109 protein-coding genes, 1 tRNA gene, 1 pseudogene and 1 riboswitch (1 of these 112 only partly in view) are annotated in these 110,892 nt (G+C 64.3%); of the genes and pseudogenes, 54 read left to right on the top strand and 57 right to left on the bottom strand.

What is annotated here, in order from left to right:
* Window positions 1-6, top strand: the 3' portion of a protein-coding gene (gene purT, locus EAH75_RS18535; protein WP_140654534.1) for a formate-dependent phosphoribosylglycinamide formyltransferase. It extends 1,176 nt beyond the left edge of the window; the window shows 6 of its 1,182 coding nt (coding positions 1,177-1,182); its start codon lies beyond the left edge, outside the window; it ends in the stop codon at window positions 4-6.
* Window positions 7-63: 57 nt separating this feature from the next.
* Window positions 64-1,584 carry an FMN-binding glutamate synthase family protein gene (locus tag EAH75_RS18530; protein WP_140806474.1) on the top strand — a complete coding sequence of 507 codons (1,521 nt, stop codon included), beginning with the start codon at window positions 64-66 and terminating at the stop codon, window positions 1,582-1,584.
* Window positions 1,585-1,587: 3 nt separating this feature from the next.
* Here the strand turns inward: EAH75_RS18530 and EAH75_RS18525 are convergent, their stop codons facing one another.
* From EAH75_RS18525 to EAH75_RS18510, 4 genes are read right to left on the bottom strand one after another with little or no spacing between them, the layout of a single operon-like run.
* Window positions 1,588-2,310: an arginyltransferase gene (locus tag EAH75_RS18525; RefSeq protein WP_140654528.1), complete on the bottom strand. Its 723-nt coding sequence runs from the start codon at window positions 2,308-2,310 to the stop codon at window positions 1,588-1,590.
* A gap of 42 nt (window positions 2,311-2,352) precedes the next feature.
* A complete protein-coding gene (locus tag EAH75_RS18520; RefSeq protein ID WP_140654525.1) occupies window positions 2,353-2,745 on the bottom strand; it encodes a hypothetical protein in 393 nt (130 codons plus the stop codon).
* 17 nt (window positions 2,746-2,762) lie between these two features.
* Window positions 2,763-3,629 carry an acyl-CoA thioesterase gene (locus tag EAH75_RS18515; RefSeq protein WP_140654523.1) on the bottom strand — a complete coding sequence of 289 codons (867 nt, stop codon included), beginning with the start codon at window positions 3,627-3,629 and terminating at the stop codon, window positions 2,763-2,765.
* A gap of 55 nt (window positions 3,630-3,684) precedes the next feature.
* Window positions 3,685-4,245: an N-acetylmuramoyl-L-alanine amidase gene (locus tag EAH75_RS18510; protein ID WP_140654521.1), complete on the bottom strand. Its 561-nt coding sequence runs from the start codon at window positions 4,243-4,245 to the stop codon at window positions 3,685-3,687.
* 90 nt (window positions 4,246-4,335) lie between these two features.
* On the opposite strand from EAH75_RS18510, the gene EAH75_RS18505 reads away from it, so the two are divergent.
* The 3 genes from EAH75_RS18505 to EAH75_RS18495 all read left to right on the top strand — a co-directional run bounded on the left by EAH75_RS18505 (window position 4,336) and on the right by EAH75_RS18495 (window position 7,566).
* The gene (locus EAH75_RS18505) at window positions 4,336-4,863 is read left to right on the top strand and encodes an alpha/beta hydrolase (RefSeq protein ID WP_140654519.1); all 528 of its coding nucleotides are present in this window, start codon (window positions 4,336-4,338) and stop codon (window positions 4,861-4,863) included.
* Complete coding sequence (gene rlmKL / locus EAH75_RS18500; protein ID WP_140654517.1) at window positions 4,860-7,046, top strand: bifunctional 23S rRNA (guanine(2069)-N(7))-methyltransferase RlmK/23S rRNA (guanine(2445)-N(2))-methyltransferase RlmL; 2,187 nt, start codon at window positions 4,860-4,862, stop codon at window positions 7,044-7,046. The genes EAH75_RS18505 and rlmKL overlap by 4 nt, the downstream gene beginning before the upstream one ends.
* 61 nt (window positions 7,047-7,107) lie before the next feature.
* Complete coding sequence (locus tag EAH75_RS18495; protein ID WP_140654502.1) at window positions 7,108-7,566, top strand: hypothetical protein; 459 nt, start codon at window positions 7,108-7,110, stop codon at window positions 7,564-7,566.
* An 80-nt stretch (window positions 7,567-7,646) separates the two neighbouring features.
* On the opposite strand, the gene EAH75_RS18490 is transcribed toward EAH75_RS18495, so the two are convergent.
* The gene (locus tag EAH75_RS18490; protein ID WP_140654499.1) at window positions 7,647-8,099 is read right to left on the bottom strand and encodes a DUF6491 family protein; all 453 of its coding nucleotides are present in this window, start codon (window positions 8,097-8,099) and stop codon (window positions 7,647-7,649) included.
* Between the two features lie 267 nt (window positions 8,100-8,366).
* Between EAH75_RS18490 and egtB the strand changes: the two genes are divergently transcribed.
* Window positions 8,367-9,584, top strand: coding sequence for an ergothioneine biosynthesis protein EgtB (gene egtB, locus EAH75_RS18485; RefSeq protein WP_140654497.1), 1,218 nt, complete (start codon window positions 8,367-8,369; stop codon window positions 9,582-9,584).
* Window positions 9,581-10,570 (top strand): L-histidine N(alpha)-methyltransferase, encoded by a 990-nt coding sequence (egtD, locus tag EAH75_RS18480; RefSeq protein WP_140654495.1) that lies wholly within the window; start codon window positions 9,581-9,583, stop codon window positions 10,568-10,570. Before egtB ends, egtD begins: the two co-directional genes overlap by 4 nt.
* Before the next feature lie 66 nt (window positions 10,571-10,636).
* Here the strand turns inward: egtD and EAH75_RS18475 are convergent, their stop codons facing one another.
* From EAH75_RS18475 to EAH75_RS18465, 3 genes are all read right to left on the bottom strand, one after another.
* On the bottom strand, window positions 10,637-12,148 hold the full coding sequence (locus EAH75_RS18475) for a S10 family peptidase (protein ID WP_140806473.1): 1,512 nt from the start codon (window positions 12,146-12,148) through the stop codon (window positions 10,637-10,639).
* Window positions 12,149-12,264: 116 nt separating this feature from the next.
* Window positions 12,265-12,891, bottom strand: a complete 627-nt coding sequence (locus tag EAH75_RS18470; RefSeq protein WP_140654490.1) for an NADPH-dependent FMN reductase — start codon at window positions 12,889-12,891, stop codon at window positions 12,265-12,267.
* Between the two features lie 37 nt (window positions 12,892-12,928).
* On the bottom strand, window positions 12,929-13,531 hold the full coding sequence (locus EAH75_RS18465; RefSeq protein WP_140654488.1) for a LysE family translocator: 603 nt from the start codon (window positions 13,529-13,531) through the stop codon (window positions 12,929-12,931).
* A gap of 92 nt (window positions 13,532-13,623) precedes the next feature.
* Between EAH75_RS18465 and EAH75_RS18460 the strand changes: the two genes are divergently transcribed.
* Window positions 13,624-14,544 carry a LysR substrate-binding domain-containing protein gene (locus tag EAH75_RS18460; RefSeq protein ID WP_140654486.1) on the top strand — a complete coding sequence of 307 codons (921 nt, stop codon included), beginning with the start codon at window positions 13,624-13,626 and terminating at the stop codon, window positions 14,542-14,544.
* A 9-nt stretch (window positions 14,545-14,553) separates the two neighbouring features.
* Here the strand turns inward: EAH75_RS18460 and trxC are convergent, their stop codons facing one another.
* On the bottom strand, window positions 14,554-14,997 hold the full coding sequence (gene trxC / locus EAH75_RS18455) for a thioredoxin TrxC (protein WP_140654484.1): 444 nt from the start codon (window positions 14,995-14,997) through the stop codon (window positions 14,554-14,556).
* A 98-nt stretch (window positions 14,998-15,095) separates the two neighbouring features.
* Here trxC and EAH75_RS18450 point away from each other — a divergent pair, with 98 nt between their 5' ends.
* A complete protein-coding gene (locus tag EAH75_RS18450; RefSeq protein ID WP_140654482.1) occupies window positions 15,096-15,563 on the top strand; it encodes a hypothetical protein in 468 nt (155 codons plus the stop codon).
* Between the two features lie 6 nt (window positions 15,564-15,569).
* Here EAH75_RS18450 and EAH75_RS18445 read toward each other — a convergent pair whose 3' ends face one another.
* From EAH75_RS18445 to EAH75_RS18430, 5 genes are all read right to left on the bottom strand, one after another.
* The gene (locus EAH75_RS18445; protein WP_140654480.1) at window positions 15,570-16,487 is read right to left on the bottom strand and encodes a hypothetical protein; all 918 of its coding nucleotides are present in this window, start codon (window positions 16,485-16,487) and stop codon (window positions 15,570-15,572) included.
* Between the two features lie 64 nt (window positions 16,488-16,551).
* On the bottom strand, window positions 16,552-16,692 hold the full coding sequence (locus EAH75_RS19750; RefSeq protein WP_170212249.1) for a hypothetical protein: 141 nt from the start codon (window positions 16,690-16,692) through the stop codon (window positions 16,552-16,554).
* Window positions 16,693-16,946: 254 nt separating this feature from the next.
* The gene (locus EAH75_RS18440) at window positions 16,947-17,774 is read right to left on the bottom strand and encodes an SH3 domain-containing protein (RefSeq protein ID WP_140654478.1); all 828 of its coding nucleotides are present in this window, start codon (window positions 17,772-17,774) and stop codon (window positions 16,947-16,949) included.
* Between the two features lie 105 nt (window positions 17,775-17,879).
* Complete coding sequence (gene msrB, locus EAH75_RS18435) at window positions 17,880-18,482, bottom strand: peptide-methionine (R)-S-oxide reductase MsrB (RefSeq protein WP_140654476.1); 603 nt, start codon at window positions 18,480-18,482, stop codon at window positions 17,880-17,882.
* A gap of 107 nt (window positions 18,483-18,589) precedes the next feature.
* Window positions 18,590-20,311 (bottom strand): cytochrome c biogenesis protein DipZ, encoded by a 1,722-nt coding sequence (locus tag EAH75_RS18430; RefSeq protein WP_140654474.1) that lies wholly within the window; start codon window positions 20,309-20,311, stop codon window positions 18,590-18,592.
* Window positions 20,312-20,501: 190 nt separating this feature from the next.
* Between EAH75_RS18430 and EAH75_RS18425 the strand changes: the two genes are divergently transcribed.
* Both EAH75_RS18425 and EAH75_RS18420 read left to right on the top strand, forming a co-directional pair.
* Window positions 20,502-21,107, top strand: coding sequence for an RNA polymerase sigma factor (locus EAH75_RS18425; protein WP_170212248.1), 606 nt, complete (start codon window positions 20,502-20,504; stop codon window positions 21,105-21,107).
* A gap of 4 nt (window positions 21,108-21,111) precedes the next feature.
* Window positions 21,112-21,765, top strand: a complete 654-nt coding sequence (locus tag EAH75_RS18420; protein WP_140654469.1) for an NrsF family protein — start codon at window positions 21,112-21,114, stop codon at window positions 21,763-21,765.
* Between the two features lie 14 nt (window positions 21,766-21,779).
* On the opposite strand, the gene EAH75_RS18415 is transcribed toward EAH75_RS18420, so the two are convergent.
* Window positions 21,780-22,262 (bottom strand): YajQ family cyclic di-GMP-binding protein, encoded by a 483-nt coding sequence (locus EAH75_RS18415; RefSeq protein ID WP_140654467.1) that lies wholly within the window; start codon window positions 22,260-22,262, stop codon window positions 21,780-21,782.
* 104 nt (window positions 22,263-22,366) lie between these two features.
* On the opposite strand from EAH75_RS18415, the gene EAH75_RS18410 reads away from it, so the two are divergent.
* Both EAH75_RS18410 and EAH75_RS18405 read left to right on the top strand, forming a co-directional pair.
* Window positions 22,367-23,590: an NAD(P)/FAD-dependent oxidoreductase gene (locus tag EAH75_RS18410; protein ID WP_140654464.1), complete on the top strand. Its 1,224-nt coding sequence runs from the start codon at window positions 22,367-22,369 to the stop codon at window positions 23,588-23,590.
* Window positions 23,591-23,811: 221 nt separating this feature from the next.
* Entirely contained in the window at window positions 23,812-24,696 is an 885-nt protein-coding gene (locus tag EAH75_RS18405; RefSeq protein ID WP_140654462.1) for an NAD(P)-dependent oxidoreductase, read from the top strand.
* A 32-nt stretch (window positions 24,697-24,728) separates the two neighbouring features.
* Here EAH75_RS18405 and EAH75_RS18400 read toward each other — a convergent pair whose 3' ends face one another.
* Entirely contained in the window at window positions 24,729-25,607 is an 879-nt protein-coding gene (locus EAH75_RS18400; protein WP_140654459.1) for a PhzF family phenazine biosynthesis protein, read from the bottom strand.
* A 206-nt stretch (window positions 25,608-25,813) separates the two neighbouring features.
* Between EAH75_RS18400 and EAH75_RS18395 the strand changes: the two genes are divergently transcribed.
* The 4 genes from EAH75_RS18395 (at window position 25,814) to EAH75_RS18380 (ending at window position 29,049) form a co-directional block, all read left to right on the top strand.
* A complete protein-coding gene (locus EAH75_RS18395; RefSeq protein WP_140654457.1) occupies window positions 25,814-26,422 on the top strand; it encodes a rhomboid family intramembrane serine protease in 609 nt (202 codons plus the stop codon).
* A 66-nt stretch (window positions 26,423-26,488) separates the two neighbouring features.
* On the top strand, window positions 26,489-27,328 hold the full coding sequence (locus EAH75_RS18390; RefSeq protein ID WP_241668992.1) for a histone H1-like repetitive region-containing protein: 840 nt from the start codon (window positions 26,489-26,491) through the stop codon (window positions 27,326-27,328).
* A gap of 136 nt (window positions 27,329-27,464) precedes the next feature.
* Window positions 27,465-27,947, top strand: a complete 483-nt coding sequence (locus EAH75_RS18385) for a hypothetical protein (protein WP_140654455.1) — start codon at window positions 27,465-27,467, stop codon at window positions 27,945-27,947.
* 85 nt (window positions 27,948-28,032) lie between these two features.
* The gene (locus tag EAH75_RS18380; RefSeq protein WP_140806513.1) at window positions 28,033-29,049 is read left to right on the top strand and encodes an aminopeptidase; all 1,017 of its coding nucleotides are present in this window, start codon (window positions 28,033-28,035) and stop codon (window positions 29,047-29,049) included.
* Between the two features lie 36 nt (window positions 29,050-29,085).
* On the opposite strand, the gene EAH75_RS18375 is transcribed toward EAH75_RS18380, so the two are convergent.
* Entirely contained in the window at window positions 29,086-29,898 is an 813-nt protein-coding gene (locus tag EAH75_RS18375) for a cytochrome c (RefSeq protein ID WP_140654452.1), read from the bottom strand.
* Between the two features lie 509 nt (window positions 29,899-30,407).
* On the opposite strand from EAH75_RS18375, the gene pncB reads away from it, so the two are divergent.
* Window positions 30,408-31,595 (top strand): nicotinate phosphoribosyltransferase, encoded by a 1,188-nt coding sequence (gene pncB, locus EAH75_RS18370; RefSeq protein WP_140654450.1) that lies wholly within the window; start codon window positions 30,408-30,410, stop codon window positions 31,593-31,595.
* Window positions 31,596-31,625: 30 nt separating this feature from the next.
* Here the strand turns inward: pncB and EAH75_RS18365 are convergent, their stop codons facing one another.
* From EAH75_RS18365 to EAH75_RS18355, 3 genes are all read right to left on the bottom strand, one after another.
* Window positions 31,626-32,423, bottom strand: coding sequence for a MetQ/NlpA family ABC transporter substrate-binding protein (locus tag EAH75_RS18365; protein WP_140806471.1), 798 nt, complete (start codon window positions 32,421-32,423; stop codon window positions 31,626-31,628).
* Between the two features lie 227 nt (window positions 32,424-32,650).
* On the bottom strand, window positions 32,651-33,328 hold the full coding sequence (locus EAH75_RS18360) for a methionine ABC transporter permease (protein WP_140654446.1): 678 nt from the start codon (window positions 33,326-33,328) through the stop codon (window positions 32,651-32,653).
* Window positions 33,325-34,335, bottom strand: a complete 1,011-nt coding sequence (locus EAH75_RS18355; RefSeq protein WP_140806512.1) for a methionine ABC transporter ATP-binding protein — start codon at window positions 34,333-34,335, stop codon at window positions 33,325-33,327. Before EAH75_RS18355 ends, EAH75_RS18360 begins: the two co-directional genes overlap by 4 nt.
* 100 nt (window positions 34,336-34,435) lie before the next feature.
* Here EAH75_RS18355 and EAH75_RS18350 point away from each other — a divergent pair, with 100 nt between their 5' ends.
* A complete protein-coding gene (locus tag EAH75_RS18350; RefSeq protein ID WP_140654444.1) occupies window positions 34,436-34,921 on the top strand; it encodes a glutathione peroxidase in 486 nt (161 codons plus the stop codon).
* A 19-nt stretch (window positions 34,922-34,940) separates the two neighbouring features.
* Here the strand turns inward: EAH75_RS18350 and dacB are convergent, their stop codons facing one another.
* Window positions 34,941-36,482, bottom strand: a complete 1,542-nt coding sequence (gene dacB / locus EAH75_RS18345; protein ID WP_140806470.1) for a D-alanyl-D-alanine carboxypeptidase/D-alanyl-D-alanine endopeptidase — start codon at window positions 36,480-36,482, stop codon at window positions 34,941-34,943.
* 116 nt (window positions 36,483-36,598) lie between these two features.
* Between dacB and EAH75_RS18340 the strand changes: the two genes are divergently transcribed.
* Window positions 36,599-37,081: an FKBP-type peptidyl-prolyl cis-trans isomerase gene (locus tag EAH75_RS18340; protein WP_140806469.1), complete on the top strand. Its 483-nt coding sequence runs from the start codon at window positions 36,599-36,601 to the stop codon at window positions 37,079-37,081.
* Between the two features lie 81 nt (window positions 37,082-37,162).
* Here the strand turns inward: EAH75_RS18340 and EAH75_RS18335 are convergent, their stop codons facing one another.
* Together EAH75_RS18335 and EAH75_RS18330 are read right to left on the bottom strand one after the other, a co-directional pair.
* A complete protein-coding gene (locus EAH75_RS18335; RefSeq protein ID WP_140806468.1) occupies window positions 37,163-38,254 on the bottom strand; it encodes a phospholipase A in 1,092 nt (363 codons plus the stop codon).
* 139 nt (window positions 38,255-38,393) lie between these two features.
* Window positions 38,394-38,864, bottom strand: a complete 471-nt coding sequence (locus tag EAH75_RS18330) for a hypothetical protein (RefSeq protein WP_140806467.1) — start codon at window positions 38,862-38,864, stop codon at window positions 38,394-38,396.
* A 177-nt stretch (window positions 38,865-39,041) separates the two neighbouring features.
* Between EAH75_RS18330 and EAH75_RS18325 the strand changes: the two genes are divergently transcribed.
* Window positions 39,042-40,280, top strand: a complete 1,239-nt coding sequence (locus EAH75_RS18325; protein ID WP_140806466.1) for a winged helix-turn-helix domain-containing protein — start codon at window positions 39,042-39,044, stop codon at window positions 40,278-40,280.
* Between the two features lie 60 nt (window positions 40,281-40,340).
* Here the strand turns inward: EAH75_RS18325 and EAH75_RS18320 are convergent, their stop codons facing one another.
* Window positions 40,341-40,799 carry a hypothetical protein gene (locus tag EAH75_RS18320; RefSeq protein WP_140806464.1) on the bottom strand — a complete coding sequence of 153 codons (459 nt, stop codon included), beginning with the start codon at window positions 40,797-40,799 and terminating at the stop codon, window positions 40,341-40,343.
* Between the two features lie 338 nt (window positions 40,800-41,137).
* Here EAH75_RS18320 and EAH75_RS18315 point away from each other — a divergent pair, with 338 nt between their 5' ends.
* The 6 genes from EAH75_RS18315 to EAH75_RS18290 all read left to right on the top strand — a co-directional run bounded on the left by EAH75_RS18315 (window position 41,138) and on the right by EAH75_RS18290 (window position 45,235).
* Window positions 41,138-41,347 (top strand): cold-shock protein, encoded by a 210-nt coding sequence (locus tag EAH75_RS18315; protein ID WP_140654429.1) that lies wholly within the window; start codon window positions 41,138-41,140, stop codon window positions 41,345-41,347.
* A 254-nt stretch (window positions 41,348-41,601) separates the two neighbouring features.
* Window positions 41,602-41,811 (top strand): cold-shock protein, encoded by a 210-nt coding sequence (locus EAH75_RS18310; RefSeq protein WP_007507924.1) that lies wholly within the window; start codon window positions 41,602-41,604, stop codon window positions 41,809-41,811.
* Between the two features lie 113 nt (window positions 41,812-41,924).
* Window positions 41,925-42,830 carry an alpha/beta hydrolase family protein gene (locus EAH75_RS18305; protein WP_140806463.1) on the top strand — a complete coding sequence of 302 codons (906 nt, stop codon included), beginning with the start codon at window positions 41,925-41,927 and terminating at the stop codon, window positions 42,828-42,830.
* Window positions 42,831-42,887: 57 nt separating this feature from the next.
* A complete protein-coding gene (locus tag EAH75_RS18300; protein ID WP_140806462.1) occupies window positions 42,888-43,958 on the top strand; it encodes an NADH:flavin oxidoreductase/NADH oxidase in 1,071 nt (356 codons plus the stop codon).
* A gap of 16 nt (window positions 43,959-43,974) precedes the next feature.
* Window positions 43,975-44,850 (top strand): pirin family protein, encoded by an 876-nt coding sequence (locus EAH75_RS18295; RefSeq protein WP_140806461.1) that lies wholly within the window; start codon window positions 43,975-43,977, stop codon window positions 44,848-44,850.
* A gap of 82 nt (window positions 44,851-44,932) precedes the next feature.
* A complete protein-coding gene (locus EAH75_RS18290) occupies window positions 44,933-45,235 on the top strand; it encodes an Mpo1-like protein (RefSeq protein WP_140654671.1) in 303 nt (100 codons plus the stop codon).
* A gap of 25 nt (window positions 45,236-45,260) precedes the next feature.
* Here the strand turns inward: EAH75_RS18290 and EAH75_RS18285 are convergent, their stop codons facing one another.
* Entirely contained in the window at window positions 45,261-45,650 is a 390-nt protein-coding gene (locus EAH75_RS18285) for a cytochrome c (RefSeq protein WP_140806460.1), read from the bottom strand.
* 156 nt (window positions 45,651-45,806) lie between these two features.
* Here EAH75_RS18285 and EAH75_RS18280 point away from each other — a divergent pair, with 156 nt between their 5' ends.
* Window positions 45,807-46,592, top strand: coding sequence for a tRNA threonylcarbamoyladenosine dehydratase (locus EAH75_RS18280; RefSeq protein WP_140806459.1), 786 nt, complete (start codon window positions 45,807-45,809; stop codon window positions 46,590-46,592).
* A gap of 31 nt (window positions 46,593-46,623) precedes the next feature.
* Here the strand turns inward: EAH75_RS18280 and phbB are convergent, their stop codons facing one another.
* A complete protein-coding gene (gene phbB, locus EAH75_RS18275) occupies window positions 46,624-47,364 on the bottom strand; it encodes an acetoacetyl-CoA reductase (protein WP_140654415.1) in 741 nt (246 codons plus the stop codon).
* A 112-nt stretch (window positions 47,365-47,476) separates the two neighbouring features.
* The gene (gene gluQRS, locus EAH75_RS18270; RefSeq protein ID WP_140806457.1) at window positions 47,477-48,343 is read right to left on the bottom strand and encodes a tRNA glutamyl-Q(34) synthetase GluQRS; all 867 of its coding nucleotides are present in this window, start codon (window positions 48,341-48,343) and stop codon (window positions 47,477-47,479) included.
* A gap of 135 nt (window positions 48,344-48,478) precedes the next feature.
* On the opposite strand from gluQRS, the gene htpX reads away from it, so the two are divergent.
* Together htpX and htpG are read left to right on the top strand one after the other, a co-directional pair.
* Entirely contained in the window at window positions 48,479-49,372 is an 894-nt protein-coding gene (gene htpX, locus EAH75_RS18265; protein WP_140654411.1) for a protease HtpX, read from the top strand.
* Window positions 49,373-49,470: 98 nt separating this feature from the next.
* Window positions 49,471-51,339 (top strand): molecular chaperone HtpG, encoded by a 1,869-nt coding sequence (gene htpG, locus EAH75_RS18260; RefSeq protein WP_140806456.1) that lies wholly within the window; start codon window positions 49,471-49,473, stop codon window positions 51,337-51,339.
* 540 nt (window positions 51,340-51,879) lie between these two features.
* Here the strand turns inward: htpG and EAH75_RS18255 are convergent.
* From EAH75_RS18255 to EAH75_RS19675, 4 genes are all read right to left on the bottom strand, one after another.
* Window positions 51,880-52,770, bottom strand: coding sequence for a DUF2971 domain-containing protein (locus tag EAH75_RS18255; protein WP_140806455.1), 891 nt, complete (start codon window positions 52,768-52,770; stop codon window positions 51,880-51,882).
* 244 nt (window positions 52,771-53,014) lie between these two features.
* Window positions 53,015-53,899, bottom strand: a complete 885-nt coding sequence (locus EAH75_RS18250) for an HNH endonuclease (protein ID WP_140806454.1) — start codon at window positions 53,897-53,899, stop codon at window positions 53,015-53,017.
* Window positions 53,900-53,993: 94 nt separating this feature from the next.
* On the bottom strand, window positions 53,994-54,965 hold the full coding sequence (locus tag EAH75_RS18245) for a restriction endonuclease (RefSeq protein WP_140806453.1): 972 nt from the start codon (window positions 54,963-54,965) through the stop codon (window positions 53,994-53,996).
* A 573-nt stretch (window positions 54,966-55,538) separates the two neighbouring features.
* Window positions 55,539-56,129: a TetR/AcrR family transcriptional regulator gene (locus EAH75_RS19675; RefSeq protein WP_161596319.1), complete on the bottom strand. Its 591-nt coding sequence runs from the start codon at window positions 56,127-56,129 to the stop codon at window positions 55,539-55,541.
* Between EAH75_RS19675 and EAH75_RS18235 the strand changes: the two genes are divergently transcribed.
* The 3 genes from EAH75_RS18235 to EAH75_RS18225 all read left to right on the top strand — a co-directional run bounded on the left by EAH75_RS18235 (window position 56,128) and on the right by EAH75_RS18225 (window position 58,715).
* On the top strand, window positions 56,128-56,928 hold the full coding sequence (locus tag EAH75_RS18235) for a peroxiredoxin-like family protein (protein WP_206666221.1): 801 nt from the start codon (window positions 56,128-56,130) through the stop codon (window positions 56,926-56,928). The genes EAH75_RS19675 and EAH75_RS18235 overlap by 2 nt on opposite strands.
* Complete coding sequence (locus tag EAH75_RS18230) at window positions 56,915-57,436, top strand: hypothetical protein (protein WP_140654398.1); 522 nt, start codon at window positions 56,915-56,917, stop codon at window positions 57,434-57,436. The genes EAH75_RS18235 and EAH75_RS18230 overlap by 14 nt, the downstream gene beginning before the upstream one ends.
* 133 nt (window positions 57,437-57,569) lie before the next feature.
* Window positions 57,570-58,715, top strand: a complete 1,146-nt coding sequence (locus EAH75_RS18225; protein WP_140654396.1) for a M23 family metallopeptidase — start codon at window positions 57,570-57,572, stop codon at window positions 58,713-58,715.
* Between the two features lie 8 nt (window positions 58,716-58,723).
* On the opposite strand, the gene EAH75_RS18220 is transcribed toward EAH75_RS18225, so the two are convergent.
* Window positions 58,724-59,593, bottom strand: a complete 870-nt coding sequence (locus EAH75_RS18220) for an alpha/beta hydrolase (RefSeq protein ID WP_161596227.1) — start codon at window positions 59,591-59,593, stop codon at window positions 58,724-58,726.
* 216 nt (window positions 59,594-59,809) lie between these two features.
* Between EAH75_RS18220 and EAH75_RS18215 the strand changes: the two genes are divergently transcribed.
* The 3 genes from EAH75_RS18215 (at window position 59,810) to EAH75_RS18205 (ending at window position 63,055) form a co-directional block, all read left to right on the top strand.
* Window positions 59,810-61,216 (top strand): ATP-binding protein, encoded by a 1,407-nt coding sequence (locus EAH75_RS18215; RefSeq protein ID WP_140654392.1) that lies wholly within the window; start codon window positions 59,810-59,812, stop codon window positions 61,214-61,216.
* On the top strand, window positions 61,213-61,878 hold the full coding sequence (locus tag EAH75_RS18210; RefSeq protein ID WP_140654390.1) for a response regulator: 666 nt from the start codon (window positions 61,213-61,215) through the stop codon (window positions 61,876-61,878). The genes EAH75_RS18215 and EAH75_RS18210 overlap by 4 nt, the downstream gene beginning before the upstream one ends.
* A 79-nt stretch (window positions 61,879-61,957) precedes the next feature.
* On the top strand, window positions 61,958-63,055 hold the full coding sequence (locus tag EAH75_RS18205) for a S41 family peptidase (protein WP_161596226.1): 1,098 nt from the start codon (window positions 61,958-61,960) through the stop codon (window positions 63,053-63,055).
* A gap of 125 nt (window positions 63,056-63,180) precedes the next feature.
* On the opposite strand, the gene EAH75_RS18200 is transcribed toward EAH75_RS18205, so the two are convergent.
* The 11 genes from EAH75_RS18200 to EAH75_RS18150 all read right to left on the bottom strand — a co-directional run bounded on the left by EAH75_RS18200 (window position 63,181) and on the right by EAH75_RS18150 (window position 76,916).
* A complete protein-coding gene (locus EAH75_RS18200) occupies window positions 63,181-63,732 on the bottom strand; it encodes a hypothetical protein (protein WP_140654386.1) in 552 nt (183 codons plus the stop codon).
* Window positions 63,733-63,885: 153 nt separating this feature from the next.
* Complete coding sequence (locus EAH75_RS18195) at window positions 63,886-64,806, bottom strand: alpha/beta hydrolase family protein (RefSeq protein WP_140806452.1); 921 nt, start codon at window positions 64,804-64,806, stop codon at window positions 63,886-63,888.
* Window positions 64,807-65,070: 264 nt separating this feature from the next.
* Window positions 65,071-68,064: a TonB-dependent receptor gene (locus tag EAH75_RS18190; protein WP_140806451.1), complete on the bottom strand. Its 2,994-nt coding sequence runs from the start codon at window positions 68,062-68,064 to the stop codon at window positions 65,071-65,073.
* A 383-nt stretch (window positions 68,065-68,447) separates the two neighbouring features.
* Entirely contained in the window at window positions 68,448-69,341 is an 894-nt protein-coding gene (locus EAH75_RS18185) for an NAD(P)-binding domain-containing protein (RefSeq protein WP_161596318.1), read from the bottom strand.
* The gene (locus EAH75_RS20080) at window positions 69,262-69,573 is read right to left on the bottom strand and encodes an NAD(P)-binding domain-containing protein (protein ID WP_140806448.1); all 312 of its coding nucleotides are present in this window, start codon (window positions 69,571-69,573) and stop codon (window positions 69,262-69,264) included. The genes EAH75_RS18185 and EAH75_RS20080 overlap by 80 nt, the downstream gene beginning before the upstream one ends.
* A gap of 297 nt (window positions 69,574-69,870) precedes the next feature.
* On the bottom strand, window positions 69,871-70,371 hold the full coding sequence (locus tag EAH75_RS18175) for a cupin domain-containing protein (protein ID WP_140806447.1): 501 nt from the start codon (window positions 70,369-70,371) through the stop codon (window positions 69,871-69,873).
* Between the two features lie 183 nt (window positions 70,372-70,554).
* Window positions 70,555-71,208, bottom strand: a complete 654-nt coding sequence (locus tag EAH75_RS18170) for a hydrolase (RefSeq protein WP_140806446.1) — start codon at window positions 71,206-71,208, stop codon at window positions 70,555-70,557.
* 56 nt (window positions 71,209-71,264) lie between these two features.
* Window positions 71,265-72,269: an alpha/beta fold hydrolase gene (locus EAH75_RS18165; protein ID WP_205043271.1), complete on the bottom strand. Its 1,005-nt coding sequence runs from the start codon at window positions 72,267-72,269 to the stop codon at window positions 71,265-71,267.
* A 343-nt stretch (window positions 72,270-72,612) separates the two neighbouring features.
* Window positions 72,613-73,272, bottom strand: coding sequence for a response regulator (locus tag EAH75_RS18160; protein ID WP_206666220.1), 660 nt, complete (start codon window positions 73,270-73,272; stop codon window positions 72,613-72,615).
* Window positions 73,269-75,467, bottom strand: coding sequence for a sensor histidine kinase (locus EAH75_RS18155; protein ID WP_140806445.1), 2,199 nt, complete (start codon window positions 75,465-75,467; stop codon window positions 73,269-73,271). The genes EAH75_RS18160 and EAH75_RS18155 overlap by 4 nt, the downstream gene beginning before the upstream one ends.
* Before the next feature lie 177 nt (window positions 75,468-75,644).
* Window positions 75,645-76,916, bottom strand: a complete 1,272-nt coding sequence (locus EAH75_RS18150; protein ID WP_140806444.1) for a bifunctional alpha/beta hydrolase/OsmC family protein — start codon at window positions 76,914-76,916, stop codon at window positions 75,645-75,647.
* 564 nt (window positions 76,917-77,480) lie between these two features.
* Here EAH75_RS18150 and EAH75_RS18140 point away from each other — a divergent pair.
* The 6 genes from EAH75_RS18140 to EAH75_RS18115 all read left to right on the top strand — a co-directional run bounded on the left by EAH75_RS18140 (window position 77,481) and on the right by EAH75_RS18115 (window position 86,879).
* A complete protein-coding gene (locus EAH75_RS18140) occupies window positions 77,481-79,805 on the top strand; it encodes a TonB-dependent receptor (protein WP_140806443.1) in 2,325 nt (774 codons plus the stop codon).
* 37 nt (window positions 79,806-79,842) lie between these two features.
* Window positions 79,843-81,867, top strand: a complete 2,025-nt coding sequence (locus EAH75_RS18135) for a serine hydrolase domain-containing protein (protein WP_140806441.1) — start codon at window positions 79,843-79,845, stop codon at window positions 81,865-81,867.
* A 47-nt stretch (window positions 81,868-81,914) separates the two neighbouring features.
* The gene (locus tag EAH75_RS18130; RefSeq protein ID WP_140806440.1) at window positions 81,915-82,937 is read left to right on the top strand and encodes a dipeptide epimerase; all 1,023 of its coding nucleotides are present in this window, start codon (window positions 81,915-81,917) and stop codon (window positions 82,935-82,937) included.
* Window positions 82,938-82,974: 37 nt separating this feature from the next.
* Entirely contained in the window at window positions 82,975-84,297 is a 1,323-nt protein-coding gene (locus EAH75_RS18125) for a peptide MFS transporter (RefSeq protein WP_241668991.1), read from the top strand.
* Window positions 84,298-84,307: 10 nt separating this feature from the next.
* Window positions 84,308-85,231 carry a MurR/RpiR family transcriptional regulator gene (locus EAH75_RS18120; RefSeq protein ID WP_140806439.1) on the top strand — a complete coding sequence of 308 codons (924 nt, stop codon included), beginning with the start codon at window positions 84,308-84,310 and terminating at the stop codon, window positions 85,229-85,231.
* 67 nt (window positions 85,232-85,298) lie between these two features.
* Window positions 85,299-86,879 (top strand): serine hydrolase, encoded by a 1,581-nt coding sequence (locus tag EAH75_RS18115; RefSeq protein ID WP_140806438.1) that lies wholly within the window; start codon window positions 85,299-85,301, stop codon window positions 86,877-86,879.
* Window positions 86,880-86,961: 82 nt separating this feature from the next.
* Here the strand turns inward: EAH75_RS18115 and EAH75_RS18110 are convergent, their stop codons facing one another.
* The 4 genes from EAH75_RS18110 to EAH75_RS18095 all read right to left on the bottom strand — a co-directional run bounded on the left by EAH75_RS18110 (window position 86,962) and on the right by EAH75_RS18095 (window position 91,945).
* Entirely contained in the window at window positions 86,962-87,567 is a 606-nt protein-coding gene (locus tag EAH75_RS18110; protein ID WP_241668990.1) for a DUF4124 domain-containing protein, read from the bottom strand.
* Window positions 87,568-87,732: 165 nt separating this feature from the next.
* Window positions 87,733-88,314 carry a nicotinamide riboside transporter PnuC gene (gene pnuC, locus EAH75_RS18105; protein WP_140806437.1) on the bottom strand — a complete coding sequence of 194 codons (582 nt, stop codon included), beginning with the start codon at window positions 88,312-88,314 and terminating at the stop codon, window positions 87,733-87,735.
* A 1-nt stretch (window position 88,315) separates the two neighbouring features.
* Complete coding sequence (locus EAH75_RS18100; protein ID WP_170212708.1) at window positions 88,316-90,496, bottom strand: TonB-dependent siderophore receptor; 2,181 nt, start codon at window positions 90,494-90,496, stop codon at window positions 88,316-88,318.
* 60 nt (window positions 90,497-90,556) lie between these two features.
* Window positions 90,557-90,653, bottom strand: a riboswitch (TPP riboswitch).
* Between the two features lie 155 nt (window positions 90,654-90,808).
* Complete coding sequence (locus EAH75_RS18095; RefSeq protein WP_140806434.1) at window positions 90,809-91,945, bottom strand: phosphotransferase enzyme family protein; 1,137 nt, start codon at window positions 91,943-91,945, stop codon at window positions 90,809-90,811.
* 134 nt (window positions 91,946-92,079) lie between these two features.
* On the opposite strand from EAH75_RS18095, the gene EAH75_RS18090 reads away from it, so the two are divergent.
* The 4 genes from EAH75_RS18090 to EAH75_RS18075 all read left to right on the top strand — a co-directional run bounded on the left by EAH75_RS18090 (window position 92,080) and on the right by EAH75_RS18075 (window position 94,840).
* Window positions 92,080-92,973: an AEC family transporter gene (locus EAH75_RS18090; protein WP_140806507.1), complete on the top strand. Its 894-nt coding sequence runs from the start codon at window positions 92,080-92,082 to the stop codon at window positions 92,971-92,973.
* Between the two features lie 76 nt (window positions 92,974-93,049).
* A complete protein-coding gene (locus EAH75_RS18085; protein ID WP_140654354.1) occupies window positions 93,050-93,643 on the top strand; it encodes a response regulator in 594 nt (197 codons plus the stop codon).
* Between the two features lie 64 nt (window positions 93,644-93,707).
* Window positions 93,708-94,106 (top strand): RNA-binding S4 domain-containing protein, encoded by a 399-nt coding sequence (locus EAH75_RS18080; protein ID WP_140654352.1) that lies wholly within the window; start codon window positions 93,708-93,710, stop codon window positions 94,104-94,106.
* A 92-nt stretch (window positions 94,107-94,198) separates the two neighbouring features.
* Complete coding sequence (locus tag EAH75_RS18075) at window positions 94,199-94,840, top strand: response regulator (protein WP_140806433.1); 642 nt, start codon at window positions 94,199-94,201, stop codon at window positions 94,838-94,840.
* 50 nt (window positions 94,841-94,890) lie between these two features.
* Here EAH75_RS18075 and EAH75_RS18070 read toward each other — a convergent pair.
* Together EAH75_RS18070 and mutS are read right to left on the bottom strand one after the other, a co-directional pair.
* Window positions 94,891-95,391, bottom strand: a pseudogene (locus tag EAH75_RS18070) (catalase); the annotation flags it as partial.
* A gap of 70 nt (window positions 95,392-95,461) precedes the next feature.
* Window positions 95,462-98,038, bottom strand: a complete 2,577-nt coding sequence (mutS, locus tag EAH75_RS18065) for a DNA mismatch repair protein MutS (RefSeq protein WP_140806432.1) — start codon at window positions 98,036-98,038, stop codon at window positions 95,462-95,464.
* Between the two features lie 89 nt (window positions 98,039-98,127).
* Here mutS and EAH75_RS18060 point away from each other — a divergent pair, with 89 nt between their 5' ends.
* The 8 genes from EAH75_RS18060 (at window position 98,128) to EAH75_RS18025 (ending at window position 105,826) form a co-directional block, all read left to right on the top strand.
* Complete coding sequence (locus EAH75_RS18060; RefSeq protein ID WP_140654346.1) at window positions 98,128-98,637, top strand: CinA family protein; 510 nt, start codon at window positions 98,128-98,130, stop codon at window positions 98,635-98,637.
* Between the two features lie 137 nt (window positions 98,638-98,774).
* Window positions 98,775-99,812: a recombinase RecA gene (gene recA / locus EAH75_RS18055; RefSeq protein WP_140654344.1), complete on the top strand. Its 1,038-nt coding sequence runs from the start codon at window positions 98,775-98,777 to the stop codon at window positions 99,810-99,812.
* A 65-nt stretch (window positions 99,813-99,877) separates the two neighbouring features.
* A complete protein-coding gene (locus EAH75_RS18050) occupies window positions 99,878-100,384 on the top strand; it encodes a regulatory protein RecX (RefSeq protein WP_428993524.1) in 507 nt (168 codons plus the stop codon).
* 83 nt (window positions 100,385-100,467) lie between these two features.
* Entirely contained in the window at window positions 100,468-103,095 is a 2,628-nt protein-coding gene (alaS, locus tag EAH75_RS18045) for an alanine--tRNA ligase (RefSeq protein ID WP_140806430.1), read from the top strand.
* Window positions 103,096-103,366: 271 nt separating this feature from the next.
* A complete protein-coding gene (gene csrA / locus EAH75_RS18040) occupies window positions 103,367-103,573 on the top strand; it encodes a carbon storage regulator CsrA (protein ID WP_140806428.1) in 207 nt (68 codons plus the stop codon).
* 74 nt (window positions 103,574-103,647) lie between these two features.
* Window positions 103,648-103,740, top strand: a tRNA-Ser gene (locus EAH75_RS18035).
* A gap of 449 nt (window positions 103,741-104,189) precedes the next feature.
* On the top strand, window positions 104,190-105,053 hold the full coding sequence (locus tag EAH75_RS18030; RefSeq protein ID WP_140806427.1) for a nucleotidyltransferase domain-containing protein: 864 nt from the start codon (window positions 104,190-104,192) through the stop codon (window positions 105,051-105,053).
* Window positions 105,054-105,058: 5 nt separating this feature from the next.
* Window positions 105,059-105,826, top strand: a complete 768-nt coding sequence (locus EAH75_RS18025; RefSeq protein ID WP_140806426.1) for a DUF4149 domain-containing protein — start codon at window positions 105,059-105,061, stop codon at window positions 105,824-105,826.
* Window positions 105,827-105,850: 24 nt separating this feature from the next.
* Here EAH75_RS18025 and EAH75_RS18020 read toward each other — a convergent pair whose 3' ends face one another.
* The 8 genes from EAH75_RS18020 to EAH75_RS17985 all read right to left on the bottom strand — a co-directional run.
* Window positions 105,851-106,330 carry a hypothetical protein gene (locus EAH75_RS18020; protein WP_140806425.1) on the bottom strand — a complete coding sequence of 160 codons (480 nt, stop codon included), beginning with the start codon at window positions 106,328-106,330 and terminating at the stop codon, window positions 105,851-105,853.
* A gap of 5 nt (window positions 106,331-106,335) precedes the next feature.
* Complete coding sequence (locus tag EAH75_RS18015) at window positions 106,336-106,698, bottom strand: hypothetical protein (protein ID WP_140806424.1); 363 nt, start codon at window positions 106,696-106,698, stop codon at window positions 106,336-106,338.
* A 106-nt stretch (window positions 106,699-106,804) separates the two neighbouring features.
* On the bottom strand, window positions 106,805-107,056 hold the full coding sequence (locus tag EAH75_RS18010) for a hypothetical protein (protein WP_140806422.1): 252 nt from the start codon (window positions 107,054-107,056) through the stop codon (window positions 106,805-106,807).
* The gene (locus EAH75_RS18005; RefSeq protein ID WP_140806421.1) at window positions 107,053-107,370 is read right to left on the bottom strand and encodes a hypothetical protein; all 318 of its coding nucleotides are present in this window, start codon (window positions 107,368-107,370) and stop codon (window positions 107,053-107,055) included. Before EAH75_RS18005 ends, EAH75_RS18010 begins: the two co-directional genes overlap by 4 nt.
* Window positions 107,370-108,374: a phage major capsid protein gene (locus EAH75_RS18000; protein WP_140806420.1), complete on the bottom strand. Its 1,005-nt coding sequence runs from the start codon at window positions 108,372-108,374 to the stop codon at window positions 107,370-107,372. Before EAH75_RS18000 ends, EAH75_RS18005 begins: the two co-directional genes overlap by 1 nt.
* Window positions 108,375-108,458: 84 nt before the next feature.
* On the bottom strand, window positions 108,459-108,779 hold the full coding sequence (locus tag EAH75_RS17995; RefSeq protein ID WP_140806419.1) for a hypothetical protein: 321 nt from the start codon (window positions 108,777-108,779) through the stop codon (window positions 108,459-108,461).
* A gap of 505 nt (window positions 108,780-109,284) precedes the next feature.
* On the bottom strand, window positions 109,285-110,391 hold the full coding sequence (locus EAH75_RS17990) for a DNA primase family protein (RefSeq protein ID WP_140806418.1): 1,107 nt from the start codon (window positions 110,389-110,391) through the stop codon (window positions 109,285-109,287).
* Window positions 110,392-110,624: 233 nt separating this feature from the next.
* A partial coding sequence (locus tag EAH75_RS17985) for an integrase core domain-containing protein (protein ID WP_140806416.1) occupies window positions 110,625-110,892 on the bottom strand: 268 nt, incomplete at its 5' end.

Here is a 110,892-nt window from a genome sequence, read left to right as displayed (position 1 = left end):
TTGTGAGCGTGGGCGATGCGATAGGCTTGCTGGACGTGGCAGCTGATTGAGAGGAGAGCAAGCATGGAATCGACCGGATTTGCACACTGGCTGGTGATGGTGGTGGAGCTCAGTGTGGCGTTCGTCCTGCTGTTGCTGGCATTGGCGGTCGTGGTGCTGATGGCGACTTGGGTGGTCGATCGCAACCAGACCGGCAACGCGGTGCTGCGCAACTTCCCGGTGATCGGCCACTTCCGCTACTGGTTCCTGCATCTGGGTGAGTTCTTTCGCCAGTACCTGTACTCCAGCGACCGCGAGGAGATGCCGTTCAATCGCGTGCAGCGCACCTGGGTGTACCGCGCCGCCAAGGACGTCGACAACACCAACGCATTCGGTTCCAGCCGCGACCTGCGTGCCGAGGGCGTGCCGTTCTTCGTCAACGCGCCGTTCCCTGATCTTGGCGTGGATCATGTCGAGCCGGTGCCGGTGACGATCGGCCCGCATGCTCGTGAACCGTACAGCCACGCCGCGTTCTTCAATATTTCGGCGATGAGTTTCGGTGCATTGTCGGCGCCGGCGGTGCGCGCGTTGTCGCGCGGTGCGGCGAAGGCGGGCATCTGGATGGACACCGGCGAGGGTGGACTGGCGCCGTATCACCTCGAAGGCGGTTGCGACATCATCTTCGAGATCGGCACCGCCAAGTACGGCGTGCGCACGCCCGAGGGCAAGCTGGACGACGGCAAGCTGCTGGCGATCTGCGCGCACAAGCAGGTGAAGATGGTCAGCATCAAGCTGGGTCAGGGTGCAAAACCCGGCATGGGCGGCCTGCTGCCAGGTGCCAAGGTCACTGCGGAGATCGCGGCGATCCGCGGCATCCCGGTCGGCGAGGATTCGCAGAGCCCGAACCGTCATCTGGACATCGGCAACGTGTCGCAGCTGATGGACAGCATCGGCCACATCCGCGAACTCACCGGCAAGCCGGTGGGCTTCAAGGCGGTGCTCGGCGGGGTGGAGTGGATTGGCGAGCTGTGCGATGAAGTGCACCGGCGCGGCATCGAAAGCGCACCGGACTTCATCATCGTCGACGGCTCCGAAGGCGGCACCGGCGCGGCGCCGCAAACGCTGATGGAAGGTGTCGGCCTGCCGCTGCACGAGGCGTTGCCGGCGCTGCTCGACATGCTGATCGTCAAGGGCCTGCGCGAACGCATCAAGGTGGTCTGCTCGGGCAAGTGCATCACCGCCTACGACGTGGCGTGGGCGCTGTCGATCGGCGCGGATTTCGTCAACTCGGCACGCGGCTTCATGTTGGCCCTTGGCTGCATCCAGTCACTGCAGTGCAATCGCAATACGTGCCCCACCGGCATCACCACGCAGAACCCGAAATTGCAGCGTGGCCTGGTCGTCACGGACAAGAGCGAGCGCGTCTATCACTACGCGAAGAACGTGATGAAGGAAGTCGGCATCATCGCGCACAGCTGCGGCGTCAGCGAACCGCGCCAGCTCAACCGCGGGCATTGCCGCGTGGTGGGTGATGACGGCTTGTCGATTCCGCTGGTGAAACTGTTTCCGTATCCGCAGAACGAGTCGCCCGCGCAAGCGGGATGAGCGCTAGCGGCCGGATTCGGGCGCCATCGGCTGCCAGCCTTCGGCAGTGCGGATCTGCAGCGGCCTGAAGCGCCGCTTGTAATCCATCTTCGGATGGCCGTCGATCCAGAAGCCCAGATACAGCCACGGCATGCCCCGACGGCGGGCCAGCTCCACTTGCTGAAGGATGGCGCAGGTGCCCAGGCTGCGCGCGTTTTCGTCGGGGTCGTAGAACGTATAGACGGCCGAAATCCCGTTGAGGCAGACATCGGTCACCGCCACCGCAAGCAAGCGTTCGCCCAGTCGCAGTTCCAGGAACAGGGTGGGACTCCACGGCGCGGTGAGGAAGCGGCGGAAGTCGCTGGCCTCGGCATCGTCCATGCCACCGCCGGCATGGCGGCTCTGCAGGTAGCGTTCGTACAGCGCGTGGCGCTCGCGGTTGTAGCCGGGGATCGATTCGCGCACGGTGATGTCGGCGTTGCGTTTCAGGCAGCGGCGCTGGGCGCGGTCGGGCATGAAGTTGGCCACGTCGATGCGGCATGGCGTGCAGGCGTGACATTGCGGGCAGTGCGGAAAATACAGGTGGCCACCGGCGCGACGAAAGCCACGTTCCAGCGCGGGGCCATACAGCTGGTCAAGCTGGGGCGCCGCCGGGTCCAGCACCAGGTTCTGCGCGGTGCGATCGGCGTAATAGCCGCACGCATGGGGCAGGGTCTGGAACAGTCGGATTGGGTCGGAGCGGCGCATGCGCCGATTCTATGCCTGCGCGGCGCCCGCGCAACATCGGGGTCAAACCACGTGCAGGTAGCGCAGCATCACCACGGCGAACGCCGCAAGCACGAGCAGCAGCACGATGCGCCGCACGCGCGCCACCGTGTATTGCCGCCGCGTGGCTGGCGTGGGGTTGCGCGCAGCGGCCAGTTCCTCGCCGTGACGGATCACCGGCTCAATGCCGATGTCCCGCAACAGCGACCGCGCCCTGGTGTAATCGTCGGCGTGGGTGATCCATACCTGGGCCCAGCTGTCGCGGTTGTCATGCCGCTGCGTGTAGCTGAAACGCTGCCAGGTCGGGCGATTGTAGTTGGAGCGATTGGCCACGCTGGCCTCGATGCCGTGTTCGGCCATCAAGGCGATCACGCGGTCGACGTTTTCCTGGCGGGGTGAGGTGTAGATCTGGCGCATGCGTGGAGTTTACGCGATCAGTCGCCGCGCACGCGGATCAGGCCTTCCTGCGCGGTGGAGGCAACCAGCCTGCCGTCGCGACTGAAGATCTGACCGCGTGCCAGCCCGCGGCCGCCTTGTGCCGTCGGACTGTCGAACGAATACAGCAGCCATTCGTCGACGCGGAACGCCCGGTGGAACCACAGCGCGTGGTCGAGGCTGGCCATCTGCACGTTGTGGGTGAGGTAGGAAATGCCGTGCGGCAGGGTGGCTGTGCCGATCAGATGAAAGTCCGAGGCATACGCCAGCAGGGCGCGATGCAGGATCGCCGAGTCGCTGATCGGCGAGGTCAGCTTGAACCAGATGTGCTGGATCGGCGGGCGCTTGGCCGGGTGGCGCTCATCGCGCGGCCACACCTGGCGAAACTCGAACGGGCCGTCGATGCCCATCCAGCGCTGCAGTTTCACCGGCAACCGGGCCAGTTCGTCCGGCGGCAGCGGGTGCAGCGGCTCCACATCTTCCGGCGCGGGTACTTCGGGCATCGAGGTCTGGTGTTCCACACCTTGCTCGGGCACCTGGAACGACACCGAGCCGTTGAGGATCGGCTGGCCATGCTGGATCGCCACCACCCTGCGCGACGAGAACGTGCCGCCATCGCGGGTGCGTTCCACGTTGTAGACGATCGGCGCCTCGATGTCGCCCGCGCGCAGGAAATAGGCGTGCAGCGAATGCGCCTCGCGCAGCGGGTCCACGGTTTCCTGTGCTGCTGCCAGGGCCTGCCCCAGCACCTGGCCGCCGAAGACGAAACGGGTGCCGATGTCGCGGCTCTGGCCGCGGAACAGGTTGTCCTCCAGCCGTTCGAGTTGCAGCAACTCGACCAGTTCGGCGACGTGGTTTGGCGGCATGGGGAAAGCTCGTTGCGGCGATGGAGGCGCGATTATAGTGGCCTGCGCCGGGAATCTAGCGCGCCACGATCCGCGTCAGGCCACTGCCGTCAAGTACTTCGGCCCATGGAAACTTCGGGCCGGGATCGAGTTTGCGGCTGACCTGCAGCATGGGATCGTCGCTGGCCGGCATCAGCGCCGTGTCCAGTTCTTCGTGGCCGGCAATCTGTCGAAGATTGGGGAATTCGCCGCGCAACCGGACCAGCAGTTCCCGCAATGCGCCGATCTGCGCCGCGGCGTAGGGCTCGGTCATCGGCTGGTGGCGCGAGTCCCACCAATGCGGGTAACGGCCGAGGTTGACCAGTTCGATGCCGATCGAGTTCGGGTTGTGGCCGCGCACGTGGTTTGCCACCCGCGTGCCAGGAACGTAGCGGTAAACCGTGCCATCGCGGTCGATGTAGTAGTGCCCGCTGTTGCCGGTGCCGCTGGGGTGCAGCACCTTTTCGCCGTATTCGCGGGCGGTGGCCAGGTCCGGCAGCTCGGTGCAGTGGATCACCACCAGCTCGACAGCGTCGACGGAGCGCTCGGGCAAGGTTTCGACGTAGGGCAACGGCTGGTCGCGGATGCTCAGGCTCATGCGCCGCAGTTTCGCATGAGGCAAGGCCGTCCGGAAACGTCGCCTGTTACCATGAACGCCTTGCATTCTGCAGTTTTCATGGAGACCGCCATGCGCGGCCAGATCATTCTTTCGCACGGCTCGGACTCCGGTCCGGACGCCACCAAGGTGAGCGCGTTGGCTGTGCTGGCCGAATCGCTGGGCTGGCGCACGCAGCGGCCGGACTACGTCGCCGACGACGCGCGCGGCCATGCCGGCTCGGTGGCGCCGCGGATCGCCCGCCTGCGCGCCACCATCGAGGCGCTGGATACGCCGCCGCTGCTGGTCGGTTCCAGCATGGGCGCGTTCGTGTCCGGGCTGGTTTCGCTGGATGTGCCCGTGGCCGGTTTGCTGTTGCTGGCCACGCCGAGCGAGATCCCGGGTTATGCGCGCAAGTTCGACCTGCGGAGCAACGTGCCGGCATTGCTGATCCACGGCTGGCGCGACGAAGTCTGTCCGCTGGCAGGCGTGCAGGCGTTCGCCGCCCAGCGCCGGCTACCGCTGCTGGTGCTGGACGACGACCACCGGCTGAGCGGAAGCATGGACACGATCACCGCGCAGTTCCGACTGCTGCTGGACCAGCTGGCGACCACCGCATGAGCCACTATTTCGCGACCTGCCCCAAGGGCCTGGAATATCTCCTGCGCGATGAGCTGATCGCGATCGGTGCCAGCGACGTGCGCGAGGCGCTGGCTGGCGCGCATTTTTCCGGCACGCTGGAAACGGCGTATCGCGCCTGCCTGTGGTCGCGCCTGGCCAGCCGCATCCTGCTGCCGCTGGCCGAGTTCGATGCGGCCGACGACGACGCGCTGTATCGCGGCGTGCAGGAGATCGACTGGAGCCAGCATCTGGCCGCGCATGCCACCTTCGCGGTGGATGCCGGTACCGCGATGAGCAAACTCACCCACAGCCAGTTCATCGGCCTGCGCACCAAGGACGCGATAGTCGACCAGTTCCGTCAGCGCGACGGCAACCGGCCCGGCATCGATACCGACGAACCCGACATTCGCATCAACGTGCGTGTGCGCCGCGATCGCGCCACGCTGTCGCTGGATCTGGCCGGCTCGCCGCTGCACCGCCGCGGCTGGCGCGAAGTGCAGGGCGAGGCGCCGCTGAAGGAAAACCTCGCCGCCGCGATGCTGCAGCGCGCGCGCTGGCCCGAGGTGTACGCCGCCGGCGGCGCACTGCTCGATCCGATGTGCGGCTCCGGTACGCTGCTGATCGAGGGAGCATTGATGGCGGCCGATGTGGCGCCAGGTCTGCGCCGCGAGTATTTCGGCTTTCTCGGCTGGCAGCAGCACGACATTGCGCTGTGGCGCGGCTTGCTGGATGAAGCGAAGCAGCGCGCCGAAACCGGTCTGCGCGGATTGCGCAGTGTGTTCTTCGGCAGCGACGCCGACCCGCGGATGGTGCAGACGGCCAAACGCAATGCGCAGGAAGCCGGTGTGGCCGGCTTCTTCACACTGGACAAGCAGGACGTGACGCATGCCGCGCCACCGCCGGGTATCGAGTACGGATTGGTGATCACCAACCCGCCGTATGGCGAACGGTTGGGCGAACGCGCAGAGATGCCGAAGCTGTACCGCGCGGTGGGCGATACCTTGCGCGCGCGCTTCACCGGTTGGCGCGCCGCCGTGCTGGCCGGTGATGTGGAATTGGGCCGTGCGATGCAGCTGCACGCGGACAAGCGCTATGCGTTGTACAACGGTGCGCTGGAAACCGTGCTGCTGACCTTCGATCTCAGCAAGCGCGATGAGGTGCCGCGCGAGCCCAAGCCGCTGTCGGCCGGCGCGCAGATGCTGAAGAACCGGTTGGAGAAGAACGTCAAGCATCTGCGCAAGCGACTTGCCCGTGAAGGAGTCCACTGCTGGCGCGCTTACGATCAGGACCTGCCCGAGTACGCCGCCGCGATCGACGTCTACGGCGACACCAGCGGCGACGATCACCTGCACATCCAGGAATATCGCGCACCGGCCGACGTGCCGCCGGACATCGCTCGCCTGCGCCTGCGCGAGATCGCCCGTGTCGCCGGCGAGGTACTGGGCGTGCCGCGCGAGCGCATCGCGATCAAGACGCGCGAACGCGGCAAGGGTGGTTCGAAATACGGCCAGCTCGACCAGCGCAACGAGTTCATCGAGGTGGAGGAGGATGGCCTGAAATTTCTGGTCAACCTCACCGACTATCTCGACACCGGCCTGTTCCTCGATCACCGGCTGGTGCGCGCCAAGGTGCGTGAACTGGCGGATGGAAAATGTTTTCTCAACCTGTTTGCCTACACGGCCACCGCCAGCGTGCACGCTGCGGCCGGCGGCGCGCTGGAAACCACCAGCGTGGATCTGTCCGCCACGTATCTGGAATGGGCCTCGCGCAATCTCGCGCTGAACGGTTTCAGCGGCGCGAGTCACCGACTCATGCAGTTCGACGCCCTGGAATTCCTGCAGCGCGACCGCGGCCATTACGGCTTGATCTTTGTCGACCCGCCCACTTTTTCCAATTCCAAACGTGCCGAAGATTTCGATGTGCAGCGCGATCACGTCAAGCTGCTCGATGCCTGCAACGAGCGGCTGACCCGCGATGGCGTGATCGTGTTCTCCAACAATTTCCGCCGCTTCAAGCTCGACCGGGCGGAGCTGGAACAGCGCTTCGAGATCGAGGACTGGACCGCCCCCAGCATCCCGTTCGACTTCGCTCGCCGCGCCGACATCCATGGTTGCTGGCTGCTGCGGCGGCGCAAGGCCGATCCCGGGATAAATCCCTGGGATACGGCGCGCATCAAAAAGTGAACCCTTCAGTCCACATTAAGCGTGATCAGTCGAGCATCCGTCCGTACAACGGAGAAAGCTCATGACCCGACGTTTCAATAGTGCAGGTTTCAGTGGCGCAGGCAAGCTGGCAGTACTCAGTCTCGCGATGGTGGCCGCGCTGGCTATGCCGCTCGGCGCATCGGCGCGCGGCTGGGGTGGTGGGCATGGCGGCCACGGTGGTTATCACGGTGGCAACTACGGCGGTCATGGCGGCTATTACGGCGGTCACGGCGGCGGGCACTGGAGTGGCGGCCGCTGGATTGCCGGGGCCATCGTCACCGGTGCGGTGCTTGGCCTGGTAGCTGATTCCATGCGCCCTGCACCGGTGTATTACGGTGCGCCGGTCTATAGCCAGCCGCGCACGGTAATTTACGAAGATGGCCCGCCGATCGTGCAGCGTCGCGTGGTCGAAACCCGCACGGTGGTCTATGACGACCAGCAGACGCGGTACATTCGTGACGATGGCTACGATCGTGACGATGGCTACGACGACAATTGAGGCCCGCGGCGAACCCGATGAAAACAGAAGAGCCCGGACATGCCGGGCTCTTCTGTTTTCAGCAGCTGGCACAGGCGAGGCTAGTGGGCGGGCATGGCCGTCGGCTGGTCCGCACCGCTTCCATGGTGTTTGGCCCGCGCGCTCATTTCATCAAAACGGGCCTTGTCGATCTTGCTGACCGACTCGACCGCACATGGCGGCTGGTTGTGCGAGCGCACGGTCTCGCCGGTCTCGCCACAAATGCGGCCCTGATTGACGGCGGCGTTTGACGGATTGGGCCGGAAGATCAGGCCGGCTGGCGCCATGCCCAGCCGCGGACACGCGCTCTGCAAAGTCACCAGATAACGTTTCGGGCCGGTACGCACGATGGCGGTGCGCGCATCCACGATGTGCCACTCGTTGATCTGGGTGGTGTCGATGCAATCGGCTGCCGGCAGCGGCGATCGTGCTGCCGCGGTTTCGGACGCCTGCACGGTGCCGGCACTGGCGCCCATGGCGAGGACGAGCAGCAGGGTGGTGGCGATGATTTTCATGGGCGTTACCTCGGTCTGGTCGGGCTGAACGCGTACCGTGACTGATCACGGGGGAGTGCATGCCGACCGGTACCGGCGCAGGCATGGGGCAGGGCGATGCAAAGTATCTGCCATCTTCTTATCACAAGAAGTGAACGGTTGGCACGGCATGCTGATGGACATGCTTTTGAACGATAGACACCCCACGACGCTCCGGCCCGCAGCCGTGCCGCTGGCCCTGCCGGAGCACCGGCGATGACGGCCGCCCGGCAGTCGTCAACAGCGGCCATGACGACGACACGATTCCGACATGTGCGGCAACGCACGCTGGAGCTGTGCGCCGGCCTGAGCGCCGAGGATATGCTGCTGCAATCGATGCCCGACGCCAGCCCCGCCAAGTGGCACCTGGCGCACACCAGCTGGTTCTTCGAGCAGTTCGTGCTGGGCCGTGATCCAGCCTTTCGGCCACGCGATCCGGCCTGGAACTACCTGTTCAACTCCTACTACCAGTCGGTCGGGCCGATGCATGCGCGTCCGCAACGTGGTCTGCTGTCGCGACCTTCATTGGATGAAGTGCGCGACTATCGGCACTACATCGACGACGCGGTGAGCAACCTGCTGAGCCGCCATGATGACCCGGAGCTGGCAGCCCTGGTCGAGCTGGGCTTGCAGCACGAGCAACAGCACCAGGAACTGCTGTTGACCGACATCAAGCACGCGTTCTGGTCCAACCCGCTGCAGCCGGCGTATCGCACGCCCATCGCACCGACGGTCGCGAACACGGTGCCGCTGCGCTTCGTCGATGGCAACGAGGGCATTGTCGAGGTCGGTCATCGTGGCGAGGGCTTCGCGTTCGACAACGAAACCCCACGCCACCGCAGCCTGCTGCACCCGCATGCACTGGCCAACCGGCTGGTGACCAATGCCGAGTACCGGGCGTTCGTGCGCGAAGGTGGCTACCGCGAGCCGGGTCTGTGGCTGTCCGACGGCTGGGCCACCGTGCAACGCGAAGGCTGGCAGCACCCGCTTTACTGGCAGGACGACCTGGCCAGCGAGTTCACCCTCGCCGGCGTGCGCGCGCTCGATCCGCACGAACCGGCCTGTCATCTGAGCTACTACGAGGCCGAGGCTTTTGCCCGCTGGGCCGGCGCACGGCTGCCCACCGAGGCGGAATGGGAATCGGCGGCACAGGGCGTCGCCATCGACGGCAACCTGCAGGATGAGCAACGCTTCCAGCCGCGCGCGGCAAGCGCTGGCGAAGGCCTGCTGCAGCTCTATGGCGATGTATGGGAATGGACGGCCTCGCCGTACGTCAGCTATCCGGGCTTCCGCCCGCTGCCCGGTTCGCTGGGCGAATACAATGGCAAATTCATGTGCGGTCAGTGGGTATTGCGCGGCGGTTCCTGTGTCACTCCTCGGGAACATCTGCGCGCCAGTTACCGCAATTTCTTTCCACCCCATGCCCGCTGGCAGTTTGCCGGGCTGCGACTGGGACAGGACCGATGAGCAGTGTGCAACCCTGTGGCGTCAGCGACGACGACCGTCGCCCGCCGGTGAACGATTTGCTGGAGGTTGCCCAGCGCGGCCTCGGCGCGAAACCCAAACGGCTGCCGTCGTGGCTGTTTTACGACGAGCGCGGCTCCGCGCTGTTCGACGAGATCTGCGAGCAGCCGGAGTACTACCTTACGCGTTGCGAAATCGCGTTGATGACCGAGCACGCGCAGGACATCGCCGACACCCTCGGCAGCGAAGTGCGGCTGGTCGAGTACGGCAGCGGCAATGCACGCAAGACCCGCATGCTGCTGCAGCACCTGCATGCGCCGGTTGCCTACGTGCCGGTGGAAATCTCGCCCGAGCCGCTGCGGCAGAGTGTCGAACGTCTGGCCACCGAGTTTCCACAGCTGCCGCTGCAGCCGTTGTGTGCGGATTTCAGCAAGCCGCTGCGGCTGCCGATTCCACCGCGTGCACCGCGTCGCACGGTGGTGTATTTCCCCGGCTCCACCATCGGCAATTTCGAGAGCCGTGAGGCAGCCGTGCTGCTGCGCAAGATGCGCAACGAAATGGGTGACGCCGGCGGTATCCTGATCGGGGTGGATCTGAAGAAAGATTCCGCGGTGATCGAGGCGGCCTACAACGATCGCGCCGGCGTCACTGCCAGGTTCACACTCAACATGCTGACCCGGTTGAATCGCGAGATCGGCAGCAATTTCGAGCTGTCGGCGTTCGCGCATCGGGCGCACTACAACCCGATGGCCGGGCGCATCGAGACGCACATCGTCAGCCGCCGCGAGCAACAGGTCAAAGTGGGCCGCGTGAGCGTGCCGTTCCGTGCGGACGAGGCGATCCAGGTTGAATACAGTTGCAAGTATTCGCTGGAGGATTTCGCTGCACTGGCGGCCCGTGCCGGGCTGGCAGTGCTGCGTGTGTGGACCGACCCGGAGCAGATGTTCAGCGTGCAATATCTGGTGCGCGCCAGCACGGTGGCGCGCTGAGTCGTTTCGTACGCCGGCTCGGATTGCCGGTCGGCGCGCATGGCATGCGCGCCCGACTGACATCGATCACTTCGTGCCGTACAGCGCCTTGACGTCGCTGGTCAAAGCGGACTGGCTGCCCGCTCGCGCATAGAACATGTGACCGCCGGGATAGCTCTTCACCTGCACGCGGGCCGGGTCGCCCATCGCCGGCATCTGGTCGACGATCAGCACCGAGGCCATGAACGGGCAGGACAGGTCGTCCCACCCATGCGCGATCAGCACGCGCAGACCCGGGTCGTTCGCCACCGCTTCGCGCAACTGCGCCACCGAGCCCTTGTTCGCGTCGTCGTCCTCATGCCACAGCTTGTTCACCTCGTAGCTCAGTGCGTTGTAACGGCCCTCGAATTTCCAGCCCACGGTCCGGGTGACGAAGTTGACCATTGCGCTGGTGGTCGGCGCGATGATGCCGTTGAGGATTGGATCGCCAGTTTGCTGATGCGGTGCATACGGGAACGGATCCCATGCGGTGACGTTGGAGTCGTAGCGGCTGCCAAGCCGACCTTCGGCGCGATACACCTCGCGCAGATAGGCCTGGGTTTCCAGCCTGCCGCCGGAGCGTTTCACGAACAGTGGATCGAGCCCGGTCAGTTCGGTTACTTTCCTGACCACGCGATCGGTGGCCTGCGGATCGGAGCGGCCGCGCATCAGGTCGCTGGCATATTCGCCGCGGGTGTACTCGACGACCCCGGCCATCGCCTCGGGCGTCAGCTTGTGCTCGCGCTCCAGGTGTGCGGCGGCAATCGAGGGCAGGGTGAGCATCCACGGCAGCGGCGACACGTTCTCGTCATCGGATGCCGCCGGGTCGAGATAGGGCGACAACAACACCACGCCGTTCATCGCCACGCCGAGCTGGGTCTGCAGGTAGTCGGTGATGCGCGGGCCGCGGAAACCGCCGTAGCTTTCGCCGACCAGATATTTGCGCGAAGTCATGCGGCCATTTTTGACCAGCCAGTCGTAGACGATGCGCGAGAGATACTTGATGTCGGTATCGGTGCTGTAGAACTGCTTGGTGGCTTCCTTGTCTTCCACCAGCGCGCGGCTGTAGCCGGTGCCCACCGGATCGATGAACACCAGGTCGGTGAAGCCCAGCCAGGTGCCGGGATTGTCGTGCAGCATCGCCGGATCGGAGGGGTTGTCGCCCTCGACGCCGAAGTTCACCTTCTTCGGGCCGATCGCACCGAAGTTCAGATACACCGACGACGCGCCCGGCCCGCCATTGAGTGCGAACGTCACCGGCCGGTCCTTGCCGGCCATGGTGTAGGCGGTGAAGACCACCTCGCCGGTGATGACGCCCTTCGCGTCGCGCACCGGCAGCGAACCGACGGTAACGGTGTACTTGAGTGTCTTGCCGTTCGCCGTGGTGGATTGCGTGACGTGCGCATCCGCCGGAAACGGCGGCAGGTGGAACCCGTTGCTGCCAGCATCGTCTGCCGCTGCCGCTGCCGGCTTGTGGGCGTCGGCGGCGAGCGTCGGCGCCGGGTTGAATCCGGTCAGCACGAATGCTGCCAGCAGGGCAGATTGCAGGGACTTGCGCACGGGCCGTTTCCTCGCGACGAAAGCGCCAAGCCTACCTGTCTGCACGGCGGCGGGAGTGTGCGTAAAGGCATGGGTGGCGGGCATCCGTACCCGCCATCCGGATGCGCCGCCTGCAATCAGCGCGCGATCGTCAACCCGGCTTGCGGCCGGGCGAGCGCCGGCGCGACACGCGCCATCCACTGTTCGAAGGCCAGCACGAAACGCTGTAGCGATAGCCCGGTGGCCTGGTCGACCAGCGCGGCATTTTCGTCGAAGCGGCCGGCGGCGTTGGCGATGAACAGGGTCGGCGTCGGCATCACCAGTGCGCCGCAGGTGTGCAGCACCTGCCGCAGCGATGCCTGCGCCAGGCGCGTGCCCCACGGACCTGCGCTGGCACCGAGCACAGCCACCGGCTTTTCCAGCAGCACCTCGCCCTCGGGAGATTCGCGCGAAAGCCAGTCCAGCGCATTCTTCAGCACGCCCGGCATGGCGTGGTTGTACTCAGGTGTGGCGATGATCAGGCCATCGGCGGCGGCGATCGCGGCGCGCAATGAGCGCACGCCGGCGGGGCCATCGGGTTCGCGTAGTTCCAGATCCTCGTCGAACATCGGCACGGCATCCAGCCCGTCCCATACGTCCAGACGCAGCGTTGCGGGAGCATGTGCCGCGGCCATGCGCAGCAGCCGCCGGTTCCACGAGTCGCGGCGCAGGCTGCCGGCCAGGCACACCACATGGCGGACGGGAGGTATGTTGTGAATGATCATGTTTGTCTCCGGGGTGTCTAGATCGAGGGCAGGGCAATCAGGGTTCAATCAGCAGCAGGCCCGCACAGACGACCAGCAGGACGCCCATCACGATGTCGACGCCGCGGCGAACCACAGGTCGGACCAGCCAGCGTGCGAGCCATGCACCCAGCGAGGCCCACAGCAACAGGCACAGGGTTGGAATCAGCACGAACAATCCGGCCAGCGGCAGGTAGTCACGCAGGGTCGTTGCGGGCAGCGTCGCCAGCACGGTCAGTACCATCACCCAGCTTTTCGGGTTGAGGAACTGGAAGCCGATCAGGCCCAGCGTGCCAGCAGGCAAAGCCAGTTCCGTCGCGGCAGCGCCGGAGTATCGTGGCGCCAGGCCGCCAGCGCACAGCGACACGCCAAGCCAGGCCAGATATAGCGAACCGATGACCCCGATCCACAGTTTCAGTGATGGATGTGCCGCGAATGCCGCGCCCGCACCGAGCGCCGTCAGCGCGAGCAACAGCAGGCCGCCGAGCACGATGCCGGTGATGGCCGGCACCGCGGCGCGAATGCCCGCATGCCCCGCGGCACGCAGCACCACCAGGTTGTTCGGGCCGGGCGTGATCGCGGCAGCGCAGAGCAGGCCAGCCAGGGCGGTCAGGCGATCCATCGTGGTGTCTCCTTCGGCAATGGTCGAATGATGAGCATGATCCGACGGCCGGCTGGTCGATGTTGCGGTTTTTATGGTCTAGAATTCCGACCATGAACGAGCTGCCTTTGAATGCACTGCGCGCCTTTGCCATGGTTTATGCCCACGGCGGCGTCCGTGCTGCCGCGCGTGAGCTGGGCATGGCGCACTCCTCGGTGAGCCGGCATCTGGGCGAGCTGGATCGCTGGCTCGGCGTGCCGCTGCTGCGTACTTCGGCCGGGCGAGGGGCGCTTGTCTTCACGCCGCAGGGTGATGCGCTGGGCCCCGCCACGCTGGCCGGCTTGCGCACGATCGAACAGGCGGTGGCGGCGTTGCGCGAGACCCGCCCTGCACACGCGGTGACCTTGTCGACCTCGCCATCGTTTGCGATCCGCTGGCTGTTGTCGCGGCTGCCGGCGCTGGAAAAGGCACACCCGAAGATCGAGCTGTCGGTGCAGGTGGAGCAGCGGCTGGATGCGCTGGACGATGGCCGCATCGATCTGGCCATCCGCATGGGCGAGGGGCCCTGGCCGCAACTGCATGCCGAGCCGCTGATGGACGACGCGCTGTATCCGGTGATGAGCCCGGCCTTGTGGCAGGCGTCCGGACGTCCATCGAAGCCGGAGCAGCTGGCGGGCCTGCGCCTGCTGCACGACCGCGACCCGCAGGCGTCGTGGGAGTTGTGGCGGCAGGCGCATGGACCGGCGAAGCTGGCGCTGCAGGGTGGCGCGCGCTACACCTCGTCCGATCTGGTGCTGCGTGCGGCGATGCAGGGGCAGGGCGTGGCGCTGGCACGCCATCGGCTGGCGGCGGACGACGTGGCAAATGGCAGCCTGCTGCGCCCGTTTGGCGAACTCAGCGTGCCATTGGGGCCGTCCTACTGGGTCGTGCGGCCATCGACGAAGCCGCGCCCGGCGGTAGCCGCCGTGATCGACTGGCTGCGCTGGCAGGCGGCGGGTAGCGGCGCCGCCGGCAACGTGGTGCGCAAAGGCTGAGCCCGTGGATCAGCCGCGCGCCAGCGCGCCTTCGACGAACTGCTGCAATTGCGCCGCGTTGAGTGCGCCGGATTGTCGGGCAATCTCGCGCCCCTGCTTCAGCATGATCAGCGTGGGAATGCTGCGGATGTTGAAACGCTGGGCCAGTTGCGGCTGCGCTTCGGTGTCGAGCTTGGCCAGCCGCACGCGTGGTTCGAACTTGCCGGCAGCCTGCACGAACACCGGCGCGAAGCCGACGCACGGCCCGCACCATGGCGCCCAGAAGTCCACCAGTACCGGCAGGTCGCCGCGACCGGCGATCGCGTCGAAATTCGCGGTGGTCAGATCCACCGGATGGCCAGTGAACAACGCCTGCTTGCAGCGACCGCAGTTGGGTTGCTCGCCGGCACGTTCTGCCGGCACGCGGTTGAGTGCACCGCAGTGCGGGCAGGGGATGGCCAATGGGGTATTCATGGCAGACTCCGACAAGGGATGCGCGCACGGCGCCATGGCCGACAAGATGGCGACGGCGGCGCACAAACCCAAGTGAACACAGGTATCCGCCAGTGAGCATGCAGAGTCGTTCAGCCGGATTCCGCTCGCGCAAGCTGTCGCGCGGCCTGCTGGCGCTGGGCATGCTATGGACGTTGCCGAGCAGCGTGCCCGGCGTGCTGGCGGGATTGCTGGGTCTCGCATTCGGCGCGCGCATGCGCTGGCAGGCGGCCGAGCTGGCGCTGGTGGTACGGCGCTGGCCGTGGGGTAGTGGCGGCGCGTTGACCCTGGGCAACGTGATCCTGCACACCGGCGAACGGCTGGACACGCCGTGCCTTACCTACGCACATCGCGCTGGGCGCTGCATCGAGCCGACTGTATCGCTGGCCGATCACGAACGCGCCCATGTGTACCAGTACATGCTGCTGGGTCCGCTGTTCCTTCCGCTGTATCTGCTTTGCGGCGGGATCAGCGTGCGCAATCGGTTCGAGCGTGCGGCAGACCGTTATGCACTCCATGGCTACGGCTGGTGGCCATGGAGTGCATGAGCTGGCTCAGCGCAGCGGTGCGCTGCGCGCATACCGGCGCAAGTGATAGACCCGATGCACATGCGCGGCGCCGATCCATCCACCGAGCGCTGCGGCGAGCAGCGACAGCAGCAAGCTGACAAACAGCACCCACATCGCCATGGCGCTGTAGCGGGCTGCGCTATCGGCAGCGGTCTTGAGGTTTGCCCTGGCCTGGTTTGCCTGTGCGGAGAGGCTTTGCACGGTGCTATCGATGTCGGCTTGTGACATGCCGGTGTTGGCGCCAAGCAGGGCCTTGGCGTTGTCGGGATGATCTGCCAGCAGGGCCGCCGTGACCGCGTCCGCCGTGCGTGGATCAAGCCGTGGGGGCGCGGCGTGCATCTCCACGCTGCTGCTTGGCGCGGTGATGTCCGCCGGTGCTGCGCTGGTGCGGCCGGTCTGCCTGACCTGTTGCATCAGCTGCGCCTGCAACAACGTACCGGCGTCGTCACCCATGCCGCCGTCGCCGGGGTGTGCCATGACGCGGCCGTGCATGCCACCGGCCGCACCGGTGACCAGGTTGGCACCGCTGCCGATCGCGCCACCGATGCCTAGCGCCAGCAGCAGGCCGGATGCGGCGATCGAAAGCCCCCATACGGTGACGCCGTGCATCGCGCCGATGGTCTGATCGTCCCTGCCATCGAACCAGCTGGCAAACATGCCGCCGATCAACAACGAAACCACCCAGGTCAGCACAAGCCATGCGCATGTGCCCATGCCGATGCTCTTGGCGGTGGCCTCGGCGTGGTGCGGGTCGAACGCGGAAAACCCCATCGCCAGGCCGGCGACGTACATCATGAAAGCGATGCCCACGGCAACCAGCCAGCCGGCAATGATCGCGCCCCAATGCATGGTCGGATGCACCACATCCACGATCGCGCTGCTTTCGATGTCTACCTGCGCCATGTCTTTCTCCGTCTGTACGTAATCGTCTCGACAACGGTCGATGAAGAGTCGCTACGCATGCTTATCAGGTGCAGCCGCGCAACAGGAACAGCACGATCAGCACGGGGATCGGTACGCCGAGCAACCACAAGAAGATCCAGCCGATGCCACCCTTCTGCTTTTGCCGGTCCAGTTGCCGGCGGTAGGCTTCCATCACGGTTTTCATGTCAACTCCCGTCTTTGATAGGGGACCGGATGCCGTGGGCAGAGGGCCTCGGCAAGCGGACGCATGAGAGGCTGCTATGCCACGCGTGGATGAGGTGTGACGCGCGCGTTGCAGGCTCTACACATAGCCGCGCCAGCGCTCATCGACGATCCACCGGTCGCTCGCGCGCTCGCGGCAGCGGCGTTTGTGCCACTGCCGGTTGGCTGTCCCTATCTGTTGCGCGGTACGTACGGCAGCGCGACCTGGCTGTGCGATCAATGACCGTGCTGATTGTCCTTCGGGTCACGCGCTTTCGTCTTGCCCTTGTCCGGTTTGCCCGATGGAGCGTGGCCGGTGGCCGGTTCAGGACGATGGGCCGATGGCCGGCTGCCGGCCGGCGGCGCGGCAACGTTCCGCGTGGGCCGGGATGGGCTGGGTACCGCGTGTCCGGCGGGTGGCGATACCCGTTGATGACGGGATTCGTCGGCTCGACCCGGCTGGGCAGCTGCTGGCCTGGGCCGATTGACCGGCGTCGGGCGAAGACCGGGCGCTGGCGTGATCGGCCCCGGCATCGGCCGATGCGATATTGGCGGATGCGGCTGGTTGACCGGTGGCCGGCCAGGACCGGACGAACCACGTGATGGCGGCCGGTACGGATGGCGCGGCGGCGGTGGCGGCGGCCGGCGCACGACGGAGCGCTGGTACCAGCGGGTACGCTCGCGATAGAACGGCCGGCTGCGATAGTAGTTGTCCCAGTAAGTGCCGATCACGAACGTGACGATCGGAATGCCGATCTGCGCGCCGTAGGCGGGCAGCAGCACCGGCCGATCCTGGTACTCGTATTCGACGTAGTTGCCGGCGACCCAGCCGCGGTTGCCGTAGACGATCACGTCGCACCATTCCCAGCCGTCGGTGCAGCCTTGCACGCTCACCTCGGTGCCGGCCGGAATCAGCGCGATCAGTGGGTAGTCCGGCGCCGGCCCGGCGCGCAGGTTGACGTTGCCGGTGACGTAGCCGTCGGCGGCATATGCCAGCGCAGGGATGGCCAGCGATAGTGAGGCCAGTGACAGCGAGGCGAGTGCGGACCGGATCAGACGTTTCATGCGGGCGATCTCCAGCGGGCGATTCGGAACGACGATGACCGTCTGGTTATGCGCGCGCGAACGTGATGATGCCGTTGTGGCGGCACGCTGTCCGCGCGTAACGCTTCAGCCGGTGTGGCGCGGCACAAACCGCAGCGCCACCGAATTCATGCAGTAGCGCAACCCGGTCGGTGCCGGCCCGTCGTTGAAGACGTGGCCGAGATGGCTGTCGCAGCCGGCGCAGCTGATCGCGATGCGCTCCATGCCGAACATGTGGTCCCGGTGTTCGATCACGTTGCGCTTGGCGATCGGCTGCCAGAAGCTGGGCCAGCCGGTGCCGGAATCGAACTCGGTGGCTGCGTCGTAGAGCGCGGTGGCGCAGGCCATGCAGCGGAACAGGCCGGCGATGGCGGGTTTCTCGTGGTCGCCGCTGAATGCTCGCTCGGTGCCGTCGCGGCGCATGATCTCGTACGACGCCGGCGACAGCCGTTGCCGCCATTGCGCCTCGGTCAGCACCAGTTTCGGCACCTGACGTGTGCCGAGATCGCGGCCATCGTCGCCGAAGATCTGCAGCAACACGTTGCCGGGCTTGCCGACCGGCGTGTTTTCGGCAGCGAACAGCCGTGGAATAACCAGCCCAGCACCGGCGACGAGCATGGCCCCGCCAGCGAGGCTCGCGCGCAGGAAGCGGCGGCGATCCATCGCGAGGGTTTCATCAAGACGTGACATGGGAGCCTCCGTGGTTACGTTTCTGTGGGAGCGACTTCAGTCGCGATCGCTTTTCGAATCGCGCAGGAGCATCGCGACTGAAGTCGCTCCCACGAGAGCAAGAGCGGTCAGCCGAACGTGAACGCGTAGGCCTGCACGCCCGGATCGAGGAAAGTGATCTGGAACAGCCGCTCGCCACTGCCGTTGGCCTGGCGCACCAGCTGGTACAGGCGCTGCGCCGTGATCGTGCCGTTGCCGTCGACATCGGTATCCATGCCGTGATCGGCACCGGGCGGCTTGCCATCGATGGTCACGCGGAAGCGGATCGGCTTGCCGTTGCTGGCGGGGCCAAGCACCAGGTGCAGGTCACGGCCACGGAAGCGGTAAACGATGCTGCCGCCGGCCTGCGCCAGTTGCGCGTTCTCGGCGTGCACGCTCCAGCGGCCATCGAGCGACCACTGATCGGCGCCGAGCGCATTCGGCGCGTGGTAATCCCATGCGTCGTCATGTGCCACCTTGCCGCCGAGGAAATTCTGCGCGCGGGCATAGCCGACGTAGGTTTCGGGCGAGCGGGTGGGATCGTTCGACGCGGCGGCTTCGACGCCATGATGGTTGTCGCTGACGTAGCCGCCCGGCAGGTTCTTCTGGCCCGCCGCGGTCAGCAGCTGGCGGATCACGTCTTCGCTTTCCTGATAGTCGCCTTCGCCGAAGTGGTGATTGCGAATCCGGCCCTGCGCGTCGATGAAGTAGTGCGCCGGCCAGTATTGGTTGTTGAAGCCTTTCCAGATCGCGTAGTCGTTGTCCAGCGCCACCGGATAATTCACGCCCAGGTCCCTGACCGCCTTGGCGACGTTGGCCGGGTCCTTCTCGAACGCGAACTCCGGCGCGTGCACGCCGATCACCACCAGGCCATGATCCCTGTACTTGTCGGCCCAGCCGCGCACATACGGTAGCGAGCGGATGCAGTTGATGCAGGAGTACGTCCAGAAATCGACCAGCACCACCTTGCCGCGCAGCGATTCGCTGGTCAGCGGCGGGCTGTTGAGCCATTGCGTGGCGCCGGCCAGCGATGGCATCACGCCTTCCATCGGTAGCGGCGCACCGGCCTTCAGCACCGGTTGCGGCGCCGGTGGCGGGCGCACTGCGTTGATCAAACGCTGCTCGATCCCGCCGGTACTGGCCAGCGAGACGCGGGTGAGCAGGCCGGTATCCAGCCCCAGCGCGATTGCCGCCACGCCGCACAGCACCAGCACGCCGAGCGCACGGCGCACCCATTCCCCGGCACCGAGCGAGCGCTTCATCAGTGCAAACACCTTGCCGCCGATCAGCAGCGCTAGCCCCAGCGAGGTGGCGGCGCCGCCAGCGTAGGTGAGCAGCAGCAGGGTCGTCTGCACGCTGGCACCGTTCAGGGCCGCGCCGGTCAGCAGCAGGCCCAGGATCGGCCCGGCGCACGGCGCCCACAACAAACCGGTGGCCACGCCCAGCCCGGCCGCGGACCAGATGGAGTCGCCATCGCCGGCCGAACGCTGCGACAGCCGGTTGCCCAGCGCCACGAACGGGCGGGTGATCCACTCGGCCAGATGGGTCGACAGCAGGGTCAGCCCGAGGAAGGCCAGCACCACCAGCGCCACGATGCGTCCGTACTGGTTGGCATGCACCGCCCAGCCGCCTCCCAGCGCAGCCAGCGTGGCCACCCCGGCAAACGTGATGGCCATGCCCAGCAGCATCGGCAGGCCGTTGCGCATGAACGGCTTGTCCGAGCGGGCAAACACGAACGGCAGCACCGGCAGGATGCAGGGACTGAGGATGGTCAGTACACCGCCGAGGTAGGCGAGGATCAACACGAGCATGGGAGCGGCATCCGTGGGAGGTTGTCTGTCTATTCGCCGTCACGCGGATGACGGTTACCTGCGTTGTACGAAGTAACGTTGGCGTGGGATGCAGCGAAAGACCTGACAGATGCCCCGTTGTGGATCGCGCATGTTGCAAACCTTGACCGCCACAGGCTTCATGGGTCTAGATAGTGGACTTTCCCGTGGGATGAGTCGCGTCCGGACCGTGCCAGTCGAACCCGCCGCCGCCAGCATCAGCGAAACGCCCGACCAGCGTCGGGCGGCGTGGATGGCTGCCGCGCAGGCGGGCGACCGGCGCGCCTACGAGAAGCTGCTGGCCGACTCGGTGGCGCTGATCCGTGCGGCGGCGCGGCGGCAGGGTGTGGCGCAGGATCACATCGACGACGTGGTGCAGGAAACCCTGATCACCGTGCATCGCGTGCGGCACACCTACGATCCGACCCGTTCGTACGATGCGTGGCTCACCGCGATCGCCAACCGCCGTGCGATCGACGCGCTGCGCAGCCGCGGTCGTCGCGACAGTCGCGAGCTGCACGATGATTTTGCAGTGGACAGTCACCCCGACCAGCACGATGCCAGCGCCGCCACCGAAAGCGGGCAACGGGCGCAACGGCTGCGCGAGGCGATCGCCGAATTGCCACCGGGTCAGCGCGAGGCGGTGGAACAACTGGGCCTCAAGGAGCATTCGCTGAGCGAGGCGGCCGAGCTCACCGGACGCAACGCCGGCGCACTGAAAGTGAACCTGCACCGCGCGCTGAAGGCGCTACGTGAACGTTTCCATGGAGAACCCTGAGATCATGTCCGACCCGCGACTCCATGAGGCATTGATCGACCGCCTTGGCACCGAACTGGTGCCGGTGCGGCGTCTGCTGCCGCCATGGCTGCGCACCGCTGGTTGGATGCTGGTGGTGGCGGTCATCGCCGCCGTGCTGCTGATGCATTACGGCGCGGATCCGATGCTGCGGCGTTGGGCCGGTACGCCGGATCTCGGCTGGGCGGGCATGGGTGCGGTGATCACCGCGGTCACCGCGGCGTGGGCCGCGTTTGCCTTGGGCGTGCCGGGACGGCGCCCAGCTTGGGCATGGCTGCCGTTGCCGGGTGCCTTGCTGTGGATCGGTGCCAGCGGTCTCGGCTGCCTGCGCGAATGGGTCGCGCCGGGCACCCAGGTCGCCAGCATGCATCAGTCAGCCGATTGCCTGGTCTTCATCATCAGCTTCTCGATCCCGCTGTCCGCACTGCTGATCGTGCTGCTGCGTCGCGCTTGCCCATTGCGGCCGGTGCTTACCGCGGTGTTGATCGGCCTGGCCAGCGCGGCGGCCTCGGCCAGCCTGCTGGAAATTTGCCACTCGTTCGATTCCGCCGCGACCGATCTGCTGACGCACGCGCTGGCGGTGGCCGCGGTGGTGGCGGTCAACGCGGCGATGGGCGGCCGGCTGCTTTCGAAAGCCTGACCGCGGAGGCTCCCTCAGTCGCGGAAATTGTCGAACTGCAGCGGCAGCTCGACCTCCGATTTGCGCAGCACGGCCATCGCGTCCTGCAGATCGTCGCGCTTCTTGCCGGAGACGCGCAGCTTGTCGCCGTTGATCTGCGCCTCGACCTTGAGCTTGGCAGCCTTCAGTTCGGCCACCAGTTTCTTGGCGATCGGTTGCTCGATGCCCTGCTTGACGGTGATCTTCTGCCGCGAGCCGCCCAGGTTGGTTTCCGGATCGCCGACGTCCAGCGCGCGGATGTCGATCTTCCGCGCCACCAGCCGGCCGCGCAGGATGTCCAGCATCTGCTGCAGCTGGAACTCGCTGGGTGCGCTCTGGGTGATCACGAACTCGTCCAGCGCGTACGACGCGTCCTGGCCCTTGAAGTCGAAGCGGGTCGACAGCTCGCGGTTGGCCTGGTCGACCGCATTGGTCAGCTCGTGCTTGTCGACTTCGGAGATCACGTCAAAGGAAGGCATGGCGGCAACTCGTGGAGAACGGTGAGCCAGTGTAAGCGATGCCGCGCCGCGCGGCTGGTGGATAATGCGCCGCTGCAATGCAAACCGGTGAAGGCGATGGCGGAATGAAACTGGATGTGCTGATCATCGGCGCCGGCGCCGCCGGGCTGATGTGCGCGATCGCCGCCGGCCAGCGCGGCCGCAGCGTGCTGGTGGTCGATCACGCCAACAAGGTCGGCAAGAAAATCCTGATGTCCGGCGGTGGTCGCTGCAATTTCACCAATACCGGCGCGACACCCGCCAATTACCTTTCGGCGAATCCGCATTTCGCCAAGTCTGCACTGGCACGCTACACGCCGTGGGATTTCATCGCGCTGGTGGAGAAGCACCGCATCGCGTATCACGAGAAGGAGCTCGGTCAGCTGTTCTGCGACGATTCCTCCAAGCAGATCGTGCGCATGCTGCTGGACGAGTGCGCCGCGGCCGGCGTCACGGTGGAGGCGAGCTGTGGCGTGCAGAGGGTGCGCAAGACGCCGGAAGGCTTCAGCGTGACCACCACGCGCGGCGAGGTGCATGCACAATCGCTGGTGATCGCCAGCGGCGGCCTGTCGATTCCCAGCATGGGCGCCAGCGGCTTCGGTTATGAACTGGCGCGTCAGTTCGGCCATGCCGTGCTGCCCACACGAGCCGGTCTGGTGCCGCTGACCCTGAGCGGCAAGCATCAGGAGCATTACCAGGATCTGGCCGGCGTGGCCTTGCCGGCCGTGGAAACGCGCGTCGGCAAGCAGTCGTTTCGCGCCGGCTTGCTGTTCACCCATCGCGGCCTCAGCGGCCCGGCGATCCTGCAGATTTCATCGTATTGGCAGCCGGGAGACGACCTGCGCATCGACCTGCTGCCTGATCAGGACGCTGGAGCCTGGCTGGTCGAACAGCGCGCGGCACGACCGGCGGCGGAGCTGAAGACCGTGCTCGGCGATGCGCTGCCGAAGCGGCTGGCACAGCGCCTGTGCGAGCAATGGTTCCTCGCTCCTCAAGACAGCGGCCATCCCTGGCCGCTCCCCGCGTACGAGAGCTGGCCGATGCGCCAGTATCGCGACGCCGAGCTGGTGCAGGTCGGCGGTCAGCTCAACGCCTGGCCGATCACCGCCAGTGGCACCGAAGGTTACCGCACCGCCGAGGTCACCCTTGGCGGCGTCGATACCGACGGCCTTTCCTCCAGCACCCTGCAGTCGAAGCTGGTGCCCGGGCTGTACTTCATCGGCGAAGTGGTCGACGTCACTGGCTGGCTCGGCGGCTACAACTTCCAGTGGGCGTGGGCGTCGGGGCAGGCGGCTGGTGCGGTGGTGTGAGGGTGCCCTTCGAGTGTGCCGCTGCGCGGCTACGCTCAGGGCGACCGGCGTATTGGAACCGTTCGTGTCCGGATCAGGTCAGGGGCGGGTTCCGAGCGCAGCCTGCGCTCTTTGCGGGCGAAGTCGAAGGCCACCACTTATGTTCGACGCACAGAAGATTTCGCGCGGATTGAATACCCCGCGTGCTTCACTATGTGCCGGATCAACATGAGGAAATCTGCATGAAAGTCGGATTCATCGGTCTCGGCGCGATGGGCAGCGCGATGGCCAGCAACCTGCTGGCAGCAGGTCATGCGCTCACGGTGTGGAATCGTACCGAGGCGGCTGCCGAACCGTTGGCGTCGCTGGGTGCCAAGGTAGCGCGCACCGCCGATCGCGCGGCGCAGGGCGAGGTGCTGTGCAGCATGCTGGCGAACGACCAGGCGGTGCGCGAGGTGTTTCTCGACGGCGGCCTGCTCGATGCGATGGATCGCGGCACCGTGCACGTGAATCACTCCACCATCTCGGTGGCGCTGGCGCAGCAGCTGGCCGAGGAACACGAGAAACGCGGGCTGGAGTACATTGCGGCGCCGGTGTTTGGCCGTCCGGACATGGCTGCTGCGGCGAAGTTGAATATCCTCGTGGCCGGCAAACCCTCCGCGATCGAACGCGTGCAGCCACTGCTGGAAGCGATGGGTAGCAGATTGTGGCCGCTGGGCGAGGCACCCGAACGCGCGAACGTGGCGAAGATCGCGGGCAACTTCATGCTGGCAGCGGCCATCGAGAGCATGGCCGAAGCCACCGCGCTGACCCGCGCGCACGGCGTCAGTGCAGCGGATTTTCTCGAGGTGATGACCAGCACCCTGTTTGCTGCGCCGGCCTACCAGGGCTACGGCAAGCTGATTGCCGAACAGCGCTTCAAGCCGGCCGGGTTTGCGCTGCCACTGGGATTGAAGGATGTCGAGCTGGCCTTGACCGCCGGCTCGGCGGCGCGCGTGCCGCTGCCGTTTGCAGGCGTGCTGCGCGACAGCCTGCTGGAAGCGCTGGCCGCCGGCGATGCCGAGATGGACTGGTCGGCGCTGGCGCTGGTCGCAGCGCGTCGCGCGCACCTGGACGAACGCGGGTAATCACGTCGCGAAGCTGGCATCCGCGGCGAGTGCTATGGCTTCCAGTCCAGCGTGCCGTCGACCACGGTGTGGCTGCGCCCGCCGACCCAGATCACCTTGCCGTCGATGTGCACGACCAGCCGTGCGTCGTGGCCGATCTCGCGCCCCTGGCTGACCTGATAGCCGCGGACCAGTGCGCCGCGCGGTTCGGCATGAGCGATATACGCGGCAATCAGCCCGTTGGCGGCACCGGAGGCGGGATCCTCGACAATGCCCACGCCGGCCGGGAACGCACGCACGACGAGTTGATAGTCGGGATGACTGCTGCGCGCGAACACGCACAGCCCCATGCTGTCGCTGGCCTGCGCGAGTGCGCCGATCGCCGCGTGGTCGGGTTGCCACCTGCGCAAGTTCGCCTCATCCGCCACTTCGGCCAGCCACCAGCGCCGCCCGCCATCGATCAGCGCCGGCGGCAGCGAGCCCGATTCGATGCCGGTCAGCGTCGCGGCCAGCAGCGGATGCGCGTCATCGCCGGTGGCCACTATGCGTTCGCCGGGTGACTGCAGCAACAATTCGCGGGTGACGCCGCTGCCTTCCACGCGAATCGGCAGTACGCCGGCGCCACACTCCTGCCATAGCAGGCCATCGTGCGGTTCGGCCAGGCCACATTCCAGTACCGCGTGCGCGCTGCCGATGCTGGGGTGGCCGGCGAACGGGATCTCCTTGTGCGGGGTGAAGATGCGCACGCGATAGCTGGCCTTCGGATCGGTCGGCGGCAGCAGGAAGGTGGTCTCCACCAGCGCGGTCCAGCGCGCGAAGCGCTGCATCGCGGCGGTGCTCCAGCCATCAGCGCCGATCACCACGCCAAGATGATTGCCACCGCCAAGCGTGGCGGCAAAGACGTCCAAGTGCAGGTAACGGAGCAAAGCCATGGATATGTCCATCAGGCGGAAAACGGCCGGATAAAGCGGCGAATCATAGCCGTGCAGCGGTGTTCTGGGCAGTGATCTTCCGGAATATCGGCGCAGGGGCGAGGCATAAGCGATTGCCAGGCGGTTTGCAGTACGCGCGCGAAGTCGACAAGCACGAGCCGGCGCGCCAAGATGCCAAGCTTTGTGCACCTGCCACGGAACCGTTCATGCCGATCACCCTCATCATCATCGCCATCACCTGCATCGTCTCGTTCATGGCATTCAAGAACAGCCGATTGATGAACGACCTGATCCTGTGGCCGCCAGCGATCGCCCGGCAGCGCGAATACCACCGGCTGGTGACCTATGGTTTGGTACACGCGGATTTCAGCCACCTGCTGTTCAACATGTTCACGCTGTATTTCTTCGGCCGGGCGATGGAGCCGTTCTTCAGCAATTCGCTGGGCACGTTCGGCTTCGCCTTGTTCTATATCGGCGGTCTGGTGATCTCGATCCTGCCGACTTACCTGAAGAATCGCGCCAACCCGAACTACCGCAGCCTTGGCGCCTCGGGCGCGGTATCGGCGGTGCTGTTTGCTTTCATTCTGCTGGCGCCATGGCAGCAGATCGTCGTGCTGGTGATACCGATGCCGGCGATCGTCTATGCGTTGCTGTACACCGGCTACTCGATCTACATGGATCGGCGCGGGCAGGGCAACGTCAACCACAGCGCGCACCTGTGGGGTGCCGCGTACGGCGTGATCTTCACCTTGCTGGTAAACCATCGGGTGCTTCCACATTTTCTCGATGCGCTGATGCATCCCAGCTTTCGCTGAGTTGCCGTTCGGTAACCGGCACCGTCGTCTCGGCGCGTCGAGGATGAATGCTTGCTGCAGTGTCTGATGCCCGCGACGCCGCAGGCGTGCATACTGGCCCTGTCCCATCGACCACCGCAGGAGAACGAACGCATGGCTATGACCCGCAAGTCGGCTGCGAAGAAGTCCGCGGCAAAGAAAGCACCCGTCAGGAAAGCGCCTGCGAAAAAAGCAGCAGCGCGTGGCGCAACCAAGGCGGCACCCCGCAAGGCGGCAGTGAAGAAGGTCGCCGTCCGCAAGTCGTCGGCCAGTAAACCGGCGGCGCGCAAACCGGCGCTGAAGCGGCCAGCGGCGAAAAAGGTTGCTGCGAAGAAGAAAGTGACAGCAAAGAAAGCCACCACCAGAAAGCCGGCGACGAAGAAAGCTGTCGCCAAGAAAGTTGTCACCAGAAAGATCGTTGCAAGGAAAGTCGTTGCGAAGAAAGCCGTCGCGAAGAAAGTTGCCACAAAGGAAGTTGTCGCGAAGAAGGCTGCGCCACGAAAGCCCGCAGCCATCCGCAAGGTCGCCAGCAAGCCCGCTGCACCCGTGGCGCCGAAGAAGCCATTGCCGACATCTGCCGCCAACGGCAAGGCGGCGTCAAAGGCGGTTTCCGGCGCGAACAAACCCGCCGTACGCAAGCGTGCCCCCCTGGAAGCACCGATCCACCACATCAGTCAGGAAGATGCGGTGGCGAAGATTCAGGCGTTGCTTGAAGCCAAGCAGGAGCGCGTACGGCAGGGGCCGAGCTGGCCTGACGCCAATCCGCCCCATCCGAGCTCGAATGGCGCCGAGATGCACTCGACGATGTCGGCCGAAGGGGCTGGCGAGGGTGGCGATGGCCGTGTGCTGGCGCCCCAGCGCGGCGAACAGGCCAAGCGCAAGGACTGAGGTGCTTCCGCCGCGGTGCCTTGCAGCACCCCGCACATGGCTGGCAGGTAAACGCCAGCCAGCCATGCGCTGGAAACTCATGACGCGTTCAAGCATCGAGTCCTAGCGTGGCGCCGTCACCCTGTGGAGACGGATCATGAAACGCCTGTTGGCCAGTCTTGCCCTGATCGCTGCTGCTTCAGCACTTTCGGGTTGTTATTACGATCCGGGCTATAGCTATGTGCGTGGCTCCGGCTACAGCGGTGATGCCTATTATGGCCAGGGTGGCAATGCCTACTATGCGGCGCCGAACTACTACGATGGTTATTACGGCAGCGGCTATTACGGCAGCGGTTACTACGGCTACTCACCGGGCGTGAGTGTGGGCATCAGCAGTGGCTGGTACGGCGGCTCGCGTTATCACCATGACGACTATCGCGGGCACCGCGATTACCGCAGCCATGCCGGCCAGTGGCAGGGGCACGGCGATGGTGATGGCCGAAGCCATGGCGGCAACGGCTCTCAAGGCCATTCGAGTCACGGACAGGGGCAGCAATCCGGTGACCATGGACGTGGCGGCAACAACAGTTCTCGCGGTGGTGGTCGCGGTCGAGGCGGCGACAGGGATCACCGTGATTGACGCTTGAGGCACAATCGGCTGCATGTCCCGGCTCCGGTTCGTGTCATCACGCATCTGCATTCCCAGGCTCATCGTCATCGCGGCGGTGGGCCTTTTGCTGTGCGCCTGCAGCAGCCTGCGCTATTACGCGCAAGCTGCGCACGGGCAGGGCAAGCTGATCGCCCACCGACGCGCGGTGAGCGAGCTGCTGCGCGACCCGGCGACCGATCCGGCGCTCGCCGCGCGCCTGCGGCAAGCGCAGCAGGCGCGTCGGTTCGCCTCGCAACGGCTGGGGTTGCCGGACAATCGCAGTTACACCGGTTACGTCGACCTGCATCGGTCGTACGTGGTGTGGAACGTGTTTGCCACGCCGCGCTACTCGGTGAACGCGGTGCCACAATGTTTTCCGGTGACCGGCTGCGTCGCCTATCGCGGCTGGTTCAGCGAGGCTGAGGCGAGGGCCGATGCGGCGCGGATGCAGGCGCGCGGCGACGATGTGTGGATCGGTGGCGTGCCGGCATATTCCACCCTCGGCTGGTTTGCCGATCCGATCCTCTCAAGCATGCTGCGCTGGGACAACGACGAGCTGGATAGCACGATCTTCCACGAGCTGGCGCATCAACTGATTTACGTGAAGGGCGATACGGCGTTCAACGAATCCTTCGCCACCTTCGTGCAGAACGAGGGCCTGCGCGAGTGGCGTCGGTCGCGCGGGTTGCCGCCGCAGGACGGCCGTAGACAGGCGATGGATGACGGCTTCACCCGGCTGGTGCTGGATTTGCGCGCACGCCTGCGGACCCTGTACGCCAGCGGCGTGGATGAGGCCGCGATGGAAGCTGGCAAGCAGCAAGAGATCGCGGCGTTCCGCCTCCGCTACGCGCAGTGGCGCGCACGTGACTGGCCTGGCGACCACCGTTACGACGCATGGGTGGCGACGCCGATCAACAACGCACGATTGTTGCCGTTCGGCCTGTACGACCAGTGGGTGCCGGCCTTCGCCATGCTGTTCGAGCGCGCCGGGCGCGACTGGCCGGCATTTCATGCACGTGTGCGTGAACTGGCGCGCGAGCCGAAGCAGCAGCGCGAACGATCGCTGCAGGCTTGGTTGAAGAATCACCCCTGACAGGGTGCAGCGCCGGTCCGGAAACCATGCCTGCCGTCAATGCCCGGTTTTGCGCTCCGCCATGTGGCGCAGATAGGCCAGCACCGCGTCCAGATCGGCATCTGAAAGCGCCTGCGCGTCGAACCCCTGCATCTTCGCCTGCGGCCAGCGACGCAGCGATTGCGGGTCGCGGATGAACGCGCGCAGCAAGTCGGCGCGCAGGTATTCGGTGGGGTTATGCGGGAGATTGAGATCCGGCCCGAGTTTCGCATCGCCTTCGCCGTTGAGTGTGTGGCAGGCGAAACAGGTGCGCTGGAATACCACGAAGCCGCGTTGCACCAGGCTGTCGGCCGCCAGCGCGCGATCGGGAACGATCGCCGGGAACCGTTCGGCAACATCACTCAGCCGATGGATTGCCGCCAGCTGATACGGCCATTGTTCCGGGTTCACCTGGGCGGCCTGCGGCTGCGTCCACACGATATAGAACGGTCCGGCGCTGTCGCGGTGCTTGCTCAGGGCAGGCCATGGCTTGGCGGGATCCTCGATGGCCAGCCACGCTTCGCTGCCGTGACGGTTCAGGATGAGTGCGGCGGGGATCTCGGCGGCAAAACCGTCACCGGCGACGAACTGCAGATGATCGCTGGCGTCGAGGCCCTTGAGCAACGCGGCCAGCGGTACGGCGCGGTATTGCATGGTGCGATGGAAGGCCACATCGTCCGCCACGCTGATCGTGCGCACGTCACGCCGTTGCAGCAGCATCTCGGTGCGATACGTGATGACGCCGTGGCCCAGGTCGACCGTGAGTTCGGCGGCGTGCGCGAAGATGGGCAAGCCAAGCAGCGACAGACAGCAGCGCAACAGCAGTTTCATGATGAATTCCGCAAAGGTGGCGGGCGGCATTTCGGTCTGTGCCGATCACGTTGGGGGGTGAGCTGCATCAGGCCCGGAAATCGAGATCGGGCGGATCGATGGTGGCACCGAAGCGCGCGATCACCAAGCGCCAGGAAGGCACGGCGACGATGCACTGGCCTTGATTTCCGAGCTGATGAACATCGGTCCGATGTCGCCGCGTACCGCCTGGCGTGCGACGGCTCATCCTGTCGGCGAGCTGAACACATGCCGGCATGCACATTGAACTCACAAGGTACCGGCCACACTAAGCCTACGCATCGCCGTGATGGCGACAAGAAGTGGCACAGATCATCGTGTCACTGAGGGGCTGGTCTTTCCTCCCCTGGAGGCCGCCTGACAAACCTCATCTGTCCTCCCCTGGCTGATGAGGTTTTTTTTTGCGCGCAGCAGGTGCAGTGGTTCGCGCAGGATGCGCCAGGCCATGGATAATGGCTGGCGCGCATTTTCCCATTCCGCTTGAGCAACTGATGATCATCGACTCGCTGCTCGATACCGACCTGTACAAGTTCTCGATGATGCAGGTGGTGCTGCACCAGTATCCGGCCGCGCATGTCGAGTACCGTTTCAAGTGCCGCAATCCGGGCATCGACCTGGTGCCGTACATCGGCGAGATTCGTGCCGAGCTGGCTGCGCTGTGTCAGTTGCGCTTCACGCCGGACGAACTGGACTACCTGCGCACCTGGCGCTTCATCAAGAGCGACTTCGTCGATTTTCTGGGCCTGTTCCAGCTCAACGAGAAGTATGTGGAAATCGCGCCGGCGGTGGCGGGCAATGGCGAGATCGATATCCACATCCGCGGGCCGTGGTTGCACACGATCCTGTTCGAGGTGCCGCTGCTGGCGATCATCAACGAGGTGTATTTTCGCAACACCAGTGGCGGCCTCGACCTGACCGAGGGGCGCCAGCGACTGCGCAAGAAGATCGCATTGCTGCGCGATACCCCGGGCTACGCCGGTTGCAGGATCGCCGACTACGGCACGCGGCGGCGCTATTCACGCGCATGGCACGAGGAAGTGGTGACCACGCTGCGCAATGAGCTGGGCATGCAGCTGGCCGGCACCAGCAATGTGTGGCTGGCACGCAAGCTCAACCTGACCCCGCTGGGCACGTTGGCGCACGAATACCTGCAGGCACACCAGGCGCTGGGTCCGCGTCTGCGCGATTCGCAGGTGGCGGCGCTGGAGGCGTGGGCGAAGGAATACCGCGGCGATCTCGGTATTGCGTTGTCGGATGTGTACGGACTCAGCGCGTTCCTGCGTGATTTCGACATGTACTTCTGCAAGCTGTTCGACGGCACCCGGCATGACTCCGGCGATCCGTTCGAATGGGGCGAGAAGGTGCTGGCGCACTACGGCGCCAACCGGGTCGATCCGCGCAGCAAGGTGCTGGTATTCAGCGATGGCCTCGACATTCCCAAGGTGATGCAGTTGTACGCGCACTTCCGCGAGCGCTGTCTGCTCGCGTTCGGCGTCGGCACCAACCTCACCAATGACGTGGGACCGGTGCCGCTCAACATCGTGATCAAGATGATCCGCTGCAACGGGCAGCCGGTGGCCAAGCTCAGCGACTCGCCGGGCAAGAACATGTGCGAGGACCCGGCGTATGTGGCCTATCTGCGCCAGGTGTTCGAGATACCCGCCACGCAGGGGCTTTGATACTCGCCTGCAGGCCATGCGGGCAGCGCGTCAGAACACCGGCAGCACGGCGCCGTGATACTTCTGTTCGATGAATGCCCTGATCTCCGGACCGTTGAGTACCTTGGCCAGTTTCTGCACGCGCGGGTCGTTCTGGTTGTCGGGGCGGCCGACCAGATAGTTCACGTACGGCGAATTCCTGTCCTCGATAAGCAGCGCGTCTTTCGTTGGATTCAGGCCGGCAGCCAGCGCGTAGTTGGTGTTGATCAGGGCCAGGTCCACCTCGTCCAGCGTGCGCGGCAGCATTGCCGCTTCCAGCTCGCGAAACTTCAGGTGCTTTGGATTCGCAGTGATGTCCTTCAGCGTGGACAGTTCATTGTTCGGGTCCTTCAACGTGATCAGGCCATGCTTCGCCAGCAGCAGCAACGCGCGGCTGTTGTTGCTGGGATCGTTCGGCAGGGTCACGCTGGCACCATCGGGCAGTTGGTCGATGTTCTTGAGCTTGTGCGAATACGCGCCGAACGGTTCGATGTGCACGCCGGTAATGATGACGAGATGGGTACCGCGTTCGCGGTTGAACGCGTCCAGGTAGGGCTTGGTCTGGAAGTAGTTCAGGTCGATGTTCTTTTCCGCCAACTGCGTGTTCGGCTGCACGTAGTCGGCGAACACCTTGATCTGCAGATCCACGCCTTCCTTCGCCAGCGGCGGCTTGGCCTGCTTGAGGATTTCCGCGTGCGGGATCGCGGTGGCAGCCACGCGGAGCGTCTGGCTGTCCTCTTGCGGCGCAGAACAGCCCGTCAGCAAGAGCAGGGTCAGCGTAGTGGCAAGGGTGGCTAGCAGCAGTCTCATGGCGGATTCACTTGTGCGGCGCACAATAATAAGACGTCTATACTGCCAAACACAAACAGGGGGTCGGCACTGCCTGTAATCCGTCAGGCCTTTGGCGCGGCATAGCCGGCCAGCAGGAGCAGGGCCAAGATGGCGGCGATGGCAGCTAGCAGCAATCTCATGGCGGTGATTCTCATGGGCGGCCAATCAAAGTAGGCCGCCTATACCGCCAAACGCAAATAACCAAATCAGTGCCGCTTATAACGCGTCACGATACGGTCGCCGAGCATCTGCAACAGCTGTACCAGCACGATCAGCAGCACCACGGTGACCAGCATGTAGTCGGACTTGTAACTGAGGTAGCCGTAGCGATAGGCCAGGTCGCCAAGGCCGCCGGAGCCGATCGCACCACCCATCGCGGTGTAACCGACCAGTGCGATCGCGGTAACCGTGATGCCGGCGAACAGGCCGCCGCGCGCTTCCGGCAGCAGCACGTGGCGCACGATCTGCCACAGGCTGGCGCCCATCGCCTGGCTAGCCTCGATCACGCCTTGCTGCACTTCGCGCAATGCGGTTTCCACCAGCCGCGCAAAGAACGGCGCGGCGCCGATCACCAGCGGCGGGATCGCGCCGCGGATGCCTAGCTTGGTGCCGACCAGAAAATACGTCACCGGCATCAGCACGATCATCAGGATGATGAACGGCACGGAGCGCAGGATATTCACCAGCAGCGAAGTCACCGCATAGAGCTTGGGCATCGGCCGGAGCTGGCCCTTGCCGGTGAGGTAAAGCAGCACGCCCAGCGGCAGGCCGATCAGCACGGTGAGCAGCAGCGAGCCACCCAGCATCAGCAAGGTGTCGATGCAGGCGCGTCCGATCTCGCCCCAGTCGTCGATGTTGGGGAGCAGTTTCTGCAGCGGGTTCATCGGGGCAACTCCTCGATCTCGATGCCCGCTTCGCGCAATGCGGCCATGGCGACATCCACGCGCTCGCCCTGGACCGCCAGCGTGAGCTGGCCGTATGGCAGGTTCTTGATGCGGTCGATGCGCCCGGCGAGGATGTTGAAGTCGATGCCGGTGTCGCGCGCCACACGGCCCAGTGCCGGGGTCAGCGTGGTATCGCCGCGGAAACTCAGTCGCAGGATGCGGCCGGGCACTTGCGCGAACGGCGCCAGTTCACTCGCCGCCTCTTCCGGCAGCGCCTCGTTGACGAAGCGTCGCGTGGTGTCGTGCTGTGGGTGCAGGAACACGTCGGCCACCGCGCCGCGCTCCACGATGACGCCGGCATCGAGCACTGCCACGCGGTCGCAGACGCGGCGCACCACGTCCATCTCGTGGGTGATCAGCACGATGGTGAGTTCAAGCTCGCGGTTGATCTCGGCCAGCAGTTCCAGCACCGAAGCAGTGGTCTGCGGATCGAGCGCGCTGGTGGCCTCGTCGCACAGCAGGATCGATGGCCGGTTGGCCAGCGCGCGGGCAATGCCGACACGCTGCTTCTGGCCCCCGGAAAGCTGCGAGGGGTACTTGTCGGCGTGCGTACTCAGGCCGACACGCGCCAGCAGTTCATCGACGCGGGCGCGCAGGACAGACGCGCTGTGTTCACCGGCCAGCCGCATCGGAAACGCGACGTTGTCCGCCACGGTCTGCGAGGCGAGCAGGTTGAAGTGCTGGAAGATCATGCCGATGCGCCGGCGCTGTGCGCGCAATGCGGGTTCGGCCAGCGCCGTCATTTCGGTATCGCCGACGAAGATGGTGCCGCCGCTGGGCCGTTCGAGCAGGTTGACCAGCCGTATAAGCGTCGACTTGCCGGCACCTGACAAGCCGATGATGCCGAATACCTCGCCATCGGCGATGTCGAGGCTGAAGGGCTGCAGCGCGGGGATGTCCCTGCCGTCGACACGGTAGGACTTGTGGACATCGACGAAGCGGATCACGGCGGAGATATGGCCTTCAGGCGAAAGCCTCATTCTATGCCACGGTCGGGACCGGCGATGGCGTATGCTGCTGGATTGATCCATCAAGACGGAGCCCGTCATGTCCAGCGTTTACGATTTCACCGTTCGCGATATCGATGGCAACCCGCGTTCGCTCGCCGAATGGCGCGGAAAGACGCTGTTGATCGTCAACGTGGCTTCCAAGTGCGGTTTCACTCCGCAGTACCAGGGTCTGGAAAACCTGTGGCAGGACCAGCGCGACCAGGGCCTGGTGGTGATGGGGTTTCCCTGCAACCAGTTCGGTCACCAGGAGCCTGGCGACGAGGCCGAGATCAGGACGTTCTGCAACACGCAGTACGACGTGACCTTCCCGATGTTCGCCAAGGTCGAGGTGAACGGCGAACACGCCGACCCGCTGTACAAGTGGCTGAAGAGCGAGGGCAAGGGCATCCTCGGCAGCGAGTCGATCAAGTGGAACTTCACCAAATTCCTGGTCGACGCGGACGGCCAGGTGGTGAAGCGCTACGCCTCCACCGACACGCCGGAAAAAATCGGCAAGGACACGCTGGCCCGGCTGGGCGGCTGATGTCCCGAAGCGGCCTTGCTCATTCGCGGCCGCGATAGTTCGCCAGCAACACCGCGATCTCATCCACATCGCTGCCGATGCTGGGTGCATCGTCCGGTCGATCGTAATTGTTCAGCATGATCGCGAACGCCAGCCGTTCGCCCGCTGCCGTGGTGACATAGCCGGCCAGGCAGTGCACGTAGGCCATGCTTCCGGACTTCGCACGCACATTGTTTTCGGCGGCGGTGCGGCGCATGTGGCCGATCAGGGTGCCGTCGACTCCGGCGACCGGCAGCGCCTCGCGCACTACGTCCGCATACGGCTGTGCCGCCAGGTAGACGAGCAGGCGAACCAGTGCGTTCGGCGTGACCAGATTGCGGCGTGACAACCCGGTGCCTTCATCGATCAGGCTCGCCGATGCCGGAATCCCGATCTCTGCCAGCAGTTGCCGCAGGGCCATGATGCCGCGGCTTTCGGTGTTGCTGAAGCCGGTCGTGGGGATGGCCTGATCACGCGCACCGACGCTCAGCAGCAAATTCTGCAGATACAGATTTTGCGAGCGTTTGAGGCCTTGCTGCAGGATGTCCCGCAGCGCTGGTGAAAGTACTTCACCGAGCATGCCGGCCGAGGCGTGCGATGCCGAACCGCCTTGCGGCCAATGGACGACACGCAGTTTGCCAGCGAGGTGGATGCCGCGATGTTTCAACGCCTGCCGCAACTGCATGCCGGCCACCAGCGCGGGATCCACCATCGCCAGCTTGAAATGCTGCGCCGTGGAGTCAGCGGCGATGCTGCCGAAGGCATGCAGCGTGTCGTCGCCCGGGGCACGGTACAGGTTGATGTCATTTGGCGTGCCGGCCGCGCTGGTGACCAGCTGTCTGACCAGGTCGGGTCTGGCCTCGGCAGGGGAAAAATCCAGCCGGGCCGGGCGGCCGGGCGTCCGCCCCGGACTCACCGTGACGTTGACGATGTTCTCCTGCACGCTCAGGGCGGAGGACGGCACCGCAAACCAGCTCTGCAGATCGCCAGCCTCCCAGCCGCTGCCAAACGATGGCCCCGCGAAGTAGCTGTCGTCGGCGATCAGGTCGCCGCGCACGAAGCGCACGCCGCGCGCGGCTGCCTGGCTGGCCAGTTGCTCGGCCCAGTCGCCGCTGCCGGCGGTGCCGAGCGTGGGATCGCCCATGCCCTGCAGGATCAGCGAGCCGTTCAGACGTCCATTCACGATACGGCCGTCGGCAAGCAACCGGGTTGGTATCCGATAGTCCGTGCCCAGCGCGGAGAGGCTCAGCGCGGCGGTGAACAACTTCGCCGTGGAGGCGGGCTGCAGCAACTGGTCGGCGCGGTGCGTGTACAGCGCGCGGCCACTGTCGAGCGAAACCACGGCAATGCCCCAGCTGGCCGCGGCGAAGCGCGGCTGGCCAATCCGGGCATCGATCTGTGCCATCAACCCGGCGACGGTGCTGGCGCCGGGTGTCGCCAGCGCTGCCGCGGCTGCCGGCATCGACACGGCGAGCAGGCAGACGGCGATGATCGGCGCGCAGACGGAAAAGCGATACGGGCAACGACGTGGCAACGGGATCATGGCCGCAGTATCGCCAATTCCGCCGCAACCTGCAGGGCGTTCTGCCGTGTTCTGGTAATCTTGCGCGTTCGTGTCGGCACCTGGCCGGCGGACTTGAACCTATTCGCGAGATCTTCATGCAGATTGCCCAGAACTCCGTTGCTGCCTTCCACTACACGCTGACCGATGACCAGGGTCAGGTCATCGACAGCTCCGAAGGTCGCGAGCCACTGACCTACCTGCATGGCAGCGGCCAGATCGTGCCGGGTCTGGAAAAGCAGATGGAAGGCCGCACGGTCGGCGACAAGTTCAATGCCGATGTGACCCCCGAAGAGGGCTATGGCGTGCACCACGCCGAACTGATGCAGGAAGTGCCGCGTGAAGCCTTCCAGGGCGTGGAGGATATCCAGCCCGGCATGCAGTTCCAGGGCCGTGGCCCGCAGGGCGAGATCAACGTCACCGTCACCAAGGTCGAGGACGACAAGGTGTTCATCGACGGCAATCACCCGCTCGCCGGCAAGACCTTGCACTTCGCCATCGAAGTGACCGACGTGCGTACTGCCAGCGAAGAAGAGCTGGCGCACGGCCACGTGCATGGCGCCGGTGGCCATCACCACTGATCACTGCGGCGCGATCGCTCCACCCGGAAAGGCGAAGGCCCGGTGATGTCGCATCACCGGGCCTTCGTGCATGCGGTTATCTCAATACCACTCGAGCAGCGAGATGCCCAAGCCGGCATAGGTGGCATTGTGGTTGTAATCGATCAGGCTTTCGCCGTAGCCCTTGAAGACCTCGGCGTAGCCGCGCAGGTTGCCGGCAAGCGGGAAGCTCCAGCTGAACTTGGCCGCGCCGTGCTGGCGGCTGCCGCCGCGGAACGAGTCGCGCAGCATCAGCCCGAATTCCTGGCCGTGCCATTCGTGCACGATCTGCACTTCACCACGCCCCATGTAATTGCTGATGTCGGGATTGTCGTCGGTGCTGCGCGATTCGGGGATGCGCCACCACGGCCTGATCATCACGGTCCAGCCGTTGCGCTCGAAACCGACGTTCGCGATCACCCGGTTCCAGCTGCGCGATTGCGGGTTGTCGCGCCCGTTGGACTGGTGATCGATGCCGATGCCGAGCATCCGGCCAGACCAGCCGAACAGGTGATAGTTGGTGTCGAACACCAGCATCGCCTCGGGTTCGTAGTCGGTTTCGCGAAACGGACGCGACTGTTCGGCGTTGTAGACCTGCCAGCGCGACGATTGGGTGTAGCCGACCCACAGGTCGCCGGTATTGCCGAAGACGCCCTGCCAGACCTTGGTCTTCAGGCTGAGCTGGAATTTCGCCTCGACGTTGTCCAGTTGCTCGCCCCGCGGCACGGTGTTGTCCGGGTTGGGGCTGGACGGCTGCTTGTTCTGGTTGCTGGTGGCGAACACCGGCAACACATACACCGGCTTGTAGCCGCGGACGTTGAAGGTGCCCAGCTTGCTTTCCGAAGTCAGCTCCCAGCGGCTGTCGAGCAATGACAGCGGCAGGGCCACTTCCGTGTTGGGTTCCACGGCGGCCGTCGTCTCCTTCCGATCGCGGCTGAAGATGCTTGGTGTGGCGGTTTCGGTATCGACCCGCTTCTGCGCGATCGGCAGGTTCACCCGGCCGGTGGAGTGGTCGTAACAGGCCAGCCGCTGCGCATCGCTTTCGATCGCGGTACAGGCGCGGATATCGGTGGGGTCGGGATTTTGCGCATGAACGGAAGGGGCGAGCAGGCCGGCGGCCAGCGCCAGCGGCAGGGCAACGGAGTGAGGCTTCATCAGGAGCAGGTTTCCCGGGCAGACGATCGAGGCGGGAGTCTAGGCCACGCGCCCCGGTTGGATGGAGATGACATTGCCGAACCCGGCGCATGCCAGCCGGCCCTGATGGGGATCAGGGCCGGCTTGATGAGGCAGACAGTCAGAGCTGTTTTGTCCAGTTGGCGTATTCAGTCTTGCTGACCGTGCCGTTGCGGTTGCTGTCGGCGTGGATGAAATCGTTGGCCAGCGGCGGATACGCAACTGCCTGGTCGGCAGTGATCGACTTGCCACCGCCGGACAGTTGCTCGAAGGCCGGTGCCGGCCCGATCGTGGGAGCGGGTGCCGGAACACTGCGCACCACGACTTCACCCTGCGGCGTCTGATAGCTCGTCTGACCCGCAGCGCCGGCCGCGGGCGCAGGCATCGGTTCGCTGGAGGGCATCGGCGCAGCCGGCGCGGACGAAGGCATCGGCTCGGCGGGCGGCATCGGTGCCGCAGGAACGGGTGACGTGGCGGGAGCTGCCGGCATGGCCGGCGCGGGCGGTGGCGGTACGTCCTGCGCGATCAGCGTACCGGCGAACATCAGCGCGCCAACGGCGAATGCGGACAACAACGGCTTGTGAGATTTCATCATCAATACTCCATGCCAGAATAGTTTGTGCGGATGGGTCGGCCAGGCGAGGCTTTCGTCACCGGTTGCCCAACTCGGGATTACGCTAACAGGGGCTTTGTAAATGCCGGCTCAATATCTTGGTCACCAAGCCGTGAAGCTGCCGTGTCGTTGGGCCACGCTTCAGGTGATCCTCGCGTGCTGAGCCTCGCGCAGGCGCGCCTGATGCAGCTGGCGGCTCAGGGTCTGTTGCAGCCGCTGCGGCGGCGTCCGCGTCGCGATGACGTGGTGGCGATGATCGAACGCATGCGTCTGCTGCAGATCGACACCATCCATGTAGTGGCGCGCAGCCCCTATCTGGTACTGCACGCGCGACTTGGCGGCTACCCGATGGCGTGGCTCGACGAGGCACTCGCGCAGGGTCGGCTGGCGGAGTGCTGGGCACACGAGGCGTGTTTCGTCAGCGCCGCCGACATCGCGTGGCATCGCGGCGGACACGATCAGCGCATGCATCACTGGGCGCATCGGAATGCGGCGCGCATGCATCGCGAGCAACGTGCCGACATGGATACATTGCTGGCCGGCATCCGTGCGTCCGGCCCGGTGCGTGCGGCCGACTTCGCGCGCACGCAAGGCGCGAGCAAGCCGGGCTGGTGGGAATGGAAGCCGGAGAAGCGCTGGCTGGAAGCCTGGTTCGCGCTGGGTGAGCTGATGGTGGCGCGGCGCGACAATTTCCAGCGGGTCTACGACCTGGCCGAACACGTGCTGGCCCGGCTCGATCCACCCTTCGATGACGCCGCCGACGCACTCACCGCGGCAGAGTTGCGGCATCGCGCCATCGTCGACAGCGTGCGCGCCTTGGGGGTGACCCAGGCGTGCTGGATCGCCGACTACTTTCGGCTGAAGCCCAAAGTTACCGATCGCGAACTGGCCCCGCTGCTGCTCACCGGTGAATTGCTGGCGGTGCCGGTGCAAGGCTGGGCCACGCCGGGCTACGTGCACCGCGACCACGCCGACGTATTGGCCAAGGCAATGCGCGGGCGCCTGCGCGCCACCCATACCGCGCTGCTGTCACCGTTCGATCCGCTGGTGTGGGATCGCGCGCGGGCGCTGGCGATGTTCGATTTCGAATACACGATCGAGTGCTATACCCCGGCGGCGAAGCGACGCTATGGCTACTTCGTGCTGCCGATCCTGCATCGTGGCCGACTGGTCGGCCGACTCGATGCCAAGGCCCATCGCGCGGATGGAGTGTTCGAGGTCAAGGCACTCTTCCTGGAGCCGGGCGTGACGCCCGACGCGGGCCTGGTACAGGCGCTGGCCAAGGTGATCGCCGACACGGCGGGTTGGCACGGCACACCGGATATCCGGCTGGAACGAACCCAGCCGGCGACCTTGATGAAACCGCTGCGGGCGGCCTTGAACGCCAGCCGATAAATGCGGTCGGCCGCAGGTGAGTTCGCGGCCGGCCGGGTCGCTCCGGTCACGCGGTGCGAATCAGGGTGTACTGCCGGCCGGCACCGGGTTTTCCGCGCATGACTTGCCATGCAGGGCCTGGCGCAATTGAGTGGCCAGCGAGTTGCAACGCGCCGCCAGCTGCGGGCGGATATCCGGATTCTGCGAATCGCTCAGCAGGCTGGTGCGCATCGCCTGGTAGCGGGATTGCAGCTGATCGGGCGCATAGATGGCCGCCGCACGATGGCAGGCAAGATAGCTGGACAGGTAGTCGTCGCAGGCGGCGATGCCGGTGTTGTCGGGCAGGTTGGCATTGTCGACGGTCTTGTTGCCGGTAGCCGCGGCATGCTCCCCGCGGGTCGCGCTGCTGGTTCGGGTCGCAGGCGAGGTAGTCGTGGTCGAGCTGCTCGACGTGCGCGTGGTGGGCTGTTGGTGGGCGCAGCCGGCCAGCAGCAGGCCGGCGATCACGAGAGCCGGAGTCAAACGGGACAGGGTAGGCATTATCAGCGCTCCTCAACTTGGCGATCATGCCACCGGGCCGAAGTGGCCTGGCAGTAGCGGATCGGCGTATTTGTCCACACTAGACAGGTTATGAGGTCAAGGAAATCTGAATTTGCTGCCATATCGACGAAAACCGTTGAGTGGCCCCATTCCGTTCCGCTCAACCGTGCCGTTATGATCTGCCCACTGTGTTTGCCGGGGCCAGCATAGTTTGTGGCCCGATGCAGAGCCGATCCGCGATCTGCCTCATCGTTCACCCCAGGGGGTTTCCTTGCTTACCAGTAAGCCGGCCGGCCGCAGTGCGGAGGCCGAGTCTATAAACCTGTGGAGTGATCAATATGTCTGACCGTCAGATGGGTACCGTCAAGTGGTTCAACGATGCCAAGGGTTTTGGTTTCATCGCCCGCGACAATGGCCCGGATGTCTTCGTGCATTTCCGTGCCATTACCGGCGGCGGCTTCAAGAGCCTGCAGGAAGGCCAGCAGGTTTCCTTCAAGGTGGTGCAGGGCCAGAAGGGCCTGCAGGCCGATGAAGTAACCGCCGCCTGATCATTGTGCGCCGCAAGGAAACCGGGCAGCGATGCCCGGTTTTTTGATGCCCGGACGAGGGTCAATGGAGCGGGCTTGACAAATCACTTGCGTGCCTCAAATCCGTTATGCTGGCTTCACTGCGTCTGCTTGGCCACATGGGTGCCGGGGGATTTCCTGAATCGGCCCGTTGCACCTGACCTTCGCATGCTCAGTAAGCCGTCGGCCCGTTGGGGCCGGTTTGTCTCAGCGCCTGGATAGGATCGGAGTGAGTCATGTCGGATCGTGAAGTAGGTACAGTCAAGTGGTTCAACGACGCCAAGGGTTTCGGCTTCATCAGCCGCGAAAATGGCCCTGACGTGTTTGTGCATTTCCGCGCCATCACCGGCTCGGGTTTCAAAAGTCTGCAGGAAGGGCAGAAAGTGAGCTTCAAGGTCGTCGATGGCCAGAAGGGCTTGCAAGCCGAGGACGTCACTCCCGTTTGATACGGTGGGGAATCCCTTGAAGAGGCCGGCACATGCCGGCCTCTTTTTTTGTAGTGGCCGCGTCAATTCGCTAGCCTGTCCGGATGTCTGACCATTCCGTTGAAACTGCGTCCATGCCCGTGCCGCCGGCGATGGCCGCAATCGAGGCGTCAGTGTTTCCGGTGGCCCTCGTCGATGGCTCCCGTTTCGAATTGCTGGGCATTCAGCCCGGTGGCAGCTGGCGCCAGCTGCTGTACTGGGTGCCGGCGATGGGCATACCGGCGAGGCATTACCTGCCGTTGGCCGAAGCGCTGGCGGCGCACGGTGTGGCGATGGTCGTGCACGAGTGGCGCGGCATCGGATCCAGCGACCGGCGGGCGAGCCGCACTTGCAACTGGGGCTATCGCGAGCTGCTACAGCAGGATCTGCCTGCCGGCATGGCCGCGGTGCGTGAGCGCTGGCCGCAGGCGGCTTGCTGGCTGGGCGGGCACAGCCTGGGCGGCCAGATGGGTTCGCTGTATGCCAGCCTGCATCCGACCGAGCTTGCCGGCCTGGTGCTGGTGGCCAGTGGCGCGCCGTACTGGCGCCGCTTCCGCCATGGCTGGTTGATTGGTGCAGCCTATGCGCTGGCCCCGTTGCTGGCAGGGTTGCTGGGTCATCTGCCGGGGCGGCGGATCGGTTTCGGTGGCAACGAAGCACGCGGAGTGATCGACGACTGGGCGCGCACAGGCCGCACCGGACGCTATGCAGCGGTCGGCATGGCACAGGATTTCGAACAGCAACTGGCATCGCTGCAGTTGCCGTCGCTGGCCTTGCGCCTGCGCGACGACTGGCTCGGGCCGCCGGCATCGCTGGAGTGGTTGCTGGGCAAGCTGGGGCCGGGCGAGCGCAGCGTGGACGTCATCACGCCGCAGGATCTGGGCGGCCCGGCCGATCATTTTGGCTGGATGAAAGTGCCGGCGCCGATCGCCGCGCGCATCGCCACCTGGATCGCCGCACACGACACCGCGTTCACCGCACGCAGCGACACCGATGCTTGATTCGATGGACGTCCGCCTGCATCTCGGTGGGCCAACCCCACCTCGCCGGACCCCCCGATGAACCTGTTCGACCCGTTTCCCCAGCGCAGCCTCAGCCTGCGCAATCGCCTGGTCGTGTCGCCGATGTGCGAGTACTCGGCCATCGATGGCGTGCCGAACGACTGGCACATGGTGCACCTGGGCAGCCGCGCGGTGGGTGGCGCGGGCGCGGTGATCGCCGAGGCCACCGCGGTATCCGCGCAGGGCCGCATCTCGCCGCAGGACGCCGGCTTGTGGAATCAGGACCAGGTCGAGGCATGGCAGCCGATCACCCGGTTCATCAAGTCGCAGGGTGCGGTCGCTGGCGTGCAACTCGCGCATGCCGGGCGCAAGGCCAGCACGTTGCGGCCGTGGGACGGACACGGCCCGGTGCCGGCCGGGCAGGGTGACTGGCAGACCGTGGCACCGTCGGCGTTGCCGTTCGACGAAGGCTGGCAGACGCCGCAGGCACTGGACGAAGCCGGCATCGCGGGCGTGATCGCGGATTTCCGCGCGACCGCGCAGCGCGCGTTGGCGGCCGGTTTCGAATTGATCGAGCTGCACGCGGCGCATGGCTACTTGATGCATCAGTTCCTGTCGCCGCTGAGCAACCAGCGCAGCGATCGTTACGGCGGCAGTTTCGACAACCGCAGCCGCCTCGTGCGCGAGATCGTCTCCGCGGTGCGCGAGGTATGGCCGGCCGAGTTGCCGCTGTGGCTGCGCGTCTCGGCCACCGACTGGGCGCCGGCGGATGGTCCGCGGGGCTGGGATGTCGAACAGAGCGTGCAGCTGGCGCAGCAGGTGAAGCCGCTCGGCGTGGACCTGATCGACGTTTCCAGCGGTGGTTTGCTGCCGCACGTGAAGATTCCGCTGGCGCCGGGCTACCAGGTGCCGTTTGCGGCACGCATCCGGCATGAGGCCGGGATCGCCACTGGCGCGGTGGGCATGATCACCGAAGCCGAACAGGCCGCAGCCATCGTCGCCAACGGCGAGGCCGATGTGGTGCTGATCGCCCGTGAAAGTCTGCGCGATCCCTATTTTCCGCGCCGGGCGGCGCAATTGCTGGGTGCGCAGATCGATGCGCCCGTGCAATATCAGCGGGCCTGGTGAATCGAAGGAGCGCGTGATGGAAGCCAACCCGACGCTGATTGCCGACGCCCGCGTGCATGATCTGGGCGACGGTTTCATGGTGCGACGCATGTTGCCGGTACTGCTGACGCGTCATGTTGGCCCGTTCGTGTTCTTCGACCACATCGGGCCGACGACGTTTTCCGCCGGCAAGGGCATGGACGTGCGCCCGCACCCGCATATCGGCCTGGCCACGGTGACCTGGTTGTTCGACGGCGCGATCCGTCATCGCGACAGCCTGGGCAGCCTGGCCGACATCCGCCCCGGCGAGGTGAACTGGATGACTTCCGGTCACGGCATCGTGCACTCCGAGCGCACCCCGCCGGAGGAGCGTCAGGACGGCCACAAGCTGCACGGCATCCAGGTCTGGGTGGCGCTGCCGCAGGCCGATGCCGAGGTGGATCCGGAATTCCATCACCACGATCGCGACGCGCTGCCGCAGATCCGGCAGCCGGGAGTGGAGGCCGTGCTGATTGCCGGCAGTGCCTACGGCGAGCGTTCGCCGGTGAAGGTGTTCGCGCCGATGTTCTTCCTGGAGGTATCGCTGGCCGCCGGTGCGGAACTGGCGTTGCCGCAGGAGCATGCCGAACGCGGCGTGCACGTGGTCGAAGGTGCGGTCAGCTGGGGCAGCCTGGAAATCGGCGCCGCCCAGATGGCGGTGCAGGCTGGCGCATCGGCACCAACGTTGCGGGCGCATGAAGCGAGCCGGCTGATGCTGTTCGGTGGCGCGCCGCTGGATGGCGAACGCCACCTGTGGTGGAACTTTGTTGCCAGCACGCGCGAACGGATCGAGCAGGCCAAGGCCGACTGGCTGGCGCAGCGGCTGCCGAAGGTGCCGGGTGACGAGGACGAATTCATCCCGCTGCCGCCCTAGCCGTGTCCGCCGGCCGGGCTCGATCAGGCCCGGCTCATTCCCGGCGCAAGCAACCGTGGAGCCCATCATGTCCAGCACCAACGTGTCCCGCTTTCACAGTTTTGCCGAGTTCTACCCGTTCTATCTGGGCGAACACAGCAACCGCACCTGTCGTCGCCTGCATTTCATCGGCAGCACGCTGGTGATCGTGGTGGTTGTACTGGCAGCGCTGAGTGGCCAGCTTCGCTGGCTGTGGCTGGCGCCGCTGGCCGGCTACGGTTTTGCCTGGGTCGGCCACTATGGATTCGAGAAGAACCGCCCGGCCACGTTCAAGCATCCGCTTTACAGCCTGCTTGGCGACTGGGTGATGTACGGGCAGATATGGCGCGGCAAGATCCGCTTCTGAAAAGCCTCGCTCCCTGCAAGCAGATTCAGCGGTATTGCTGGTGGCAGCTCTTGCAGGTGTCGCCGATCGGCTTGATCGCCGCGGCCAGCGCGGCGCAGTCCGCAGGTGCCGCCTGCACGGCCTGCTGCAAGCGGGTTTGCAGCTCGCCGGCCTTGTCGGTGAACATTTTCTCGTCGATGCCGAATACCGGCACGATATCGGTGGCGGTGGATTGCATGCGTTCCAGGTGATGCTGGCTCTTTGCCGCGTCGCACTGCCTGGCCTTCAGCGCATGGCTCAGTTCGCCCATGTGGTAGCCCATCGTCACCATCACCGCCTTCGGCATCGGGTTGCGCGCCGCCAGCACGTTCATGACTTGTGCCGTGCCGAGCACGCCAATCACCAGTCCCAGCAAGAGCATGAGTGCAACGCGCATCGGTTCGATTCCATGGCTGACAAAGATGACCGCAAGAATAACCCGCGTCGACGCGTTGCAGGCACGTACGCGCGATAAAATGACCCATGCATCGCATCAAGGCAGACCCGTGATATCCACAGACAAGATCAGACATGCAACCGGTGGCGTGCCGGCATGAGCGAGATGAATTTCCCGGCCGAGCGCTTTGCCGGCGTCGAACGTCTCTATGGCACCGGCAGCGTGGCCACACTGGCGAATGCACATGTCTGCGTGATCGGCATCGGTGGTGTCGGTTCGTGGGCCGCCGAGGCGCTGGCGCGCAGCGGCGTGGGCCGGCTCACCCTGATCGACGCCGACGAAGTCTGCGTATCCAACACGAACCGCCAGCTGCATGCGCTGGATGGCGAATTCGGCAAGCCCAAGGTCGGCGTGATGGCAGCGCGCGCGCATGCGATCAACCCCACCATCCGGCTGGAGGCGATCGAACGCTTCCTCACGCCGTCCACGCTGGACGAGCTGCTCGATCGCGGCTACGACGTGGTGCTGGATGCCTGCGACGCGTTCCGGGTGAAGCTCGAAACGATCGCCTGGTGTCGGCGTCGCAAGCTGCCGATCGTCAGCGTCGGTTCGGCTGGCGGGCGCACCGACTCCACCCAGATCCGCGTGCGCGACTTGTCGCGCACCGAGCACGATGCGATGTTCAGCCTGATCCGCAAGAAGCTCCGCACCGACTTCAACTTTCCGCGCAACCCGGATCGCTACTTCGGCGTGTCGGCCGTCTATTCGCTGCAGAACGTGCAGTACCCGCAACCGGACGGCACGGTGTGCGGCACGCGTCCGCCCGGCGGTGATGCGCTGAACCTGGCCTGCGGTGGCGGGCTTGGCGCCGCGACGCATGTGACCGGCGCGTTCGCGTTCGCGGCCGTGGGCAAGGTGCTGGAGAAGTTGCTGGGGAAATGAAACGACGAATCAGGTCGTTCGAGTCAGCTTTTCACCAACCCATGTAGTGCCCGCCATTGATCGCCAGGTTCGCCCCGGTGATCCAGGCGGCCTGGTCGCCTGTGAAGAACGCCACCGCGTGCGCGATTTCATCCGGGCGTCCAAGCCGCCCCACCGGGATCTGCGCCACGATCTTCTCGCGCACTTCCTCGGGTACCGCCATCACCATGTCGGTGCCCACGTAGCCGGGCGAGACGGTGTTGACGGTGATGCCGAACTTCGCGTTCTCCTGCGCCAGCGAGATGGTGAAGCCGTGCATGCCGGCCTTCGCCGCGGCGTAGTTGGCCTGGCCGTACTGGCCTTTCTGGCCGTTGATCGAACTGATCTGCACGATGCGCCCCCACTTGCGCGCGCGCATGCCCTCGATCACCGGGCGGGTGACGTTGAAGCAGGCGTTCAAGTTGGTGTTGATCACCTCCGTCCACTGCTGGTAGGTCATCTTGTGGAAGGTGGTGTCGCGGGTGATGCCGGCGTTGTTGACCAGGATGTCGATCGGCCCGCACTTCTCCTCGATCGCGCGGATCATCGCTTCGCTGGCAGTCGGGTCGCAGACGTCGCCCTGCACCATGCACACCTCGATGCCATCCGCCGCCATCGCCTTGCGCCAGGCTTCGGCCTTGTCCGGGTCGCGATAATTGGTGGCCACCCGATGTCCCTGTCCGGCGAGGTAGCGAACGATCGCGCTGCCGATGCCACCGGTGCCGCCCGTGACCAATGCCGTGCGCTGTGTCATGTCCTTGTGTCTCCTGTGGAGGTGAAGCGGAAGGCTGTCGCAGCGGATCATGGCAAGCCAGTGTTGCAATCATTGCCATGCGGAACCGGCGCGTACGCCCATTTATAACGTTTCAGCGGACAGAGTGACCGCTGCAGTGCGGCAAAACGGTGGGGTCGAAATTCGCCAGCGCGTGGGCCAGCAACTCGTCCACGCGGCACGCGGCCGGGGCCGCCGGCAGCTGCAGAAACGCCAGCGCATGTCGCAATGCCGGCAGCGGGGCGTGTGGGTCCACCGGAAACGCCTGGTCGGATTTGGACAGCTTGCGCCCGTGGGCATCCAGCGCCAGCGGCAAGTGGCGATAACCCGGTGTCGGCAGGCCAAGGCAGCGCTGCAGCCAGATCTGCCGCGCGGTGGAATCGAGCAGGTCGCGCCCGCGCACCACCTCGGTAATGCCCTGGAACGCGTCGTCCACCACACAGGCCAGCTGGTACGAGTAGAAACCCTCGACCCGGCGTATCACGAAGTCGCCGCCTAGCTTGCGCAGGCTCTGCCGCTGCGGACCCTGCAAGGCATCGTCGAACGTGATCTCGATATCCGGCGTGCGCAATCGCCATGCCGGCGGGTAGACCGGGTGCGGCGGTGCGATGCAATGACCGTCGCGGTGGATGCCGTTCGCTCCGGCCAGGTCGCTGCGGCTGCACCAGCACGGAAAGATCAGGTTCGCGGCGCGCAGCTGCTCGAACGCCGCGTCATAGGCCTGGATACGCTGCGACTGGAACAACGCCGGCGCATCCGCCACCAGGCCGAATGCCGGCAGCGCGGCGAGGATGCTGGCCGCGCTGCCGGACACTTCGCGCGGCGGGTCGATGTCTTCCACGCGCAACAACCATTGGCCGCCCGCCTGCCGCGCGCACAGCCAGCTGCCCACCGCGGCAACCAGCGAGCCGAAATGCAGGTGCCCGGTGGGCGAGGGGGCGAAGCGACCGCGGTACGTCATGGGCTCATTCTAGGGGAGGTGCGCATGGCCGGATGCGCAGCGATGGCGGCCCGCGCCCTTGAAAGCGGGCGGTGCCGCCCCGAATTTTCAGCTCACGCCACACTCCCTTCATGACTGCCACCCAGAGAGACAGCCATGCGTCGCATTGCATTGTTCATCGGTACCAACCTCGCCGTCCTGCTCCTGCTGAGCATCGTCTGCCACCTGTTCGGCATCGACCAGATGGCGGCCGCCCGCGGCTATGGCGGCATGACCGGCCTGCTGGCCTACGCCGCCGTGTTCGGCATGGGCGGCGCCTTCATTTCGCTGGCGATGTCCAAGATGATCGCCAAGTGGTCCACCGGCGCGCGGGTGATCGAGCAGCCGCAGAACGAGAGCGAGCGCTGGCTGGTCGACACCGTCCGTCGCCACGCGCAGAACGCCGGCATCGGCATGCCCGAGGTGGCGATCTACGACGCGCCGGAGATGAACGCCTTCGCCACCGGCATGACCAAAAACAGCTCGCTTGTGGCGGTCAGCTCCGGCCTGCTGCAGCAGATGGATCGCGAGCAGGTCACCGCCGTGCTCGGCCACGAGATCGGCCACGTCGCCAACGGCGACATGGTCACGCTGACGCTGATCCAGGGCGTGCTGAACACGCTGGTGATCCTGGCCGCGCGCATCGTCGGCCGGCTGGTCGACAGCTGGATGGCGGGCGGCCGCGACGACAACCGCGGAGGCAGCGGCATCGGCTACTTCGTGGTGGTGATGGTGCTGCAGCTGGTGTTCGGCTTGTTCGCCTCGATCATCGTGGCGGCCTTCTCGCGCTGGCGCGAGTTCCGCGCCGACGCGGCCGGCGCGCAATTCGCCGGTCGCGGAGCAATGATCTCCGCGCTGCAACGACTGAAAGGTAATCACGGCGAGAGCACACTGCCGCAGACGATCGCCGCGTTCGGCATTTCCGGCCCGCTGACGGACGGCCTCAAGAGATTGTTCATGAGCCATCCGCCGCTGGACGAGCGCATCGCCGCGCTGCAGAGCGCCGCGTAAATACCGTCGGGCCGTAAACTTCAGATCCGTCACGCCGGCCTGCGCCGGCATGACGAGTCAAACCATTCAACATCCACGCAACAACGGAACATCCACGCATGAACGCACCCGCCGAAACCCGCAAATTCGAAGCCGAAGTCGCCCAGGTGCTGCACCTGGTCACGCATTCGCTGTACTCGCACAAGGAGATCTTCCTGCGCGAGTTGATCTCCAACGCGTCCGACGCCTGCGACAAGCTGCGCTTCGAGTCGATCGCCAAGCCGGAACTTTCCGCCGGCGACAGCGAGCTGCACATCGACGTGAGCTGGGATCCGGACGCGCGCACCGTCACCATCCGCGACAACGGCGTCGGCATGAACCGCGACGAGGTGGTGGCCAACATTGGCACCATCGCCAGCTCCGGCACCAAGCGTTTCCTCGAAGCGATGTCGGGCGAGCAGAAGGCCGACGCGCGGCTGATCGGCCAATTCGGCGTGGGCTTCTATTCCGCCTTCGTGGTGGCCGACAAGGTCACCGTGATCACCCGCCGCGCCGATGCGCCGGCGAGCGACGGCGTGAAGTGGGAGAGCGACGGCAAGGGCGAGTATTCGCTGGAACAGGTCGAGCAGGCCGAGCGCGGCACGTCCGTCATCCTGCACCTGAAGGCCGACGAGGATGAGTTCCTCAAGCGCTGGCAGCTACGGTCGCTGATCACCAAGTACTCCGACCACGTCGCCTTCCCGATCCGCATGCCGGTGGAGAAGGATGGCAAGCCGACCGACGAATTCGAAACCATCAACGCCGCCTCGGCGCTGTGGACCAAGCCGAAGTCCGAGATCAGCGACGACGATTACCAGAGCTTCTACAAGTCGCTCGGCCACGACTTCAACGACGCGCTGGCGTGGACGCACAACCGCGTCGAGGGCAGCCAGAGCTTCACCACCTTGCTGTACATCCCGTCGCAACCGCCGTTCGACCTGATGATGGGCGGCCGCGACGAGCGCAAGGGGCTGAAGCTCTACATCAAGCGCGTCTTCATCATGGACGCCGCCGAAGAGCTGCTGCCGAACTACCTGCGCTTCGTGCGCGGTGTGGTCGACGCCGACGACCTGCCGCTCAACGTCAGCCGCGAGATCCTGCAGCAGAACCGCCAGCTCGAGCGCATCAAGTCCGCCTGCGTCAAGCGCGTGCTCGACCTGATCGAGAAGCTGGCGAAAGACGAGCCGGAGAAATTCGCCACCTTCTACAAGGCGTTCGGCAACACGCTCAAGGAAGGCATCAGCGAGGACGCCAACAACCGCGAGCGCATCGCCAAGCTGCTGCGCTTCGCCTCCACCAAAGGCGAGGGCAGCGCGCAGACCGTCTCGTTCGACGACTACATCGGTCGCATGCCGGTGGGCCAGGACACCATCTGGTTCATCACCGCCGACAGCCACGCCGCCGCCATCGGCAGCCCGCAGCTGGAAGCGTTCAAGGCCAAGGGCACCGAAGTGCTGCTGATGTCCGACCGCATCGACGAGTGGATGCTCGGCTCCCTGAGCGAATACAGCGGCAAGAAACTGCAGAACGTCGCCAAGGGCGAACTGCCGCTGGACGAGGCCGACAAGAAGAAGCAGGAGGAATCCGCGAAGGAGGCCGAGCCGCTGGTCAAGAAACTCAAGGACCTGCTCGGCGACCGCGTCGGCGACGTGCGCGTCTCCGCCCGCCTCACCGATTCGCCGTCTTGCCTGGCGCTGGCCGATTACGAGATGGCGCCGCACCTGGCCCGCCTGCTGCGCGAAGCCGGCCACGACATGCCGGAGAACAAGCCCACGCTGGAGATCAATCCGCAGCATGCGTTGCTGAAGCGCGTCGAGGCGGAAACGGATGAGGCGAAGGCGAAGGATCTGGCCACGTTGCTGCTGGAGCAGGCGGAGATTGCCGCTGGGGCGCAGTTGCCGGATCCGTCGGCGTTTGTGCAGAGGTTGAATCGGGTGTTGTTGGGGTGAGGCGCGGGGCGCCTTGCTGAGACGAGAAGGCCGCCGACTTGGCGGCCTTTTTTTGTCGCCATCCACTACCACTTGCCACTCCACTCCCTATCCCTCGTCATTCCGGCGAAGGCCGGAATCGCTTCTGTGGTTGGCCTTTAGCGCAGAGCTTTCGTGCTCCTACGGAGCCCGAGTCACTTTTCTCTTGCGTGGCCAAGAGAAAAGTAACCAAAAGAGAAGGCCACCCCGCTTGGCGCTTGCCGGGCATCCATGCCCGGCAAGTCCGTGAGCTGGGGCCGGGCTTTTCGACAGCACATCCCTGTGCTGGCGAAAAGGAATCGGCCTCCTGCCGATTCCCGCTACGCGGCCTGTCGTCCCCAGCTCACCGCCGCGCAGGGGCCCCGGGTAGAGCAGCGGGCCATCCTGGCCCGCACTCGGTACGCCCGCTACGCGGGCGATGTGGGACTTAGGCCGAGTGGTTGGTCGCCGGAAGTAGCTCGAACCCAGATACTCGACCCCACCCGAACGGCTCATCAGGATGGACGGCGATTTCGACACTTACTAGATGTTGGTTGCTTTCACATCACTTATCACGATTGAGCCACTGGCAAAGTCCGCGGTCGCGCGTCGCAGTTTGACGTCGGCGTATGCTGAGTAGCGCTGCAGGATCGTGCCTAACTCGCTTTCCAGCACTACCGTTGACCGTCCCCCAAGAATGACGCTTCGAACACATTCGCGGGGAAAGTGAATGAGGTGAATCGGGTTAGTAACGTCTGTTTGAGTGGACGGATCTACTGGCACCAGCAAACGGTGCTCGCGCTCATATGCCCAAGCGCTTTGCTTGGCGCAAAGCACCGAGGTGCCATCCAGATCAGCCAGTTTCTCATGTGCGCTCAAGTTGTTCATATATCGAACGGGTCGAAGATGGAAAAACTCATCCTCTTTTGACCGACGCCGATCGAAGAACGGGTGTGTGCCATCAAATTCGATGGCGTAGCCGCGGTGTTCTGATGCGTAATGCGACCACATAAGTGGGTTTGTCGGGTCGTCCGTGAAACTGATGATGCCTATTTTGGAACCCAGCTGCTCGTGGAGGATTTCTCGCGCGCGTGACGATAGGGCTGGAAGTTCGTGAGAGACCGCCGTGCGAAAATCCCGGCGCGTTTTTTCCATGCCCTGTCGGATCTCGTCCTGCGCCATGAGGACGCCTACGTTCTCTTTTGACAACCGAGCACGAATGTTTTCAGGTAACTGCTCGTAAACCCTATCGAGCAAATTTTCCTCTGAAGCCTGTTCGGCAAGGATGCTCGTGAGATCGCTCATTTCAAAAATGGTTCGGAAAAATGGTTTGAGTTCAAAAGGGTCGTTTAATGCGTCGGCTTGTGTCGCACGGAGCGTGGCGTTATCGAGTGCCTGGGGCCGATCAGTCGCTAGATATTTGTAGATCAACATTAAATGTCAGTTCCGATGGATTTCTACAGGAGAAATGTCTCTAGACATCGAACCATGGTCCATCTTCGAAATCTCCGTTTTCCTCGAGTATCTATAGCTTGGGTCTACGCATGTTCCTGCCAAAGCAGTAGCAAATTCTTCGAATTTTTCTTGTAGCGCCGCTGCCACACCGGGACGCGGGCGGGAAAATTGCCGTGGTCGAAAACAAGGAGCACAGTGGACTTTCTGGCGGAAAAATTTGGAGCTAGTGCTTGAAGCAATGATCGCGGTGCCACGCGAGATAAGTTGCGTGAGGCCGCAGGTCGGGGTTGGTCGGTATTTGTAGCTTTCGCTCCGGCAAGATCAGCTTGTCGAGTCCATCGGGCACGCCATGCGGAGACAGCAAGATAGTGTAGTCATCGGCGAAGCTGAGCAGGCCGCGGTCGAACAGCCAATGAGCCGTGCCGGTAAGAGCGATGCCGTTGCGAACGGTGTCCGGGCCATCAGCTTCCACCGAGCGGATATGCGCGGCCTGCACCTCGGGGCGGCCGCCGCCGTTGATCAAGCGCAGGCCGGTGACGGCGCAGGTGTTGGCGTAGGCACTTCGGACGTGTCGCCGGAAGGCGACATCGCGGAATTTCCGTAGGCCGACCTGTTCGACTAGAGGGTGAACGACGTATTCGGGTACGGGTTCGGCCACTCGGTCAGCCAGCTCCCAAGGTTCGGGTGCGGCAGACAGGCCTATCTGCACGATGCTGGCGAACTCGTCGGCCGGTATCAGTCGAACCGAACGACCGAACGCGCCCTTGTTGGCTGAACCATCTTCTTTTTTCAGGCGGGATTCGTGGTACGCCGGCCCTTCGCGGAAAGGTACGGCTTGGTCGAACTCCAGGAAGTTCTGTAGGTGGGCGTAGTGGTGATCTGCTCGCTCCGAGTCCTGTGTGACGTTGGTGACTTGAGCTAATGCGAAATACGCCTGCCGACCGGTGGCACTGTTCGGACCGGTTGTCCGGCGTGGCTCGTAGTAGACGATCCAGTCGCCGATCGTCTGCTCGACCTGTCGCAGGTAGGTGCGAGGGAAGTGGTAGCGCACTTCGATGCGATCGTCGTATGCCGAGCTTTCCGAAGCGGTGAATATCGCGTTGGTCATGTTGCCCTATGAAATGCTGGTTAACGATGGAAACCGGGGTTTGGGGAGGGGCTCTAGACATATCCGTTTCCGAATATCGCCGTACGAAGGAATATCAACGTAGCGGCATCTCCTTCACCCTCTTCTCCAGAATCTTCATCGACTCGGCGTTTCTCTTCTTCCACTCGCGAAACTCTGCGTCGCTCTGCGAATTGCTCGCATAGATCACTGGCTGGGCGCGTGGCGTCGGTGCTGTGGAGCGATGCGGGATCGGTAGTGGTTGCGGTGTGAGTGTGGGCTGGAAAGCGACAGGGGATGCAGCACCCGATCCTGTCCGCGACATGCTCGCTGTGGAGGACGAGAGCCCTGCAATCAGAAACAGGCTTGCGACCATGCTTCCGATGAGAGCCAGTGGCGTGTCCATCGGGCCTTTGGAGCGGGCCTTGGTGGTTTGCAGCGAACGCACGGTGGCGATCAGCTCACCGCCATGGATCAGTTCGATGGGCTTGCCTTGCGCGAAGCGATGGGCGTCGCCGGTGTAGTCGCCGAGAGCGACAATCTTTACGGCGGCAGATTTGTGGTGCACGAGCAGGCCGTACATTTCGCGCACGACTTTGACGCCGACTTGTCGGTTCTGCCATTGCTTGCACTGCACCAAGGTGATCTGGCCGCTCTTGCGCAAGATCAGATCGATGCCGCCGTCGGCGCCACCGAGGCCGGTTTCTTCGACGGCGTAGCCTTGGCGACGAAACGCTTCGCCGGCCAGCAGTTCGAATTCGCTCCAGCGCATGGCGCGCAGGCTTTCGATGCCGGTCTGCGAATCGAGGAGCCGGCGGCGCTTGCCCCGGTTGGCGAATGAGGCGAGCGCGCCGATCCAGCAACCCACGAGCCATATCCCTGCGAGCGGCGCCAGCATGCCGCCGCGAGCACCATTCGCGATACCTGCCGAAAGTGGATCGCTGTGGGCGCCGAAGTACCAACCAATGCCGTAGCGGAGGGCGAGATAGCCGATCAGTCCGAGCAGGACACCCGCCTGCCATGGCATCGAGGCGATCTGCTCGATGCCGCCTTGCTTGCGTTTCGCCATATCACTCCCCCCTGAGCACTCCTTGGCGCAGCCACCGTACTGCAAACGTCCGCATGGGGATACCGACCGGCGACGCCTGAGGATCTGTTGGCAACAGTCTGGAGCTTGCGCGCAAGCCTGAAACTCCGAAGCGCAAAGCCCGAACCCTTGCGCGCAACGGTGAAAGCCTTGCGGGCGAAGGTGGTCGGCATGGCGTGCAAGGTGGTGAGCCTTGCGGGCGGGGCTGCGAACCTCGACGTTTCAGGCCTTTGAACCTTGCGCGCGACGTTCAAAGCCTTGCGCACGATGCCTGGAGTGTCGCGCGCGACGCGAAAAGGTTTGCGTTCGACGTTTGGAGGTTTGGCCTGCCGGGCCCGACACCCTCGTGGCCGGAAGTTGGAAGCTTGCGGGGGTGCCTTTGCACTTTGCGCGCAACACCAGAAGCCTTGCGGGTGAGGCTCGCGGGGTTGCGGCAGGAGGCCCGGCGGTCGGCTACGGATCGCGTGCCTTTGAGTGAGGGATTCTCGGGAAAAACAGAACACGGCGAGCGTGCATCTCCGCAGGCAGCTTGCGAAGCCGTGCACCCGGACTGGTTTACATGGGCGCTGCCGCGTCCAGCGCCGGCGCGGCGAGTTGCCGGAAGCTGCGGTCCATGTCGTCCGGCGACAGGTTCGGCTGTTCGTCCAGCCACCAGGCGAGCAGGCCGAACAGCGCGCCGGCGATGAAGCGCACCAGCGGCTCGCGCTGGGTGGCCTTGGCGCGGGAGGGTGGCAGGGCGAGTTTCACGTCGTCGCGCACGAGGTCGATCACGAGGTTCTGGAGGCGCTGCTGCACGGCCGCGCCGCTGCGCTTGCCGACCATGGCGTGGAATACGTCGCGGTGGTGGCCGACATGCTCGAACAGCTCGCGGCTGAAGCCGAACAGCTGCGCACTGCGTTCGCCCGGCCGGGAACGCGCCTCGCGCTGGCGTTGCCGCAGCAGGGTGCGCAGCTCGTCGAAGCCGTGCAGAAGCAGTTCCTCCTTGTCGCTGTAGTGCGCGTAGAACGTGCTGCGGCCGACGTTGGCGCGGTCGGCGATCTCCTGCACCGACACGGCCTCGAATCCTTTTTCCCTGACCAGCGCCAGCAGAGATCCGCGCAGCAGTTGCCGCGTGCGCTGGATCCTGCGGTCTTCGTGTGCGGCCATGGCCCGCCTCCGGTTTCCGGACAATCCGCCGTGCGATGTCCGGTATGAAACAACGCGGTCCCGCCTGTGCTGGCCCGACCGGCCGGCCGCGGACATCATGCCCGCCGCGGAACATCTTTCCGATAACGAACATCATGTGCCACAGCCGAGGCCATCGTCCATGTTGAATCTGCTTGCACGCCGCGCGTCCGGCGGCGCCGCGCGGCTCCGCGCCGGCGACCGCCTGCCACCGCGCGAGCTGGTCACGACGCGTGATCAACTCATCCACGTTCCTGATCCGCGCCATGTCGTGCACCTGCAGTTCCGGCGATTCGCGGGCTGCCCGGTCTGCAAGCTGCACTTGCGCTCGATCGCACAACGGCACGACGAGCTGGTGAAAGCCGGCATTCTGGAGGTGGCGGTGTTCCACTCGTCGAGCGAGGTCTTGCTGCGCCACGATCTTGCCCTGCCGTTTGCCGTGGTGGCCGATTCGCAGCAGCAGCTGTACCGCGAGTTCGGCGTGAAGGCGTCGCTGCGCTCGGTGCTCGACCCGCGCGCGTGGGCCGCCATCGCCCGCGGCCTGGCCACGTTCGGCGCCGGCCGCGAAGCGGGCGAGCCGGCGCTGGGGCTGCCGGCGGATTTCCTGATCGGCGGCGCGGGCGAGGTGCTGGCGTGCAAGTACGGCGCGCACGCGGACGACCACTGGTCGGTCGACGAGATTCTCGAACACGCCCGAGCCACGGATCGGGAAGCATCGGTAGCGCGGGCGAACCATCGCACCGGCGCGGCACAGCCGGAAGCAGGGCATGCCGATGCATAGCGATGGCATGGAACCCTCCCGCATCCTGCTGTCGCGCGCGCTGCATGCGGCACTGGCGATCCTGCTGCTGACCGCCGTGCATCACGCCTACGGCGCGTATGCCTACGACACGCCCTGGCGGCTGCATGTCGTCATCGTGGCGGGCGTAACGGCGCTGCTGCTCTGGGGTGCGGTGCATGTGCTGCGTCGTCGCCCCGCCGGCGTGGCGCACACGGCCGCGTGGGCGGTGTTCTGCCTGCTCGACTTGCTGCTGCCGGTGGCGGGGATCGGCTTGTTCGAGGGCGGCTACAACCATGCGCTGAAGAACGCGCTGTATTTCGGCGGTGCCTCGGCGCCGCTGCTGGCGCGGCTGTTTCCGCCGCCGATGTACGAGCTTCCCGGCGACGGGTTTTTCGAGACCACCGGAGTCCTGCAACTAGTGCTTGGTGTGGTTGCCGCCTGCCGGCTCTATCGCCTCGTCCGGCATGGCCGGCACGCCCGCGCCCGCAGCCGGGCGGGGCAGGCGTGACGAGCCCGTTCCGGCGCCGAGCACGAGATGACTACTGGCAGATATGCCGGCAGCGTTTTCGCGCGATAGTCGAGCGCCTCGCCGCCGGTGCCGAAGCGTGCATCGCTGTATATCCCCCCACAGAGTGGCAACCATGATCCGACTTCTTCTGCTGATGCTGCTCGCGTGCCTGTCGATGCCGGTCGCGTCGGCCACCTTGCATCAATCGTTCGACCTGCAGGTGCCGCAGGCGCCGACGGCGGTGACGATCGGCGGCCAGCGGCAGCTGGTGTACGAACTGCACGCGACGAACTATGCCGGCGTCGGCATGGTGCCCACGAAGCTGGAAGTGCTTGACGCGGATGCCCCGGAAAAACCGCTGGCGTCGTGGGCCGGCCCCACGCTGCTGGCGCGCATGGCGATCGCCGGCACCGACCAGTCGCCGGATACGCACGGCATGCCTGCCGGCGTGCAGGCGGTGATCTACGTGGAGGTGACGCTGCCCGCCGGTACCCGCGTGCCGCGCCAGCTGATCCACCGGCTGACGTACGAGACCACCACGGCGCACGGGCGCGAACCGGGCGATGTGGCCGGTGGCGTGGTGGCGGTCGACCAGCGTGCGCCGGTGGTGCTTGCGCCGCCGCTGCGCGGCGGACCGTGGCTCGCGATCTATGACGCGTCGGTACCGCGCGGCCATCGTCGGGTGATGTTTGCGCTGGACGGCCGGGCGCGGATCCCCGCGCGTTTCGCGATCGACTGGTTCCGGCTGGACGCGAGCGGACGTCATGTGCGCGGTGACGAACAGGCGGTGACGAACTGGCTCGGCTATGGCGCGGACGTGCTGGCGGTAGCCGATGCCAGGGTGATCGCCACGCGCAACGACTACCCCGAGAGCCCCACGTTGAAGAACCCCCGGCATCCGCTGGGCGAGGGCAGCGGCAACTTCGTCTCGCTCGATCTCGGCCAGGGCCGCTACGCGCATTACGAGCATCTGCGCCCCGGCAGCGTCCGGGTGCATGCCGGTGAGCATGTGCAGCGCGGCCAGGTGATCGGCGCGCTCGGTTTCAGCGGCGACTCCACCGGCCCGCACCTGCATTTCCACGTCAGCGACGGTGCCGCGCCGCTGGCTGGCGAAGGGCTGCCGTTTGTCATCGCCGGCTATGACGTACTCGGCGACTATCCGAACCTGGACGATTTCGACGCGGGCAGGCCATGGCGTGCGTTGCCTGCGCACGCCGCGCACGGCCGACGCCAAGACATGCCCGCACCCAGCGCCGTGGTGGAGTTCCCGGGGAAGTAGCGCTCGCCTCAAGAGCTGCCGGTGGCTCGGTCGCCAAGCTTCGTCTTGCGCGCGGGCTGCTTCGTCCACCCTTGCGCTGCCAGCCACGCATCGAAGTCATCGATCCAGTGGTCGCTGCTGGTGCCTTGCCTGCGCATGCCGAAGCCATGGCCGCCGCCGCTGTAGATATGGACCTCAGGTTTCTGGCCCGCGGCCATCAAGGTGTCGTAGAACTTCACTACGGGCGCGCGGGCCACGTCGTCGTCCTGCGCCCAGGCCATGAAGACGGGCGGCAGTCTGGGCGGGATGATTGGCATCACGCCGAACGGGGCGCCGTAGATCAGCGCAGCGAAGTCCGGACGTGCCGCCGCGTCCGGCTGGAGCAGGGCGCCGCTGGCAACCATGCCGCCGGCTGAAAAGCCGAGGATGCCGACCCTCGTCGGCGAGATGTTCCATTGCGTCGCGTGTTGTCGAACCAGCTTGATGGCCTGGATCGCATCGGCGATCCCGTTTTTGCAGGCGGCGTCCATGTCCGGATTTTTCGGGATGCCCTGCTGTTTCTTTTCCTTGAGGCGGTACTTGAGCACGAAGGCGGCAATGCCTCGTTGCTGCAGCCAGCGAGCCACGTCTTCGCCTTCCAGGCTGATGGTCAGCGCAACGCAGTATCCGCCCGGCGCGATGATCACGCCGGTGCCCGTGGCCTTGGCCGGTTCCGGTAAGTAGGCCGTCAACGTCGGCGTGGTCACGTCGAGGACGACGGTACCGACGGGGGTGCCATGCACCACCTGCTCTTGCTGGGTTTCATGCTCGGAACCGGGCGCCGCGCCCGGCCAGATTTTCACGGTGGTCTGTGCGTGGGCGCTGCAAGCGGCGAGCAAGCCGATGGCGAATACGCCCACTGCATATACCGTTGTCTGTCGCATAAGCCCTCCGGTTGCGGCTGGATGCCGCTTGCAGTCTGACCCTATCCCGAAACCAAAGAGAGGTTGCCAGATTCATCTCCCCTGCGCGGGAAGGCGCCGATGCCAGACAGGCCCGTGAAGCCGCGCGCTCCACCTTGCCACCACCCCTGATCTCCACTAGCTTGCGCCGACTGGCATCGCGGGATAACGCACTTGAGAGTTTCCATCGGCAAACGCCTGTTCTTCGCGGTGCTGCTGTCGATCATGGCGGTGGCGGCGATCGGCGTGGAGCTGGTGCGCTGGAAGCTGTCCGACCATCCTGCGCAGCCCGCCGCCAACAGCGAGATGGATCGCCTTGACGATCTGGTCGGCGCGCTGTCCACGCAGTATCGGCAGCACCACGACTGGTCGTTTCTGCCGGCGTCGCCCGAGCAACGGAAGCGCTGGCTGCGCGATGAACTGGCGCGCGTGCAGGCCGATCAGAAGTCAGGCGCCACGCCGCTGTCGCCGAGCGTGGCTTATCGCATCGGCCTGCTCGACGACAACGAGCATTACCTAGCTGGCGCGATCGCGAACCGGATGATGGTGGTAGTGGCGTCGATCGACCGGATCCAGCGGCCCATCGTCGTCGATGGCAAGGCCGTCGGTTATCTCGTCGTCGCCAAGTCGCAAAATCCCGACGACGAGCTGGCGATTGCGTTTCTGATCGAGCAGCAGAGAAACCTGGCGATCCTCGCCGCGATCGGCGTGCTGCTGAGCGTGTTGGCGGCCGGTTTGCTGGCGGCGCATTTTCGCCGGCCAGTGAAACAGCTGGTCGACGGCGCGCGCCGGCTGGGGCAGGGGCAGTTCGCTACGCGGCTGTCGATACGGCGCAGCGACGAACTGGGCGAGCTGGCCGACACCTTCAATCAGGTCGCGGCGCGGCTGCAGGACACCGAGCACTGGCGCCAGCAGTGGGTGGCCGATACCTCGCATGAATTGCGCACGCCGCTGTCCGTGTTGCGCGTGCAGATGGAGGCGCTGCAGGACGGCATCCGCACTGCTACACCCGACACCATCGCGCTGATGCTGCGGCAGGTGCAGTCGCTGACCAAACTGGTCGACGAACTGTACGAGCTGGCGCGCGCGGACCTGGGTCAACGGCAGTACGACAAGGCGTCGACGGATGCATGGCTACTGGTGCAGGACGTGTTCGCCGGCTTCGCCGAGAAATTCCGCGTCGCGGGATTGGCCGCTTCGATCGGCACCGTGCCACCGCGCACGATGGTGCATGGCGACGTGGAACGGCTGCGTCAGGTCGTCAACAACCTGCTGGAGAACAGCGTGCGTTACACCGATGCCGGCGGCCGCATCATGGTCAGCGGTGCGGTGGTCGGCGACGAGTTGCACATCGCGATCGACGACTCGACACCGGCGGTGCCCGCGGATCTGCTCGATCGCCTGGGCGAGCGCTTCTTCCGTGTCGAATCCTCTCGCAACCGGCAACTCGGTGGTGCGGGGCTGGGACTGGCGCTGAGCCGGCACATTATCGAGGCGCACGACGGCGGGCTGGTGTTCGCCGAGTCGCCGCTGGGCGGCCTGCGCGTCATCCTCGTGCTGCCGCTGGAAAGCTTCAGATGAGCGCAAGCATCCTGATCGTCGAAGACGAAAGCGACCTGTCCTCGGTGATGGCCGACTACGTGATTGCCGCGGGCTACACGGCGAAGGTGATCGCTGATGGTCGCGAAGCGCTCGCCAGCGTGCAGCGCAACGTGCCCGACCTGATCGTGCTGGACATCATGCTGCCGAGCCTCGATGGCCTGGCGCTGTGCAAGGCGGTGCGGGAATTTTCCGAGGTGCCGATCATCATGGTCACCGCGCGGGTGCAGGAAATCGACCGGTTGCTGGGCCTGGAAAGCGGTGCCGACGACTATCTGTGCAAGCCATTCAGCCCGCGCGAGCTGGTCGCGCGCATCAAGGCGATCCTGCGTCGTGCACGCAAGCCTGACGACAACGCGCAGCTGGTCAAGATCGACGAGGCCGCGCGCAGCGTGCGCATCCGCGCACAACTGCTGGACCTCACGCCGACCGAATACAGCCTGCTCGCCGCGATGGTGAAGCGGCCGGGCACGATCTTTTCGCGGGCGCAGCTGTTGGATCTGGCCAGTCGCGACAACCTGGATGTCACGGACCGCGCGATCGATAGCCACATCAAGAACCTGCGCCGGAAACTCGCCGCGGTGATACCCGATGCCGAGGCCATCCATTCCGTCTACGGGCTCGGCTACCGGTTCGAGCTGTAGGGCATCCCCACAATGTCTCCACATTTCCTTGTGACGCTGGGCTCGTCGGCTACCGATGAACCCAACGAGGAATGCAGAGATGACCATGCAGAGGAAAACGAAGACGCGCATCGCCGCGCTGGCCGGCGCGGGGGTGTTGTGCGGGGCAGGGCTTGCGCTGTTCGGCATGCCCGGACACGCGCAATCCGGGCCACCGCAGAAAGACATGACCGTGGACAAGGCGATCCGCGCCGAAGTGGTCGACGGCATCGTCGCCAGTCTCGATCGCGCCTATGTCTTTCCGGACAAGGCCGCAGTGATGGGAAAGAACCTGCGCGCACAATTGCAGCATGGTGATTTCGATTCGCTGGTCAGCGCCGAAAAATTCGCGGACACGCTTACCGACGCGCTGCAGCGTGACAGTCACGACAAGCACCTGGAAGTGCGCTATTTCGAAGACGCGATACCACTGAAGGCCGACCCGGCCGAATCGCCGGTGGACGAGGCCGCGGAGCTGTCCGAATCGAAGCGCTTCAACTTCGGCTTCAACAATGTCGACCGGCTGCCCACCGACATCGGCTATGTCGACATGCATCAGTTCGGCCGCAAGGACCAGATCGCCACGCGCATCGCCGCCACCATGACCATGATGAGCGACACCAAGGCGTTGATCATCGACCTGCGTCACTGCCACGGCGGTGACCCGGAAGGCGTGATGCTGTTCGCCAGCTATCTGTACGACAAGCCCACCCACCTCAACGATGTCTATTGGCGCGACGAGAACCGCACCGAACAGCGCTGGACCCAGGCGAGCGTGGCAGGTACGAAGTACGGCGAGGCGCGCAAGCTCTACCTGTTGACCAGCGGCGACACGTTCTCCGGTTGCGAGGACTTCGCCTATGCGCTGAAGAACAACAAGCGCGCGACCTTGATCGGCGAGACCACCGGCGGCGGTGCGCATGCGGGCGGCCCGCATCGACTGGACGCGCACTTCATGATGTTCGTCCCATCCGGTCGGCCCATCAATCCGGTCACTCATACCGACTGGGAAGGCGTGGGCGTGGTTCCGGACGTAAAGACATCCGCGAAGAACGCGCTCGACGTCGCGCAGCTCGCCATCCTCAAGGATCTCCTTACGGCCGAGGCGGATCCGGTCTGGCAGCACAAACTGAAGGAACGCATCCAAGAGCTGGAATGACGTCCAACTCGATGTCCGGTGCGGTACTGAAAGCAAGAAGCCCGCCTGTCATGGCGGGCTTCTCTCGACTCGATCGTCCGGTTTCCGGAAACGGGTTCACTTCACCCCGCTGCCGCGACTTTCGTTCAATGGCCGGGTTTCGGCGCGGGGCTGGGTGCGCTACGAGCGGTGTTTTGAATGGGCGGGCTCGGCGTGCGCGAATAGTTGGAGAAATTCTCCGCCCGATATCCGCGTTGATTGTCGAAATGGAAACGTGGCTGGCGGCCAAAGTCGTTCCTGTTCGCCAGAGCCAGCCGATGGCCGTCGATGTGCACCCAATACCACGACCCGCTCGGAACCGGCGAACTCGACACGTAGACAAACCGGGCGAGGTAATCGCCTTCCGGACGGGGCGAAGCCTGCACGGCGAGATTGATGATGAACTGGCTGCTGATCGGCCGCCCATGCGCGGTGGCGGGCTTGCTGATCATTTCGTCCAGGCTTTGCCGCAGCAGCCGGTTGACCTTCGGCGATAGCTCGGCGGACGGCGACACTTCGGTGACTTTGCCGCTGGCATCCACATGCACCAGTACCGGCATGACTTTGGGTTTGAATTCGTTGAGTGAGCCGCTGGACGCCATCGCGGCGCTTGCACCCACAGCCAGCACGCCTGCGAACATCATGGAAAGCCGTTTCATAAATCCTCCGTGGATCACGAATCAGTGCTACTAGGGAAGTTGCCTGCCAGCAGGCATACCCCTGTACGCCCACTGTTCTCCCAAACGCACGACCAGTCAATCAGGATGACGTGACGACAGGCTGCGGCACGATCTTCAGTGCGGCTTCGGACGTTATTTTGGCAGTGCCGCCAACCATTGCAGCACCGCATGCGACAGCTCGATGCGTTGGTCGGAATAGGCATGGTCGGTGGGCAGGTGCACGGTCGTCACGTGGGTGTCGCCGGCGTTGCGCAGGTTGGCGGCGAACGATTCGCCCGCCTTCGCCAGGCCGTCGTCCGAGGTGACGATGAGCGCGTTGCGGTTTTTCAGCGCGCCGACCTTCGAGCTGAACGTCCATGTCGCCGTGTGCTCGGCGAGCTCGCGGGCCAGCCCGTCCGGCGTGCACCCGCTCAGCGGAGCCATGCCTTCGTTGGCAAGGCCGGCGCTCATCTTGTGCAAGGCGTCCGGCTTCTGTCCCTCGGCCAGCATCTGCTGCATCGTGCCGCCCATGTCGGCGGCCGAGATGGTGGCGAAGGCCTTGATGGCGGGATCGGCCGCGGCGCCCTGGACGGTCATGAAGCCGCCCATGCTGTGCCCGATCAGCACGATGCGGGTCGGGTCCAGCCGCAGCTTCCTGGCCACATCCGGTTGGCGCAGGTAGGCCAGCGCTGCGGCAGTGTCCTCGATGCCGTGCGAGAACGAGAAGTCGCCCGGCGTGCCCCATGAGCCGCGGTAGTTGAAGTAGAGAACATCCCAGCCGGCGCGGCGCATGTCCTGCGCCAGGTCGAGGTTACGTTCGTTGCCCGGAAAGCCGTGCAGCAGGATCGCCGCCGGGTGCGGGCCCGCGCCGGCGGCCACGTAGACCAGCGCGTTCATCAGTGCGCCGTGGCTGGGTATCTGCATGGTTTCCATGGACGCGCGGTCGGCGTGTTTCGGCGTCGCCACCAGGTGGCTGGAGTCCGTCGCCGGCCGTGCCTGCGCGTTGCCTGGCGTGCCCGCGAGGCAGGCCATCACGCCGGCCGCGAGCAAAAAGAATGTTGTGCGCTGGTGCATGTGCTTCCCCTCTCGGCGGTGTCTTCATCGAAGGCCGTCAGCAACGCGGGCGCCGGGTTGCCGTGCGTCTTCCCCGTGCAGAGGTTATCGCTTTTGCTGGTAGCGCAGGCGGGTCATGACGAGAGTGTCGGGGCGGCATGATCATGGCATCGGATGCAGGCCTCGGGTTCTGGATGGATTGCCGGCGGCGCGCATGAAAAAAGACCGCCGGAGATCCGGCGGTCTTGTAGGGCGAATGGCGCCGGTTGCCCGGCGCATCCGGTGTTACATCGAGAAGTCGTAGCTGACGCCGAGCTGCAGGTAACGTGGGGTCTGGAACGACAACGGACGCTGGTAATCGTTCGCGGGGTCCTCGCCACCATCGACCTGCGACGTGGTTTTCTGGCTGTTGAACAGGTTGAACACCGTGGCCGAGAAGGCCAGGTTCTGGCCCGGGCCAGCCCACAACGGGCGGTACTGCGCGTTCAGATCCAGCTTGAGCGTCCACGGCAGGCGACCACGCGAACCGCGCGGCGCCGGCTGGTTGTTGCACTCGAAGTACGACGCACCGTACTGGATGGCGTCGACCGGGTCGAAGCCGATGCAGTTCTTCGGACGTCCCGAGGCAATCGCCACGTTCGCACCGACCAGCCATTCCTTGTTGACCTGGAAGAAGCCATAGGCCTTCAACTGATGGGTACGGTCGTTCGGCAACGGGCCGTTGGCGTACTGCATGATTTCCGGTGCGTCCCAGTCCTGCGTCACCGACGGGTCGAGCTGGCCGATGTCCGACTTCAACTGGCCTTCGGAGTTGCCGTAGCTGCGCGAGAAGGTGTAATCCAGCCGGGCAAACCAGCGCTCATCGAAGTGATGCTCCAGGTACAGCTCCATCGAGTAGTACTTGCGCTTCAACGGCGGGAACTTCACGCCGGCCGGCGTGGTGAAGTCTTCCATGGTGAGCTTGAACGGAACCAGCGTGCCCTGGCCGTCGACATCCACCATGAACGTGTTCGGCACGCCAGGGTTGAACAGGTAGCAGCCGGGGATGCTGGCGTTGGTGATGTCGATGTTGTTGCGGGCAGCGTATTTCTCGAACGGACGCGAATCGCAGAAATCGTCGATCGAGCTTTTCAGCTTGCGCATGGTGGCCTTGGCACCGAAGCTCCAGTCGCTGTTGAGGGCCTTGTCGAAGCCGAGGATGTATTCGTCCTGGTAATACGCCTTGATGCCCTGGGCCGCGACGGTCTTCGGGTTGAGATCCGTGCCGTCTTCACCGTTGAGGTAGATCTTGCTGCCGGCGGGAACCAGATTGAGCGGCTCGCCGTTGGGACCGACACCGTTGTAGGTGAAATACTGGCTGGAATACAGCGAGGCGGACGCGCCGCGAATGGCCACGTTGGACGGAATGGCCAGATGGTAACGACCGGCGTTGGCGTAGACTTTGAAGCTGGAATCGCCGAACACGTCCCAGGTCGCGCCCAGACGCGGAGCCAGCTGGTGGCGCTGCTTGACGTAAACGTCGCCGGCACCGTTGATGTTCTTGAACTGCTCGTTGCGCAAGCCGAGGTAGCCCATCCAGCGATCGTTGATCTGCCAGTGGTCTTCGATGAACTGCGCTTCCTGTTCCACCTTGACCGAGGCGCCGGTGATGAAGATGCGCTGCTCGACGAAGTACGGCGTGCCCGGTGGCACGTCCGGGAAGATGTCCGGGCGGCCGGAAACGTTGCGGACGTTCTGGTAGCGCCAGCGGTAGCCGCCTTCGTACTGGTTGCCCGCGCTGGATTCAAGCGTCTGGTTGTCCAGGCCGGCGCGCAGGTCATGCGATCCGAGCTGGTACTCGACATCGAAACGCCAGCCGTGGGTCTTGTCCTTCGCGCCCGGTCCAAGCACCGTGCCATTGACCAGGCCGCAACCGATGATCGGGCTGGTGATTTTCGTGCGCGAGTCGGTGATCCACGGGCAATTCGGGCTGCCGGCATAGGCCAGCGTGCGCTTGTGGTCGGAGTTGCTGGTGCCGTACAGCGCGTTGACCGTGAGGTTGTCAGTGATGTAGCCGGTGTACTTGCCGATGTAGACGTCGCCGCCCGGTGCGGAGCCGGCCAGCGATGCGGCGTTCTCCAGCTTGTCGCCGCCGATCAGATTGCCGCGCGCCTCATTGGCGTAGGAGTACTTGTATACCGTGCGATCGGTCCGGGTCTGGTCGGACAGGCCGGTGAATTCCACGATGTGGTTGTCGGTAATGTTCCAGTCCACCTTGGCCAGCCATTTCTTGGCCTTGGACACCTCGGTGGTGAACTGCGGCGCCAGGATCGAGCTGATGTTGTTGCCGGTGGTCCGGGTGAAGTCGCCTGCGGCGTACACGAACAGCTTGTCCTTGATCACCGGGCCGCTAAGGTAACCGGTGTACTGCGTCGCCGAGCTGGTGTTCTCCGAGCGATCCTGGAACAGCTGGCCGTCGGTGCGGCGGATATTCTTCGGGGTCGCCCGCAGTGACGACGGAATGACATGCAGGCCGACGCCGCCCTTCCAATTGTTGTCGCCGCGCTTGGTGACCACGTTGATCACGCCACCAGTGGAGCGGCCATACTCGGCGCCGTAGCCGCCGGTATAGATCTGCTGCTGATCGATGGCGTCATACGGCAGGCTGGTGAAGCCGATACCGGTGAGTGCGTTGGTTACCGCGTAACCATTGATGTAGTACTGGTTTTCCGATGCCGAGGCGCCGCCGAAGGAAGCCACGTTGCCGTAGCGGGCGTCGCCGGCGACGGTACCCGGAGCGAGCAACGCCGCCGCGGTCACGTCACGTGCCAGCGGCAGCTTCTGCAACTGCTCGGCCGTCAATGTGGTGCGCGAGTCGACCGAGGACACGTCGATGGCTGGCAGTGCCGAGCCCACCACGGTCACGCCGCCGAGCGTCTTGGCGCCGGCTTCACTGGCGCTGCTGTCGAAAGACACATCGGTACCCGAACCCACCCGGACCTGCACATTGTCGCGGCTGCCGATGACCTGGCCCTCACGCTTCAAGGTGACCGTATAGGTACCCACCGGCAACGAGGTCGCGCGGTAGCGGCCGGCGTTATCGACGGTGATGTCGCGGCTCTGGCCGGTGTTCACGTTTTCCACATGGATCGTGGCACCCGCTGCATCCCCTGCATTGCCGAAGATGACACCCGACGCATTGGATTGAGCCATGGCCACGCCACTCAGGCCCATGCTCAGGGCCAGCGCCAGTGCGGTTGGCTGCCACAAGGTACGTCGATATCGATCGGTAAAATTCATGTATTACCCCTCCTGAAAATTGGTTTGGAACCGGATGGCTGCCATTGCAGCGCACGCAAGAAATCACGTAAAAGTGAACAAGTCCCTCCCTGAACCCTTTCCGTGGCGAATGTATTCGCGATTTCTTACGCACTGGCCAGCCTAGGAGTGGCAAGGTGCCTCGTCAACATATTCTTCACAATTAGCTAACGCAGCAATAATTTATCGGAGGCTGCGCGACATCGTGCAAGGAGCTTCAAGCCAGGCTGGTTGGCGTCACAATGCCGTCTGATCGTCTTCTTGCTCCCTGGTCGCGATCGCCCGCGCCGACCACCCCGGACGGGTTCTTCCGGGGCACAGATGCCCATCAGGCTCGCGATGGCCGGGATCCGTGGAGGCCCTTTTCAGCGTGGCAGGCTTGGCGCAACTATTTGCGCAATGCGCCGGGCTTCGATGCCGATTTCGCGCAACTGGCCCGTGGGCGACGCGATGAGGCCGCAGAAAAACAGGCCGGGTTCCGAGGTGGTCCGGCCGGTCACCAGAGGCATGCCGTGATTGTCGAATACACCGCGGACACCCGGCAGCAGCTGGCGCAGGTCGGGGCGGAAGCCGGTCGCCAGAACGAGGCCGTCGAACCGCTCTGCCGGTGAATCGACGAAGGCCACGCCCTCGTCGGTGAACCGCGCGATGTCGCCACGCAGCTTGATCGAGCCATCCCTGATCCTGGCCAGGGTGCCCACGTCGAGCAGCGGTATGCGCCGATCCTCCTCGATCATCCGACGCGGCCCCTTGCTGGCTGCCTTCAAGCCGAGCTTCCGCAGCGAACCGACGGCCAGCCGGATGGCGGGTGCATTGATGAAATCGGCAACGCGCGCGGGCAGACGCGCCTGGGCGATCGCCCAGGTCAGGATCGGCAGGCCCAGCAGTTCGCGCGGCAGAATCTGCACCGGGCCACGTACGGAGAGACTCACGTCGACACCGGCTTCTGCCAGGTCGAGCGCAATTTCCCCGCCTGAATTGCCGAATCCGACGACGAGCACGCGCTTGCCTGCATAGGCAGCCGGATTGCGATATTCGCTGCTGTGAACGACGACACCTCGATAGCCGTCCGATCCGGGCCAGCCAGGGCGATGGGGAAAGTCGGCCCATCCGGTCGCGATCACCACGACGGGCGCCGTGAACTGTCCCTGCTTTGTCTCCACGCGCCAGGTCGAGCCGTCACGGCGGACGGTTCGTACCGCGCTGTCGAAGATCGGTCGAAGGTCGAAGTGCGCCGCGTAGCTTTCCAGGTAAGCCACGACCTGGGCACGCGACGGATACCGGGTAGCTGCGTGGCATCGGCAGGCCGGGCAGGCCGGAGTGGCCCCGGTCGGTGTGCAGATGCAATCGGTCATAGTGGCGGCGCCACACCGAAGCGACCGCGCCGGCCTTTTCCAGCATGGTCACGTCGAGGCCGCGCAGGCGCATGCTCGCCGCGCAGGCAAGGCCCGCAGGACCCGCGCCGACAATGATTGCGTCTGCGTCGATCATGAGGTTTCCGTCCGTCGCAGAGTGCGCACTCGGCAGCTGCGAATGACCACCTTAGCTGCGACCCAAATCCCAGTCCATTGTCGGGGCGGTGCGGATGTTGACCGTTGCGCGGACCTCGTCAGGCCGTTCGCCTCGATCATGGGCGGGGCATGGAAGGCCGCCGTGGATGGCCGAAATCGTACTTTGACCGGGTTTCCACGGGGCGAATGGACACCCTCTGATTGCCGATACCGGTTTCCCGATTCACCTTCAGGTCCCCAGTTTGAAGGCAGGCAATCCAGGCGCCACTGCGCCGCTTCAATGCGGCTTTTTGAGCGAGGGATCGTCCGTCTGGCGTTCGTAATGCGTGCCCGTCGGCCCGTACCCGGAAATGTCGACAACGACGGCGCTGTCACCTGTCCGGGCAAAATGTGATTGCCGCGGGGGCTCGGTATAGAAGCTTCCTGGCGGTAATGCTTTCAGCGACTTTTCGTCAAACCGGTCTCCGTAGGCGAAATGCCATGTGCCGGAGACGACCGTGGCCACGCGATCGTCGGGATGATCGTGAGGCATGATTTTTGTGTTGGCCGGAACCGTCAGCCGGATCATGTACACGCCTGGCTTTGTCGGGTCGCCGTGCAGCGTCAAGGTCTGTATGCCCGATACGCCAGAGCTTCCGGCTCCCGCACCGGAGCGCGTTTGTGCCTCGATTTCGGACGGACTCAGGCGTTGCTGCGATGGTCTCGTTTGTGCCTCCACGTGAAGCGAGGCAATCAACAAGGCCATCGCAATGACAAACAGATTCTTTCGATGGGTCATGAGCAGTTCCTCTTTGTATCCTCGGTGACCAGGATGAGTGCCTCGTCGGACAAAGACGTTGCACTTCATATGCAGCAACGACCGTGCTTGTGGGGCAGTGGCATTCCCGGGATGCCCGGCCACAACGTCCTGTAGTCGGGCATCCGGAAAATCGCATGCGGCAAGGCAGGAGTGGAGCAGGTCCTAATGTCCGGGCGCGGCAAACTGCTTGAGCGCAATTTCGCTGGACCATGGGCCGCCATGTCGGCTGCCGATTCCGAGCATGCCGGCGGCCGTATTCCCACGGTTCCAGTCGCGCTGGAGTTCGCACAGCACGCTGATCCAGCTGACCGGCTGCGCACCTGACTGGATGGCGCGATCCAGCCCCGCTTGATGGGCTTCGACGGAAGTACCTCCGACGACATCGACCGGCACGAGTACCTCGAAGCCATCGCGCAGCGCATCCAGCGCCGGGAATGCCAGGCATACCTCGGTCCACAGCGCGCCCATGATGATCTTTCTCCGCCCGGTTGCCTTGACGGCGCTGACGAAGTCGGCATCCTCCCAGGCGTTGATGCTGGTTCGATCAAAATTGAGCGCGCCCTTCATGGCGTCCTTGATGGATGGCCATGTATCCGGATTCACACCACTCTCGACGCCGACCGTCGAGAGTATCCGCGGCAGGTCGAACAACCTTGCTGTCTCGGCAAGTGCCACGGTATTGGCGACAAGCTGCAGGCTGTCCATCGAGCGCAGCGTATTCAACTGTGGGGCCTGGTAGTCGATGAGCACGAGTAAACAGTTTTCGGGTGTCAGCAGAGGATCGCTCTGTGGATTGCGCCGGGATTGACTTGCCATGTCGTTCTCCTTGGTTGCGGATGAGGTGCTTCCGGGAAAAGCGGGCGCTGGCTGGATCAGCGATTCGCAGTTGCCGAATCGCCGAGCGTCAGCGGACGTTGATTCAGGAAATCCACGAGGAGCGGAATGACTTGCGTCGGTGCCTCTTCGAGCAACCAGTGGCCGGAGCCCTTGATGATGACGCCGCTGACCTGGGTCGCTACCAGACGGGCCTGATCAACAAGAAATGTTCCGCCCGCTTTTTCGCCACTGAGGACAAGCATGGGCATGGTCAGCTTGGTTTTCGAGAGTTCCTCGAAGTCTTTGGCGTCCTGCGGAAACGCCTTGAAATATTCGAAGCCGGCACGCATCCCGCCGGGTTGTGAATAGGCCTTGGTATAGAACGCCCGGTCCGCTTCGGAAATCGAATGGTTTCGGTCGGCGGCAAAATCATTCCAGAAGTGATCGAAGTAGATCCGTTCGCGGCCGTCCACCAGTTTGAGCGGCGTCTCGCCGTAGAAATGGAAATGCCAGAGATCATGCAGCAGCCAGACGTGCGTCCAGTCGCCAACACCTGGCAGGAAGGCGTCCATCAATACGACACGGTCGGTTTCCGTCGGATACTGGGCAGCGTAGGCATAGGCAACCATCAAGCCGATATCGTGGCCAACGACCTGCGCATGCGAGATCCCCAGGGAGCGCGCGAGCGCGTGGATATCGTTCGCCATGGCTTTCTTTTCGTAGCCCGTTTCCGGCTTGCCGGAATCGCCGGCTCCTCGCAGGTCAGGCGCAATGACAGTGTGGTTTTTTGCGAGGAGAGGAATGAGGGGAAGCCACATGTGGCTGGTTTCCGCGTAGCCGTGGAGCAGGATGATCGCCGGGCCTTTTCCGGCCTTCATGTAGTGAAGCTTCACGCCATTGACGACCGAGTCGTGACTTCCGATGCTCGCGCCATTCGACGGCGTAGACCGTCCTGCCTGGGCGCTGGCCGGATTTTGTGCTGCATGCACAGGGGCCAGCATGCCAAGAAGCAGCACGAGGGATACCAGCAGTTCCTTGCAGCTTTTCGTCGGGTGTTTCATGAGGTGCCTCCAAGCAATGTCGCGTGCGGAAGTGGAGTGGCAAATCGTTTGATGGTCGACCCGTGGCGGGCGTTCTCGACCCAGTGGATCCGGCCACCGGGCAACGTCGACAATCGTCCTGGCCACGACGCGCATGGATTGCCGAACTTTGAATCGAAGGGGAAAGCATGCGCGCGCCGCGCTGGCGCCGGCCATCGATCAGGCGGCCGGATTTTTCGACCCGCCAAAGAATGATGCCGGCCTGATCCTTTCGGACGAGGGGCGCGCCTGCCGTCGGCAGCATGCTGAAAATGTCGGAAAGGCGTTGCGCGAATGCAGCGCCGAAACATCGAGGGCGTGGGGGCTAGAGCTGCACGAGACCACGCCGACAGGCGACAGAGATGGCCTCGGTGCGGTTGAGGACATTGAGCTTGGCGAACACGCTGCGCAGGTGGGACTTTACGGTCGTTTCGGTGATGTAGAGCGCTGCGCCGATTTCCTTGTTGCTCTTGCCGTGCGCCAACAGTTTCAGGACGGCGAGTTCTCGCCCGGTCAGTGTTTCGCTACTCATGCCAGCGGCCAGTTTTGCCACAAGCCCTGGTGGGATGCAGGTTTCTCCGGCATGCACCTTGCGAATGCATTCGAGAAGCTCATCCCGTTGCGCATCCTTCAGCAGGTAGCCTCTTGCGCCGGCCCCGATGGCACGCGAGATATCGCTATCAGTATCAAAGGTGGTCAGCACGATGATGCGCGCTGATGCGTCGATCCGGCGTATCTCGGCCATCGCCAGGACGCCATCCAGTACCGGCATCCTGAGGTCGAGCAACATTACGTCGGGGCGATGCTTGCGCCAAAGGTCGACTGCCTCGCGGCCAGTGGCCGCCTCTCCCACGACGGTCATGTCGGGCTGCCGGCCGATGATTGCTGCCAGTCCCTCGCGCACGGTGACATGGTCGTCGGCCAGCGCCACGCGGATAGGGCACTTCGACGCATCGTTCCGTTGCGTTTTGGTCATGTCGGTCATGATGTCACGGGTCCTGGAAGTTCCCGCGGATGCAGCACGATAAGCAGGGTCGTGCCGCTTCCGCGTGTACTGCGGATTTTGAGTTGGCCACCCATTCGGTCGACGCGCTCGCTGATTCCCAGCAAGCCGAATCCGGCGTGTCCGTCTGCGGGATTGAAGCCGTGTCCGGTATCGCTCAGTTCAAGCAGGACTTCGTCCGGACCAAAGCTGATCAGCGCCTTGAAATGACTGGCCTGTGCGTGCCGGAGGGTGTTGGTCAGGGCTTCCTGGGTGATGCGCAGGATATTCTCATCCCATTCCGGAGGCAGTTGCCTGGGCGTGCCCTGCAGGATGAATTCGGACCGCGTACTCGTCGCGGCGGTTGTCCTGGCGAGCAACGTGTTCAGCGCTTCGTGCAACGTTTCCTTTTCGAGGGCTCGGGGACGCAGCGCCTGGACCGAGCGCCTCGCCTCGCTCAAGCTTTCACGGGCAAGGTTTCGGGCGCGATCGAGATGGTCATCAGCTTCATCAGTCAATCCGTGAAGCTTTGCATCTTCAGCGGCCTCCAACTGCACGATCACTCCCGTGAATCCCTGCGCGAGCGTGTCATGGATCTCCCGCGCCATCCGGTTGCGCTCGTCGATCACGGCGGATTCGCGGCTTTGCGCCGAAAGGCGAGTGAGCTGTAGCGCGAGCATCGCCTGATTGGCAAGCGCCTGCGCCAGCTCGATTTCCTCCGGACGGAACGAACGTTCACGGGCGAAGCGGATGCCAATGGCACCTTCGAGGTTGCCGGCAACCCACATGGGAACCAGCAGCACGGAGATGATGCCAAGCGCTACCAGGCGGTCTCTCAGTGCAAAGGGCGGGACGGTTCGAATGTCGCTGATCAGGCTGGGCTTGCCCGTGCGAAACACCTCAGGCCACGGCCATTGATCTCCCATGGGAAGCCACAGCCCCATTCCCGCAAATCGGGGCTCGGCTTTTGTCAGGATCTGGCCGCCCTCGTAGGCGAATTCAAAGCCGATCAGCCCGCTCGCCATGTCACGCCGCCAGACGCTGATGCTGTGCGCGTCGAGTTGTTCGGTGATGGTGCATGAAATGTGCTCCATCAATCGATCCGGCGCAGATTTCGTCGCCAGCATGTCCAGGGCGCGCGTGAGCTCCTCCACCTGGCCGCGTGCCAGTCGCTCGGAGGCGCCAAGCGCCTCTTCTGCCCGCTTGCGTTCCGTGACATCCATGACGATGCCGAGCATCTGGGCGGCCTTGCCTTCTTTCGTGCGGTAGATGCTTCCGGAGGCGGCGATCCAGTGCGTACTTCCATCCGGCCATACGACCCGAAATTCAGAGGTCCAGTCGCGAAATTCCCTGGCCGCCGAAAGCAGGCTTCCTTCGACGCGAGTGCGATCATCGGGGTGTACGTGGTGGACGAAGGTCGCGATGCCCCATTCCGAATCCGGGATGGGAGTGTCGTAGCCGAAACAGCGATCGTGGCGCAGTGACCGTCGCGACGTGTCATGGATCAGGTCCAGCTCCCAATCGCCGACCTGTCCGGACTCCAGCGCGAACTCGAGCGCGGCCTTGGTCTGCTCCATGAGCACGCGCTCGGTGATGTCCACCATCATCGTGCGCGTGTACTCGCCGTTCGGCGCGGGCCTGGACCACCACTGGACCCAGACCGGATGGCCATTGTCCTTGCGGCGCAGCTCGATCTCGACACCGCCGGCTTCTTTTCCGCTTTCGACCAATTCGAACGCCTCGCGCAGGCGACGCTGGTTTTCCGGGGTATCAGCCACGAGTGAATGGCCGAATGTTTCCGCGACTTCTTCCGGCTTGATCCCCAGCAATTTCAGGGCAGCCTTGTTGGCCTGGATGAAATGGGTGTCGACGCCCTCGAACATGCAAGGGATCGGGGCTTCCTCGAACAGGTCGCGAAAGTCCTCGCGCAGGCGATTATTTTCCTCGGTCAACCGGCGCAAGGCGTCAAGCAGCGATGGCAGCGGATCTCCTTTGACAATGGTTTCAGGAATCGCTCGAAACGAGCTTCCATCAAGTTCGTTGACGGCCATGGCATCCGACAGGTGAGCGAACAGGCCGCTCAGTTGCTCAAGACGTTTATGGCTTTCGTCGAGTTCGCGCCGACACGCCTCCAGTTCAAGTCGCAATGACTCGACTGTCGCCGGGGTGTCTTCGGTTTCTTCAGGGCGAAGGTTCATGGCACGCAGCCAATGGATCGCGGCTATGCCGCCGGGATTTACTCTGTTCCTGATGGAATGTCATTCCGCCAGAAGCCTCATGACTCGAACCCATGCCAGGTCATGGGACTGCCTGCCTGGTCCGGCTGGCCAGCGGCGCGAAGCCGCTGCCTGGATTTCTGCCGACCGTCCAGATTCCTAGACCGGTGACGAATCATCCGCAGTGACGAGCCGCTCCATCGACGCGGCGTGGGCCTCGACCGGTTCGGCCGCTGCGGGCGGCTCGCCGAACGTCGTTTCGACGCGTGAGCCCGAGAGCAGGGTGAGATCGACCGGGCAGCGGTCGGCGATCTGCAGCAGGCGCTCGCGTTGCGCATCGTCCAGCGGCCCTTCGATGGCGATGGTGCGGGTGAACAGGTCGGGAACTTCCACCCCCTTCTGCCGCATGTGACCCACGGCGGTGCGGATGCGGCCGACGGGCAGGCCCTTGTACTCGGCATACATGCGCAGAGTCATCGTGGTGCAGGCGGCCAGGCCCGCGGAGACGAGATCGTAAGGCGTCGGGCCGCTGCCAAGGCCGCCAGCACTGACCGGTTCGTCGGCAAGAAAGCGGATGCCGCCGGCATGGATCGCCAGTTGGAAACGCCCCGCACCGGTCTCCTCGGCCACCACGTCGCCTTCCTGTCCCTGCGCACGGGTTTCCGGAACCGGCTGCAGGTAACGCGAGGACCAGCTGATGATCATCGCCGCCGCATAGTCCACATCGGACTGCCGTGACAGCAGGTGATCCGCGTCGTCAAGCGACACCAGACTCTTGGGATAGCCCGCGGCCATGAAGATGCGGCTGGCGTTGTCGATGTCGACGATCTCGTCGCGCGGCGCGTGCAGGATCAGCAGCGGCCGACCCAGCGTTGCGATGCGGCTGGCCTGGTCGTGTTCGCGCAGCCCGTCGATGAAGGCCTTGCTCACGCGGAACGGCCGACCGGCCAGCCGGACTTCCGCTTCGCCCTGCTGCTCGATGGTGGCGAGCGATGCAGGATCGAACAGCGCGAGCACGTGGCTCAAGTCGAACGGGGCGGCGATCGTCGTCACCGCGCGAACGTTCGGCATGTCGGCGGCTGCGGCCAGCGCTGCCGCACCACCCAGGCTGTGACCGACCAGCAGCGATGGCGGCATGCCGGCATCGCTCATTGCGTGATGGGCGGCGACCAGGTCGCGAACATTGGCGGCAAAAGTACTGTCGGCAAAGTCACCGCCGCTGGCGCCGAGGCCGGCGAAATCGAAACGCAGCATGCCGATGCCGGCGCGGGCCAACGCACGGCCAATCCTGACTGCGGCCAGGTTGTCCTTGCCGCAGGTAAAGCAGTGCGCCATCAGCGCCCAGCCGCGCACGGGCGCGTCGGGAAGCTCGAGCCGACCGGCGAGCGGGTAACCGGCCGGACTCGAAAATTCGAAGTTGCGGGGCGGCATGGGCAGGCTCCTTCAGGCAGACACCAGACGCGTTGCAACAGTGCCACAGTACCCTGGCCACCGTCGACGCAGAGTGACCCGACGCCATGCGTGGCCGATGGCCGCGGCGTCGGTTCCTTCGCGGCCTGGCTCAGGATCGGCGCGCCGGTGGCGAACGGGTGTCCGATCGGCAACGAACCGCCATGCGGCATCGAGGTGACCCCAGTCGAGCACGCCAAGGTCGAAGTCGACACCGGCCTTCTGGCATCGACAGGCCGGCCCCCGTCGCGTTGGCATGTGGCACGAACCGGTGCCGCGAGCGTCTCATGGATGTTCCGGGCGCGATATCGGCAAACCTTCGCCGCTGCCATGCAGGCAGCCACGGCAGCGCCCGCGCAGGTACCCGCACGGTATTCGCAGATGCGGAACACCCGATGGCCGGCGTTGTTCTGCAGCTTTGGCGCTCGCCGGTGTTGGATGCGTGGCGGATCGATTATGATAGTGAAATATCATTGACACAGTAATGTTAATCAGATAACACTGCAGCGGTGGGCTGTCCACGCGACTATCTCGGGGGAGAACGTCATGGAGTTTCGCCATCTGCAGCACGGTCGTCGCGGCATCTGCATCGCCATTGCCGCGGCCTTGTTGGGGTCGTTTGGTGTCGCGGCACAACCGCTGAGTCCGGTTGCTACGGACTTCGCGGCGGGAGTCGCCAGTGGCGGGTCGGACGCTGGTGTGGCCGTCGCGACCGACCAGCAGGCTCGGCCTGCTTCCAGCAGCACGGCGCCGACCGACCTCGGTACCGTCATCGTCACCGCGAACAAGCGCAACGAGCGTCTGCAGGACGTGCCGATGGCGGTGTCGGCGCTGCAGGGCCAGCAGCTCGAACGCGAGAGCGCGGTCAACTTCGCCGACTACGCCACGCGCGTGCCCGGCCTCAACGTCATTTCGAATGGCCAGGGCTGGACCCAGCTGGTGCTGCGCGGCATCACCTCCGGCAGCGGGCAGGCCAATTCCACGGTGGGCACTTATATCGACGATGCGCCGTATGGATCGAGCACGGTGTATGCCGCCGGCGGCGTGTTGACGCCGGACATCGATCCCGACGACCTGCAGCGCATCGAAGTGCTGCGCGGCCCGCAGGGCACGCTGTACGGTTCGAACACGCTGGGCGGATTGATCAAGTTCGTCACCACGCCGCCGGACACCTCAATAGCCTCCGCCCGCGTCGGTGCCGGCTACAGCAGCGTGTCCCGCGGCGGCAGCGGATTCGATGAGCGGGCGATGGTCAACCTGCCACTGGTGGAGGGCAAACTCGGTCTGCGCGCCAATGCATACAATCGCAATGATCCGGGCTACATCGACAATAGCGTTACCGGCAAATCCGAGGTCAACGGGGCCAAGGTCAGCGGCGCACGCGCGCAGTTGCTGTGGACACCGACCGATCGCGTGTCGCTTCGGCTGTCCGCGCTGGCGCAGAACCTCGGCAGCGATGGCCTGGCGAACGTCGGCGTCGACGTGGACCGCGACACGCTGCAACCGCTTCACGGCGACCTGCAACAGAGCCGCGCGGCCAGCACCGGTTTGTTCAAGCTGCAATACCGGTTGTACGACGCATCGCTGAATGCGGACCTCGGCTGGGCCAGGCTGATTTCGTCGAGCACCTACAGCACGCAGGCGATGAATTCGAATGCTGACCTGACCGCGCCCTACGGGCCGATCCTGAATCCGGCCTTTGGCCTGTCCAACGGCGGCTATTCGCTGGTCAACCAGATCACGCTGGGCAAGTTCACCCAGGAACTGCGGCTGCAGTCGCCGGAAACGCAGGCCCTGGAATGGCGCGCCGGCGTGTTCTACACGCGTGAGCACAGCAACAATTTTCAGCACATAGCGAGCTTTGATGCGACCACCGGCGCGCCGATCGCGTTGCCGCAGCTGGGGGACATATACGTGGGGCCGGCGATCTTCACCGAGTGGGCTGTCTATGGCGACGTGACCTGGCATGCCACCTCGCAACTGAGCGTGCTGGTAGGCGCGCGCTACAGCAGCGACCGCGCGTCGTACACGCAGACCGGCGACGGCATCCTGGTCGGGCCGAGCCAGTTCACCACCCGTGGCTCGGACAGCCCGGTCACTTACCTGTTCAATCCCAGCTACAAGTTCAGCGACGACATGATGGCGTACGTGCGCGTCGCCTCGGGATTCCGTCCCGGTGGCCCGAACGTCGGCGTGCCGCCGGGCCTGGGCGCGCCGCTGACGTTCGGTCCCGACAAGCTGGTGAGCTACGAGCTGGGCTTCAAATCGACCGTGCTCGAGCGGCGCATGACCTTCGACGTGGCGGCGTTCTATATCGACTGGAGCCAGATCCAGCTGACGGTCAACGCCGGTGGCTTCGGCTTCCTCGGCAATGGCGGCAAGGCGAAGAGCCAGGGTCTCGAAGCGGCATGGCAATTCGCGCCGGTGCGCGGCCTGATGCTGTCGGCCAATGCCAGCTGGACCGACCCCAAACTGGCCGCGGATACGCAGGCGGGGTTGTTCGGCTACAAGGGCGATCGCCTGCCGTACGTGCCGAAGTGGAATGCGAGTCTGGGCGTGGACTACGACTTCCCGCTGGCGTCGGGATGGTCGGGTTTCGTCGGCGCCAGCTACCGTTTCATCGGTTCGCGCGCGTCCGATTTCCGCGCGGTACCCGGGTCGCGCAAGGAGGTTCCCAGCTACGACGGCATCGATCTGCGCGCCGGTGTCAACTACGCCAACTGGACGATCAAGGCCTACGTCAAGAACCTCACCGACGAACGCGGCATCACCGCGATCGCTCCGCAAACCATCGACCCCAACGCCAACCCGTTCAGCGCCGCCTATGTGCCACCACGCACTGTCGGCATTTCGGCGAGCGTGGATTTCTGAGCATGTCCTTCCAACGAGCTTTTGCCGGAGTGCGTCCATGAACCGATATGCGAAATCCATCGCGGCGTTCGTCATCACCTGCGTCGCCGGCATCGCGATGGCGCAGGTGCCACAGGTAGCCAACCCCGCGTCAGCCAGCTCGGCGGCGCTGCCGATGTCGCCCGCGCCGACCAGCGCCGCCCCGACGGGAGCCACGCCGCAGGACGTGCGGCACGAGCTGACTGCGGACGACCTGTCGGTTTTCTTCGACGGCATGGTGCCGTTCGCACTCCAGCGCGGTGACGTTGCCGGCGGTGTGATCAGCGTGGTCAAGGACGGCAAGCTGCTGTTCACCCGCGGCTATGGCTATGCCGACTTGAAGCAGCGCACGCCGGTGTCGCCGGACAGCACGATGTTCCGGCCCGGCTCGACCTCCAAGCTGTTCACCTGGACCGCGGTGATGCAGCAGGTGGAGCAGGGCAAGCTCGACCTGGATCGCGACATCAACACGTACCTCGATTTCAAGATACCGCCGCGCGACGGCAAGCCGATCACCTTGCGCAACCTGATGACGCACACGCCCGGTTTCGAGGACACCGCCCGAGGCCTGTTGCCGGCGACACCCGAAGAGGTCGATCTGGAGAAATACCTGAAGTCGCATGTCCCGGCGCGGATCTTTGCGCCGGGCGAGATCGTCGCGTATTCCAACTATGGCTGCGGCCTGGCGGGCTACATCGTGCAGCGCGTGTCGGGCGAGCGCTTTGAAGATTACATCCAGCACCATATCTTCGAGCCGCTTGGCATGCACCATTCGAGCTTCGCACAGCCGTTGCCGGCCGCGCTGGCACCGCTGATGGCGAAAGGCTACAAGAGCGCGTCGGATGCCAAGCCCCAGTCGTTCGAGCTGGTCGATCCGGCACCGGCCGGTTCGCTGAGCAGCACTGCCACGGACATGGCGAACTTCATGATTGCCCAGCTGCAGGGAGGCCGCTTCGGCGACACGCGCATCCTGCAGCAGCATACCGCCGACCTGATGCACAGCCAGCAGTACACCGCGGCACCTGGCCTGCCCGGATTCGATCTCGGCTTCTACCAGGAAGACAGCAACGGCCAGCGCATCATCGGCCACGGCGGCGACACCGTGGTGTTCCACAGCGACCTGCACCTGCTGCTGGATGCGAACGTCGGCATCTTCATGTCGATGAACAGCGCCGGCAACGAGGGCGGCGCGCATGTGGTCCGCAAGGCGATCTTCCGCGCGTTCCTCGATCGTTATTTTCCGCACGAGCCATCATCGGAAGCGACTGCCTCCACGGCGAAAGCCGATGCCGCGCGCGTCTCCGGCTGGTACGAATCAAGCCGCCGCAACGAAAGTGCGCTGCGCATGTTCTACATGCTCAGCCAGATCAGTGTGGTGCCCGACGCCGACGGTGTGCTCACCATTTCCGCCTGGACCGACTACGCAGGCAAGCCGCTGCACTGGCGCGAAACCGGGCCGCTGCATTATCGCGAAGTGAACGGCAAGGCCACGCTGGATTTCGTGGCCGACGCGCAGGGCAACATCCGCTACTGGGCCACCGATGCCGAGGCGCCGGTGTTCGTGTTCCAGCGCGTGCCTGCGTCCCGCAGCATGGGTCTGGCCGGTCCGCTGGTCGCGGTGTCGACGCTGATCATGCTGGTGACCTTGTTGCTGTGGTTCATCGGCGGGCGCGTGCGCAAGCATTACCGCCGCCCACTCGAACTGGCGCCAGGCCAGCGTCGTTCGCGGCTGCTTTCGCACCTGGGAGTGGCGGCGCTGGCTGCCGTCGTGGTCGGCTGGCTGGGACTGATCGCGGCCATCTCGATCAACGAGAACTTCCTGCTGCAGGGCGCGGCGACGCCGTGGATCTACCTGCTCTACGTGATCGGTGTGTTGGCGTTGCTGGGTGCGATCGCGGTGGTGATCCACGCGGTGCGGGCATGGATGGCGCCGCGTCGCGGCCGCTGGGTACTTGCGGGCGAAACCCTGCTGGCGCTGGCGGCGATCTACCTGGCCTGGTTCATCGTGGCGTTCGGGATGATCAGTTTCAACGTGAGGTTCTGACGGGCAATGCCGCCGTGCGTATCGACATGAACAAACCAGGAGAGATCATGAGTACCGAGGGACACGCGCGGCTGCAGTTGCACACGCGGCTCGAGAAGTGGGCGTTGAAGGTGCCGTTCCATATCACCGGCTACACCTTCGATGTATTCGAGGCGCTGGTGGTCAGCCTGCACGAGGGCGGCCGGGTCGGCCGCGGCGAGGCGCTGGGCGTCTACTACCGCGACGACACGCCGGTATCGATGCTGGCGCAGGTCGAGGCGCTGCGTGAACGCATCGAAGCCGGCGTGACACGTCAGCAGCTGTTGGAGTTGCTGCCCGCCGGCGGCGCGCGCAACGCGATCGACTGTGCGTTGTGGGATCTGGAAGCCAAGCGCAGCGGCCGGCCGGTGTGGATGCTGGCCGGGCAGGACGCGCCGCGACCGTTGCTGACCACCTTCACCCTCAGCGCCGACGAGCCGGCGACGATGGTCGAGGTGGCACGCGGCTTTCCCGGCGCGCGCGCGCTCAAGCTCAAGCTCACCAATGACGAGTTCAACGCGGATCGCGTGCGTGCGGTGCGCGCGGCGTGCCCTGGCGCGTGGATCATGGTCGATGCCAACCAGGGTTTCACCCGCGAGTCGTTCGCGCGCCTGCTGCCGGCGTTGGTGGATGCGCGGGTCGCGGTGGTGGAGCAGCCGTTCCCGATCGGCAGCGAAGCGTGGCTCGACGGACTGGACAGCCCGATCATGATCGCCGCCGACGAGAGCGTGCAGGATCACCACGACCTGCCAGCGCTGGTCGGCCGCGTCGGCATGATCAACATCAAGCTGGACAAGTGCGGCGGCCTGACCGAGGCGCTGGCAATGGCCGAACAGGCGCGCAAGCTCGGCTTCGAGTTGATGGTCGGCAACATGTCCGGCTCGTCGCTGGCGATGGCGCCGGCCTTCGTGCTGGGGCAGTCGTGCAAAGTGGTGGATCTGGACGGGCCGGTGTTCCTGCGCGTCGACCCCGCGCCGTCGGCGACCTATCGGGATGGCCTGATCTGGTGCGACGATGCGGTGTGGGGTGGTCCGCTGGCTGCCGCCGCCTAGTGGTGCTGGCAATTGCACGGGGAGCAAGGTCGCGCACATGTCCGATGCCATGATTCCAGCACGCGATAAAAACTGGTTTGGCCATCCGCGCGGCCTGACTATCCTGTTCCTTACCGAAATGTGGGAGATGTTCTCCTTCTTCGGCATGCGTGCGCTGCTGGTCTACTACATGACCAAGCACCTGGACATGGGCCAGGAATATTCGTCGCTGATCTATGGTGCCTATGCGGCCTTCGTGTATTTCACGCCGGTGTTCGGCGGCATGGTGGCCGACCGCTGGCTGGGCAAGCGCAACGCGGTGATGATCGGCGGCGCGACGATGGCGCTGGGCCATTTCATGATGGCCTCCGAGCCGCTGTTCTACCCTGCGCTGGCCACGATCGCACTGGGCAACGGCTTGTTCCTGCCCAGCCTGGCCAGCCAGATCGAGGGGCTTTACCGCGATGGCGATCCGCGCAGCAAGAGCGCCTACAACATCTACTACGTCGGCGTGAATCTCGGCGCGTTCCTGGCTCCGCTGGTGTGCGGCACGCTGGGCGAAACGTACGGCTGGCACTGGGGTTTTGCCGCGGCCGGCTTCGGCATGCTGATTTCGCTGGTGATTTATCTGGCCGGCGCCCGTTATCTGCCGCCCGAACCGGCACGCGGCGGCGCGGCGCGCGTGGCCCGACCACCGCTCGATCGCGCCGCGCGCGACCGCTTCGCGCTGCTGATCGGCATCGCTGCGATCGTGGTGGTGTTCCGCGGTGCCTACGAGCAGGTCGGCAACACCATCGCGCTATGGGCCGACAGCGGCGTGGACCGCGAGGTGGCGGCCGGCTGGACGATTCCGATGACCTGGTTTCAGGCACTGGACTCGCTGATCGTGTTCGCCTTCACGCCGTTGCTGGTGGCACGTTGGGCGCGGCTGGCGAAACGCGGCGTGGAAACGCCGTGGCTGGGCAAGATGGCCTTCGGTGCGGCCATCGTGGGTGCGTCCTATCTGATGCTCGCGCTGGTCGCGGCCTGGTGCGACGCGCATGGCACGCGTGCGAGCTGGATCTGGCTGGTCGGCTGGTTCGTGTTGATGACCACCGGCGAGCTTTATATCCTGCCGGTGGGTCTGGGCCTGTTCGGCCGCATGGCGCCGGAAGGGTTCCGCGCCACCAGCATCGCCACCTGGTTCTTTGCCGGCTTCTTCGGCAACCTGCTGGCCGGTGCACTGGGTACCTTGTGGAGCCAGCTCAGCCACGCCTGGTTCTTCACCCTGATCGGTGCAGTCGCCGGTGTGGCGGCGACGCTCCTGTATATGCTGGGTCGTCGCCTGGGCGACGTGGAAAGTCATGGAATAGCGGGCGCCGCCATGGCGCTCGCCAGATGAGCGGACGGCGATGACGAAAGACCTGCAGAAAAAACTGAAAAGCCGATGGGAGACGTTCACCACGTCGGAGCAGAAGATCGCCAGCTACCTGCTGCACAACATCAGCGGCATCCCGTTCGAGACGGCGGCATCGCTGGGCAAGCGCGTGGGCGTGAGCGCGATGACGGTGGGACGCTTCCTGCGCAGCCTCGGCTATGCCGGCGTCGGCGACCTGAAGGAGGAACTGCGCGGCGACGCGCCGTGGATGCAGCTGTACAGGGTTCCCGAACCGTCCGCCGATACCGATTACGTCAACGAGAGCCTGCAGGCGGAGATCCGCAGTCTGAACGACGTCTACGCATTGGCGCGGACCGAGGAATGGGCGTCCATCGTGAAGATGCTGGTATCGGCCGATCGCGTTTCGGTGGCCAGCTTCCAGCACGGATCCTTCCTCGGGCTGGGCTTCGCTGCCTCGCTGCAGCATGTCCGGCCGCGGGTTTCGTTTGAGTCGGGAGGCGACGGTTCCTATACCGGCATGCTGCTGGATTCGACTGAAAAAAGCTGCGTGGTGCTGATCGACATACGCCGCTATTCACGCCATTTCCGCCTGCTGGCCGAGGAGGTGGTAGAGCGCGGCATTCCGCTGTTGATCATCACCGACACCCAATGCTACTGGGCGCGTCAGCTGACCCGGCACGTGCTGATGATCCCCATGCAGACGGGCCGCGCGTGGCACAGCTTCGGCACGCTCACCAGCCTGTTCAGCCTGCTGATCAACGCAGTGATCCGCGAGATGGGCGATGTGCTCGGGCGCATCGGCGACATCACCGAGTTGCGGCAAAAATTCGTCGGCTACGACGGCCCATCGCTGCCCGGCGGTGGCAAGGGCAAACCGGACAAGGCGAAGAAAAGCGCTGGCCGGGGCGGCACGAAGGCGACCGCAAAGCGGGATTGACGGCTGTGCGGTGGCGTCGACGCCATCGGCCAGCCCAGCTGGCGACATCATCGAGCGAGGCGGCAGCATGATCCGGCAGATCCCGCATTACCCGTTCCCGCGACTCTGCCTGGCCTGGCTGGCGGCCGCGCTGGCTTTCACCAGTGCGGCCGCGGCGTCGCAGGATCTGGACGCCTATGCCACGCGGGCGATGAAGACCTTCGACACGCCCGGCATGGCAGTGGTGATCGTCGAGGGCGACAAGACCACCACGCATGCCTGGGGCGTGCGCAAGCTCGGTTCCGCCGCGCCGGTGGACGCGCACACGATCTTCCCGATCGGCTCCAACACCAAGGCGTTCACTGCGGCGGCGCTGGCGATCCTGGTCGACCAGGGCAAGCTGAAGTGGGACGACCGGGTGGCCGACCGGCTGCCGGGATTCCGCATGTACGACGCCTACGCGTCGCAGGAAATGACCGTCACCGACTTGCTGGTCCATCGCAGCGGGCTGGGCCTGGGCGCGGGCGACCTGCTGTGGTTTCCCGCCACCAACCGTTCGCGTGCCGAGCTGGTGCACGCGCTGCGCTATCTGAAACCGGCCACGACGTTCCGCAGCGGCCTCGCCTACGACAACGTGTTGTACAGCGCCGCCGGCGAGCTGATCGAGGCGGTGTCCGGCCAGCGCTGGGAAGACTTCGTGCAGCAGCACGTTCTAGACGTGCTGGGCATGCACGACACCCGGGTGAGCATCGACGCGCGCGTGGCGAACCAGGCCTCGCTGCACGCGAAAATGTCCGGGCCGGTGCGTGGTGCCGGTCCGCAGTCGGTGCTGACCACGGTGATGACCGGCGACGTGATCGCGCCGGCTGGCTCGCTGCTGTCCAGCGCAACGGACATGGGCCGCTGGCTGCAGGCGCAGTTGAAGCATGGCGCGCTGGGCGACGGCAAACGCCTGTTCAGCGAGGCCGCTTCGCAGGCCATGTGGACGCCGCAGACCCTGATCCCGCTCAGTGCGGGGCCGGAGCCGCTGGCGCTGGGCCAGCCCCAGTTCGAGGCCTACGCGCTGGGCCTGATGGTGCGCGACTATCGCGGCCACAAGATCATCACCCATACCGGAGGCGTGCTGGGCGGAATCTCGGTGGTGGTGATCATTCCGGATCGGCACGCTGCGTTCGCGGTGCTGGTCAACTCGGAAGACGTCGGCACGTTGTTCGCGATGCGCGACCATCTGCTGGATGCTGCACTGGGCCTGTCGTCGCCCGACTGGATCGCAAACTACAAAAAGATATTCGACCAGGGCAACGAGCAGGCCTTGCAGGCGCTGCAGGCAAGCAAGGCCGCATTCCATCCGGAAAGCGGCCCGTCGCTGCCGCTGTCGGGCTACGCGGGGGTCTATCGCGATCCGTGGTACGGCACCGCCACGATCAGCCAGGACAAGGGCGCACTCAGCCTCAGCTTCGATCGTTCGCCGGGCATGCACGGCAAGCTGGAACACGTGCAGTACGACACCTTCCGCACGCACTGGGCGACGCCGGGCATGGAGGATGCCTACGTCACCTTCGCGTTGCATCCCGACGGCAGCATCGACCAGATGACGATGCAGGCGATCTCACCGGCCGCCGATTTCAGCTGGGACTACCAGGATCTGCACTTCACCCCGGAAAAGTAGGCGCGCACCCCCGGATCGAGTCCGGGGCAGGCTTGGTGCGCGATGCTCTTCGTAACATGGCCAAAGGCATCGCGCAAGGGTTTCAGCACTGGGTACGGCCACCGGCAAGCTGCTTGCACGGATGGAAGACGGGCTCCCTGGAAGGCGGCGGGCGGTGATGGCCATGATCGTCATGGCGACCCGGGTACGGTGCGCCCCAGTAGGCAGGCGGTGGGTTGTAGACCGGCTGGCTCAGCTGATCCTGGTACTGATCGTTCTGCTGGCGTAGCGCATCGTTCTCGGCCTGCAGCCGGTCGCGCTCCGCCGCCTTGTCGGTCAGCGCCTGATGCTGCGCTTCGCGCTGGCGCTGTTCCGCGACGTACGCTTCGTCGGTTTGGCGCTGGGCCCTTTCCTCCATCGCCTGCTGATGGGCGTCGACGCGCTGCTGATAGAGCGCTTCGAGGTGGCGGGACTCCGCATAACGCTTCGCCAGCGCGTCCTGGCCCAGGCGCAGATAGCGGTCGATGACTTCGGTGTCATCGGCCTGGTGCAGCAATTCGCCATTGCCACCCGGGCAGGGGTGATCGGTGTAGGCGACTTGCCCGGCCTGCGTGCATTTGTAGATGTTCTGCGCGCCGGCAGCCCCGGCCGCAGCCAGCAGCAGGGCGGCGACGCACAAGAGATGCTTGCCTGTCATCGAAGTTTTCATCGTGACGGTCATTTTGCACCGACGCGGTGTAATAAGAATGTTGATCTGAAAGCGGGTTCAGTTGGGATTTCCCCATGACCTGTCGCCGGCCTGTCGTGGCCGCCGCCGGCGGTTACCTCGACGTCGAGATATCCCGCCCGTGCCGCCGTCGGGGCAAGCCGATGATCAGGGGCAGTTTCCAGGCTGCGTTGCGCCCTCATCTGCATGCTGCCACGCGCGCAGGCCGATGATCGCCAGCCCCACGAAACCGGCATACAGCACCGAGGTGATCAACAGGTGCTTGTAGACGTATTCGCCCACGTAGATCACGTCCACCACGATCCACAGCCACCACGCGGCAGCATGCCGCTTGGCCTGCCACCACTGCGCCACCAGACTGAACGCGGTGAGCGCGGCATCCAGCCAGGGCAACGCGGCGTCGGTGTGGTGGTGCATGAACGCGCCCAGCGCGAGCGCGCCAAGGCTGCCGATGGCGAGATGCAGGAGCGCCCGTTGCGGTGGCAGCGGCGCCACTTGCACACGGCCGTCCGCGCCCATGTGCTGCAGCCAGCGATACCAGCCATAAATGATCAGCGCGGCGAACGCCAGTTGCAGCAACGCGTCGGAGTAGAGCTTGGCGTCGACGAATACCCACGTGTAGACCAGCACCGACACCAGGCCCACCGGCCAGCACCACGGCCGGCGTCTGGCAGTGAGCCAGACGCCCCAGGCGCTGAGCACCGCACCGACGAGTTCGACCAGGGTCATGTCAGAACGTGTACGTCAGCGACAGGCGTGCCAACCGCGGCGAGCCCGGGAACAGGTAGCTGTCGCCGCCGGAGCTGCCGGTGTCGCGCCAGTAGAAATGGTTGAACAGGTTGTCGACATTCAGGCGCAAGGTCAGTGCGTGCTCGCGCCACTGCGTGGTGTAGCGCAGGCCGGCGTCGAACACGTGGTAGGCCGGCACTCGGGTGAGGCCGTTCGGCGTGGCGACGTTGCTGCTGGCGTAGCGCCAGCCGCCGAGCAGGCTCAGATCGGGCGCGAACGGCAGGCGGTAATCCAGGTACAACGCCGTGCGCAGGCGCGGCACATTGACGACCTGATGGCCTTCGCAGCCCGGCGTGCCGGTGTCCTGCGCGCGGGCCTGGATCAGGTTGAGGCTGGCGGTGAGGCGCAGGTTGCCGGTGAGTCTTCCGGCGGCGTTGAGTTCGAGCCCGTCGTGCACTTCGCTGCCGCGCTGGACAAAGGTGAAACCTGCGGCGGAGTTGTCCGGCTGCGCGAACTGGTACGGCTGGCGGATGCGATACAGCGCGCCCTGCAGGCTCAGTGCATCGCTCCATGCGTACTTCACGCCGGCTTCGGTCTGGCGCGACAGCAGCGGCGCCAGTGTGGTGCTGCCGTTGGAGGTCCAGTACGGCGCTTCGTTGCCCAGCGACAGGCTCTCGCTGTAGCTGACATAGGTGGTTAGTTGCGTGGTCGGCTGCCACAGCACGGCGGCCTGCGGCAGCAGTTTGCTCAGGCGGGTATCGCGTTCGGGCACGCCGACGTCGTCATAGGAGCGCTCATGCAGGCGCACGAAGCGGCCGCCGGCCAGTACCTGCCATTGGGCCCCCAGATGCACACGGTCCAGCGCGAACACCGAATGCTGCCAGCTGGTCAGCCGGCGTGCCGACGCTCCGGGCTGGTTCGGTGACGGTGCGAAGTAGGGCGGATCGACCTCGCCGATATTGGCGGTGCCGACGTAGTCGTAGACGTAGGGACGTCGGTCGATGGTGCGGCGAAACGCGCTGGTGCCAAGGCTGAGTTCGTGACTGAGCGTGCCGGTGTCGAACGAGCCCTTCAGCACCGCGCGGGCCTCGTCGTTGACGCGGGTGTCGTCAGGGCTGCGGTAGTCGTAGACGTCGTAGTCGCCGTTCGGCGCGAAGAACCAGCCCGGCGTGGCACCGCTGGCGCAGTCCGGCGAGTAGAAGCAGCCGTAGGCGAAGGCCACGTTGTCATCGATCACGACATGACTGTGCCCGGCCGACAGTTGCGTGCTCCAGTTGTCGCTGAAGCGATAGTCGAAGCGCAGCGTGCTGTTGCTCGCGTCGATGCCCACCGGCCGCTGCCACGGTTCGAAGCCGAGCATGCGGGTGCGGCTGGGATGCGCCGGAATCATGTTGCCGCCGAGCAGCTGGTAGCCGGAGACCGAGCGCTGTCCGCTGGTCTGGTAATCGGTGTCCAGTTGCAGGGTGGCGTGGGAGCTGATCTTCCAGTCGGCGGCCAGCGAGAAGAACGTGCGACGGCCATCGGCATGCTGCACGTAGGAGTGCATGTCCTCGTGTGCCGCGTTCACGCGCACGCCGAAGGTCGGCGTCAGCCAGCCGCCCACATCCATCGCCAGGTAACGCGAGCCGTGCGAGTCGGTACCGACGGTGGCGCTGTGCACATCGGTCGGACGCTTGCTGACGTAGTTGATCAATCCGCCCGGCGCCACCACGCCCGCTTCGAGCCCACCAAGGCCCTTGAGGATTTCCACGCGCTGCTTGTCTTCCAGCGGCTGCAGTTGCTCGCCGACCAGGCTCATCTCGTTGAGCCGGAAGCCGGTGGCCGGGTCCAGCGCATAACCGCGGATGGCGATGTCCTGGTAGTAGCCGACCGGCGCGTAGCTGTCGCCGAGCGCGGCATCGCTGCGGGCCAGTTCGCTGAGCGTGCGCGGCTGGCGATCGTCGATCTGGTCGCGGGTGATCACCGTGATCGCGGCCGGCGTGTCCTGCAGCGGTGCGTTGCCGAAACTGCCGAAGGTGTCCATTTGCGAGTTGTCGGCATGGTAGCCACGCTGGCTGTCGGCCTTGACGTGCACGGGGGCCAGTGGCGTGGCCTGCGGTTCGGTGGTGGTGTCGTCGCTGGCATGGGCAAGCGCCATGACCGACATGAGGGCAAGGATCAGCGGGGTGCGGGGGAGAGTCATCGTCGTCATCGTCTTGTGTGGTACGGACGAAGCGACGGCGATCCGGACGTCCAGACGGACGTGTCGGATCAGCAAGCTCCCTACGCCGGTGCTAACCGGATCAGGTTCCAAGGGACTCTCTCAGCCCGGCAAACGCCGGGCACCCCCGCTTCAAGAACGCGTATTGAACCACGGATTGGCGCAGCGTGCAGATTCACGGCCGTTTGCCCTGGGCACTTCGACTTCCTCGCTCCTCAAGGCCGCGACCATCCCTGGTCGCTCACCGCGTGCGCCGCTTTGCGGCTGCGCTCAGCGCGAACTGCTGAGGTACGGCTACGCGCAGTCGTGGATGGCCTGCAGCAGTGCGCGCCCCGGTGATGTGCCGAACCACGCGGCGTGCCCGCGCAGAAAGGTGTCATAGGCGACATCCGCATTGGCGCGCGAATGCGTGATGGCGTGGAAATACTCGACCTCGGACAGCGCGAAGTCCACATGCACCAGCGGCAACAGATCCGCCAGCAGATGGATGTCGGTGGCATCCAGTGGCCGCTGCTGGCGATAGCCTTCGATCAGTGCGCGGGCGATGTCGAGGTGTGCGGCGTCGATGCCGGTGTCCAGTGCCAGCCAGGCAATCGCATTGCGCTCGATCGCGGTGGCGAGGTCGAACAGCGCGAAGTTGGCAGCGGCGAGGCCGAAGTCGAGCACCGCGCTGATGTGGGCGTTTGCGCTGTCGTCGCTCCAGCACAGGTTGGAGACGTGCCAGTCGCCGTGCGTCCATAGCCGGCGCTGCAGCGCCAGTCGCGGTTGCATGGCGGTGTGCCACGGCGCAAGCACTGCGGCGAGGTCGGTCGGCCAGTCGCGGCCTTGCAGATAATCAGCCAGACCGGGTCGCGCGGGCAGTTGCGTCTGCAGTGCAGCGATCGGATCGGGTGAACAGATCAGCTCGCTGCGCGCGACCAGAATATGGGTGTCGCGCTGGGGTGCGTGGTAACCCTCAGCCGCGTCGTGCAAGGCAGCCAGCATGCGGCCGGCGCTGCGCGCGTGCTCGCGGTTGGGCAACGGCGACCATGAGATCGCCTCGCGGTACAGATCGATGCCGGCGGCGCGTTCGTGCACCTCGTAGGTCCAGTCGCCGAGTGCAACGGCGGTTTGTCCGTGCGCGTCGCTCAGTACGGCCGGTATTGGCATGCCGTTGCCGCGCAGGTGCGCGATCAGGCGGTGCTCCTCGGTGAGCGTGGCAGCCGAACGCACGCTGTGTTGATGGCGCTTGATGAAGACGGTCGCGTGGCCCGTCTCGACCAGGCAGGCCGCCGACAGCGGGCGCGGGCTGTGCCAGTCGAGGCGTGTCGCGGTGTCGAGCGCGGGATAGCCGCGCAGCAGCGTATCGACCTCAAGCGCAGTCAACGGCGGCCAGTCCGGCGGCGTGTTGTCGCCAGCCAGTCCGTGCGCAAGATGGGTGGGGTCGTTCATGGACAGACGGTGTCCTTCGCTGGCGGCAAGCGCCGGATTATCACCGATAAGGATGCGGTGCCCGCTTTCGGACGCGGGCGGCATCGCGTTTAATGGGCCATTCCCCCCAAGTGTGCCGGCGCCCGATGAGTGCAATGTTGCTGCTGTTTGTCTGCCTGATCCTGGGCACGCTGGTGGCACGGTTCGCGAAGCCGCCGGCGGGCATCGTGCAGGGCATCAACTGGTGGGTGCTGAATGTCGCGCTGCCAGCGCTGGTGCTGGAACTGATCCCGAAGGTGAAGTTCGATCCACAGCTGTGGTTTCCGGTGGCGGCGATGTGGCTGACGTTCGGCGGCGCGTGGCTGTTGTTTGGTCTGCTTGGACCGCGGCTGGGCTGGTCGCGGCAGCGTACCGGCGCGCTGATTCTGGTCTGCGGCCTGGGCAATACCGCCTACATGGGTTATCCGCTGATCGAGGCGTTGCACGGCAAGCCGGGGTTGGCGTTGGCCGTAGTGGCCGACCAGATCGGCGCGTTCCCGGTGCTGGCCTCGGCCGGCATCGTGGTGGCTTCGATCTATTCCGGGCGCACGCCGCAGCCGCGACTGATCGCCCGGCGCATTGTCACGTTTCCGGCTTTCATCGCGCTGGTGGTGGGCATCGTCGTGGGGCTGCTCGGTGGCTGGCCGGAACTGTTGAACGGTGTATTCGCGCCGATCGGTACCACGCTGACGCCGCTGGCGCTGTTCTCGGTCGGCCTGCAGTTCAAGTTCCATCCGGGCCATCGGCAACTGGGCGCGGCCGGCTGGGGGCTGGGCTGGAAGCTGCTGCTGGCGCCGCTGCTGTGCTGGGTGCTTGGCGTGGCCACTGGCGTGGGCGGACTGGTGCTTACGGTTGGCGTGCTGCAGGCGGCGATGGCGCCGATGGTGTCGGCGGCGATCCTGGCCGACGAGTACGAGCTGGAGCCGACCCTGGCGAACACCGTGCTGAGCGCCGGCATCGTGCTGTCGCTGATCACGATACCGCTGGGCAATCTGCTGCTAGGAGGGTAAGCCGGCGCCGCATGGCTTGCACCGGGCCCGTGCTGCCGCGAGACTAGCCGCAATCATATGAGCGGGGGCTCATGCCATGGCCGGCCTTGACGTATTCAAGCGGATATTCGGGAGCGCGCATCCGGGTGAGCGCCGCCAGATACCGCGCAGTGGTGTGCCCAAGGGCGCGCGCGTGCTGGTGGTCGACGATTCGGCGACCATCCGCGCCGTGCTCGGCAAGATGCTGAACCAGGACGGTCATGTGGTGCTCAAGGCACCGGATGGTGAAACCGCCATCGAGCTGGCCCGCGCAAACGGCCCGGATCTGATCTTTCTCGATATCGTTCTGCCAGGCATGAACGGCTTTGCGGTGCTGCGTGCGCTGCGCCGCGATCCGCTGACCCGCGACATTCCGATCGTGATGATCAGCGGCAACCTGCAGGCCACCGAGCAGTTCTACGTGCAGCGCTTCGGTGCCGACGATTTCATGAAGAAGCCGTTCGGCCGCGGCGAGGTGTTTGCACGCATCCAGCACCTGACCAAAACCGGCCGCCTGGTGGTGCGCGAACGCGCCCCCGAGGATGCGTTGCCGGCGGCGCCGGAGCAAACCGACGCCGAGCACGCAGCGATTCCGGACATCGCCATGCCCGATCCGCACGACCTGATCGTGCCGCCCGCGGATCGCTCCTGAGCTTTCCAGCGGCGCCGCGCCTGATAGGTACGATCGCTTCCGCGATGGCACGATAATCACCGGGATGAGCAAGCCGTCCGTTCAATCCGTACTCGACCTGCGTGCCGACCAATGGTTGTGGGCTGCCCGGTTTTTCAAGACGCGCAGCCTGGCCAAGCAGGCCATCGACGGCGGCAAGATCGACGTCAATGGGGCTGGCTGCAAACCGGCGAAGGCACTGCATGTCGGCGACATGTTGTTGATCACGCGCGGGCTTGAGCGACTTGAGGTCGAGGTAACGGGCCTGTCCGACAAGCGCGGACCGGCCACGGTGGCGCAGACGTTGTATCGCGAGACAGCGGCTAGTCGCGGGTTGCGCGAGGCGGCACATGAGCAGCGTCAACTGGTCGGCGCCAGCGGCCCGCTGAAGCGCCCGGACAAGCATGCCCGCCGCGATCTGCGGCGGTTGAAGGACGCGCGCTGAGCAGTGCATCGCAGATTGGCCCCCCGATCTGCGGGAACATCCAAGCCACTCAGGGGAATGCGCTGGTGCATTTCCTCAACCAGGGGATTTGCATGGACGGATTTGCACGGATGACCGGCATCGGTTTCATCAAACGCCTGCTCGGCAACACGGACGGCGAACAGGGCTCAGTGCCGCACGTTCAGGCCACTCTCGGCGCACGCATGCTGGTAGTCGACGATTCACCCACTATCTGCGCGGTACTGGGCAAGATGCTCGGCCACGAAGGCTACGCCGTGTCCAGGGCGAACGATGGCGACAGCGCCATCCAGCTGGCGCGCGACGAACAGCCCGCCCTGATCTTCCTCGACATCGTGCTGCCCGGAATGAACGGCTTCGCCGTGCTGCGTGCATTACGCCACGATCCCCTGACCCGACATATCCCGATCATGATGATCAGCGGCAACCAGCAGGCCACCGAGCAGTTCTACGTGCAGCGCTTCGGTGCCGACGATTTCATGAAGAAGCCGTTCGGCCGCGACGAGGTGTGCAAGCGCATCGGGCAACTGGTGCAGTCGGGGCGGCTGGCTGCACGAAAGCCGTCAGAGCCGGTGAGCCTGCCGCTGTCCGAATTGTCCGAGGAAGCCTTGGCCGCGATCCCGGATATCGCGATGCCTTATGCGGATGAGCCGCATGCGATCGTGCCGTCGCCGCGGCCGCGCCCCGGGCTGCAGATGGCGCACGGCGTGTACTGAGTATCCGTTGTGCGAGCCACGCAGGAGCATCCTTCGGTGTGGCCCGCATCGATGCCTCGATCGCTCATCAGCGTGGTGACCTGATGCAGCGATTCGGGCGACAGCGACCAGTAGTCCCACATCGCCGTCGCGTTGCGCATATTGGTACGCGGGTCGCGCTTCTGGGTGTGGATGAAGTCGGGGAACTTATACGGGTCGCGGATGAAGAACACTGGCGTGTTGTTTCGGACCAGATCCCAGTTGCCTTCCCCGGTATAGAACTTCAGCGCGAAGCCGCGCACGTCGCGCTCGGCATCGGCCGCGCCGCGTTCGCCCGCGACGGTGGAAAAACGCGCCAGCATCGGCGTCTGCGTCCCCGGCTTGAATACCTTGGCGCGGGTGTAGCGGGTGATGTCGTGGGTGATCGTCAACGTGCCGAATGCAGCCGAGGCCTTGGCATGCACGACACGCTCGGGAATCCGTTCGCGGTTGAAGTGCGCGTGCTTCTCGAACAGTTGATGGTCCTGCACCAGCAATGGGCCGCGCGGGCCGGCAGTGAGGCTGTTTTGGTCCTACGCGCCTTCAGTCATCAATGAAATTTGATGTTTCTGATGCAGCCGATAGTCCATGGCTATCGTGTGTTCAGGCCAGCGACTTCAACCGATACAGTGCTTCGAGCGCCTCACGCGGTGTCAATGCATCCGGATCGACCGCGTCCAGGGCCCGTTCCACGGCAGACGGCGCCGACGCGGCGAACAGGCCCAACTGCGGCGAACTCGCGGTCACGGTTTTGTCGGTCGAGGCGTGCTGGTGCATGCCTCGCTCGAGTTCGGCCAGCGTGCGCTTCGCATCGGCGATCACCGATTTCGGCAGTCCAGCCAGGGCGGCGACCTGCAAACCGAAACTGCGGTTGGCCGGGCCATCTTTCACCGCATGCATGAAGACCAGTTGCTCGCCGTATTCGACCGCGTCGAGATGCACGTTTGCGATTGACGGGAACTCGCTGGCGAGTTCGGTCAACTCGAAGTAATGCGTGGCGAACAAGGTATAAGCGCGGCTGTTGCGCGCCAGATGCACGGCGGCTGCGCGGGCCAGCGACAGGCCGTCGTAGGTGCTGGTGCCGCGGCCGACCTCGTCCATCAGCACCAGGCTGTGTTCGGTCGCGTTGTGCAGGATGTTCGCCGTCTCGCTCATCTCCACCATGAAGGTGGACTGGCCGCGCGAGAGGTCATCACCGGCACCGATGCGGGTGAATACACGATCGATCGGGCCGATCACGGCACGACTCGCCGGTACGTAGCTGCCGATATGCGCGAGCAGCACGATCAGTGCGTTCTGCCGCATATACGTCGATTTGCCACCCATGTTCGGGCCCGTGATCACCAGCATGCGGCGCGCGTCGTCGAGCTTGAGATCGTTCGGTTCGAACGGTTCGTCGCGCACCTTCTCGACCACCGGGTGACGGCCGCGCTCGATCGCGATGCCGGGTTCGTCGGTGAGCTCCGGCGCGCTCCAGTCCAGCGCCTCGGCGCGTTCGGCCAGCGTGGCGAGTACGTCGAGTTCGGCCATCGCGGCGGCGGCTGCTTTCAGCGGTTCCAGTTTTTCGGTGAGCGTATCGAGCAGTGCCTCGTACAGTGCGCGTTCGCGCATCAGCGAGCGTTCCTTCGCCGACAGCACCTTGTCCTCGAATGCCTTCAGTTCTTCGGTGATGTAACGCTCGGCATTCTTGGTGGTCTGCCGGCGTGTGTAATGCGTAGGTGCCTTGTCGGATTGCCCCTTGCTGATCTCGATGTAGTAACCATGCACACGGTTGTAGCCGACTTTCAGCGCGTTGATGCCGCTGGCAGCCTTCTCGCGCTCCTCCAGTTCGACCAGGTACTGGTCGGCGTGGGTGGACAGGCGACGCAGTTCATCGAGTTCAGTGTCGTAGCCATCCGCGACTACGCCCCCATCGCGCTGCAGTACCGGCGGCTGCATCACGATGGCGCGGGCGAGCAGCGCAGCGGCCTCCGCGTGGTCGCCGATGCGCTCGACCAGGGTGTGCAGCAGCGGACTGTCCAGCGATGCGATCTGCTCGCGCAACGTCGGCGCGGCGGCGAGACCATCGCGCAGGGTGGACAGGTCGCGCGGCCGCGCCGAACGCAGCGCCATGCGGGCGAGGATGCGTTCCAGGTCGCCGATGCCGCGCAGCTGTTCGCGCAGTGATTCGTAGCGCCGACTGTCAGTCAGCGTGCCGATCGCCTGATGGCGTTGGCGCAGCAGTTCGCGCGAGCGCAATGGCCGATTCAGCCAGCGGCGCAACAGGCGCGCGCCCATCGGTGTCACCGTTTCGTCGAGCACGCCGAGCAGGGTATGCTCGGTACGACCGCTGGGGTGCGTGTCCAGTTCCAGATTGCGCCGTGTCGCGGCATCCAGCGCGATCGTCTCGCTGGCGCTTTCCACCGCCATGCCGGTGAGATGTGGCAGCGCGCTTTTCTGGGTTTCCTCGACGTAGCCGAGCAGGCAGCCGGCCGCGGCGATCGCCAGGTTCATGCCGTCGACGCCGAAGCCGCCGAGATCGCGGGTGCCGAAAAAACGATTGAGTTCGCGTTTCGCCGCGTCGCCATCGTAATGCCATGGCGGACGCTTGCGCAGGCCGGGCAGGCTGCTGACCAGCTTTGGCCAGACCACATTTTCATCGATCAGCGTTTCGGCGGGCTGCAGGCGGGCCAGTTCGGCAGCCAACGCTTCGGCGTTGGGCACTTCGCTGAGCAGGAAGCGGCCACTGGACAGATCGACCCAGGCCAGACCATAGGCGCCAGTCGCGCCGGCCGCGATCGCCAGCAGAAGATTGTCCCGACGTTCCTCCAGCAGCGCGGCGTCGGTTACCGTGCCCGGTGTGACGATGCGCACCACCTTGCGCTCGACGATGCCCTTGGCCAGCGCCGGGTCGCCGATCTGTTCGCAGATCGCCACCGATTCACCGAGCCGCACCAGTCGCGCCAGATAGTTTTCCGCCGCGTGATATGGCACGCCGGCCATCGGAATCGGCGCTCCGGCCGATTGCCCGCGCTGGGTCAGCGTGATGTCGAGCAGTCGTGCCGCCTTGCGTGCGTCGTCGTAGAACAGTTCGTAGAAATCGCCCATGCGGAAGAACAGCAACACATCCGGATGCTCGGCCTTGGCCGACAAGTACTGGCGCATGAAGGGGGTATGTTTGGTGAGGTCGTCTTGGCTCATGCAATGCAAGTCTTGGCGTGGTCGCGCGGAACAGGTAGAACGGTGCCTCTGCGCGTGGCGCAACGTTCACTCAAGTCCGGGAGTTTCGCATGGAGTTGTCATCTGTTCCTACCGATGCCGAGTTGCTGGCGCTGGCCAGTGATGTGGCAAGCGAGGTGCAGCGGTGCCGGTTGATGCTGGTGACGGCGGAGTCATGCAGCGGTGGCTGGATCGCCAAGACGCTGACCGATCTGCCGGGCAGTTCAGCCTGGTTCGATGCCGGCGTGGTGACTTACAGCTACGAGGCCAAGGAAGCGTTGCTTGGGGTCAATCCGCGCACGCTGGAGCATACTGGCGCGGTCAGCGAGGAAACCGTGCTGGAGATGGTTTCCGGCGCACTGGCGCGCTTCGGGGCCGGCGTGGCGGTGGCGGTGACCGGGATTGCCGGGCCATCGGGCGGCACACCGGACAAGCCGGTCGGCACGGTATGGATCGGCTGGAAGCGTCGCGGCGGCTACGGCCATGCGCAGCTGTTCCATTTTCCGGGCGACCGCGAAGCGGTGCGGCGGCAGACTGTGGCCGCCGCGCTCATCGGTTTGCGCAAAACGCTGACGGAATGATGCGGTGCGGACGCTCAGGTCGGCTTGACCGGTGTGGGATACTGAGCTTGCCGCAGCCGATCTCCCCTGATCGCAGCCCGTGAGACCCGCTCCGGGCATCATGCTCCCCATTCACAGACCAACCGGAATTCAAGACGATGGATGACAACAAGCGCAAGGCACTTACTTCCGCCCTCGGCCAGATCGAAAAGCAGTTTGGCAAGGGTGCGATCATGCGCATGGGCGACCGCGTCAACGAAGCCATCGAGACGGTGTCCACCGGTTCGCTCGGGCTGGACATCGCGCTCGGCGTCGGCGGCCTGCCGCGCGGTCGCGTGGTCGAAATCTACGGACCGGAATCATCCGGCAAGACCACCATGACGCTGCAGGCGATCGCCAGCTGCCAACGCGCCGGTGGTACCGCCGCGTTCATCGACGCCGAGCACGCGCTCGATCCCACCTATGCGGAAAAACTCGGCGTCAAGGTCGACGACCTGCTGGTCTCGCAGCCGGATACCGGCGAGCAGGCGCTGGAAATCGCCGACATGCTGGTGCGTTCGGGTGCGGTCGACATGGTGGTAGTCGACTCGGTCGCCGCACTGACCCCGAAGGCGGAAATCGAGGGCGAGATGGGCGACTCCCACGTCGGCCTGCACGCCCGCCTGATGAGCCAGGCGTTGCGCAAGCTCACCGCCAACATCAAGAAGTCCGGCACCCTGGTGATCTTCATCAACCAGATCCGCATGAAGATCGGCGTGATGTTCGGCAGCCCGGAAACCACCACCGGCGGCAACGCGCTGAAGTTCTACGCTTCGGTGCGCCTGGACATCCGCCGCATCGGCGCAGTCAAGCGCGGCGACGAGATCATCGGTTCGGAAACCCGCGTCAAGGTCGTCAAGAACAAGGTGGCGCCACCGTTCCGCCAGGCCGAATTCGAGATCCTGTACGGCGAGGGCACCTCGCGCGAAGGCGAGATCATCGAGTTGGGCGTGGCGCAGAACCTGATCGACAAGTCCGGCGCCTGGTACAGCTACAACGGCGATCGCATCGGCCAGGGCAAGGAGAACGTGCGCCAGTTCCTGCGCGAGCATCCGGAGATCACCAACGAGATCGACAAGCTGCTGCGCGAGCGCCTGCTGGTGCCGGTCGGCAAGCCCGCCGCCGCCGCGCCGGAAGAGGCGCTCGAGGAAGCGTGAGCGGTGACCTGTAGCGATCCATTGCGGAAAACATGGCCCGGCTTGCCCGGGCCATGTCCGTTTGCATGTTCATGAAACGACCACCCGGCAAGGACGATTCAGCGAAGCCGAAGCGCAGCGCTTACGACAAGGCGCTTGGGCTGCTGGCACGCCGCGAACACTCGCGCCGTGAACTGAAAACCAAACTGCGCCAGGGTGGTTACGAGGGCGAGGAAACCAGCGCCGCGATCGATCGCCTCGGCGAACAGCACTATCAGGACGACGACCGCTTCGGCGAGGAGCTGCTGCGCAGCCGGATCGCGCAGGGCTATGGCCCGATGCGGCTACGGATGGAGCTGAAAACCCACGGTTTGTCCGACGCGCGTATCCGCGAACTGCTGGACGCGGCCGACGTCGACTGGGGCGCCTCCGCTGCCGCCCAGTTGCGTCGTCGTTATGGCGGCGCGGGCACGGCAGACCCCGCCGAACGTGCCCGCCGGGCGCAATTCCTCTTGCGCCGCGGCTTTGCCGCCGCCACAGTACGGAATGTTACCCACGCCGATGTGGACGAAGCTGACGACGATGTTTCCTGAGTCCCTCATCCGGGGATGATGAAGGGACTGACCGAGTGGCCGGGACGCGGTGTGGTCTTCTAACGCCAGCCATCACGATACGCATGAAAACCTCCGAAATCCGTTCGACCTTCCTCGATTACTTCCGCTCCAAGGGCCACACCATCGTGCCGTCCAGCTCGCTGGTGCCATCCAGCGATCCGACCCTGTTGTTCACCAACTCGGGCATGGTGCAGTTCAAGAACGTGTTTCTCGGCAGCGAAAAACCTGGATTCGTCCGGGCAGCGGACGTGCAGCGCTGCCTGCGTGCCGGCGGCAAGCACAACGACCTGGATGCGGTGGGTTACACCGCACGCCATCACACGTTCTTCGAGATGCTCGGCAACTGGTCGTTCGGCGACTATTTCAAGCGCGATGCGATCATCTACGCGTGGGAACTGCTGACCGGCGTATTCAAGCTGCCAGCGGACAAGTTGTGGGTCACCGTCTACCACACCGACGACGAAGCCTTCGACATCTGGAACAAGCAGGTCGGCGTGCCGGCCGAACGCATCGTGCGCATCGGCGACAACAAGGGTGCGCCGTATGCGTCCGACAATTTCTGGCAGATGGCCGACACCGGTCCATGCGGCCCCTGCACCGAGATTTTCTTCGATCATGGCGCCGACATCGCCGGTGGACCGCCTGGTTCGCCGGATGAGGACGGCGATCGCTACATCGAGATCTGGAACCTGGTGTTCATGCAGTTCGACCGTGCGCCCGATGGCACGCTGAGTTCGCTGCCGGCACCGTGCGTAGACACCGGCATGGGCCTGGAACGGCTCGCCGCCGTGCTGCAGCACGTGCACTCCAATTACGAGATCGACCTGTTCGCGCACCTGATTCGCGTTGCCGGCGAACTCACTCATACCACCGACCTGTCCAACAAGTCGCTGCGCGTGATCGCCGACCACATCCGCGCCTGTTCCTTCCTGATCGTCGATGGCGTGCTGCCATCCAACGAGGGGCGCGGCTACGTGCTGCGTCGGATCATCCGTCGCGCCCTGCGGCATGGCTGGATGCTTGGTGTGCGTGGCGATTTCTTCTGGAAGATGGTGCGGCCACTGGTCGAGGAAATGGGCGCGGCCTATCCCGAGCTGACAGCGAAGCAGTCGTTCGTCGAGGACGCGTTGCGCATCGAGGAACAGCGCTTTGGCGAGACGCTGGAGCACGGCATGCGGCTGTTCGACGAAGTGGCAGGCAAGTCCGGAAAAATCATTCCCGGCATCGATGCGTTCCGTCTGTACGACACCTATGGCTTCCCGGTCGATCTCACCGCGGACATCGCTCGCGAGCGAGGGCTGGAAGTCGACATGGACGGTTTCGAGAAGTCGATGAACGAACAGCGCGAGCGTGCACGTGCTGCCGGTCGTTTCGAGGCAAAAGGACAGATGCCGGCCGAGCTGGCCAGCCAGCTCAAACCCACGGTGTTTCTCGGTTATGAAGTGCTGCACAGTGAAGGCAGCATGGTGCTTGGCATCGTACGTGGCGGCAAGCAAGTCGATCAGCTTGTTGAGGGCGAGCAGGGTTTGCTGATCCTCGATCACACACCGTTCTACGCCGAGTCGGGCGGGCAGGTGGGTGACACCGGCGAGTTAGTCGCCGCCGCTGGTCGCTTCGAAGTCGGCGATACGTTGAAGATGGGTGGCGTGTTCTTCGGTCATGCCGGTCGCTGGGTTGGTGGTGAGCCCTTGCGTACCGGCGATGTGGTCGAGGCACGCGTGGATGCCAAGCGAAGGCAGGCCATCGTGCTCAATCATTCGGCCACCCATCTGCTGCATGCGGCATTGCGCAAGGTGTTGGGTGACCACGTTACGCAGAAAGGTTCGCTGGTCGCGCCGCAACGGCTGCGTTTCGACTTCTCGCACTTCAAGCCGATGGGTGCCGACGAGCTGAAGAAGGTCGAGGCCATGGTGAATGCCGAAGTGCGTCGCAATGCAGCAGCCGAGGTGCGCAACATGGCCTACGACGACGCGATCGGTTTCGGTGCAATGGCGTTATTTGGCGAGAAATACGGTGATGAAGTGCGCGTGCTGAAGATGGGCGATTTCTCCTCCGAGCTGTGCGGCGGTACGCATGTCGACCGTACCGGAGACATTGGCCTGTTCAAGATCGTCAGCGAGGCGGGTGTCGCCTCCGGCGTGCGTCGCATCGAGGCGGTCACCGGTGATGGTGCGCTGGCGTACGTGGCCGATGAGGAGCGTCGTCTGGGCGAGCTGTCGCAGCTGCTTTCCAGCAGCGGCGACGATGCGGTGGAAAAGCTGCGTCAGCTGTTTGATCGCCAGAAAAAACTCGAGCGCGAACTGGATTCGCTGCGCAGCAAGGCAGCGGGTTCTGCCACTGCCGACCTAGCCGGTTCCGCGACGGATATCGATGGCATCAAGGTGGTTGCCGCGCGACTGGAGGGGCTTGATGCCAAGTCGTTGCGTGACAGCGTGGATCAGCTCAAACAGCAGCTCGGCGATTGCGTGATCGTGCTGGCCGGAGCGGCCGATGGCCACGTTTCGTTGATCGCCGGCGTGCACGGCAAGGCGCTGGGTCGGATCAAGGCCGGCAGCGTGGTCGCGCATGTCGCCGCGCAGATCGACGGCAAGGGTGGCGGTCGTTCGGACATGGCCCAGGGCGGCGGATCGGACTCACCCCAGCTCCCGGCGATCCTGGCTGCGCTGCCGGCATGGGTTGCCACGCAGTGATCCGAAAAAATACCAACCTGAACATGCCATTTGTCACGATTCGAACACATTGCGCCCGACAATGACGCTCAGTTAGTATCGACCGCGTGTCGACATTGCCTGTACGGCGGTGTCGCCAGTCAGGACGCTCAGGAGTGTTTTGGCTGTGAGCCGGGAAGGCGGTAGGGCCTTCGACGGATCAATCGTCGAACTGCGGACGGACGGACGCTCAGGGGTGAGGCACCGTCATGCTGCAGGCCTGTGACCAACAGCTTTATGGAGAGTAGCAATCATGTTGATTCTGACCCGCAGGGTCGGTGAAACCCTGATGATCGGCGACGAGGTGACCGTCACCGTTCTCGGTGTGAAAGGCAATCAGGTGCGCATCGGCATCAATGCACCGAAGACTGTCGCCGTCCATCGCGAAGAAATCTACCAGCGGATCAAGGGCGAGCACGAGACGGGCAGCGTGCCGCCTGACGAGTCCGCCGAACACTGATGATGAATTAAGCCTTTACCTCGACCTCGCCGGTCAGTATCCTTGCCGGCTCCGCAGTGATGCGGGAAAAACCCGGAGAGATGCCCGAGTGGCCGAAGGGGCTCCCCTGCTAAGGGAGTATAGGGTCAAAAGCCTTATCGAGGGTTCGAATCCCTCTCTCTCCGCCAGATACGCAATTAAGCCCCTGATTCTAGGGGCTTTTTTGTTGCTCATCGCTCGAAGCCCCTACCTTAGTCCCTACTAGCCAATCCGCTTACGGACGGACTGCTACGGACGGTGGGCGAGCGCTATTCGCGCGGCGATTTCCGCCTCGCGCGGAAGGCGGGTCGGTAGGTAGTGCCGGTTCATCCATGCGACACGTGCCTGCACGTGCAGGCATGGTGTAAGGGGTGGTTTTCGGCCGCTACTGGCATGTACCCTGCGATCAGGGGCTATTCACAGGACGAGTCATGAGCATGGAATGCAACTGGGGGCGACAATGAAAGTCAATCAGACTGGCATCGTCTGTGCCACGCGTCCGTTCAGTTACGTGAGCGCGGACCACGCGAAATCCGCTGACACAAAGTTCGCTCGTCGCACTAGGCGCATCGGGCGCTGCCGTTAGTTGGAGCATTGCATGCCATATACAGTTGCCGTTTCCTTCGACCAGTTCCACGACAAAATCAACCTCGGCGGCGACCATCGCAGCACAGCCAATGGTCGCAGAGACGACATCGTCTCGAAACTCAGCAAGTCATTAGGAATTGTCGAAGCGTTTAGCGCCGGATCGATACCTAAGTACACAGCTCTGCGGCAGCATGCCGATCTAGATGTGATTGTGGCGCTGCATTACGACAGACACATCAAAGACAAAACCCCAACCCAAGTCCTTCAAAGCGTCCGCGACGCATTGTCGGAGTGGCGGACAGGAGTTCGCCGCAATGGGCAAGCTGTCACTCTTAGCTATACGACTTGGCCGAATGTGGACGTTGTTCCTGTTGCCAGGGTGGTAGATGGGAATGGAAACGTAACGCATTACAACGTACCCGACTCGAACACTGACAAATGGATCGAGTCCAAACCGAAAGAACATGCCGCAATTATCGAATCAAAAGCGTCGACGTGTGGCCCCAATTTCAGGAGGATCATCAAGATGATCAAGCACTGGAATCGTATCCACAGTGGCTATCTTCAGAGTTACCATATTGAAGTGTTGGCGATCAACGTTTTTGATGCCGATCTAAGCGATATGCCTTGGCAGATCTTCCAGTTCTTCAGCAAAGCCCGAACACAGCTTGAGAACTACATCTGGTACGGAACCGGTCTCGCCGATGACTACCTTTCTTGGTCTGACAGGCAGGAAGTGCTAAAGCGCTTCGATACGGCAATTGAAAAAAGTAGGAATGCTTGGCACAAGACATATGGAGATAATCACGATGACAAGGGCGCCATCGAAATCTGGCGGCAAATATTTGGGAATGAATTTCCAGCCCATGGGTAAGACAAATGTCACGCTCTGATCCTATTCGAAAAGAGTATTTCAAGGCTGTAGAATTGGGCGACAAGGTTTCGGATTTCCTCTTTTATCTTGGAGCCTTCCTTTCCATTGTCTGCCTTCTTGTTAATCAGGCAAATTTCCCAGCTATTTCGTCGGCGGTGCTGATTGCTTTTGGCGTGTCAGCGCTATCACTGTTCGTCATGGGTCTAGTTTCTCGTCTGTACCTTACGCCGCGCGCGCAAGACAAGCGCCTTCAGGAATTTTTTAGCAGTGCTTGGGGCATTAGCCTGATTCATCAGAAAACGGATGGCTACTACAACAATGAGTTCGCCGATCCCATTAAGCGAATGGCCGCGCAGGTACTAGAGAATAGTCACTTCAGCAAGGCAGTTTCTCTGCGAATGGCGAGGGCTGAGCGTGTAAGGATAATCCTGTACGTTTCACTCTGGCTGGTCTGCGTACTTTGTAGGCAAACCGACCTCGGTGTAGTTGTAGCAGCGTCGCAAGCAGTGTTCAGCGAGCAACTTGTCTCGCGATGGATTCGACTCGAATGGCTGAGAGTTCGGTTCGAGAAAACGTTTGACGACGTTTACAAGCTATTTCAGTCGCAACCGCCTGTCGATCAATTTCATGCGATGGCATTTGAGGCTGTCTCTTTATACGAAACTGCCAAAGCGAACGCGGCAATAACATTGTCATCAAAGATTTTTGATGACATGAATCTATCTCTCTCCAATGAATGGGATGTCATCAAAGCAGCCTTGCGCTTCCAATAGCAATTTGCGCCGCGCATCCCATGTTTATTTCCACAGCGTAACGGGCACAATGCGCAACGGAAGAGGATGCGGTTCGGAGCGCGGCTTGCGCTCGCCCGGTTCTAGCAGCCCATGGCGCTTCAGGTACGCATGCTGGGTTTCAAAGATCGGCGGGGCTTCCGGATCGCCACACCAGTCCGGGATGCCGAAGGCGTAGGACGGCGCGATGTTGAGCACTTCGTGAAGCGGCTTGCCTTCGCCGAAGAGGCACTGGCGCCCGCCGCTCGGGGCTTGGTAGCGCCACCAACAAGACGGGCGCGTACCTGGGTGAGCCGCGATCCAGTCGATGAGGATCGCTGGGCCTTGGACTTCCCATAGCGGTCGCATGACCGGATCGAAGTTGCGATCCATCGCGAGGAAGGGATTGGCGTCTGCCGGCGGCGGTGCGTCGGTCAGGATCGCCCAGTGAACTGGGTCGATGGGCGGGTGGCGAACACGGGTGCGATAGCGGCGATTGGTAGGCATTGCGTCTAACTCCCTGCCGGGCGTCCGGGCTGGGCGTGTAATGGCTCGATGTCGAGATGAAGCGCCTTGAAGGCGGCCAGCATCTGCGTGCGTGAGGCGCGCTCTGCGGGCAGAAGCGGATGGGCCTTCAAGTAGCCGAATCTGTCGAGCACCTGCGGGCCGTCGCGCTGGATCGCCTGCTGACATTGCTTCAAACGGTCATACGCTTCCAGACCTGTCTGGAGCAGGAGCAGGCCTGCTTCGTCATTGATCTCATAGTCAGCCAGCAGACGCTTCCATATGGCTCCCCCTTCAGCCGACAGGGACTTGGGCGGCAGTCGCTGCTGGGTCTTCGTGGACTTGATTGCGGGTGGGGCGGGGGTCTTCATGATTTTTTTCGTTTCAAAACCTTCATTGCACATTAAAAAAATGAACGGGGACGGATTCCCGTGGATGGGCCGGAGGGGTGTTCACTCCCCCCGGTCGGACGTGGCCTCAATGCACGACATGGACTGCTGGACGCTCCGCGAGCACAGCGCGGAAGCGGATGCTGGATGCCGGGGCGTCATCGTCTTCCACCGCGTAGTCGGCAATCGTGGTCAGCTCCAACGTGGGAATGCCATTGACGTCGATGACCCGCACGTCCAGCTGAACAACATCAGCGCCAGCGGCTCGGACTTCAGCAACTTGTTGCTGGATAGATGCCCAGGTGTCGGGATAGGCGATGCGCGCTTTGTCAGGGGTCATTTCGATCTCCCGTCGCGACCTGCTTTGACGGCGAGTTGCCACGCGGACGATGCACCCGGTTCTTCGCGGGTCGAAGTGACCGCGTGCCACATGCTGCCCTTGTGCGTGGCGAGGTCGCCGCGTTCGTACTCGCCAGAGCGCTGCCACGTGCCACAGTATTTAACGCCACGGGCCTCGATCCGCTCGATGCGTTGCTTGAGCAACTTGTTGGCGCTGAGCATGGTTTGCATAAGCCGCATCAGGTCGCCATAGGTCGCTGGTGCAGCCTTTTGCTTCGGGGTCATCTTGGCTGTGAGCTGATCGAAGGTTTCCATCAGACGATCCCAGTCAGCACGGCGACACCGGAAGCGCGATGATTCTCCCAGTTGGCGCGAATAAGCACCTTCCACGCGACGGATGATGTCTGGAAGAGACTGACCTGCTCCACGGGCGACGTCGGGGAATCTGACATAGCAAGTGTGGCGTTCTTTGCCACGTCCATCTGTACATCGTCGATGTTGTAGGCGATGCCGGTCGGGTCGATCAACGCGAGCTGACCGCCGCTGGAATCGCGCGGCGAGTCGATAGTGGTTACAAGCGGAATGCCGAGAATCGCACCTCCGCGCGGGCCACATTCCGGAAAGAGGAACGCATCATTGGCCGTCTGTACCATCGCCAGCGCGGTCGCTGTATCCGGATCGGTGACGAAGTACGCAGCGGAGATGTCACCCTTGAAGGCCGCGATCAGCACCTTGATGTCGGCGACGGCGTTGCCGGTGGCGGCCACTGTAGGAGCGCCAAATGTTATGGCAGCAGGAGTGACGTTGGCGGTGCCCGCGTTGGCAGGGTTTAGCAGGGCGATATTGACCGCGGCGGCGCAAGCGGTTTGAAGGTCGGATTGAAGGCCTGCTTCTGCCAATGGGTCGAGTGAGCTGATGGCTTCCTTCGTGCTGACCACGAGCGCATAGACCTTGAGCGGGCGAAGCGTGGAACCTTCTACTGACTGCTTGCTCAGAGGGATGGGTGCAGCTTCGGCGACGAAGTGGCCGCGCGCCCCAGACGACAGCTTGCGTGTGCGCGTGTTGAATGGGGTGGGGCGCGCGCCGCGAAGTTGGCCGAGCACTGACTTGTCAACGACAGTGCTGATGAAGGCGGTGGCGATACTCTCGTCGAGTAGTTCGGATGAATTCAATGAAGCGATAGCCGCTTTTGCGATACGCGGGCCATCCGATCCATAGCGTGCGGCGGTGAATGCTTCCACGCCCTGAGCCCCACCGACAGAAGCTTTGGTGACGGCGATGCGAATGAACTCACGGCCTTTCATATTGGGGATTTGCATAATGGTTAGCTCCGGTCGGGTGAAGGGGTGGATTAACTCGGAGCGTAATCCATTGCGATTTTAAAAATGGCCATGCATGGACATTCATGCCATATCCCATTCTTCACCCGTCTTTTGAAAATGTTTCCATTTTGCCAATGACTTCAATTCATACGAATATCGCGAGCCGTCTACTGGCAGGTTGAAATAGGGCGGACCATTATTTACTGAGCGCAACATTGCTAATTTCTTCTTCCTGATTCCTAGCAGCGCTGCCGCGACAACTTCTGAAACTCTTCCGTCGGTAATCGCATAATCGTTTTGCGCGCATATAGCGGCGAACTGGCTTGTCAGTTCCTCTACCAGGTCGGGCGCGGCATCCGGATCGGCGAAGCGGTGACCGCAGCATGGGCATTTGTTAATCATGGTCGTTTCTCGGTTCGATGCGGCTCGCTGCCGGGGCGCGGACGCCTTCCGCGATGATCGGTGCTGTACCTCGTCTAGCCTCGGCGATGCGCGGCCCGCCTAGGCCTGTTTCCGGTCGCTTACGCCACAGGGCGAAGGGTCTGCCGGGCGGTTAGGCGCGACGCAAGCGACGCTTTTTTGCTATACCGCTCTCCTATACCTCTCTCCCTCTTCCTCTTTTCCTTTGTCCTCGGCAAATAAGGAAAAAATGCGTCGCTTGCGTCGCGTCCCAGCTCCGGCAACGCCTTTTGCGTCGCTAATTGCGTCGCTTTTCCGTCGCCAATTGCGTCGCTTCGGAGATTTCGCCTCGGCAGACTCGCCGCTCGCTACCCAGCTCCGGGGGCGGCGTCGCCAGCCGCGACGCAATTCGCGACGCAATTCGGAGGAAAAGCGACGCATTCCGCGACGCAATTCACGGCGATGATTTCACGGCATCGCCCGTTGCTCATGGCGCACATCCCGTCCATCAAAATGCCATCTTCTTGAGACCCAGCCCGACAATCCGCCGCGCACCATGACCAGCGACACGCGTAATTTTCGGCCCAAGCATCGCTGCGACCTTCCGGCTGAGGACTTGGGTGTTCATAGGTGGAGCGTGGCGAGCTTCGTTCCATTCGTTGTAGGCATTGCCCAGCACTGAGTTCTCAACGGACTGGTCACGCGCAACAACGCAGCGATCTTCAATGAACTCCGCCACTGGGTTATTCTCGTTGTACCACTCCGAACGCGCATCGACCGATGATTGCGGCTCCTGAAACTTCCCACGTGCTATCAACCTCTTGTAACCTTCAATAGACCACAACGCGATGCCGGGCAATTCTCTCTCCAGCTTGGCAGCTAGCTTCGTATCCTCACGTCCATAAAACGATTCAGTCAGATTAATTATCAAGAACCGTGAAGTAATCGCATCGCTATCGTCACCAAGTTGTGGCATCGAGTTAGCCAGCATCATCACGCGTACCCCGAGTTCAAGCGTCAGTGCGGTTTTATTTTTTCGCGAGACGTCTACCTGATCGCAACCGATGATCCGCAACAGCATCTCGATTACGGCGGCAGTATCTTGGCGGGTTGAAAGACGGGCATCGGATATGAGGCACATCCGCTTGTCCACCATATGTTCGAGTCCAAACGTGTCCCCCAGCGCCTTCAGCGACGGACTCGCCACCATGCTTTTACCAAGCAGCTTTCGCAGCACGCCACCAATGACACCCTTACCAGCGCGCTTCGGGCCGACAACCAGTAGACCCTTCTGCGCCCAGGTATCGCCGCTGAGCATGTACCCCATCCATTCCTGAAGCAGCTGCACATCGTCGGTTCGATCCGCGAAGAGTTCATCGACGAAGTTCATCCACACTTTCGGCTCTGGCGCGTTCTTGTCGAACCTCCACTCAGCACCGTTGGGCATGAAGACTTCTTGGTTGGACCACTGCTCGCCCGTACGCATGTCGGTGATCTGACCAAGCGTCACCATCTTGCCGCTCGCATCCATCGCCTTCGGTTTCGGCAGTAGATGAAAAAAGGGAGCCTCAACGTGCGACGCTGGTCCGCTGATGTTGCCGAGTTGAAAGCGCAAGGAGAGCGTTTCCCGTCCTGTCCGCCGCCGTCATCCATTGGCCCGGGCTTTTGGCCCTGCCGATCTTCAGATCGGACAATTCTTCAAAATGCGCGCGCCATCTTCTGCCCATGGTTTCACCCATGAGCGCACGCTGGGCTTGTCTGAGCGGCAATGAACAAGTTGAGACAAGACTCCCGCGCAATTGGCGCAGTTAAGCCATTTGTGTAATGACCCAGCACTTCCTGCACAGGTCAGGCCGCTAAAGCATAAGCCTCGGCGGGGGTCTTCATGCCCAGCGCCTGATGGGGGCGCCGGTGGTTGTAGAACTGGATCCAGTCGCCAATCACGCGCATCGCGTGCTGCTGTGTTTCGAAGCGATGCCGATGCGCGCACTGCTCCTTCAACGTGCGGATGACACGCTCCACCATGCCGTTCTGCTGTGGGCAATGTGGTGTGATGAATTCCTGCCGCAGGCCATAGCTGCGTACCAGTCGCGTGTAGTGTCGGCTGGTAAAGACC

It is taken from the genome of Rhodanobacter glycinis (assembly GCF_006438785.1).
In the GTDB taxonomy this organism is placed as follows: domain Bacteria; phylum Pseudomonadota; class Gammaproteobacteria; order Xanthomonadales; family Rhodanobacteraceae; genus Rhodanobacter; species Rhodanobacter glycinis_A.
Note: the sequence above shows the minus strand (reverse complement) of the source record. Positions and strands in the feature narration are given on the sequence as shown.

What these genes read in the sequence shown, in the direction of transcription:
- EAH75_RS18530 (WP_140806474.1), top strand. Translation starts at nt 64, where the DNA reads ATGGAATCGACCGGATTTGCACACTGGCTGGTGATGGTGGTGGAGCTC.
- EAH75_RS18525 (WP_140654528.1), bottom strand. Translation starts at nt 2,310, where the DNA reads ATGCGCCGCTCCGACCCAATCCGACTGTTCCAGACCCTGCCCCATGCG.
- EAH75_RS18520 (WP_140654525.1), bottom strand. Translation starts at nt 2,745, where the DNA reads ATGCGCCAGATCTACACCTCACCCCGCCAGGAAAACGTCGACCGCGTG.
- EAH75_RS18515 (WP_140654523.1), bottom strand. Translation starts at nt 3,629, where the DNA reads ATGCCGCCAAACCACGTCGCCGAACTGGTCGAGTTGCTGCAACTCGAA.
- EAH75_RS18510 (WP_140654521.1), bottom strand. Translation starts at nt 4,245, where the DNA reads ATGAGCCTGAGCATCCGCGACCAGCCGTTGCCCTACGTCGAAACCTTG.
- EAH75_RS18505 (WP_140654519.1), top strand. Translation starts at nt 4,336, where the DNA reads ATGCGCGGCCAGATCATTCTTTCGCACGGCTCGGACTCCGGTCCGGAC.
- rlmKL (WP_140654517.1), top strand. Translation starts at nt 4,860, where the DNA reads ATGAGCCACTATTTCGCGACCTGCCCCAAGGGCCTGGAATATCTCCTG.
- EAH75_RS18495 (WP_140654502.1), top strand. Translation starts at nt 7,108, where the DNA reads ATGACCCGACGTTTCAATAGTGCAGGTTTCAGTGGCGCAGGCAAGCTG.
- EAH75_RS18490 (WP_140654499.1), bottom strand. Translation starts at nt 8,099, where the DNA reads ATGAAAATCATCGCCACCACCCTGCTGCTCGTCCTCGCCATGGGCGCC.
- egtB (WP_140654497.1), top strand. Translation starts at nt 8,367, where the DNA reads ATGACGACGACACGATTCCGACATGTGCGGCAACGCACGCTGGAGCTG.
- egtD (WP_140654495.1), top strand. Translation starts at nt 9,581, where the DNA reads ATGAGCAGTGTGCAACCCTGTGGCGTCAGCGACGACGACCGTCGCCCG.
- EAH75_RS18470 (WP_140654490.1), bottom strand. Translation starts at nt 12,891, where the DNA reads ATGATCATTCACAACATACCTCCCGTCCGCCATGTGGTGTGCCTGGCC.
- EAH75_RS18465 (WP_140654488.1), bottom strand. Translation starts at nt 13,531, where the DNA reads ATGGATCGCCTGACCGCCCTGGCTGGCCTGCTCTGCGCTGCCGCGATC.
- EAH75_RS18460 (WP_140654486.1), top strand. Translation starts at nt 13,624, where the DNA reads ATGAACGAGCTGCCTTTGAATGCACTGCGCGCCTTTGCCATGGTTTAT.
- trxC (WP_140654484.1), bottom strand. Translation starts at nt 14,997, where the DNA reads ATGAATACCCCATTGGCCATCCCCTGCCCGCACTGCGGTGCACTCAAC.
- EAH75_RS18450 (WP_140654482.1), top strand. Translation starts at nt 15,096, where the DNA reads ATGCAGAGTCGTTCAGCCGGATTCCGCTCGCGCAAGCTGTCGCGCGGC.
- EAH75_RS18445 (WP_140654480.1), bottom strand. Translation starts at nt 16,487, where the DNA reads ATGGCGCAGGTAGACATCGAAAGCAGCGCGATCGTGGATGTGGTGCAT.
- EAH75_RS19750 (WP_170212249.1), bottom strand. Translation starts at nt 16,692, where the DNA reads ATGAAAACCGTGATGGAAGCCTACCGCCGGCAACTGGACCGGCAAAAG.
- EAH75_RS18440 (WP_140654478.1), bottom strand. Translation starts at nt 17,774, where the DNA reads ATGAAACGTCTGATCCGGTCCGCACTCGCCTCGCTGTCACTGGCCTCA.
- msrB (WP_140654476.1), bottom strand. Translation starts at nt 18,482, where the DNA reads ATGTCACGTCTTGATGAAACCCTCGCGATGGATCGCCGCCGCTTCCTG.
- EAH75_RS18430 (WP_140654474.1), bottom strand. Translation starts at nt 20,311, where the DNA reads ATGCTCGTGTTGATCCTCGCCTACCTCGGCGGTGTACTGACCATCCTC.
- EAH75_RS18425 (WP_170212248.1), top strand. Translation starts at nt 20,502, where the DNA reads ATGAGTCGCGTCCGGACCGTGCCAGTCGAACCCGCCGCCGCCAGCATC.
- EAH75_RS18420 (WP_140654469.1), top strand. Translation starts at nt 21,112, where the DNA reads ATGTCCGACCCGCGACTCCATGAGGCATTGATCGACCGCCTTGGCACC.
- EAH75_RS18415 (WP_140654467.1), bottom strand. Translation starts at nt 22,262, where the DNA reads ATGCCTTCCTTTGACGTGATCTCCGAAGTCGACAAGCACGAGCTGACC.
- EAH75_RS18410 (WP_140654464.1), top strand. Translation starts at nt 22,367, where the DNA reads ATGAAACTGGATGTGCTGATCATCGGCGCCGGCGCCGCCGGGCTGATG.
- EAH75_RS18405 (WP_140654462.1), top strand. Translation starts at nt 23,812, where the DNA reads ATGAAAGTCGGATTCATCGGTCTCGGCGCGATGGGCAGCGCGATGGCC.
- EAH75_RS18400 (WP_140654459.1), bottom strand. Translation starts at nt 25,607, where the DNA reads ATGGCTTTGCTCCGTTACCTGCACTTGGACGTCTTTGCCGCCACGCTT.
- EAH75_RS18395 (WP_140654457.1), top strand. Translation starts at nt 25,814, where the DNA reads ATGCCGATCACCCTCATCATCATCGCCATCACCTGCATCGTCTCGTTC.
- EAH75_RS18390 (WP_241668992.1), top strand. Translation starts at nt 26,489, where the DNA reads ATGCCCGCGACGCCGCAGGCGTGCATACTGGCCCTGTCCCATCGACCA.
- EAH75_RS18385 (WP_140654455.1), top strand. Translation starts at nt 27,465, where the DNA reads ATGAAACGCCTGTTGGCCAGTCTTGCCCTGATCGCTGCTGCTTCAGCA.
- EAH75_RS18375 (WP_140654452.1), bottom strand. Translation starts at nt 29,898, where the DNA reads ATGAAACTGCTGTTGCGCTGCTGTCTGTCGCTGCTTGGCTTGCCCATC.
- pncB (WP_140654450.1), top strand. Translation starts at nt 30,408, where the DNA reads ATGATCATCGACTCGCTGCTCGATACCGACCTGTACAAGTTCTCGATG.
- EAH75_RS18365 (WP_140806471.1), bottom strand. Translation starts at nt 32,423, where the DNA reads ATGAGACTGCTGCTAGCCACCCTTGCCACTACGCTGACCCTGCTCTTG.
- EAH75_RS18360 (WP_140654446.1), bottom strand. Translation starts at nt 33,328, where the DNA reads ATGAACCCGCTGCAGAAACTGCTCCCCAACATCGACGACTGGGGCGAG.
- EAH75_RS18350 (WP_140654444.1), top strand. Translation starts at nt 34,436, where the DNA reads ATGTCCAGCGTTTACGATTTCACCGTTCGCGATATCGATGGCAACCCG.
- dacB (WP_140806470.1), bottom strand. Translation starts at nt 36,482, where the DNA reads ATGATCCCGTTGCCACGTCGTTGCCCGTATCGCTTTTCCGTCTGCGCG.
- EAH75_RS18340 (WP_140806469.1), top strand. Translation starts at nt 36,599, where the DNA reads ATGCAGATTGCCCAGAACTCCGTTGCTGCCTTCCACTACACGCTGACC.
- EAH75_RS18335 (WP_140806468.1), bottom strand. Translation starts at nt 38,254, where the DNA reads ATGAAGCCTCACTCCGTTGCCCTGCCGCTGGCGCTGGCCGCCGGCCTG.
- EAH75_RS18330 (WP_140806467.1), bottom strand. Translation starts at nt 38,864, where the DNA reads ATGAAATCTCACAAGCCGTTGTTGTCCGCATTCGCCGTTGGCGCGCTG.
- EAH75_RS18320 (WP_140806464.1), bottom strand. Translation starts at nt 40,799, where the DNA reads ATGCCTACCCTGTCCCGTTTGACTCCGGCTCTCGTGATCGCCGGCCTG.
- EAH75_RS18315 (WP_140654429.1), top strand. Translation starts at nt 41,138, where the DNA reads ATGTCTGACCGTCAGATGGGTACCGTCAAGTGGTTCAACGATGCCAAG.
- EAH75_RS18310 (WP_007507924.1), top strand. Translation starts at nt 41,602, where the DNA reads ATGTCGGATCGTGAAGTAGGTACAGTCAAGTGGTTCAACGACGCCAAG.
- EAH75_RS18305 (WP_140806463.1), top strand. Translation starts at nt 41,925, where the DNA reads ATGCCCGTGCCGCCGGCGATGGCCGCAATCGAGGCGTCAGTGTTTCCG.
- EAH75_RS18300 (WP_140806462.1), top strand. Translation starts at nt 42,888, where the DNA reads ATGAACCTGTTCGACCCGTTTCCCCAGCGCAGCCTCAGCCTGCGCAAT.
- EAH75_RS18295 (WP_140806461.1), top strand. Translation starts at nt 43,975, where the DNA reads ATGGAAGCCAACCCGACGCTGATTGCCGACGCCCGCGTGCATGATCTG.
- EAH75_RS18285 (WP_140806460.1), bottom strand. Translation starts at nt 45,650, where the DNA reads ATGCGCGTTGCACTCATGCTCTTGCTGGGACTGGTGATTGGCGTGCTC.
- EAH75_RS18280 (WP_140806459.1), top strand. Translation starts at nt 45,807, where the DNA reads ATGAGCGAGATGAATTTCCCGGCCGAGCGCTTTGCCGGCGTCGAACGT.
- phbB (WP_140654415.1), bottom strand. Translation starts at nt 47,364, where the DNA reads ATGACACAGCGCACGGCATTGGTCACGGGCGGCACCGGTGGCATCGGC.
- gluQRS (WP_140806457.1), bottom strand. Translation starts at nt 48,343, where the DNA reads ATGACGTACCGCGGTCGCTTCGCCCCCTCGCCCACCGGGCACCTGCAT.
- htpX (WP_140654411.1), top strand. Translation starts at nt 48,479, where the DNA reads ATGCGTCGCATTGCATTGTTCATCGGTACCAACCTCGCCGTCCTGCTC.
- htpG (WP_140806456.1), top strand. Translation starts at nt 49,471, where the DNA reads ATGAACGCACCCGCCGAAACCCGCAAATTCGAAGCCGAAGTCGCCCAG.
- EAH75_RS18255 (WP_140806455.1), bottom strand. Translation starts at nt 52,770, where the DNA reads ATGTTGATCTACAAATATCTAGCGACTGATCGGCCCCAGGCACTCGAT.
- EAH75_RS18250 (WP_140806454.1), bottom strand. Translation starts at nt 53,899, where the DNA reads ATGACCAACGCGATATTCACCGCTTCGGAAAGCTCGGCATACGACGAT.
- EAH75_RS18245 (WP_140806453.1), bottom strand. Translation starts at nt 54,965, where the DNA reads ATGGCGAAACGCAAGCAAGGCGGCATCGAGCAGATCGCCTCGATGCCA.
- EAH75_RS18235 (WP_206666221.1), top strand. Translation starts at nt 56,128, where the DNA reads ATGGCCCGCCTCCGGTTTCCGGACAATCCGCCGTGCGATGTCCGGTAT.
- EAH75_RS19675 (WP_161596319.1), bottom strand. Translation starts at nt 56,129, where the DNA reads ATGGCCGCACACGAAGACCGCAGGATCCAGCGCACGCGGCAACTGCTG.
- EAH75_RS18230 (WP_140654398.1), top strand. Translation starts at nt 56,915, where the DNA reads ATGCCGATGCATAGCGATGGCATGGAACCCTCCCGCATCCTGCTGTCG.
- EAH75_RS18225 (WP_140654396.1), top strand. Translation starts at nt 57,570, where the DNA reads ATGATCCGACTTCTTCTGCTGATGCTGCTCGCGTGCCTGTCGATGCCG.
- EAH75_RS18210 (WP_140654390.1), top strand. Translation starts at nt 61,213, where the DNA reads ATGAGCGCAAGCATCCTGATCGTCGAAGACGAAAGCGACCTGTCCTCG.
- EAH75_RS18205 (WP_161596226.1), top strand. Translation starts at nt 61,958, where the DNA reads ATGACCATGCAGAGGAAAACGAAGACGCGCATCGCCGCGCTGGCCGGC.
- EAH75_RS18200 (WP_140654386.1), bottom strand. Translation starts at nt 63,732, where the DNA reads ATGAAACGGCTTTCCATGATGTTCGCAGGCGTGCTGGCTGTGGGTGCA.
- EAH75_RS18195 (WP_140806452.1), bottom strand. Translation starts at nt 64,806, where the DNA reads ATGCACCAGCGCACAACATTCTTTTTGCTCGCGGCCGGCGTGATGGCC.
- EAH75_RS18190 (WP_140806451.1), bottom strand. Translation starts at nt 68,064, where the DNA reads ATGAATTTTACCGATCGATATCGACGTACCTTGTGGCAGCCAACCGCA.
- EAH75_RS20080 (WP_140806448.1), bottom strand. Translation starts at nt 69,573, where the DNA reads ATGATCGACGCAGACGCAATCATTGTCGGCGCGGGTCCTGCGGGCCTT.
- EAH75_RS18175 (WP_140806447.1), bottom strand. Translation starts at nt 70,371, where the DNA reads ATGACCCATCGAAAGAATCTGTTTGTCATTGCGATGGCCTTGTTGATT.
- EAH75_RS18170 (WP_140806446.1), bottom strand. Translation starts at nt 71,208, where the DNA reads ATGGCAAGTCAATCCCGGCGCAATCCACAGAGCGATCCTCTGCTGACA.
- EAH75_RS18165 (WP_205043271.1), bottom strand. Translation starts at nt 72,269, where the DNA reads ATGAAACACCCGACGAAAAGCTGCAAGGAACTGCTGGTATCCCTCGTG.
- EAH75_RS18160 (WP_206666220.1), bottom strand. Translation starts at nt 73,272, where the DNA reads ATGACCGACATGACCAAAACGCAACGGAACGATGCGTCGAAGTGCCCT.
- EAH75_RS18155 (WP_140806445.1), bottom strand. Translation starts at nt 75,467, where the DNA reads ATGAACCTTCGCCCTGAAGAAACCGAAGACACCCCGGCGACAGTCGAG.
- EAH75_RS18150 (WP_140806444.1), bottom strand. Translation starts at nt 76,916, where the DNA reads ATGCCGCCCCGCAACTTCGAATTTTCGAGTCCGGCCGGTTACCCGCTC.
- EAH75_RS18140 (WP_140806443.1), top strand. Translation starts at nt 77,481, where the DNA reads ATGGAGTTTCGCCATCTGCAGCACGGTCGTCGCGGCATCTGCATCGCC.
- EAH75_RS18135 (WP_140806441.1), top strand. Translation starts at nt 79,843, where the DNA reads ATGAACCGATATGCGAAATCCATCGCGGCGTTCGTCATCACCTGCGTC.
- EAH75_RS18130 (WP_140806440.1), top strand. Translation starts at nt 81,915, where the DNA reads ATGAGTACCGAGGGACACGCGCGGCTGCAGTTGCACACGCGGCTCGAG.
- EAH75_RS18125 (WP_241668991.1), top strand. Translation starts at nt 82,975, where the DNA reads ATGTCCGATGCCATGATTCCAGCACGCGATAAAAACTGGTTTGGCCAT.
- EAH75_RS18120 (WP_140806439.1), top strand. Translation starts at nt 84,308, where the DNA reads ATGACGAAAGACCTGCAGAAAAAACTGAAAAGCCGATGGGAGACGTTC.
- EAH75_RS18115 (WP_140806438.1), top strand. Translation starts at nt 85,299, where the DNA reads ATGATCCGGCAGATCCCGCATTACCCGTTCCCGCGACTCTGCCTGGCC.
- EAH75_RS18110 (WP_241668990.1), bottom strand. Translation starts at nt 87,567, where the DNA reads ATGAAAACTTCGATGACAGGCAAGCATCTCTTGTGCGTCGCCGCCCTG.
- pnuC (WP_140806437.1), bottom strand. Translation starts at nt 88,314, where the DNA reads ATGACCCTGGTCGAACTCGTCGGTGCGGTGCTCAGCGCCTGGGGCGTC.
- EAH75_RS18100 (WP_170212708.1), bottom strand. Translation starts at nt 90,496, where the DNA reads ATGACTCTCCCCCGCACCCCGCTGATCCTTGCCCTCATGTCGGTCATG.
- EAH75_RS18095 (WP_140806434.1), bottom strand. Translation starts at nt 91,945, where the DNA reads ATGAACGACCCCACCCATCTTGCGCACGGACTGGCTGGCGACAACACG.
- EAH75_RS18090 (WP_140806507.1), top strand. Translation starts at nt 92,080, where the DNA reads ATGTTGCTGCTGTTTGTCTGCCTGATCCTGGGCACGCTGGTGGCACGG.
- EAH75_RS18085 (WP_140654354.1), top strand. Translation starts at nt 93,050, where the DNA reads ATGGCCGGCCTTGACGTATTCAAGCGGATATTCGGGAGCGCGCATCCG.
- EAH75_RS18080 (WP_140654352.1), top strand. Translation starts at nt 93,708, where the DNA reads ATGAGCAAGCCGTCCGTTCAATCCGTACTCGACCTGCGTGCCGACCAA.
- EAH75_RS18075 (WP_140806433.1), top strand. Translation starts at nt 94,199, where the DNA reads ATGGACGGATTTGCACGGATGACCGGCATCGGTTTCATCAAACGCCTG.
- mutS (WP_140806432.1), bottom strand. Translation starts at nt 98,038, where the DNA reads ATGAGCCAAGACGACCTCACCAAACATACCCCCTTCATGCGCCAGTAC.
- EAH75_RS18060 (WP_140654346.1), top strand. Translation starts at nt 98,128, where the DNA reads ATGGAGTTGTCATCTGTTCCTACCGATGCCGAGTTGCTGGCGCTGGCC.
- recA (WP_140654344.1), top strand. Translation starts at nt 98,775, where the DNA reads ATGGATGACAACAAGCGCAAGGCACTTACTTCCGCCCTCGGCCAGATC.
- EAH75_RS18050 (WP_428993524.1), top strand. Translation starts at nt 99,878, where the DNA reads ATGTTCATGAAACGACCACCCGGCAAGGACGATTCAGCGAAGCCGAAG.
- alaS (WP_140806430.1), top strand. Translation starts at nt 100,468, where the DNA reads ATGAAAACCTCCGAAATCCGTTCGACCTTCCTCGATTACTTCCGCTCC.
- csrA (WP_140806428.1), top strand. Translation starts at nt 103,367, where the DNA reads ATGTTGATTCTGACCCGCAGGGTCGGTGAAACCCTGATGATCGGCGAC.
- EAH75_RS18030 (WP_140806427.1), top strand. Translation starts at nt 104,190, where the DNA reads ATGCCATATACAGTTGCCGTTTCCTTCGACCAGTTCCACGACAAAATC.
- EAH75_RS18025 (WP_140806426.1), top strand. Translation starts at nt 105,059, where the DNA reads ATGTCACGCTCTGATCCTATTCGAAAAGAGTATTTCAAGGCTGTAGAA.
- EAH75_RS18020 (WP_140806425.1), bottom strand. Translation starts at nt 106,330, where the DNA reads ATGCCTACCAATCGCCGCTATCGCACCCGTGTTCGCCACCCGCCCATC.
- EAH75_RS18015 (WP_140806424.1), bottom strand. Translation starts at nt 106,698, where the DNA reads ATGAAGACCCCCGCCCCACCCGCAATCAAGTCCACGAAGACCCAGCAG.
- EAH75_RS18010 (WP_140806422.1), bottom strand. Translation starts at nt 107,056, where the DNA reads ATGACCCCTGACAAAGCGCGCATCGCCTATCCCGACACCTGGGCATCT.
- EAH75_RS18005 (WP_140806421.1), bottom strand. Translation starts at nt 107,370, where the DNA reads ATGGAAACCTTCGATCAGCTCACAGCCAAGATGACCCCGAAGCAAAAG.
- EAH75_RS18000 (WP_140806420.1), bottom strand. Translation starts at nt 108,374, where the DNA reads ATGCAAATCCCCAATATGAAAGGCCGTGAGTTCATTCGCATCGCCGTC.
- EAH75_RS17995 (WP_140806419.1), bottom strand. Translation starts at nt 108,779, where the DNA reads ATGATTAACAAATGCCCATGCTGCGGTCACCGCTTCGCCGATCCGGAT.